We start from the raw sequence: 115,343 nt of genomic DNA on the forward strand, positions 1-115,343 counted from the left end.
CCGTGACCGTAATAGACGTTGGCTGCGTTAAACCGGCTGACAGCCCAGCGCAACATATCCTGAATGGTATGAAGTTCACTGACGGCCTCATCGACGAAAATTTTGTCCAAGGGTGTCCTCCGCAGACAGTTCTGAATGGCAAATTGGCGCTTAGTTTGCCATGAAGCCTGCGACAAATCAGCAGATATAACCGACTGAACGCGCTCCGATACAGACTTTTATTTAGCGACAGCGGGGAGACAAGGTAAACTGATCGAATGTTGACGCAAGATGAATGAAACATGAGTAATAAATATTCGCTAAATGACGACGAATTACAGCTTTTTCGCACGTCAATCACTGGCACAAAAAAATTGCGTCAGGATACCTATACCCACAAACCGCTGCGCAAAAAACTGGGCGAATTGCCCGCCAAACGGGTATTGCAGGAGCAGGTTGATGCCAGTTTCTATTTTTCGGATGAATTTCAGCCACAGCTGGATGCGGAAGGCCCGACGCGCTATGTGCGCCCAGGTGCCAGCCATTATGAATTGAAGAAACTTCGACGAGGGGATTATTCACCGGAGCTGTTTCTGGACTTGCATGGCCTGACGCAGCTTCAGGCAAAGAAGGAACTGGGCGCGCTGCTGGCGGCCTGTCGGCGGGAGCACGTTTACTGCACCTGTGTGATGCACGGGCACGGCAAGCATATCCTTAAGCAGCAAACGCCGCTCTGGCTGGCACAGCACCCTGACGTGCTGGCTTTTCATCAGGCTCCGAAAGAGTTCGGTGGGAATGCCGCGCTGCTGATTTTGGTGGCGTTAGAGGCGCCTTTGCTTGAGTAATCCCGCCCTTCTTCGAAGAACGACAAGGCGTGTCAGTCCATTACACGCCTCATACCATATAAATTCAGGCGTTGAAGTTAGGTTAGCATTCAGGATTTTGCGCTCAACTGCGCTGGGCTGACTTGCCAGTGCAGAAGGCCATGACCGGATTCCGCTTCCACCTTCACGCAGGCAATAGCGGATGTGGCGAACATCGGCGCGGTTTCATTCTGGCATAATTCGGCAACCAGATAGCCCACCAGCGGCAGATGCGACACAACCAGAACCGCCCCCACACCTTCTCTCGCCAGCGTTTGCAGATAATAGCTAACGAGCTGGGCATCGCCGCCGGGCGTCAACTCATTCAGACAATCCGCTTCTTCCGGCAGCGGCAACGCTTTTTTCACCACCTCGAGCGTTTGCTGGGCACGCAAATAAGGGCTCACCAGAACGCGCTCAATATCGATAGTTTGCTCATTCAACCAACACGCCATCTGACGGGATTCATCACGACCAGCGTCGCTCAATGGCCGAACAGCATCACTCGCTGCATCAAGTACTGCATCACCATGACGCATTATCAACACTTGCATATTACACCGCTATGTTAATGAAATAATTATGTATTTTCTATAATTTAAGTTGCCTATGCAGGGATTATCCTGCATAGGCCATTCAAATTATGTAGGGTATAAATCGTCTTATTCCTGTAGGTTACCTGAGTTTCTCGTTCTGATAAACTCGCCGAGTACTGGTTTCAATATGACGCAGGTCCTGTTCCCATTTATCTAATGGTAATACCATGATAAATAAAAGTTTAATGTCCCCCTAGTCGAACACATATTATTGGAAAGGTATATTTACAAAATCAAGAGGGGCATATTCCGTCATACTTCAAGCTGCTTGTGCGTTGGCCGCCCTTATTCACCCCAGTCACTTACCTGAGTAAGCTCCTGGGGATTCATGCGATTGCCACCTACACGCAACTCGAATTATCTAGAATATATTTAGGTTATATAATCGACTAGTTGAAAATATTACCTAATTTTTCAACGTATTATCAGGCTAGTTTGAATATTATTCATGCTCCGATTCAGGCATAAATTCCGACAGACGTTTTTTTTGTCTGCCTAGATCATCAAGATTGGATGGATGTAGCCACCATTGCATGGCCTGAGAGATAGCGGACCATTCACTATCAATAATTGAATACCAGCGGACATCACGGCTATGACCTTTGGAAACCTGAGTTTGTCGGAGTGTTCCTTCATATCTGAACCCCAGCCGCTCCGCTGCACTGATTGCAGACTGATGCAAGCTGTCACATTTCCAGCCACATCGACGGTATTGTAACGTGTCAAAAATATAATTGAGTAAAAGAAAAATGGCCTCGGTGCTAGATAACGTTCGTTTCATCAGAGGAGACCAGTTAATCCAACCAATCTCTACAGCACCATTATCCGGATCCATCCGCTGTAATGCGATAAACCCCACCGCTTTACCCGTAGAAAGGCTGATAACGGCGAAGAAAAGTGGATCCTTGCTCGCGGCAAGCGAAGCAATATAGTGATCACATTGTCTAATGGTCACTGGGCGTTTGATATGAAAATACGTCCAATCTCGCTCGTCATCAATGCTGTGCCAAGCATCAAATAAATCCTGACTATGTTTGAGATCAATAGGTTCAAGAAGACAGTACTTTCCTTTAAGCACCACTTTTTGTGGAAGCGATCGTGGTTGCCACTCAGGCAATGATTTACCCAATTCCTGACCGTAAACATTGAACTCTGTCATGATAACGCCGCCTTTTTCGTATTATTACATTAATAAAAAACCATAAAGGTATTCATTGGGTATTACCCGTTGCGGTCCTAGCCACGTAATATAGAAAACAGCCTAAATCACTTCACCAACCTCATTAATATGAGTCAGACAAACCAGTCAGCTCGAACGTATAGAAATGCCGTCACGATCAACTAGCGATCTGGTCTTCATCGGTTGGCGGATAAAACGTCCGTCGACCTTCCCGCATCGCGAGCAGACGTTCACAGGGTGCGAACCGATCGCCATACTGTTGTTGCAGCACCAGTAGCGTTTTCACGACCGTTTCCACTCCCAGACGATCCATATAGTGGAACGGCCCGCCGAGGAAAGGGGGGAAGCCAATGCCAAATACCGCGCCGATATCGCCATCGCGGGCGCACTGGATCACGCCTTCATCCAGACAACGCGCTGCCTCGTTCAGCATCATCATCACGGCACGCTGGTTGATCAGCGCGGGGTCAATATGGGCTTTCGCCGTCACATCCAGCAGCGGATAAACCGAGCTATCCACCTCTCTGCCCGACTGCCAGAAACGGCGCGTTTTATTGTATCGATAGAATCCTTTCCCATTCTTGCGCCCTTTGCGTCCATCTTTCAGGATCGCATCAAACGCGGGTGGAGAGGTGAAACGCTTGCCCAGTTCTTCACTCAGCACCGGTACAATTTTGGTCGCGACATCAATACCGACTTCATCAAGCAGCGCCAGCGGACCAACGGGGAAGCCAAAGCGCACCAACGCATAATCGATCGATTCAATCGGTTCCCCTTCCAGCAGGCAATAAGCCGCTTCGTTGATATAAGGCGCTAATATGCGGTTCACATAAAAACCGGCGCTGTCGCCTACGACGATCGCGGTTTTCCCCTGCTTTCTCGCCAGTGCCACCGTCGTCGCAACCGTCTCTGCGCTGGTGTGCGCGTGAGGAATCACTTCAACCAGCGGCATTTTGTCCACCGGGCTAAAGTAATGCAGACCCACAACCTGTTGCGGACGGCGCGCGCCCTCTGCAATCTGATGGATCGGCAGCGAGGAGGTATTCGATGCAAAAATCGTGTGCGGCGCAGCGTGCTCTTCAATCTCCGCCACCATCTGCCGCTTCAGCGCCAGATCTTCAAAAACGGCCTCAATGACGATATCCGCATGTTCAAAACCGCGATAGTCCGTACTACCGGAAATCAACGTCATCAACCGCTGGCGCTCCGTCGGCTTCATCCGCTTACTCTGAACGCGTTTGGTCAGCAACTGCCAGTTGTACTTCAGCGCATGGTTAATGCCCTGTTCATTGATATCTTTAATGCGCACTGGTAACTGCCCGCGCGTCGCCGTCACGCTGGCGATCCCACCGCCCATCAACCCACCGCCGAGAATACCGACGCGGTGGATCGGCTTCGCTTCAGAGTCCGCACCGGCGGTTTTCTTTAATGCATTGGAGGCAAAGAATAGATGGCGTAGCGCGGCCGATTCCGGCGTCATCACCAGTTTGCCAAACGCTCGCGCCTCGTGCCGATACCCTTCGTCACGGCCTTTTTCTATGCCCCGACGTACCACCTGAATGATTTTTTCCGTGGCCGGATAGTTGCCGTGTGTTTTCGCTCGCGTTTTGTGTTTCACTATTTTGAACAATACATCGCGAATACCTAGGCTACTCAGCAAACGCGAACGCCAGCCCAGCGGCACGACTTTGCGTTTTCCTTTTTTGAGAATCTCGACCGCCGTCTCCAGCAGAATATCGTGCGGAACGGCTTCATCAACCAGCCCTTGTCGTAACGCCTGACTCGCACGGAGGTGGCGGCCGGTCAGAATGAGATCCAGCGCGCTATCCAGGCCAATCAACCGTGGCAACCGCTGCGTTCCACCTGAGCCGGGAAGCAGGCCAAGCTGCACTTCCGGTAGCCCCAGCACCGTTTTTTCATCCAGCGAGCAGACGCGATAGTCGCAGGCCAAGGCCAATTCCAGCCCACCGCCCAGACAGGCACCGTGGATCGCGGCCACCACGGGGAACGGCAGCGCGGCTACCTGATCGAACGTTTCCTGCCCTTGTTTCGCCAGATTTTCTGCCTGTTCGGCACTGCTGCACTGGTTCAACATGGTGATATCCGCACCGGCGATAAACGAATCAGGCTTGGCGGAAATAAAAATCAGCCCCCTGAGCGTCGCATGCTGCCGCGCCTGTTCAAAGACCGAAAGAATCTGTTCTGCAAATTCGCTCTTTAGCGTGTTCACCTTCTCGCCGGGAACATCAATGCAAATAACACCGATATTGTCCGGCCGAATCGTTAGGGAAAAGGCAGAGGGGCTTTCCGTCACAGATGATGTTGTTTCGATTGCAGACGATGTTGTCACGGAGAAAGGCTGTTGATCGTTCATGGCGTCACCTCCAGTACCATTGCCGCACCCAGCCCGCCAGCCGCGCAGGCGGTGGTTAACCCCAGCCCGCCGCCACGACGGCGCAGTTCATTCAGCGTTTGGGTAATCATCCTCGCGCCAGTGGCAGCAAAGGGATGTCCATAGGCAATGGATCCCCCCAGCACATTGAACTTGGCGCGATCGACCTCACCCAGTGCGGCATTTCTACCCAGTTGATTCCGGGCAAACTCATCGCTGGCAAACAGTTTGAGATTTGCCAACGTCTGCGCGGCAAAGGCTTCGTGCATATCAATAAGCGTCAGATCGGCCAGCGTCACGCCAGCCCTTGCCAACGCCAGCGGGGAGGCATAAGCCGGTCCCAGCAACATGTCACGCTGTACGCCGATGGCGCTAAATGCATAGCTGCGCAGATAGCCTAGCGGCGTGAGCCCCAGACGTTCCGCCTTGGATTCACTCATCATCAACACCGCCGCCGCGCCATCCGTGAGCGGCGTACTGTTCGCCGCCGTGACCGTACCGTGTCGGCGATCGAACGCCGGACGTAAACGGGAATACTGCTCCAGCGAGGAATCATGGCGCACGTTGTTATCTTCACTCAGCGCCTTGTCATAAGGCGGGACGTAAGCCGTCATCACTTCATCGCGCAGCACGCCGGATTCCCAGGCCTGAGCCGCCAGCTTGTGTGAGCGGTGCGCCAGTTCATCCTGCTCTTCACGCGTGATACCGTAGGTTTTTGCCATTTGTTCGGCGGTATCGCCCATGCGCAGCCCGGTGGAATACTCCGCCACAGCGGGCGCAACCGGCAGCAGATCTTTCGGGCGCAGGCCGCTTAACAGTTTCAACTTCTGGCTCAGCGTCCGAGCCTTGTTCATATCCACCAACGTTCTGGCCAACGCTTTGCTGACGCCAATCGGCAGCACGGAAGAGGAATCCGCCCCGCCGGCAATGCCGACGTCCACCGTCCCCGCCATAATGCTTTCCGCCACGTTGGCGACCGCCTGAAAGCTGGTGGCGCAGGCGCGCGACACGCTGTAGGCATCGGTATGCACACTCATGCCCGTGCCGAGCACGATCTCCCTAGCGATATTCGGCGCTTCGGGCATCTGAACCACCTGCCCAAAAACCAATAGCTCGATCAATTCAGGATCGATCCCAGTGCGAACCAGTAGTTCGCTGGTGACGAGCTTCCCTAATTCGATGGCAGGTACGCCATGATAGGCCGTTGCCTGCCGGGCAAATGGGGTGCGTAATCCGCTCACGAACGCAATGCGATCGCCACGGCGGGTTATCAGAGGTAATACCTCGCTCATAAACGCTCCTGTTAACCGAAAATACTTCCGTTAACCAAAAATAAAGTACGCGCACAACAGGTCAGACCTGATTTCATTGTTAACCAGATAGTTACATTACGCAAAGCTGCGCAACACAAAAGTGTGAAGAGCATGCCGTTGTCAGCCCCGATACCATTAACATTATTTACGCAAAGGCATTTGCCAACAAAATACATTAGCGCTAATGTATTTATTCCAACTAGGGAGGCGATGTTGAAAATTAAACCCGGATTGGGCGAACTGCTGAGGTATACCGCTGAGCTGGTTGATAAAGGTTCGGAATCAAACTACCGCGCCCTGTCACTCAATTATCGTCCACGATTTACCCCTATCCTACGAGCAATGGCCGCAGGCGCTCAGACCGTGCAGGACATCACTGAGTCCACGCACCTGACACAGGGGGCGATCAGCCAGTCAGTCGCGTTAATGGAGCAGGACGGCATTCTTGTACGCGAACAGCTCCGTGACGGGCGCAAATTTGCCATCAGGCTGACGCCAGCAGGCATTCAACTTGTTGCTCAGCTCGAAACCTGCTGGGAAGCCATTTTCCTCGCCATTGAACAGCTTGAAAAAGAGGCCGGTTGGCAGTTGATGAAAGGGCTGGAGGAGTTGGCGTCTGCATTGGAACAGCAGGACTTCGAGAAACGCATACAGATAGCGCGTGCAGAGTTACACGCCTCAGGTGATAAAGATGACTAACGCAACCGAAGAAAGCAGAAACTGGTTTTCCTCAGGTGGGGAGAACTATGCCCGCCACCGACCGCACTATCCACCCGAACTGGCAGAATACCTTTCCAGTCTCGCACCCAATACCCAAAACGCGCTGGATGTAGGGTGCGGAACTGGGCAGCTTACGCGACAGTTGGCTGAACATTTCGACGCTGTAAAAGGTATCGATCCCAGCATGAGCCAGCTAGGCAACGCCGTTGCGCATCATCGTATCGACTACGCGTGCTCCCCGGCCGAAACGCTGCCCGAACAGCCACTCACTTACAGTTTGATTACCGCAGCGCAGGCAGCGCACTGGTTCAAGCTGGATGCGTTTTATCAGGAAGTCCGCAGAGTGGCAGTCCCTCAGGGAATACTGGCCCTCATCAGCTATGGCGTTATGCAGCTTGATGACGATCTGAACGACAGATTTCGTCAGTTTTATTACGAAGAGATTGGTCCGTTTTGGCCTGCCGAACGTCAGTTGGTTGATAACGGATATCGGGATATCCCCTTCCCTTTTAATGAGATCGCCGCACCGCCTCTTAACATCCACCTTGAATGGCCGTTAGACGCCCTTATTGGTTATATTTCGACCTGGTCTGCCGTCGCCAGAGCCCGAGAAGCAGGACGAGAGGAAATGCTGCGCCGTTTTTATGACGACATCGCGACACTCTGGGGAACGCCAACAACATGCCGACCGGTTCGATGGCCGATTAACATGCGAATAGGAAGAGTTGAAAAGTGACAACACCACCGACAGTGGTGGATAGAAACAACGAAGGGAAATAAAACGAGGCAGGCGATGCGATAACGCAATGCCTGCCAGAAGAAGATTTAACGCAGGCCGAGCTGGAAAATCATCGTTTCAGCCTGGCAGCTGAACGTAAAATTAATGTCCAGCTTAACGCCGCCGTCTACGTCTTCCAACGTGCTGGCGATTTCGCAAGGTTCAGACTCTACCGCACGCGCTTTTTCCGTCAGGGCGGCCAGTGCCGCTTCCGCCTCAGCACGATTGCCGAAAACGTTGCTGTAAGACGCCGTGCAATCCGTGTTATCCATAATTGTGCCGACATCGACACAGCAGCAGGCTGCGGTTTCTTCAGCACTGCATTTGTTGATTACGTTCGTCATGCTACTTTCCTCTTAAAACGCGGGGAGATATGATCCAGTTCAAATATTTTTATCTTCCTTATATTTTACTCCCTCATCCCAAAGCAGTACCAGCACTTCATGCTCGACCGTAATTTTATTGATATTAATCACATTACGGTGTTATGCAGCAGTAAAAATCGAGTAATATCGCTTCACACAAATTAACTAAAACGTTAAGCAGATCTAAATTTCGCATCATTTTGGAAATATTTCCAATACACAAATGCAACATTGTCGTATTCCCCACTTATACTTTGGCAACTGGTCTGATTTGTCAGGCTGAGTGCGCCCCCTACAATGCGCGTCCCTTGTTACCCCATGTAACAACGTTAAATAACAAGCATATAAAGAGGTTTTGGTCATGAACCAGAAAAACCTGTTCAAACAATCCACAATTGCTGTTGCGGTGGCCCTGTTTTCAGCAAATGTGTCCGCAGCTGGTTTCCAGCTAAATGAATACTCATCATCGGGTCTGGGACGTGCGTTTTCTGGTGAAGGTGCGGTAGCCGATAATGCGACCTCAGGTAGCCGTAACCCAGCGACCATGACCCTATTTGACCGTCCGTCTTTCTCCGGTGGTGTCACCTATATCAACCCAGATATCGATATCAGTGGTTCAAGTTCATCTGGGCAAAATGTTGATGCGAAAAATATCGCACCACATGCCTGGGTACCGAACCTACATTTCATCATGCCGCTTAGCGAACAGTGGGCGATTGGTGCGTCTGCCACCACCAACTATGGGTTAGCAACAGAATTTAATGACAGCTATGCCGCAGGATCTATCGGCGGGAAAACCGACCTGTTGACGTCAAACCTGAACCTGAGCGCCGCCTATCGCCTGAACCAGCATTTCAGTTTTGGTTTAGGGGTTAACGCCGTTTATGCCGATGCCAAGTTTGTGCGTCATGCTGGGGAAGCCGCTCCACTGTTAGGTTTACAGCCATCATCTGAAATATCACGTATGGAAGGCAAAGAGTGGGGCTACGGCTGGAATGCGGGCATCCTGTATGAAGTGGATGAAAACAACCGCTTCGGCCTGACCTATCGTTCCAAAGTCGATATCGACTTTAACGGTGATTACAGTAGCCAATTGCCAGTATTCCCTGGAACAGGTGGTGCAACGATCCCTGGTAAGCTAACACTCAATCTGCCAGAAATGTGGGAAGCGTCCGCCTATCACCGTGTTGCCCCTAAATGGGCGGTTCACTACAGCCTGACCTACACCAGTTGGAGCCAGTTCCAGGAATTGAAAGCAACCGATAATTCAGGAAACATACGATTTCGGAAGGAAGAGGGATTCCGTGATGCCTACCGTATCGCACTGGGTACCACCTACTATCATGACGATAACTGGACGTTCCGTAGTGGTATTGCATTCGATGATAGCCCTGTACCAGCAGAAAACCGCTCAATCTCCATACCCGATCAAGACCGTTTCTGGCTGAGCGCGGGCACCACCTATGCATTTAATAAAGACGCCTCTGTTGATGTAGGCGTGTCCTATATGCGTGGGCAAAAAGTTACTATTAAAGAAGCTGATCCCTTGGGTATTAATACCTATTCATACAGCTCAAAAGGAACTGCCTGGTTGTACGGCGTGAACTTCAACTATGCGTTCTAAGTAAAGAATGGCGTTCTAAATAACGTATAGGTTTCTAAATAAAGCACGCGTTCTCATTGCTATCGGTCAGAACGTGATAAAGCAGGTAAGGCAACTTACCTGCTTTTTTATGCCTATATCTACCAGACGAACAGGTACAAAAAAGGCCGCTTTCGCGGCCTGACATCGTGACGTCCAGTTAACCCCGATTACTCAGGCTTAACCTCAATATAGTCAAGGCCCAGCGTGCTGCTGGTGTAGCTGCGGATTTTATTGGTCATTTCAATATTACCGTCCAGCTTCTGACCATAAGAGGGAATGATCTCTTTCAGTTTGCCCTGCCATTCTGGCGTAGCGACTTTATCTTTAAACACTTTTTCCAGCAGGCTCAGCATAATCGGCGCGGCGGTAGACGCGCCCGGAGAGGCACCCAGCAGCGCGGCAATCGAACCATCCTGAGAGCTGACGATTTCAGTACCCAGTTTCAGCACGCCGCCTTTGTCGTCGTCTTTCTTGATAACCTGAACGCGCTGCCCTGCAACCGTCAGTTTCCAATCTTCTTTCTTCGCATTCGGGAAGTATTCCTGCAGCGAGGCGAAACGATCGTCGTCATCCATCATGACCTGACCAACCAGATACTTCACCAAGTCGAAGTTATCCAGACCGACGTGCGTCATCGGCATCACGTTGGAGAAGGTTACGGAACCGATCAGATCCCACAGCGAACCATTTTTCAGGAATTTGCTGGAGAAGGTGGCAAACGGCCCGAACAGCAGAACGGGTTTACCGTCAAAAATACGTGTATCCAGATGAGGAACCGACATCGGTGGCGCACCGACGGAGGCTTTACCGTAAACTTTCGCCATGTGGCGCTGCACGATTTCCGGGTTTTCTGTCACCAGGAATTCGCCACCAACTGGGAAGCCACCGTACAGATCGGCCTCAGGAATACCAGATTTCTGCAACAGTTGCAGTGCCGCCCCACCCGCACCAATAAAGACAAACTTCGCCTTAATCACGCTTTCTTTCTCGCCGTTCTTCAGATCGGCGTAAGTCACGCTCCAGGAGTTATCCGCATTGCGTTTGATATCACGCACTTCTGAATTCAGGTGCAGCGCAAAGTTAGGTTTGGTTTTCATCGCGCCAACCAGCTGACGCGTGATTTCACCGTAGTTCACGTCGGTACCGATAGGCATACGAGTCGCCGCAATCTTCTGTGCCGGATCGCGACCTTCCATCACCAACGGCGCCCACTCTTTGATCGTATTGGGATCGTCAGAGAACGCCATGCCACGGTACAGCGTGCTGTGCTGCATCGCGTCATAACGATGTTTCAGGAAAGCGGTGTTCTCGTCGCCCCAGACAAAAGCGATGTGCGGCACGCTATTGATGAAAGAGTGCGGATTATTCAGCACGCCGTTTTTCACCTGATAGGACCAAAACTGGCGCGAGACTTCAAACGCTTCAGTGATTTCCAGCGCTTTGCTGATGTTGATTGGGCCGTCGGGATTATCCGGCGTGTAGTTGAGTTCCATGAAAGCAGAGTGACCCGTACCGGCATTATTCCAGCCGTTCGAGCTCTCTTCCGCCACATTATCCATCCGCTCAACCATGTCGATAGACCAGTCTGGTTGCAGCTCCTGTAAATACCCCCCCAGCGTAGCGCTCATAATGCCCCCGCCGATCAGTACCACATCCGTTGTCTTCTCTGTCGTTTTAGCCTCTTCAGCCATCGCCAGTGGGGCGCTAACCACCACGCTCAGGCAGAAGAACATAGCAAGTAGTTTTTTCATGCTTATATCTCTATTTTTTATAAGTGCAGGTAAATAGCATTCTGGGCATTCATTAACACACGACCACGCCATCATCCGTAAAAGGCATCATTCTTATGACCTTTTTGTTAATCACCTTGCTAACAAAAAAATCAGCGTGCAGACACATTTCAACCAGGATGGGCAGCAGTAGCGGTTAACGACGTAGCATTATTGTTATCTGACGAAAGGAAATAAATTTTAGTAAGTAAATAAATGGACAACAAAGTAATAACTTTTAAGAAACAAACCACAGAATCATCATGGTAAAAGTAAGTTTAGCAGTGTTTTATAAAAGCAAAAGGCACCCGCAGGTGCCTGTGAAATGAGCGATGTGACGTGACACTATTTCGCTGAGTCGATCTCGTCGAGCGAGTCTTCAATCGCTGCCGCATTCGGGTTCTTCTGCGGGGTGAGTTGCCCATCACTGGCAAGGAAATCATGCCGCTGGAAGTAGGCTTCACGCACCATCAGGTATGGATCGGAAGAGTTACGCAGCAGACCGTCGGAATCCAACAGCTGTGCTCGCGTTTCTATCCCTTCGATAGCCCATTTACCCGCAGACATCCAGAACGTCAGATAGCTCAGCATCGGATACAACGTATCCACGACGCCACCGCCGTCTTCACGAGGTGTCACGCTGCCGTAGCCAGGTACAACCAGATAAGGCCCGTAGCCCACGTCATAATGACCCAATGTGCTACCAAAGCGGCGAGACTCTTCTTTCGCCAGTTTCGGGTTCGCCATTGAGGCCACGTCAATCAGGCCGCCCATCCCGAGCAAGGTATTCAGGAAGAAGCGGTTAAAGTGAATCATCGCTTTATACGGCTTACCTTCAACGAAGTAGTTCACCATCGTTGCAGGTTCTTCCAGGTTACTGAAGAAGTTCCCTAGTCCGTTACGCGCGGGCGTCGGCACATAATCGCGCCAGGCCACAGCCGCAGGACGCACCAGATAAGGATCCAGAACGTCATAGTTAAAGCTGAACATGGTACGGTTAAAGCCTTCAAGCGGATCTGAACGTCGTTCTTGAGCTCGATCCCCGGAACTGGCGCAGCCGATCAGTAACACGCTGGCAAACACCACCCCACTCAGGCGGTAATTCATATCTGTTCTCCCTGATTTATAGTGTGCTATACCCGCGACCGAAAATGGGTATTCCCAGTATCAGCCACAGCCTATCAGGCTGAGCGACAAGGACGGGATATCGGCCAACAGTGTAACATTTTATCGCTCCATCGCTACGTTGGCTTACGCATTACTGCATTTTCAGAGGTTTGCCATTTTTCTTATGGGGACAACACGCGGCATGGTTGCGACACACGCTCCGGCGTGGGCACAGTACGGTATTCCCTTGTTCCCCTCACAGCATAGCACCACCAGCCTAAACCAGTGAGTCACGCCGCACCATCCCATGGCGTAAAAACTCACTACGCTTATCATCGGGGTTATCGATGATTACCCCTCAACGTCAGTACCGTTAGCCAGACAACAATCTGCCCACTCGTCGAGAGAATCACTATGAATCCATAACCGTGGATTATCATCATTATGACTGGGATGATTGCCTTCAGTAATTCCACCCACATTGTGGCCGGTGCGTCAGAGATTTTCTATCTGGTGTTCATTGGCCACACACAAATCCGTAACGACATGAGTCGCATCACACAGTAAACGTCAAAAGGCGCATGAGAATGAAGGAAAAGAGCATCGGCAGAAACGCTGATTGCCGACACTTTGAGCAAACGCGCCGTTAAGTGCTTATTCTCAGAGCAAAAATGCGTATAATAGCCAAGCTTCATGTCTCCATAGTTAAATGGATATAACGAGCCCCTCCTAAGGGCTAGTTGCAGGTTCGATTCCTGCTGGGGACACCAAAATCTCGCCCACGAACGTCCATCAAAGTCTATTTTTTCCATTCTATTCATCAAGTTAACACAACAAACTAGTCTACTGCACTCTACTCAGTTTGAGCGGCATCCACGCTGTTTTGTTGGTATAAATGTTGGCATTAGGCGTTTATCCTGCGGTTTCTTTAACAGAAGCCCGTCGCAGAAGAGACGAAGCCAGACAACAGATTGCCAATAACATTGATCCAGGTGAAAAGCGGAAAAGGTTGAAGAGAAAGGGTTACTCACCTTTGAAACTGTTGCCAGCAGCTGGCATGTCAGCAATAAAACCTAGTCTGAGGGGCATCGAACACTGATTATCAATAGCCTGACAACGCACGTATTCCCAATTATCGGGCAAAAAAATATCGCAACGCTTAAAACCCGCGATCTGTTAATACCGGCTAAAAATGCAGAAAAAACCGGACATCTGGAACTGGCTTCTCGCTTGCAACAGCGCATCACAGCAATCATGCTTTATGCGGTTCATAATGATCTTATCGATGTTAATCTGGCTTATGATCTGGAAGTAGCCATCGCTACGGCTAAAAGTGTTCACCGCCCCGCTCTGCCCCTTGAACACATTACCGAACTGATGACACGTATTGAGGCATACAAAGGCAAAGGAATCATACAATTAGCCGTTCAGTTATATCTTCTGACGTTTATCCGCTCCAGCGAACTGAGATTTGCGCGTTGGTCAGAGTTCGACTTTAAAAATGCGTTATGGACTATTCCTGCGAAGCGAGAGCCCCTAGCATTCCTTTTTTCACCCCTTCCTCTGGAAGATCATTTTTTAAAGAAATAACATCAAATAAAGAATAACTCGCCATGGGCAGATTCAACGCCGAAGTGCAACACTAAGCCATCCCTCTTAGTTCCACAAACACCACTGACGGTTACCTGAACCCCAGATACTTACCGGTTAACGCCAGCAATGGTTGCTGCCTGTTTAGCACAGGCCTGAACCGGAGAACGATGAGGGGGTATCACCAATAATGACGTTGCCACTACCGGATGTAATGACGCTACCACAATTGATGCTATCCCCAATACACGCAGCGGGCTTGCCGTTAAGGAAGCAGTCATGACCACTTCCAATAGGGCAACCCCCCCGCATTGTCATTCTCCTTTGACAGTAAACCTCATTGACTAAAGTGCTTTATATCGCTCTGCTGCTTCATCCTGTTTGATGTCTGAAAGCAGAACCTGACGTGAAGTATCGAGGGTGTCCCAGCGTGCAGCATTATGCAACGGCGGGATAGTGACGAGTTCACGACGATCAAAGCCCACCAGTGCGGCATCCACTAACTCACCCACTTCCATGAATTTTGGCGAGTTAGTGATATCGATACCCGCACGGTCCCAAATTTCCGTGTAAGTGCCAGCGGGGAGCACCGCCTGAATATAAACGCCCTTAGATGATAGCTCGACATTCATGCCCTGAGACAGGAAAAGAACAAAGGCTTTGGTTGCTCCGTAAACCGTCATGGCAAATTCTGGGGCCAGGCCTACGATGGAACTGATATTAACAATCGAGCCTTCACCCGCTTGTACAAACCGTGGCGCCACGGCACTGGCCAGTCTCGTCAGGGCGGTGACGTTAAGTGCGATAAGGCTTCCTATCGATTCAGGCGTCTGCTCTGTAAAACTGCCGGACTGCGCGATACCCGCATTATTGATAAGAATGCCAATCTGCGTGTCTTCACGCAGACGGGTTTCGACCAAAGCTAAATCGTTCGTTTGCGTGAGATCAGCAGGCAACACATCGACAGAAATGCCATTTTCCTGTCGCAAACGTTCGGCCAATGTCTCTAACTTTGCTTTGTCACGTGCAACCAGAACAAGGTCGTGACCTCGGCGAGCGAAACGTTCAGCGTAAACGGCACCAATACCCGTGGATGCGCCTGTAATGAGAACTGAAGCTTTAGTCATAAGTTTATCTTCTTCATTAATGTGTAAACAGAATTCGCAATGTGCGATGTATGTAGAACCGTGACACTCACAGATTTACTTGCTGGTCTCGGCAAGCGACGGGTAATCTGTGTACCCTTGGGCGCCACCGCCATAAAGTGTTTCAGGATTGAGTGAGGCCAGAGGCGCCCCCATCTTCAGCCTTTCGACCAGATCCGGATTGGAGATGAACGGACGACCAAACGCGAACAGATCAGCTTTGCCTTCAGAGAGGTGAGTTGAAGCCAACGTCAGGTCATAGCCGTTATTGCCAATGTAGGTATTTTTAAAGCGTCGACGCAGAGAATCGTAATCAAACGGGGATGCATCACGCGGGCCGCCCGTAGCGCCTTCAACGACGTGGAGATACACGATGCCTAATGCATTGAGTTGATCAGCGACGTAGTCATATTGTGGTTGCGGATCGCTGCAAGAAATCGCATTCACAGGGGAAACCGGTGAAATGCGCACACCCGTGCGATCAGCACCAATCTCCTCTTTAACGGCCGCCGTGACTTCTAACAGCAGGCGCGCACGATTCTCGACAGAGCCGCCGTACTCATCAGTACGCTGATTCGCCCCATCTTTGAGGAACTGTTCCAGCAGGTAACCATTCGCACCGTGGATCTCAACGCCGTCAAACCCAGCAGCAATGGCATTAGCAGCAGCTTTTCTGAAATCATCGATAATCCCCGGAATTTCCTGCAACTCAAGCGCACGTGGCTCAGAGACGTCCGAGAATCCATTGTTCACAAACGTTTTAGTCTCGGCGCGAATGGCAGACGGAGCGACCGGCGCAGCACCACCAGGTTGTAAATCGACATGGGATATACGCCCTACGTGCCATAGCTGTACAAATATGCGCCCGCCTTTTGCATGAACCGCATCAGTCACTTTACGCCATCCTTCAATTTGCGCTGGCGTATAGATCCCCGGCGTATCCTGATAGCCCTGCGCTTGTGCGGAGATCTGCGTAGCTTCAGTAATCAACAGGCCGGCTGTGGCACGCTGCGCGTAATACGTTGCTGCCAGTTCGCTGGGCACCAGATCTTTTCCGGCACGATTACGTGTTAACGGTGCCATCACGATGTGGTTGGTGAGCGTTATTGGCCCAAGGCTATAGGGTTGGAATAATTGTTGGTTCGTCATGCTTGTTCCCTTGATAGTGATTTGTGAAACGCCAGATATAATGATGATGATCACAATCTAAAAAGTCAAACGGTTTGATTACGATCATCATCAATGTATACTTGCGACATACATTTCTAAGAAAAGGCCATAAAGCGATGAAAGTTTCGAAAGAGCAGGTTCGTGAAAATCGAATGCGTATTGTTGAGACGGCCTCGGTGCTGTTTCGTGAGCGGGGGTATGACGGCGTGGGTATAGCTGAACTCATGTCAGCCGCAGGTTTAACACACGGCGGATTTTACAAACACTTTAGCTCCAAGGCAGATTTGATGTCGGAGGCGATGAGCTACGGTTTTTCGCATTCGATAGAAAATACCGTGGGTGTCGATATGGCTGGTTTTATAGAGCAATATCTCTCTCGCAAGCATCGTGATTCGATGGGAAATGGCTGCGTGATGTCAGCGCTTGGTGTTGATTCAGCACGCCAGTCAGCATCAATTAAGGAAAGTTTCGCAGCTGGAATTGAGAATCAACTGGCTACATTAGAAAGCGAGAATGGGGCAGGAGACGATGTGCTACGCGCCGAAAGAATTAGCGCCCTTGCTCACCTTGTTGGCGCTCTGGTGCTGTCGCGTGCCTGCCCTGATGATTCCGCCCTCGCCGACGAGATCCTAAAAGTTTGCCGCTCACGTATTCTCCGTCAGGAGGCACTATTGACGTCCCAGCCGAATTCACAGTAAATGATTATCTTCATTTACGAGTAGGCGCTCTTGCCGATAATTTCATCACTGAACTACCGGCGTTTTTTGCTGCTGAATATATTAAAAGAGGAGAGCTAATTGAGCTGCTGCTGGGGCATCCGTTGCCCTATTCCTCTTTACATCTGGTATACAAAAAGCAGCAGCGCGCTCTCAATAAAATTAATGACCGTATTTAAAATTAAAACCTAATGCGTCACCCGTGGTGTCGTATTCGCGGAAGTTGTAGATCAGCGGCTTCCATTTTGATGAATCGACAACATCATTTTCCCCTAATAGCTCGCTATCCACCCAAACATTAGCAATATCCAGTTCGACAAGAATAAAACGGCCTTTGTCCGTCGTACTGACGGTTTTACATTCCGCCTGAATAGGGCACTCAATCACCCGAGGCGGCGTGATATCGGTAGAGGCTTCGGTATGAAGGCCAACCTTGGAGAATTTATCGTGGCAGACCTGAACGCCCCATTTAATCTGGCCTTCAGACAACGTATCGCTCCCAGTCAACTTACCCAGTTCTTCAACTTTCTCCCACAGTGTGTAATCCGGAATATTGATGACAACATCGGATCCGGATAATAAATTACTGTAGGTTTTACTTCCTTTCGTGACACCAATAATAATTTTATCACCGAGAGAAATTGACGACGATATAGAAGCGACATTGACCTCTCCGTTGCTATTATCAATCGTCGTAACAAGGAAAACAGGGAAACCATAATAAAATGAACTGAGTTTTACGTTCTTTTTCATTTAAGTTAAAATCTCACTATAGAGTAGCGTTATATTTTCTCATTTTTACTCTTTTGATTTATTTTTAACAATAACTCCAATTGAGTAGCGGTAAGGTTAATGCATTCAATTCAACCTCCCTAATAAGTAGAACATCAAAAAATAACTTAATGTAACTATTCCTTGATGTTAGTTTCCGTTTCAATCCATCGGCGAAAAAAAATAACCGATATGAGAAAAATTCCCCCTGAAAAATAAGGACTTTTTGCGAGATATTGCGGTATTGTGAAAAATTAATGAGTAGAAAATAATTCACAAACATTAAAAGAGGTATATGATATGCACTATATGGTTTTTTCCTTCCCGCCCTGCAATGTGGCTGGGTAAAGCATGAGGTTTAAACATGGAACGAATTGTTATACCAGCGAATTATGTTCATACCCGTACAACCCCTTTCTGGACAAAAGAAACAGCCCCAGCGTCTATCTGGAAGCGCCATTTGGATGCAGGGACGCGGCAAGGCGTTTACCCGCGCTTGTGCGTGATGCAAGGGACGATTCGTTATTATGGTTACGCGGATGAGGCAAGTTCTGAACCCGTCGAAACGCTAACTATCGAAGCCGGACAATTTGGCGTATTCCCCCCAGAGAAATGGCACCGAATCGAAGCGTTATCTGATGATACGCTATTTAACGTGGACTTTTATGTCGATCCAAAAATTTTGATAGAAGGTTGAGGTAAACATAATGACAAGTGAAAATAAAGGCTATTCGTTAACACTGTTGAACCGCGAAAATAATGAAAAAGCAGAAAAAGTTTATCTTAAACCGATGGCTTTTTATGTACCAGATTTCGCGGCAGGCGCAGTCGTGGAATTACTCAACGAACTGCCTTCAGCCAATGATAATAAAAAAGGTTTTTTGCTGACAGTCACGAATAATAATAACGGCGTGTCTGTTGATAAAGATCTCGCTACGGTCGAAGAATTAAAAGATAAGCTGATTTCAGCTGAAGCAGTAAAAGAATTGGTTAATATTGTACGTGGCTACGATGCAGACGAAGACACTAACGTCTGCGGCTGGTAAAACCGTATAGACTCGTCATACGTCAAGTTGCCTATGTATCGACGTTCCGCCGCGCGGATTATTTAAGCGTTACCTTTCGTACCCCTACTCATTAAAAAAATAGGCGCTGGATGTCTGCTGACTTAACAAGCGCCTCTGTATCCTACTCTGATTACTAAAACAGTCATTCCCCCCGCAGTGCAGGTTCATCGACTGCAATCATCAATATGATTACTCTTTTTATCTGTATCGCTTATTACCCTGAGGAGTACAGTCACGTTAGCATTAGCTAATTATCTCATTCAGTAAGCGGAACCAGTAGCCAAACGTATACCCCCCCCCCGCAAATAGAGATAGCCACGATAATAATTACCACAATAATCATTACTTCGAACAAAATAAGCAAAGAAATAAAATATAACTCAAAAACCTATAAAGCGTTATTAAAATAACCATAAGTACTTAAACATTTTTTATATAATGCCGATTTATTATTAAATCACGTGGTCTGCCTGCGTTTATGGCTACAGCACACAGCGTCGTATTCCGCGTAGTTGGTTAGAAAGAATAAAAAGACTGTTGTCATAGATGAAAATACATGGAGTTTTTTCAAATGAAATCAAGCAATATTCTGTTGTCCTCACTGTTAATGACAGCCCTTTTTGCATCAGCATCTGCTAATGCGGGCCCGAAATTCAATGTCACCTTTAAGAATCTTGGCGCATCCTCCGCCCCTGCCGCTGTTTTTTCTCCGATGACAACAGCAGAAATTTTCTCACAGGCGAATGCTTCACCGAAGCCAAAAGAAAGCGTTAGGTCTGGGGATTCAGATCAATATACGATCTCCAATCCCATCAGTGACGTTGGTTCAATGCATGTTCGTTACAAAGTTGGTGCCAAAGTTTGCCAGTTTGATATGACATATACTGTGAAGTATGTGTTGGGCAATAAAATCCCTCAATGGACTAAGAGCACCACGCCGAGCAACGGCGCACGCTGCGACCTGAGAGTGACGTATGCCAACGTGAATACTCACGACTCAGATGTAGAAATTAGCATACGATAACCCCCCTTACTAAAAATAGCTGAGCAACCACTCAGCCGTTTTTTATGAATAGGGATAAGCAACATAAGTCGTTACTTATCCCTGAATCACAACGAGTGAGAAGAACGAATGATTAGCTTCAATGGCCTTTCAAAAAGTACGGTGGCAGATACGCAGTCCATTAATGACAATCGCTCGATAAAAAAGCAGGAAAACGTATTCGAAGGCACACAGCCCGCATCTACAGGGGCTGATGGTTATTCAAATAAAAAAAATAGCGGTATCACCACGCTGGCAAAACAACTTAGCGACGCTGCCGTCAGGGCCGAAGCCAGAGACGCCAAAAGCGATCGCAGTACATTGGCCGCCAGAGCCAGAAGCGTGGATGATGAATTGGTCGGTGTGAATTACGCCAATAACAGAAAAACCCATGATGCGGAAGTCCCCAATAGCGATGACCCCGAGCGATTAGCCAGAGCGAAACAAGCTACAGCGTACGCCAATGGTCAAGGAAGTAATCCCTTCAAAGGCCTGTCTCGTGAACAGCTGGCGCTAATTACCTATGACGACAGCGGAACCTTTACAGTGAATGAGCGGCGTGCGGCCTGGAGCGAGGCTTATGACCAGGAGCAAGTGTGGCGCACAATGGCCATGGCACAAAGTAAACTAGAGTGGAATCGCGGCGAGTTTAAACAAACCGAATTTTTCAAGATGGTGTTAGATCACCATGAAAGCCTGCCATTAATCGAACAAGCGCAGGCACCGGAAGGCTATGTACCGCGCCTGAAGTACCTGATAGAAATGGACTTCAACTTTATGACGGGGGAATCAGGCAAAGATGCCGATCCGTTCAACCGCCTGTTTGAACTCCTTTCCCCCACCAAACTTCATTTAGAAGATGGCAAACTCACTCTGGATACCACCAAAGACGCCTGATAAGCAGATGATGACCTCTGCTCAGGCATTTACGATTGTGCTGTGATGACCTCAAAAGCACGGATTTGATCTTTCTTTCGCGTGATTTTATTGGCGTACATTGCAGAATCAGTCCGACGTATCACGCCATCAGGTTCCTCGTTGGAAAGATCTGCCGTGACGATCAAGATGCTGGCACCCAAATAGTCAATACTGACCGTACGCCCACTTGCGCTTTGCAAACCTACCTCGTTCCGTGATTTATCATCGGTTAAAAAGCGCCATGTTTTATGCAACATGCCTGAGATGCATCGGCGCTGTCAGCGCTAAGCCCTCCATTCTGCTATTGTCATCACACTTACCCATTAAGGCAGCACGATCTGTTTGACTTTCCCGCGTACAAGGAATTACAACAGCAGCACAGGCGTGTAACTAGTTTTCTAGGCAAGACCTGAAGCTCTCCCACTCAACATCATGGGAAGAGCTTCAGGTCTTTTTTCGTTTCTGGATCAGGGGAATCGTCGTATGAGCCACACAGCAGCAGATAATAACGCGACAGCCTATGCCACTACCGCTGAAAAAATCATCACGTTAGTTGGTGGAATTGACAACATTGAGCACATTGAACACTGTTCTACACGGCTACGGCTCAGTCTTTATGACAACAGCCAGGTAAACCAGAACGAACTGGAAAAGGTGCCGGGCGTGCTGGGCGTTCGGGTTAACGTCCAGTGCCAGGTGATCATCGGTGGCGAAGTGATGCAGGTGTACGAGGCGGTGCAGAACCTCGCGGCAGGCCGTAAGAAAACAGATCGCGCCGTGCCAGCAAAAACCAATCGCACCGCTGTTGCTATCGATTTTATCATCAGCATTTTTCAGCCGCTGGTGCCTGCGATTGCCGGTGGCGGCGTGCTCAAATCGCTGTTACTGCTGCTGGATCTGCTCGGTTGGCTCACCAAAAACAGCTCAACGTATAAAGTGCTGGATAATATCGGTTCCGCCCCACTCTATTTTCTGCCGATTCTGGTGGGTATCACCACCGCAATGAAACTGAAAGTGAATGTGCTGGTTGCCGTTTCTGCCGTCTCTGTGATGGTGCTGCCGGCCATGTCTAAACAGCTGGCGGACGGTGCGGAGTTTCTCTCCCTCGACCTGAAGAACGTCGCTTACGCGTCGCAGGTTTTCCCGGCGATCCTGTGCGTGATTTTTTATGCGCAAACCGAAAAGCTCTTCAATCGCTACTCGCCGAGCGCGCTGCGTATTTTCCTGTCACCGATGCTGTCGCTGTTGGTTACCGTTCCCGTCACGCTGTTGGTACTTGGCCCGCTCGGTTATGAACTCGGTGCGGGTCTGGCTAGCGTGATCCTCTGGCTGTACAGCAAGCTGGGTTTTGTGGCGACAGGGTTGCTCGCCGCGGCGCTACCCTTCATGGTGGCGTCGGGGATGCATAAACCAATGCTGCCCTATGCCGTTTCCTCCATGAGCCAGTTTGGCAAGGAAATGCTCTATCTGCCCGCGTCGCTTGCGCACAACATTGCCGAATCGGGTGCCTGTATGGCGATTGCGCTCAAAAGCAAAGACAAAACGCTAAAATCAACGGCGATTTCAGCCGGTATTTCTGCCCTGTTCGGCATCACCGAACCCGCGCTATACGGGATTACGCTGCTGAATAAAAAAGCGCTCTATAGCGTGATCGCAGGTAGCCTGGTCGGCGGGGCGTTTATCGGTTGGATGGCGATTGAAGCCTTTGCGCTGGTTGGCCCCGGCCTGGCTAGTATCTCCATGTTTATCTCGCCGGAAAATAGCTGGAATATCGTCTATGCCATCGCCGGTGCGGTGCTCTCTTTTGTCATCGCTTTTCTCTCCGCCCTGTTCCTCTGGCGAGAAGAGAAACCTGTCGTCCCCGTAGAAGAAAACCATCACGCTGTTACCGAATGCCAGTTCGCCAGCCCGATTGAAGGAAAAGTGATTGCGCTGGACAACGTGAATGATGAGATCTTCTCCAAACGAATTATGGGTGACGGCATTGCCATCATCCCCGAGAAAGGCGTGCTCTACGCGCCGGCGAACGGCACCATTGAGAACGTATTTGAAACGGGCCATGCCGTCAGCATGCTCACCGACAGCGGTGCCGAACTGATTTTCCATATCGGTATCGATACCATCAAACTCAATGGTCAGGGCTTTCAGCCGAAAGTCACGGCCGGCCAACAGGTTAATACCGGCGATGTCCTCGTTGAATTTGACCTCGATAGCCTCATCGCTGCGGGTTACGATCCCGTCGTCATGATGGTTATCACCAACAGCGAGCGCTTTCGTGTGATACCGGAAGCCACTGACGTCGCCATCCCTTCTAACACCATCATCATGACCTTAAAGGAGTCTGTGTAATGGATAAAAACATCGCATTCCCGGAACACTTTTTATGGGGCGGCGCGATTGCCGCTAATCAGGCCGAAGGCGCATGGAATGAAGACGGCAAGGGGCCGTCGGTCGCGGACGCCATTACCTGGAAGCCGAATCTCGACCTGAAGAATTACCATGCCCATATGGCGTTGACAGATGAAAACATCGCCGACGCGCTCAACGGAAAAAATGACGCGTTTTATCCCAAGCGGCGCGGCATCGATTTTTACCACCGCTATCAAGGCGATCTGGCGCTGTTTGCCGAAATGGGCTTCAAGGTGCTGCGCGTCTCTATCGCCTGGTCGCGCATCTTTCCGACCGGAGAAGACAGCGCGCCGAATGAAGCGGGCTTACAGTTTTACGACGATCTGTTCCGCGAGATGCGCAAGCACGGCATCGAACCGCTGGTGACGCTTTCACACTACGAAATGCCGCTGGCGCTGAGTGAGAAATACAATGGCTGGGTACACCGCAACGTGCTGGATGCCTTTGTACGCTTTAGCAATGTCTGCTTCGATCGCTATAAGGATCTGGTGCGCTACTGGCTAACCTTTAACGAGATCGACAGTATCCATCGTCATCCGTTTACCACCGCAGGTATCCGTGAAGAGAAAAGCGCACCGGGACAGGCCAAACAGGATATTTATCAGGGGTTGCATCACCAGTTTGTTGCCTCGGCTATCGTCACCCGCGACTGCCATGAAAAAATCCCCGGCAGCCAGGTCGGTTGCATGCCGACCAAGCTGACGACCTATCCGCACTCCTGCCGCCCGGAAGATGTCGAAGCCGCGCTGAAAAAGAATCTTGAAAACTATTTTTATGCCGATGTGCAGGTGTTCGGTGAATATCCGCCGCTCATCAAGCGCGACCTTGAACGACGCGGTATTCACATCACCATGCAGCCCGACGATCTGGCCATTCTCAAGCAGCACACCGTGGATTTTGTGTCGTTCAGCTATTACATGTCGCTCACCGAATCCACACAGCCGGACGCCGAGAGAATCCCGGGGAATACCGTTCTGGGCGTGAAAAACCCGTACCTGCCGGCCTCAGATTGGGGATGGCAGATCGACCCTGTCGGGCTAAAAATCTCCCTGCTGGAGCTTTACGATCGCTACCAGAAGCCGTTGTTTATTGTCGAAAATGGGCTGGGTGCGAAAGACGTTGTCGAAAACGGCAAAATCCACGATCCTTACCGCGTTGACTACTTCCGTTCACATTTCGAGCAAATGCGTGAAGCGATTGGCGAAGGCGTTGAACTGATGGGGTTCACCAGTTGGGGGGCGATTGACATCATCAGCGCGGGCACATCACAAATGTCCAAACGCTATGGCTTTATCTATGTCGATCAGGATGATGAGGGCAACGGTTCGCTGGCGCGGCTGAGGAAGGATTCGTTCTACTGGTATCAGAAGGTTATCGCGACCAACGGTGCCGACCTCACCTGACAGACAGCGCTGCCGCAGGCTACGTGCGCAATGACAGGAAATGACTGTGATTGGAAAACGTAATGAGAAAACCAGCATGAGTGGAAGAAAAACGTGATTAAAGTGAAAAAAGCGTTAAATAACAGCATGCTGTTAGTCGACCATGAACAGCAGGAGATGATCCTGTTGGGTAAAGGCATCGGATTTGGTGCCAAACCCGGTTCATTGATTGATGTGACGCACGTTGAGCAGGTTTTCATTCCGCTGGAAAACCTGAAATCACGGCATTTTCTTTCATTGACCGACACCATTCCTGCGGCTTTTTTTGACATCACGCATGAGATCGTCACGCTGGCGCAAAGTCAGTACGCCGAAAAGCTTAATTCGGTGCTGTTCTTTACGCTGGCGGAACATCTCTATTTTGCCGTTGAGCGTAGCAAAACGGGCAACCACTTCATCAATAAGCTCAGTTGGGAAGTGAAACGCTATTACCAAAAAGAGTACGCCCTCGGCGTGCAGGCAAAAGATCGCGTGTCGGCACGCTTTAACGTCACGCTACCCGATGACGAAGCCATCAATATCGCGTTCCACCTCATCAATGCCGCCGGCAGCGCCGAAATTGCCGATGCCCACCAGCAGGTGCAGTTGGTGAATCGTCTGGCGGAGATTGTCCGCTATAAGTTAAACAAGAATATTGATGTCAACGCCGTCGATTATCTGCGTTTTATCACCCATCTGCGCTATTTCTCCGAACGGGTCATTGCCCGTAAAATCGCACCGGGACGCACAGACGATTTCTATCAGGAACTGCTGAAACACTATCCTGAAGCGATGGCGATTTCCTGGGCCATCAGGGATTACGTACAGGAAAAATACCAAATGGCCTTGCCGAAAGAAGAACTCACCTGGCTGACCATGCATATCAGCAGGCTGGCCGAAAGCCAGACGCAGTAGCGCTCGCCTCACTCAACATAATCACCTGGCGCTGTTTTACCCACGCGCAGACCAATAAGACAGCAAGCCGTCTCGATGAGGCGGTATGTTGACCCGCATCACGATAACAGCGCGCAAGTACTAATGAGATTGCAAACAAGAGTGATTATCATATATAGTTTCTGTCACCTGCCTAAAATATCTCCTTATTTTATTAATTTACGCATCACATTCACTCTGGAGAAGATAATAACATGTCAAAAACGCTGTCTGTTCTGCGCAAAAAAGCGCGCCTGCTGACGCTAGTAGCCTCATCGCTGATGGTGGCCTATGCCCTGCCTGCTGCTGCCGCAGATGACTCTCTGACGCTCTACACCACGCGTGAGCCCGGCCTGATTCAGCCGCTGCTGGATGCGTTCACCAAAGAGACGTCGGTTAAAGTGAATACCGTGTTCATCAAGGACGGCATGCTGGAGCGAGTGAAGGCAGAAGGCCAAAACTCACCGGCTGACCTGCTGATGACCGTTGATGCCGGTAACCTGATCGATCTGGTAGAAGCTGGGGTTACACAGCCGATCCAGTCCAGTGCATTAACCGAGGCTATCCCGGCGGCGCTACGTGACAAAGATAACCAATGGTTTGGTCTGTCGATGCGCTCTCGCGTGCTCTATGCAGAAAAATCACTGCCGCTGACCGGCATGACTTACGAAAATCTGGCCGATCCGAAATGGAAAGGCAAAGTGTGTATCCGTGCGGGTCAACACCCTTACAATACCGCACTGGTTGCCGCGATGATTGCCCACCACGGCGAAGCCAAAACCGAAACCTGGCTGCGCGGTGTGAAAGACAATCTGGCGCGTAAAGCGACTGGCGGTGACCGCGACGTTGCGCGCGATATCCTCGGTGGTATCTGCGATGTGGGTCTGGCGAACTCCTATTATGTCGGCCATATGAAGAACGCCAAAGAAGGCACCGATGCCCGTAAATGGGGCGATGCTATCAAAGTCGTTCAGCCTACCTTTGAGAACGGTGGCACACACGTCAATATCAGCGGTGCAGCTATTGCACGCCACGCACCACATAAAGATCAAGCCGTGAAATTGATGGAATACCTGGTCTCCGCACCAGCTCAGCAGATCTATGCACAGGCGAACTACGAATATCCGGTTCGTAAAGGCGTCGCGCTGGACTCAACCATCGGCAGCACGATTGGTGAAGTGAATGTGGATAGCATTCCGCTGACTGACATCGTTAAATTCCGTAAACAGGCTAGTCAGTTGGTAGATAAAGTTGGATTCGATCAATAAGACCGGTTCGTCAACCCTGCGCGGCGCCTTCGGGCGGCCGCGCCTCTTTTTTTCTCCGCTTCGCATCGCTGCCGTCATCATTGCACTCGGCGTACTGGCTCCGCTGGTTTCCCTGCTTTGGCTAGCGGCTGGCGCGGGTGTTGGCCATTGGGATCACCTGATGCGCTACGTGCTACCCGATGCCGCACTCAACACGCTCATTCTGCTCGTCGGCGTCGGCGCACTCGTCATGGTGATTGGTGCAGGCTGCGCCTGGCTGGTGACCGCGTTTGATTTCCCCGGCAGACAGCTCGTTAGCTGGGCGCTGCTGCTACCGCTGGCGATGCCAACCTATATTGTCGCGTTTGCCTGGCTCGATCTGCTGCATCCGATAGGGCCAATTCAGGAAGCGATCCGCAGCGTGCTCGGCTACGACAGCCCGCGTCAGTTCCGCCTGCCGGATCTGCGATCCATGACGGGCGCGATTCTGCTACTCGGTCTGGTGCTCTATCCGTACGTTTATCTAACCATGCGCGCAATGTTTATCAGCCAGCCAGCACACTTGCTGGAAGCCGCTCGCACACTAGGATTGACCGCAACCGGCACTTTCCTGCACGTCGCCCTGCCGATGGCACGCCCTGCGTTGGCCGTCGGCACCAGTTTGGCCTTGCTGGAAACGCTGAATGATATTGGTGCCTCCGAGTTCCTTGGGGTCAATACGCTGACCGTGACGGTTTACACCACCTGGGTCACCCGTTCGGATTTACCCGCCGCGGCACAGATTGCCTGCACGATGCTGACGGTCGTTATCCTGCTGCTGACGCTGGAATATTACGGCCGGAAAAACCAGCGCTACGGCACCAGCCGACAGATGCGCGGCATCATGCCCGCACCGCTGAAAGGTGTACGCGCCTGGTTGGCAACCGGTGTGACCGCGTTACCTATCCTGCTCGGCTTCATCGCCCCTGCCCTCTTTCTGGCCTGGGAAAGCGCGAAACGACTGGGCGATAGCGTGACGATCTCCGCGGGTCTGATACAGTCGTTGCAGAACTCGCTGCTGCTGGCCGTTGGCGTCACGTTGGTCGTCACGTTCGTCAGCCTGATTATTGCCTGGTATGCCCGTCATTCAGCCATCACTGACCGTTCACCAGAACGTCGCCGCACGATACTGAGAATCGCCTCGCTGGGCTATGCCGTGCCCGGTACGGTACTGGCGATTGGCATGCTGACGCCCGGCATGGCGACAGATAATTTTCTCGCTGGATTGATAGGTTATAAGGGATTGCCGCTGCTTTCCGTCGGTATTCTCCTGGTAGTCTGCTGCGCCATTCGCTTTATGGCGATTGGGATTGGGGCACTTGATGCGGGGCTGACGCGCATTCCGCCCGTGATGGAACAGGCATCGCGTCTGCTGGGCGAAAGTGAATTCGTCACCTTTTTCCGCGTGCACCTTCCCCTACTGCGCCCCGCGCTGGTGACCAGTGCGCTGCTGGTGTTTGCCGACGCGATGAAAGAACTCCCCGCCACGCTGCTGCTACGGCCGGTTAATTTCGAAACGCTGGCGACCGTTTTGTATGCCGAAGCCGCCAGAGGCACCTACGAAGAAGGCGCGATTGCCGCACTGCTGATCGTGCTGGCGGGTACGCTGCCCGTTGTGCTGCTGGCCCGCAGCCAGCTAAAAACGTCGGTTGAGAAAGAATGAAAATCATGAGGAAGAGTCAAGGTGTCTGAGGCTACACTCGTTCTGAATAATGTCCACGTCGCCTACGGGCACAAGCACAATGTGCATCACGTGCTAAACGGTTTTTCTATGGAAGTTGCCGCGGGCGAGTTGGCCTGTCTGCTGGGCGCATCAGGATGCGGTAAAACCACGGCCTTACGCGCGATTGCGGGTTTTGAACACCTGACTCAGGGAACGATTCACGTCGGCGGACGCTGTGTGGCGGGTCCGGACGTGCATCTGCCGCCGGAACTGCGCAACGTCGGGATGGTGTTTCAGGACTACGCGCTGTTTCCCCATCTGACCGCCGCGCAGAACATTGCTTTCGGCCTGAGAAAACAGCCGAAGGATCTCCAGCAATCGCACGTCCGCGCCATGCTTGAGCTGGTCGATCTCGTCTCGCTGGCACAGCGCTATCCGCATGAGATGTCCGGCGGACAACAGCAACGTATTGCACTCGCGCGAGCGCTGGCCCCGCAACCTGCTGTGCTACTGCTTGACGAACCGCTATCCAGCCTCGATCCCGACAGCCGCAAACGACTGGGACAGGAAGTGCGCGACATCCTGCGCGACGCCGGACAAACCGCGCTCTTAGTCACACACAGCGAACAGGAAGCCGAACTGATGGCCAGCCACATTGGCTATTTGAAAGCAGGCACGTTGGAATGGCGGGAATGACGCTGATGACGGATACATTATTGTAAAAACAGGAAGCATACACCGAGCTTCCTGTTTTTAATTATCATAAACAACGCTACGCTTGCCCTATCTGCGCTTATCCGCATACTCGGGACTGTTTATCCACTGATGATCGGCTTCCCAGGTGAAACGCCACTGGCGCGTCGGGCCGGCCATCACATTCAGGTAGTAGCTGTCATAGCCTGCAAGGGTGGCAACCGGATGGTAGCCGCGCGGCACCTGCACTACATCCCTATTGTAGACCGCCATACATTCATCTAATGACCGGTCATCGGTATAGACACGTTGCAGGCAGAATCCCTGTTCTGGGTTCAAACGATGGTAGTAGGTTTCTTCCAGATAGGTTTCCTGCGGCGGATTATCGACATCGTGCTTGTGGCTGGGATAAGAGCTGGTGCAGCCTTCATCGGTGTACACTTCGACCACCAGCAGGCTATCTGCCGCTTTGTCCTCCGGCAAAATATTATGCACATAGCGCTGGTTATTACCGACCCCACGCTGCTCGGCATCGATATCCTGCGGGGCGATCAGCCGGGTCGGGTGCGTGCCGAATCCCGGTGCAGCGCAAACGGCCAATTCCAGCGCGGTGTGCGCCGTCACTGTAATCGTCTCTCCCGTCGTGACATAAACCGCATAGGGTTTTCTACGCTCAAACGGGCTCATTCTGTCGCCAATCTGCTCAAAGCGCTCACCTGGCGTGACAACCGTTGCCTTGCCGCTGACCAGCACCAGACAGCGTTCGTTATCGCTGGCGGGCAGCGATAGCACTTGTTCCGGTGCCAATTGATATACCTCGAACCCCACGTATCGCCAGCCCGCCGTTTCCGGCGTGATGTGCTGGGTACGGCCATGTTCGTCAGGAGCACGATGGCGTGATAACAATCGGGACATCTTTTGCCTCCTTATCTCCCCCCGACTTCACGCTGCCTGCGCATTGGTCGGCTGGCAGCGTGAAGATGCGGGGGATATCACCACAAATCAGATCAATTCCGCCTGCTGGGCGAAACGTTGCAAGTTATTGTAGCCTAGCGTCGCGTACGTCAACGGATGCGCGACAGCCGGATCTTGTTCCGCTTCGACCACCAGCCATCCACTGTAATTATGGGCTTTCAGGATACTGAACACCGCCGGATAATCGACGCAACCATCGCCCGGCACAGTAAAGACGCCGCTCAAAACCGCATCCAGAAAACTGGTCTTGCGGTTTTTCACGTCTTTCAGCACGTCTGGACGAATGTCTTTGCAGTGAACGTGATTGATGCGGTTAATCCAACGCTTCGCTACCGCAACCGGATCGGCACCCGCGAACGTAAAGTGTCCGGTATCCAGCAGCAGCCCGACTTCCGGCCCGGTATGTTCCATCAGATTGTCCACGTCCTGCGCGCTTTCAATCACCGTCCCCATATGGTGATGATAGGCAATCTGCACGCCCTGACTTTGCGTGTAGCGCGCAAACTCGGTCAGTTTTTTGCCGTATTCCGGCCAGCGTTCTTCGGGGAAACGCGGGCGCAGATGGACCGGTTTCTGTTGGTCGCCGTGAATCGCGCCCGTCACTTCGGCAAACACCAGTACCGTCGCGCCGAGGTCGCGCAGCAATGCCAGATGCCCCTGCACCGCTTCAATCTCTTCTTCTACTGAGCGGGTGAGCAGTTCGCCGGAGTACCAGCCGGAGACTAAGCGCAGATCGTGCGCTTGCAGAATAGGCCCCAGCACGCTGGCCTGACGCGGGAATTTATTACCTAATTCAAAACCAGCGAAACCAGCCTGCCGCCCTTCGCTCAGACAGGTTTCCAGCGGAGTATCCGCGCCCAGAGAAGGCAGATCGTCATTGGTCCAGGTGAGTGGATTAATACCAAGTTGAACAGTCATCTTATTTTCCCTTTATTCGATCATATAGAAATGGGTTAACCGCGCTGACGCCAGACGGCGATCAGTTGCAGATAGTTATGTTTAACTTGCTCAATCAATTCGGCGTCATCGATCTCGTTACGCAGCCACTTTTGTGCTGGCTGGGCAAACAGGGTACGACCGACAGCAAAACCTTTCACAATCGGGAAGCCTACGGCGGCGCTGAATCCCTGCTGCAACGTTTCCAGCGGCGCATCCAGCCCCAGAATTACCACGCCCCGGCAGTAAGGATCGCGCTGCGCCAGCAGCGGTGTCAGTTGCGCCCAGCCTTCGGAGGACAGTGGCGGCAGTTTCCACCAGTCCGGCCGCACGCCGAGGTTGTAGAAACGTTGAATCGCACGCAGATAAAGCGCATCACTGTGCGGCATCCCCGCAGGCAGAATGACTTCAAGCAGCAGTTCATGGCCGGATTGACGACAGGCCTGATAGACCTCCATCACCTTCATTTCCTGCTCGCGCCGTAGCGCGTGAGCGTCTTCCGGGTGGAAGAACACCAGACATTTCACGACGTGTTCTAGCGGCCAGCTCACCAGCTGTGAGCCAATATTGCCGCGCTCCATCATTAATGGACGCGATCCCGGCAGCTCAATCGGCCGGCCGATCCACCAGCCTTTCCCAGTGATGTCATTCAGCGCATCCTGTCCGAACGTGCCGTCGCACAGCAGACCAGCTTTGCCTTCCAGCCCTGCCTGCTGCGCCGCATCATAGCTGGCACGCAGAATCAGCTTTTTCAGCGCCGGAATACGGCTTATTTCCGTGCCGCAGTTCAGCGCCATGTCTTCCAACTGGCTGCGGTGATCGAATGCGATCACGCACAGCTCATGCCACTGTTTACGGCGTGTCGTAACACGGTGCAGATGGTTAAGTTCTTCGTCCAAATCAGGGCGCGGGACGCTCGCCGCGCGGGCCAGATAGTTATCCAGTTCGATCTTGCTTGGCATGGCTGGCGCACAGCCGTGGCGTGATACCACCAGCGCGCCGCAGGCATTGGCGTACGCACAGGCTTTCTCCCAGCCCTCTCCGTTGAGATAGCCACGCAGCAGGCCGGACATAAACGCATCGCCCGCCCCCAGCACGTTCAGCACATCCACGCGCACGCCTTTGATCGTGATGCCTTTATCCAGATGGTCAGGAATCGCGTCGCTAAACACCGAGCACCCCAGTGCCCCGCGTTTGCACACCAGTTCCGCCTGCGTGTGCTGCCGCACAGTGCGTAGCGCCTGCAAGGTATCTGTGCTGCCACCCGCAATGTGGAACTCCTCCTCGGTGCCGACAATCACATCGAACAGCGACAGCACCTGCTGCAACTGCTCCGTGACCGCCTGCGCTTCAACAAAACGCGTTTCGCCATCACCCAGCGACGTCAGCCCCCACAGCACCGGACGGTAGTCGATATCCAACGCCGTTTTCACCCCGTTGCGCCGTGCGTATTGCAGCGCCGTCAGCACCGCTTCACGCGTGTTAGGGTGAGAGAGATGCGTGCCGGTAATCGCCAGACAGCGTGACGACGCAATGTAATCCTCGGTGAAATCTTCCGGTGAGATCGCCATATCGGCGCAGTTATCGCGGTAGAAAATCAGCGGAAAGGTATCGCGATCTTTAATGCCCAACAGCACCAGCGCCGTCAAACGTTCCTTATCGGTAATTAAATGGCTGGTGTCACAGCCAACCTGATTCAACTCTTCACGCAGGAAGCGCCCCATATGCTCGTCGCCCACCCGCGCCAGCATAGAAGAACGTAGTCCTTGTCGCGCCGTGCCGTAAGCCACGTTGCCGGACGACCCGCCCAGATACTTGGCAAAACTGCCCATATCTTCCAGACGCGCGCCGATTTGCTGCCCGTACAGATCGACAGCAACGCGCCCCATGCAAATCACATCAAACGTCTTTTCCTTATTCATAGCGGCCAATCCTGTAAAAAATCCTGTAAAAAAGAAGAAATCACGTCAGCTGGCGTATTAGCCCACCTCATCCACATTCACCCAGCGCGCCGTTTCGTGTGACTGCACGATCGCATCCAGAACTCGCGAGACTTTCCAGCCCTCTTCGAAATCCGGCCACATCGGGACGTCAGCCGCAATACCGTCGATCAGATCGCGCACCTCCACCGTTTTCTGATCGTTAAATCCAATACCGTGTCCGGCGCTGGCGCAAAAAGCCGCATAGTCAGGATGCTGCGGCCCAGTCAGCAGCGTTTTAAATCCCTGCCGGTTCTCCGGTTCGTCATGCCGATAAAGCTTCAGCTCCGCCATGCGTTCCTGCGTGTAACTCAGCGTGCCTTTTGTACCGGTCACGACATAGGTCAGGCCCATTTTGCGGCCGCAGGCGATGCGCGACGTTTCAATCACACCGCGAGCGCCGCTGGCGAACCGCACCATTGCATGCGCCTGATCTTCATTCTCCACCTGTACTAATTCGCTGCTGCCCGGTGCCGTCGGACGCTGCGCAATCACCGTTTGCAGGTCACCGCAGACGCTGGCGATATCCCCCACCAGATACTGCGCCATGTTGACGATATGCGCCGCCAGATCCCCCAGCGCGCCCAGCCCAGCCGTTTCTTTGAAACAGTGCCAGTCGGCCGGTTTGTTCGGGTCGGCCAGATAATCTTCGTTATGCGTGCCGTAAAAATGCACCACGTCACCAATCTCGCCGCTGGCGATAATCTCTTTGGCCAACTGTGAGGTCGGGTTCTTCATGTAGTTGAAGCCCACCAGCGTTTTCACGCCAGCCTGCTGCGCGGCGTCGACCATTTCTCGGGCATCACGCGCGTTCAGCGCCAGCGGTTTTTCCGAATAAACGTGCTTGCCGTGCTGGATAGCCGCCATCGCCATCGTCTTATGCAGAAAGTTCGGCGCACAGATATCCACCACGTCAATGTCTGGATCCGCCACAAGCGCACGCCAGTCCCCTGTGGAGCGCAGGAAGCCAAACTCCTGCGCCCGTCGGGCTGCCAGCTCCGGCGAGACTTCTGCCAGCATCGCCTTCACCAGATTACCTTTCAGCGGGAAGACCGTCGGTGCCTGTGCGTAGGCGATGGCATGCGCACGACCGATATAGCCAGTGCCGATTAACCCAATGCGTACATCCTTCATATCCACCTCGGTGCGAAAAAAGAGTCGGTTCAGATAGCGCCACGACGGCTCTTGGCATAGGTGTCGAACGCCACGGCCAGCACGATAATTAACCCAGTGATAATCTGCTGGTAGTAAGCCGAGACGTTCATCAACACCAGTCCGTTAATCAGAATCCCCATGATGATCGAGCCGATAATGGTACCGCTGATCCGGCCGTAGCCGCCCATCAGCGAGGTACCGCCGATAACCACCGAGGCGATGACGCGCAGCTCGAAGGTGATCCCCGCAACTGCTTCTGCGCTACCGAGACGGGCGCTGAGAATGAAGCCCGCCAGTCCGGCCAGACAGCCAATCACGACGTAAACGCTGACCAGCACACGCTGCACGTTCACCCCAGCTAGCCGCGCGGCTTCGGTGTTGCCGCCGATGGCGTACACAAAGCGGCCCCAGCGGGTTTTATGCAGCGCCAGATAACCCAGCAAAGCGACCAGTGCGAAGATCCAGATCGGCACCGAAATACCCAAGATCTCGCCTCGCCCCCACCAGCGATAGCCGGGGTCAAAACCGGCAATCGGCGCACCGTCGTTCATCACCAGCGTTAATCCACGCCAGATCGTCATCCCGCCCAGTGTGACGATGAACGGCGGCAGACGCAGTTTGGTGACACCCAAACCATGCAGGAAGCCAATGAAGGTGCCCATCGCCAGGCAGACGCCCAAGGCGACCAGCCAGCTCAAACCGTACCAGGCATCCGGATCGACAGTGGTGAAGTTGTCGCCTTTAATGACCGAGGCGGCGGTGATGGCACACACCGCCAGAATCGAGCCGACGGACAGGTCGATCCCCGCAGTCAGAATAACGAACGTCATCCCCACAGCCATGATGCCGTAGATGGAGACTTCGGTCAGGATGTTGGTGATGTTGCGCTCGGACAGAAAATTGCTGTTCTGCGACTGAAAGAAGATCAGCAGCAGAATCATGAAAATAAACACGCCAAAGCGTTCGAAAAAGGCAATCGGATCAAAACGTCCACGCGGGTTGGACGGCGTAATGCTCTTAGAAAGCGGCTGCTGGGACATGCGTCACCTCCGTTATGCTGCGTGTAATGCGTCGTGGCAAATGGCCATCATCGTCATCAGTTTTTCTTCTGTGGCGTCATCGCCATGAATTTCCCCGCTAATCCGCCCTTCGCTGAGCGTGATAATGCGGTCGGAAATCGCCATGATTTCCGGCAGGTCGGAGGAAATCACAATCACGGCGACGCCCCGTTTCGCCATATCGAACAGCACCTGATGCACCTCGGACTTGGTGCCGACATCGATGCCGCGCGTGGGCTCATCCACAATCAATACCTTGGGATTCAGTGCCATACAGCGGGCAAGAATCACTTTTTGCTGGTTACCGCCCGACAGCTTGCGCACCTCCTGCTCGCTGTTCACCATCTTGATGTGCAGCGCCTGACGGTAGGCGTCAATCAGGTCGTCCTCCTTACGGGTGTCGACAAACCAGCGCCAGCGCATCAGCGACGAGAGGTTGGAAAGCGAGATATTTTCCCTGATTGACAACCCCAGCACTGCGCCCTCTTTCTTGCGGTCTTCCGGCACCAGCGCGATGCCTTGCGACAGCGCATGCAGCGGCGTGGAGGGATAATAGGGTTCGTCATCCAGCACAAATTCACCGGTAGAGAACGCGTCGGCACCAAACAGGCAGCGTGCGATTTCCGTACGCCCCGCACCTACCAGCCCGGCAATACCGAGCACTTCGCCCGCATGCACCTGGAAGTTGATGTCCTTCAGCGCGATGCCGTGCGCATCCAGCGGCGGTTTTTCGCGGCTTAAGCCCTTCACCGCCAGCCGTACCGGCTTATCCTGATGATGCGTTTCCGAAGGCGGACGGCGGTTAAATACCACGTCACGGCCGACCATCAGGCGAATAATCCCCTGCACATTCGTGCTGGCGACGTCGCCGGAACCGGTGTAGCGGCCATCCTGAAATACGGTAAACCGATCGCACAGTTGGAAGACTTCGTGTAACCGGTGCGTGACATACACCACACTCACACCACGCCCTTTCAGCTCGCGCACCACACGGTGCAAGCTGTCAACTTCACTGTCGCTCAGCGCCGCCGACGGCTCATCCATCACAATCAGCTTGGCGTTCAGCGTCAGTGCTCTGGCAATCTCCACCATCTGCTGCTGTGCCACGCTCAAACGCGCCACCTGCGTCGTCGGCGCAATGTTCAATTTCAGATAATCCAGTACCGCTTTCGCCTCGCGGTTCACCGCCAGCGCGTCCACAAATACACCGCTGCTTTGCGGCTCACGTCCCAGGAACATGTTCTCCGCCACGCTCATATTGGGCAGCAGATTAAACTCCTGATAAATGGTGATAATCCCCCGCTTTTGGCGCTCAACGGGCGACTCGAGCGGTAACAGCGTCTCGCCACCAAACCAGATATCACCACTGGTCTGCGGCTGCGCCCCAGCCAGCGCCTTCAACAGCGTCGATTTACCCGCGCCGTTTTCTCCCAATAGCGCATGAATCTCTCCCAGTTGTACGGTCAACTGCGCGTTGCTCAACGCCCAAACGCCGGAGAAGCTCTTTGCCAAATTGGTAATGTTCAGTAGGGGTTCCGTCATGGTTACCTTCCTCCCGCAAGGCCGCGCGGACGCGGCCTGCTGAATACCTTTATTGATTACGTAGAAAACGACTTATTTACCCGCTTCGCCAATACGTTCAGCATCGTTCAGGTTATCTTTGGTGATCATGGTCGGTTGGTAGTCTGCCCCGGTGATAGGCGCTTTACTGCGGATGTTGTTGGTCAACTGCGTCAACGCAGTGGTCACCGCGTAGCCCGGACGTTGATCGGCAGTCACGGCTAGCCAGCCGTCACGTACGCGAGCCAGTGCTTCTGGCACGGCATCAAAGCCCGTCACCATCACATCGCCGGGTTTCAGGCCTTGCCCTTGTAGCGCTTCAATCGCGCCGAGCGCCATGTCGTCATTCGCAGAGAGGATCACCTGCGGGCGTTTAGGCAGCGAAGGAAAAACGCTTTCCACAATGCGCATCCCTTCGGAACGCATCCAGTTCCCCGTCTGGTCCGCGACGATGTGGTATTTACTGCCACCCGCTTTCAGGCTGTCACGAATCCCCTGGGTACGCTCGATGTTAGAAGACGAACCCGGCTGACCAGTTAGCAGAATGATCTCTGCGCCATCTGGGAATTTGGTTTTGACATAGTCGGCAATCGCCTGACCGCCTTTATAGTTATTGGCACCAAAGTGTGGCACCGCTTTTTCCGTTTTTACCGAACGATCCAGTGTCACCACGGGCAGCTTGGCATCCTGAATGTCGGTCACAGCGCTGGACACGGCGTTAACATCATTCGGCGATACAACAAAGCCCTGCGCGCCACGCGTAATCGCATTTTCCAAGTCGGCGGCCTGCTTCGGTGAGCTACCCTGTCCATCCAGCACCTGCAAATTCACGCCAAGTTCTTTGGCGGCTTTAACAGCGGTGCGCTGCATATGTACTTCAAACGGCATAGCGAGATTCGGGGTACTGAAAACGATTTGTTCATTTTGGGCCTGAGCAAAACCAGACAGACCCAGTGCGATGGCGATTGCGGAAACGCTGATGATCTTTTTCATATGTCTTTTCTCTGCTTCTGTTATGAGTATGGGTGTAGGGTTGAAAGCAGGTAAAACGCGATGTGCCGATGCCGATACGGTTACACGGCGACCTCCTTGCCTTGAGCCAGTGATTCAAAGGCTTTATCCGCCAGATTCAGTGCGCGCTCACCGTCCAGCCCGGAGCATTCGGGCTGCGTGCGGCCATTCAGCACGTCGACAAAGTGCTGCCACTCTGCCGCGTAGGCGGCGTGATAGCGTTGCAGGAAGAAGTATTCGGGTTTCGCCGCCAGACAGCCGTCGTCGGTCCACTGCTCGACCACGTTTTCGCGGATGTTGCCCGCACTGAGTACGCCTTTCGCGCCATGCAATTCGAGGCGCTGATCGTAGCCGTAGCCGGAGCGGCGGCTGTTGACGATGGTCGCCATCGCGCCAGAGGCGAATTTCAGCACGATGAATGCGGTATCAATGTCGCCCGCTTCACCAATCGCCGGATCGACCAAGTTGCTGCCTTGCGCAAAGACCGACACGGGTTCTTCGCCCATAATGAAACGCGCCATATCGAAATCATGGATCGTCATGTCGCGGAACATCCCGCCAGAAACGCGGACGTACTCAGCAGGCGGCGGCGACGGATCGCGAGAGATAATCAGGAGAGATTCCGGCTTGCCGATGCGGCCTTCACCAGCCAGCGTTTTGACGCGACGGAATTGCGGGTCGTAGCGGCGGTTGAAACCGACAAACAACGGCACGTTCTGCTCTTTGACAACTGTCAGGCAATCGCGAACGCGAGCAATATCCAGATGCACCGGTTTTTCACAGAAAATGGCTTTGCCATGTTTGGCAGCCAGCTCAATCAGGTCGGCGTGCGTGTCGGTCGCGGAGGCAATCAGAACAGCGTGTACCTCCGGATCGTTCATGATCTCATCCACGGTTTGCACTTTGGTGTGGTAGCGTTCAGCCAGCGCCGTGGCATTGGTTGGGTTAGGATCGACCACCGCGTACAGATTGGTTTCTTTGTGTGCCGCGATGTTCACTGCATGGACCTGGCCGATGCGGCCTGCGCCCAGTAAAGCGATGTTAAACATAGGTGCTCCCTTGCTGCCTGAGTGGCGTTTAATGCCAGACTGAAAAAGTGACGGATAACGGCTAGTCGCATTCTCCCCAGCCCCATCATCACCCGCTCTTTACCGCGAATCCTGATAGGTAAAATAAAACATTTATTTCAGTTTTGTATAAATTGAAAATTATGTTTTTGCGTGTCAGTTAACATTTTCATGACATCTTCGCTGTTTTCTGCAACCTCAATCACACATCGAATGAGTATGTCTGTGGCGGTATACATGACTATCAAGGGATCGGTCAGGCGCTGGCGCTCAGCGAGAAGGAAAATGAAACCGTGGTTTGAAAATGAAATGGATGTTTCAGATTGGTTCAGGAGTATAGGGAAGGATTAGGCAACACTACAGATTGCAAACTTCATCTGCACAGGCTGTCTCTTCATCACATTTTATGCAGATTCAGAGACCGTTTTCCTCCATAAACGTAAGAGTAATAACAGAATAAGAGTGATATTCTCTGATAGTGAATTCTGCTTTTGGATAATTAATAAAAAATGGTATTTAAGGAGATAGTGCATGGAAGGTGAGTTACTAACCCCGCTATCACGCAAGGTTGGGAAAGCGGTTAAGGAGGTTCTTTATGAACATCTCACTACAGGGAAGACACCTACCGAGAGTAAAGCGGTTCTTTTCATGGCAGGCTCCCCAGCAGCAGGAAAAACGGAACTTCTCAATCGCCTCATTGAACAGCATAAGTTAAGCAATTTTGTACGTATTGATGCTGATGACTTCAGATGGTGGTTTCCTTACTACAACGAAGAGAATTCGGTGTATTTCCAGAAAGCAGCATCAGAAATGGTTGACTATATCTACAAACGAGCGCTGTCTGATGGATATCAGATAATTATGGACTCTACTTTCTCAAGCCTTAGCATCGCTGAAAGCAACTTTGACAGAGCGCTAAACGCTAACTACAGCATCATGCTCAATTATGTCTATTTTGCCCCAGAAAAAGCTTGGAGCTATGCGAAAGAACGAAAGCGCACCGTGCCGCTTGAGATTTTGAAACGGAATTTCATCAAAAGCCGTGAAGTAATTGTGAACATGCTGAAAACTTACGATGGCAAGTTCACCCTCAATATTTACCACCGTTATGAATCCCCACCATCTTCTGGCAATTTCAGCGTTGAGACAAAGTATAACGTGACTCAATCAACCTGGGCAGCCTCTCATCCTTGTTCATACAACAGCATTGATGATTTAGCCCATATTGGCGTATAATAAATAACCATATTTAAGGAGTTATTATGTCATTCGAAAGAAACGCCGCAAGCGCTGAACGCTCACTGATGGATATTTTCGGTCCTGACGCAAGCGATGACGCGAAAGCAATCACTGAGAGAGCAGCGCAGCTTTCCATGAGTGATATGGCTAACATTCTGAATGCTAAAACATCTTCGAAAAATGTTCTCGCTGTTGATATCAATAATCATTTCCATGATGTTCAGTGGAAAGCGCAAATTTCCAGGACACATCAGATAGCGGAAGCATGGGAACATCCAGTGGGTATAGTTCTGCAGCAAAGCGCTCATACTGCCATGTCCTTTTTGCAGATAACAGAAGCGCTGGAGCAGCTTTCCGTTCCACATAAACCTTTAGATGACTACTGCGCTTTTTTATCCAAACAGTATGATAAGTTGCTGGATGGTCGCGTCGATCTAGATAGCGTGACTATTTCTCTGAAATACGAAAACCCTGTGACGGGGAAAATGGCCACAGAAACCTATGCTTCAAAAAATAGTAAACGGATAGAGTTAACACATTCCCGGAAACAACCCAATGTATATGGCAAGCGAAGCCGGAAACCATTCGTAAAATCATAATCATATTGCCCCTGATCCGAACAGGGGCTGTTATAGATAATGATACCAAAAACTGTTTTAGCCCAATATCCGACCTTAATATTGCCGTGCGCGGGAAAGCGCAGCTTTCACGTTATTGGCCGCAGACTCAATCTCTGGGTTATCAGCAACCTGCGCCGTGCCAGTGCGCCACCAGGATTCGTACCCGTGCGTCATGGTCTTCGGCAGTACCTTGATGTCGAGCAGCACCGGCCCCGCATGCTGGCGTGATTCAACCAGAGCCTGCCTGAGCGAGGCTTCATCGTGCACCCGCCACGCTTTGCAGCCGTAGCTTTCCGCGTTCTTGGCAAAATCCACCGGAATAAGCGCACCGCGCAGTTGCCCCGATTCCGCATCGCGATAGCGGTTTTCCGTACAGAAGCTACCCATGCCCTGACTCATTTGCAGGTTGTTGATACAGCCAAAGCCCGCGTTATCAAATAGCAGCACGGTGATTTTGATGCCCTCTTGCACCGCCGTTTGCAATTCGGTGTGCAGCATCAAATAGGAACCGTCGCCGACCATCGCGTAGACGGGCTGTTGCGGTGCCGCAAGGCGTGCACCAATCGCTGCCGCAATTTCGTATCCCATGCACGAATAGCCGTATTCCAGATGATAGCTGTCCGGCGTTTTCACCTGCCACACGCGCTGTAGATCGCCCGGCAATGAGCCCGCCGCACCTACCACCACCGCGTTATCTTCCAGATCTTCATTCAGTATGCCCAGCACGCGCGTTTGCGTCAGATGGGTATTCAACATCTGGCGATATTCATCCAGTTTATCTTCCAGATCATCCACCACTTCCGGCACCAGTTCACCCTTATCCTGCACGGTAAACAACCGCTGTAGCTCGCGATCCCATTCCGCGCGAGCCTGTTCAACGGCCTGCTGCCAGCCGCTACGATAGGACGCCGCCGCCAGCCGTTCGGCTAGCGCCTCCAACCCGACACGCGCATCGGCGATGAGTGGCAGCGCATCCAGTTTTAACGCATCGAACTCGGCAACGTTGAGCAGTAAAAATTCGACGTTCGGGTTCTGAAACAGCGATTTTGAGCCGGTAGTAAAATCGGTTAAACGCGTTCCGACGCCGATAATCAGATCCGCTTCGTGTGCCAGCCGATTCGCCGCCAGTCCCCCCGTCACGCCAATACCGCCACAGTTCAGCGGGTGTGAGGAAACGATCGCGCCTTTACCCGCCTGCGTTTCACCAAACGGAATCGCAAACTGCTCGGCAAACTGCGCCAGCGCATCATGCGCACCGGAATAACGCACGCCGCCACCGCAAATCAGCATCGGACGGCGCTTGCTCGCAATCAGCGCCGCCGCTTCCTCCAGCCGCGCCACATCTGGCGGACGGCGTTCAAGGTGATGGACACGCTTGCGGAAAAACGAGGCCGGATAATCCCAGACTTCCGCCTGCACATCCTGCGGTAAACACAGCGTTACTGCGCCAGTATCTGCCGGATCGGTCAACACACGCATGGCATTAATCAGCGCACTCATCAGTTGTTCAGGACGATTAATGCGATCCCAGTAGCGGGAAACGGGTTTGAAGCAGTCATTGGTGCTAATCGACAGATCGTGATATTGCTCGACCTGCTGCAGAACCGGATCCGGCTGGCGGCAGGCGAAGAGATCGCCGGGCAACAGCAGCACCGGAATGCGGTTGGCGGTGGCGGTCGCCGCAGCAGTGACCATATTTGCCGCCCCCGGCCCCACCGACGAGGTCACCGCATAGATTTTCCGCCGCTTGTGCTGTTTGGCGAACCCGACGGCGATGTGTGCCATTCCCTGTTCGTTGCACCCCTGATGTACGGTGAGACGGTTCGCCTCCTGCTCCAGCGCCTGGCCGATGCCCAGCACATTGCCGTGACCAAAAATGGTCATAACGCCCTGCACAAAGGGGGATTCTTCACCATCTACGCTGAGGTATTGCTGGTTGAGAAACCTGACCAGCGCCTGCGCCATGGTGATGCGACACGTATCCATTGATCTACTCCTACCTATTTTATCCAGACGGCTAGCCACCGTGCTGGCCATAGAAACGATTTCTATGTCAGTCGGCATAAAGTTTCGTGCGTATTGCGCAAATCACTTCTTTTCCACACTGCTGCACACGCCCGACATGGGGCAGCTCAATCGCCGCTGCCCCATGACCCCAGGCTTCTCCACGGGAAATTGCGTCGCTACGCGAGACCTTCGGCGTTCGTTCCCGTAGCCGGGTCACCAGTGACGCGCTCCAGACGCGGCACTGGCTTTCGCGACATCCTTGTCGCTCACCCGACGGTCACGCCACCTCAGCGCAATTTTTTACGTGAAAGAAAAAACAATAAAAATCTGCACTGCTATTTATCGTAATGAACCAGCCGAAGTTTTAGTTCTTTCATAACATCTTCACTCTAGCGTGGGCATGACGAAGCTGCTGGTGTGGTGTTCCAGACGGACGCTGGCGGGCCAGCGGCTGGTGACGGTTTTCATGCGGGTGTAGAAGCGCACACCGTCATTGCCGTGGACATTCAGCGGCCCAAAAATGGAGCGCTTCCAGCCGCCGAAGCTGTGGAACGCCATCGGTACCGGAATCGGTACGTTCACGCCGACCATACCGGCCTGTACCTCTTCGCAGAACTGACGCGCCGTTTCACCATCGCGGGTAAAAATAGCGGTGCCGTTGCCATATTCATGGTTGTTAATCAGCGTCACGGCCGTCTGGTAATCCGGCACGCGTACTACGGACAGCACCGGGCCAAAAATTTCTTCCTGATAGATCTTCATCTCTGGCGTGACGTTGTCGAACAGCGTCGGCCCGATGAAGTAGCCTTGCGGGTGCCCTTGAACAGACAGCGTGCGACCATCGATACGCAGCATCGCGCCCTGATCGACACCACTTTGAATATAGTCGGCAATCTTCGCCCGGTGCGGTGCGCTGATCACTGGCCCCATTTCATTTTCCTGCCCGTCCACCAGACCTGGCCCGACGCGCATTGCTTTAATCTGTGCGCTCAGACGCTGATGCAGCGCTTCCGCCGTGTCATCACCAACGGCGACCACCACCGACAACGCCATGCAACGCTCGCCCGCCGCACCAAACGCTGCACCCATAATCGCGCTGGCGGCCATGTCCATGTCGGCATCCGGCATCAGGATACAGTGGTTTTTCGCCCCACCCAGCGCCTGACAGCGTTTACCGTGCGCCGACGCCGTCTGATAAATGTATTCCGCCACCGGCGTCGATCCCACAAAACTCACCGCCTGCACGCGCGGATCGGTCAGCAGGACGTCCACCGCTTCTTTGTCGCCCTGAACGACGTTAAACACACCGTCCGGCAGACCCGCTTCTTTCAGCAGTTGTGCTAACAGCAGCGAGAGCGACGGATCTTTCTCCGACGGCTTAAGCACAAAGGTATTGCCGGTTGCCAGCGCAATCGGGAACATCCACATTGGCACCATCGCTGGGAAGTTGAACGGCGTAATCCCGACGCACACGCCGAGCGGCTGCATGAGTGAATGGCTATCCACTCCGGTACCGACATTCGCCGAGTGTTCGCCTTTTTGCAAATGGGGAATACCGCAGGCAAATTCAACGACTTCCAAGCCGCGTGTCACCTCCCCCACGGCATCGGAATAGACCTTGCCATGTTCCTGTGAAATCAGCCGAGCCAGCGTATCCATGCGTTCTTCCAGCAACGCTTTGAAGCGAAACAGTACGCGTGCACGGCGCAGCGGAGAATGTTTTGACCACGCAGGGAATGCCGCCGCCGCGCTGGCAATAGCCTGCTCGACTTCCGCCTTATCAGACATCACAACCTGGCGAATCTGCTCGCCCGTTGCAGGGTTGTAAACTGCGGCGTAGCGCTGGCTGGTGCTGGAGGCAATCGCCCCCTGAATGAAGTTAGATACGGTTTCCATGTTTACACCTTTGTGGTTTTTGAGGAGACAAACGGCTGCTATCGGATTACAGTATATGAAATAAACATTCCATTTAACGTAAAAATAAAATAAATGTTGATTATTGTGATCCGCTGCGAATTTTTATGTAAACTTGGAGATAGCTGTCCATAAAGGCAGGCGAGCAGCCTCTGAAAATAGTCTTATCGATAAAAGGTGTGCCGCCGGAAATGTCGTACAGATAAAACAGCCGTATCCAGAAATGAATTTTCTGTTCCGTTTCAGGCGCCAGTCATGCAATCGCCCTAATGGGATAGGTTCTTATACGTCTTTGGGAGATAACCCGATATGCCCATGGCAACCAGCCTGAAAGAATTACAGGAACAGATCCGCGAGCGTTATGATTCACTCAGCAAACGATTACAGCAGGTGGCGCACTATGTGTTGGATAATACCAACAGCATCGCTTTCGATACCGTCGCAGTAATCGCCGAACGCGCTGACGTTCCCCCTTCAACCCTGATTCGCTTCGCCAACGCCTTTGATTTCAGCGGTTTCAACGAAATGAAACAGCTATTCCGTATGAATCTGGTGGAAGAAACCGCCAGCTATACTGACCGAGCGCGGCTGTTTCGAGCGATGGAAGCGGATGCCGTGCCAGAAACGCCGCTGGATATTCTGCATGAATTTGCCCGCTCAAACGCGCAGGCGATGCAGCAACTCGCGGCACGTACCCCGCAAGAGGATCTGCAAAAAGCCGTCGATTTGCTGGCTCAGGCGGAAACGATTTATATCGTCGGGCTGCGGCGCTCGTTCAGCGTCGCCACTTACCTGACCTATGCGCTTAGTCATTTGGAAAGCAGCCCGATTCTGGTTAACGGGCTGGGAGGCATGTTTCGCGAACAGCTCAGCCGTGTCAGTTCACGCGATGTGGTGGTTTCCATCAGCTTCTCGCCCTACTCACAGGAAACCGTGATGGTCAGTGAGATGGCCGCGAAGGCCGGCGCGCGGCAAATCGTCATTACCGACAGCCAGATCAGCCCACTGGCAACGCTAAGTGACGTTTGCTTTGTGGTGAAGGAAGCGCAGGTTGATGCGTTCCGTTCACAGTCTGCCACGCTGTGTTTGGTGCAATCGCTGATGGTATCGCTAGCCTACCGACAGGGAAACGGCGCAGATCAGAGTGAAAAACAGCAGCGCGGCTAGCAGGAACCCGTTTAATCAGCAGGACAACCATGTAGGGAGAGCCATTTTATGCTTAAAGTGATCGCACAGGATTTTATTAAGCCTGAGTGCATTGAGGTAGTCATGCCGCTGTACCGCGAGTTAGTAGAGAAAACCCGACAGGAGCCGCTGTGCATCTCCTATGAGCTTTTTATCAATCAGAAAGATCCGGGGCATTTCACCTTTATCGAAACCTGGCCGGATAGAGCCGCGCTGGATATTCACTGCCAGACTGAGCACTTCCAGCGGCTGGTTCCGATGATCAATAGCCACCAGCGCGCTGAGTGCACCTTCCTGCTGATGGATGCGTTCGAATAATGCTGTGCCGTCCGCTGGCTATCGACCTGTCTGGAAAGTAACAACGGGATCTCCCACCGTTTCTTTGCGTATTCAGGCGATTTCGGTTCGGCGGCGACCTTTGTTTTTTGCCCGATAAAGTGCCATATCGGCAGCCTTTAACCAGTCAATATATTGGCCCATTTCCGGTGAAATCTCCGCAATGCCGACGCTGACAAATACCGCCAGCTGCGGGGTCTGGTTCAGGAACTTCAGCGACAAACTCTCCCGAATGCGGTTTACAGCATCTAACGCCTCTCCCGCACTGGTCTGCGGTAAAATAACGGCAAACTCATCTCCGCCGAATCGCCCAATGACATCCGTTTCCCGAAAGCCGGATGTCAGTTCACGCGCCAGCAGCAAGATCGCCTGATCGCCGACGTTATGCCCAAAGTTGTCGTTAAAGGCTTTAAAATGGTCGATATCAAACAGGACTAACGTCGCCGTACGCTTATAACGCTGGCAAATATCATACTCATGCTTCAGCAGACGTTCCCAGTGGTGACGGTTATAGAGGCTGGTCATGCCGTCATGAATACTGACTTCCATCAGCATACGTTTGTGTTCTGCCAGTTTCAGCGCGGTGGTATAGGTCACGTAGCCCAGAGAAATCGGGTAGATCAGCAACATCGGCAGACAGGCATAAATCTGTATGGGTGTGGTATCCAGCGAAACAGGCACGGCAAACAGCACAAGAGTTAGCGCGCAGCTCACACACAACAATGCGATACCCTGCACAAACAGCTTTATCCCACCGCCAGCCGTACAGTTCATCCCAACCATCGCGACAATCAGAGCACTGGGCAGAAGATTCACGCCCATAAATCCTATCCAGATGCCGCCAAATGCCACATCAAGCAATAAATTACGCTTCTCGCACCCCATAGGGTCGCTTGACCGCAAGGAAAACAGGTAAGCAATGTGAGGCCAGATGAAGGTATTAAGAAAGAGCAGTACCCACAATAGCGTAGGGACAGACTTGGTCATCAGGACCGAGGATATAAAAAGAGAGCAGAATATCGTACCGACAATCCGTGGAATATAGACTCGCTGGGAAAAGCGTAGCCCTGAGCGGCGTACATCTACCGTCAAAAACGTCGGCAGCGAGGCTGACATAAGGACCCCCATGCGGTTCACGAAAAAATAGCGAGAAAAAAGAACATTATGGCTGAAAGCCTGTCAGTAACAGTGAGCAATTTGTGCATTTATTTTGTTACATAACGAAACTAACAGGTGTCGTAAGGGGGGGGAGAGAGTAACACGGATGCTAACGGTAGCTGGTCTTACCCGTGATTTTCGTTCCGATTATTACCGTAGAGATCTTCATCATCTTGTTAAGCCGGAGAAGGCTGCAATCGGTTAATATGAATGGTTAAAAACATGATCTCATCGGTGGTGAGATGGCAGGCGTAATTTTTTTCCACATAGTCATACACCTTCATCGCACAGGCATAGGCCCGCGGCATCAATTCAGTAATCCCCTGATAGATAGAGTCATCACCGTGGTTCACCGTTTCTCGATTTAACAAACGCAGAGCAAAAAATTTCAGATGCGTCACCAAACGCTGATAATTGAGAGAGTGCTCGTCAAACGTGATGTGGAGATCGTATTTCAGAATGGTCAAAATATCTTTAATGATTCCCGCACTTTGCATCGTGCTCTGCATGTCGCTGTTATTTGTCGCATTCGCCAAATGCAACGCAATAAACCCGGCTTCATCCTCCGGCAAATCGATATCCAATTTCGCGCGAATCAGTTCCAGCGCCTCCAACCCAACGGCAAATTCGCTGCGATAAAACTGGCGAATATCCCACAGCATCAGGTTCTTGATCGTCTGCCCTTTCTTATGGCGTTGAAGTGCAAAGTTGATGTGATCGCTTAGAGCCAGAAACAACGTGTCCTGCACATTAAGTCGCAGCGTTTTTTGCGCCAGAGTAATGATCTGCTGCGTGACCGCCAGGCAGTCAGGTGGAATGTCCGCCAGCAGTTGTGACAACACATCCGCTATGCCGTCGCTTTTTTTCACGAACTGGCTTTCAATGCGCTGCGGGTCGATAGGGTCACCTACTTTCTTGCCAAAGCCGACGCCTTTGCCAATCGCCACAATTTCCCGTTGGTCATCTGCCAGCACCAGAACGGCGTTATTGCTCAGTATTTTTTCAATGATCATCGCATCAGCCGTCCTGTCTGACGGGAAGGCACGCTGGCCTTCCCTACCGTTTAGCGCCTCAACGTGATATCGACGAGGCGTCTTCTTTCATTACTTAGCTTCTGAGCTATCCAGCCCATTGTTTTTAATCACATCAGCATACCAGTATGCGCTTTTTTTACGGATACGCCGCAGATCCTTCAGATCGAACTCTTCACGGTTAACGTAAATAAAGCCATAGCGCTTCGAGCATCCCTGATGGGTGGAAATGAGATCCAACGCCGACCATGGCGTATAGCCGAAGACATCCACACCGTCGGTGATCGCAAGCTGGATTTGCTCAATGTGGCGTTGCAGATAGTCGATGCGATAATCATCGTGAATCTCACCGTTTTCATCCAGCGTATCAAACGCACCCAGCCCATTTTCCGTAATGATCAGCGGTAAATGGTAGCGATCGTGCAGCTCACGCAGCGTATTGCGGAAGCCTATCGGATCGATCTCCCAGCCAAAGGCATTTTTCTGCAACCACGGATTACTCGCCCCGCGATGTACGCCTTCTTCACCTGATTTCAGGTGCTGGTCGCCGCCGCGAGCCGTTTCATCCTGCCCATCATTTTTACTGGCTTCCACCGTTTGCGAGGTGTAGTAGTTAAAGGCGATGAAATCGGGCTTCGCCGATGCCAGAATATCCATATCGCCGGGCAGAATCTCCGGCGTATAACCTTTTTCTTCCATATAACGCCAGGCCGCGGTGTTGTAGCGCCCGTATACTGCCATATCCAGATACAGCCAGTTGCGGATCGCGTTATAGTTGAACGCCGCCATGACATCTTCCGGCTTTGGTGAGGCCGGATAAATCAACGCAATATTGGGTGCCGGACCAATTTTTGCGCCGGGCACTTTTGCATGCAGCGCATTCATCGCCTTTGCCTGCGCCACCAGCATGTTGTGGTTCTGCTGATAGAGATTCTGCTTCGGATTTTCCAGCGTAGGATCGAGCGTGCCCAATGCAGAACCGTGCAAAATCATCATGTTTTGTTCATTGATGGTCAGCCAGTACTTCACTTTGTCGCCGTATTCATCAAACAGCACGTTGGCAAAGCGCTCAAATGCATCTACCGTTTCCCGGTTATACCAACCGCCTTTTTCCTGTAACGCCTGCGGCAGATCGAAATGGTACATCGTAACAATCGGCACAATACCGTAATGCAGCAATTCATCGATAAGATTGTGGTAAAACGCAATGCCCGCGGGGTTTACCTCGCCGCTACCATCGGGAATGATGCGGCTCCAGGCGATGGAAAAACGGTAGGTTTTAAAGCCGATATCAGCAAACAGTGCGACATCTTCCTTGTAACGATGATAATGGTCGCTGGCGACTTTAAAATCCGTTGTGCCCTCAGGATAGGACGTTCTGGCATCGATCACCGACGGCCCTTTGCCGTCTTCATTCCATGCCCCTTCAACCTGATAAGCCGATGTCGCCGCGCCCCATAAAAACCCCTCAGGGAAATGTTTAAGATGACGGTATTTCACGGTTTTTCTCCTTTTCTCAACGAGACATCACTGATGTTATGGATAGCACGCGATCGGGGTGGATTCAGGCAAAAAAAAACCTGATACTAACATGTCTGAATAACATGCGTCGTATCAGGTTTCGCTCAGGCCTTCGCCCGATCACGTCCTTCTTATCGGGTTATATCTGCTAACCGCCGTAGACTCAAACCGAGGTCAGGTAATCTGTGATGAATATCACCGATAATCGCGTCGCCTGGGTGGAATTTTTCCGCTACACACGCTATCCCAGAAATACGCACTCACTACTCATGTCCATCGTCGTGGTCGTACACCTGTAATGATTGCGCCGTCCATGGTGACTTGCTTGCCCCGCAGTTAATCAACATCACGATGGCGCATTTTTCTCACCATAAATCGCCGTATTGATCGCGTCTAAAAACACGGCATCGGTATTCGGGCAAAATACACCGCGGTTTTGGCGGCTGGAGCCAACCAACCCGCAATTTCGATATCCATCTGCACTTCGATATCAATCGGGCTCACCGCGTTGTCACCCTCTGACGAGGCAAAGGCATTCCTGCCGCCTCCCACTCAGCTATTTGCCGTCTGGTTCAATTTGACTCAATGCCGCATAAATCTGGCGTTTGTCGTTCTGTGACAGATGCTCAACATGGATAGAAGAAAGAAATGTAGCCTCTTGCTGAGGCGCAAAACGCCCGCCATTCGCAAGATAACGTTTAATACTCATCAAGAGCTGGTCATCAATCGTGAGTAGCATGGGTCTGATGGTGTCGTTCAGCGAAAGCGGCGCCCAGTCGCTCTCCGGTGTCGCAAGCCAGTCCGCCATGTAGCGATACTGAATGGCTTTGCTGGCATTCATTAATGAAGTTACGAACAGCAGTGTACTCTGAGGGGATAAACCAACGGCAGCAGATTGCTCCCGCACCTTGCTCAAGATATGTTCCTCTTGTTTTAGATCCTCAACAGGCAGGTGTTGACGAGCCTTATACCCCGCAACATCTTTCATCAACATCATCCGCTCCTGAATCAGTTGATAGATACCAAGAGGATTATTCTGCGCTGTAGCATAGAGAGGAACACACCAAACAGCGCTCATCATTAATGAGATAACAGCGGAAATAGGCAAATTCATCGGGTTACATTCTCCTGTTAGCACCACCATGAAGGTCTATGGCGATGTTTTATTTCGCCATTGCGGCAGGAGATAATAGGTTTCGCCCTATGAATCTTCCATGACGAAACTATTTCAACCGTTACCCACAGGAAACATTTCTTCTTAAAAATCACCCAGCCCGTTGCGATACCCGCCATTAAGTTGCTAAATTACAAGCAAATTAAGAATTAAGCCCCAAAAGCGCAATCCTCACCATTCGATGATTAAGACACAAACAATAACCAAATGAAATAGTTCATTTTGGTTACCAAATAACGATATTGCTCTGTGAAGCAAGCGCACACAAAAAAAGCCCGTCATGGCGCTTGACCATGACGGGCTCGATTAAGCCTAAACGGATCGGGATCGATTAATGGTCGGTCACGCCATACAACGGATTACGACGCTGTAGCATCTGCCCACCGTCACGCGTCAGTGGTACCCAACCGACCGATCCACGTTTCACCGTCGGTTCAGTGAACAGCAAATCAAACGGTATGGAGACGTAGAAGCCTTTGGTGAAGCTGCCTTCACCGTATTCAGCGGCGCTGACGTTGGTTTTGGTCGCAAAGGCACCCGCAACAATCCCGCTGTCAAAGCGGCGAGACAGATCGAGGGTGACCCCTTTGTCCCCTGCCAGATAACGGCCCACGCTCACTTTCGCCACCGCACCTTCCACAAACGGCAGTTCCCAGTAAGCGGTCAGATGGCCTGTCACCACATCATAATCAGCCATTCTCATGATGTCGTTCCAGTCACGCTGCTTGACGTAGTTAACATCCATCCCCAGCGCCCAGCTTTTACCAAACGGACGATACAACACCTCAGACCCGACACCCGCATACATCATTTCCAGATAGCCGCCGTAGACCTGGGTATACCAGTCCTGTGCCGGATTATCCCTACGAGTCAATTGCAGATTGGTCAGCAGCAGATCCGAAGAGGTCACGTATTCACGCACCCAGGTTCTGACGCGTGGCAGCGCTGCGCCATCCGCCGGCGGTGTTTTATAGTTGAACTTGTCGTAGTTATCCAACAGGTTCAGCGTCGCCGTTCCCCCTACGCTCCAGTGATCGCTGATCCGATAATCAACGTTCCCCTTCAGCGCAATCTGGTACATATAGAAGGACTCAGCGCCACCGAAAGACTGCGTCAACGTCGGATCTAATGAGTACGTCAGACGATCGGGCTCTGCGAGCAGCATCTGCTGACCCCGCACGTCAGATACCGGCTCTTTACGATGCGTGTTCGGCTCCGGTTGACCCAGCGGAACAGCAGCCTGTTGAACCTGATGGAACGCTTTGGCATTCACTTCCGTGCTGGCAATCGGTAAGCGCTGGCTGCGCTGAACAATGTGGTATTCATCAATATTGCTCGGTACATGATTCGCCAATACCGTCGCAGCACGCTGTGTTGCCTGATCGCTATCACGATACTTGGTTTGATCGGCAACAATGGTGACCTGCTTTTGGTCCGCGTAAATATCGGCGTCCTTAAAGCCGGCCTTATCATTCAGCTCTTTCGAGACGAGCTGCCAGTTTGTCCCTTTGCCATCCTGCACTGGCGCATAGACAGGGGGTGTATCGTCTAAATAGTTCGGCTTCAGATCGTTGAAATTCGTGCGTAGGGTAAAGCCCCACATCAGGGTATTGCCGCGCTGCCACGACAGCGTGGTATCTAGCACATCGCCGACGCGATAGACTGCGCCGATATTGAAGGGGGAGTCATGTTTGAGCTGTTGTGACCGAGCAGTAGCTGAAGTACGCTCTGCACTGTAATCGTTACCGTCATATTCCAGTTTTAAGCGCAGAGGATCCCAGGGTGTCTGATACTCAACGCCACCAAACAGCGCAGCAGGGCCATGGAAGAAATTACCAACTTCAAATTCTCCTCCAGAACCTGAAAAGCCTTCACTGCGTTGACAGAAGCTGGCTTTAAATGAACAGGCTGGGTTTTTAATATTGCCGCTCTGGGCCATATTGCCCCACCCCATACCCAGCGTAAAATCAAATGCACCCATACGCTTACTTGCCACCAGATACTCGCTATCAAACAGGCCAGTTCCCGCAATGTCACGTAATCCTACAGAAACATCCGGCATCCAGTAGCTTTCCTGCCACAAACGGGCTTTGACATCGAATGACTTATCTTTATAGGTTTGGCTACCACTGAAAGACGGATCGTTGCTATAAGGGCGAGTACGGATGTCAGTATAACGCACCGTGGTTTCCAGCCAGTCAAAGAGCTGGAGGGAGATGGAGTAGCGTCGGTATTCTTCGTTATCACGGTAATTCAGGCTAAACTCGCCCGTTTCCGCCATACGCGCCGTAGGCATCTGTAATAGACCTGTGCCACCAAAATCAGACTGCGAGACTCCCGCAGGCTGAAAGCGCAGATTCGGGTTTGTCGCAGTACGAGGGCTTGCGGTTTCAGCCGCCATCGCCTGTGCACTCAAGATGCTGCCAATCGCCAACGACAGACAGCCTAGTTTAACGTTTCTATTCTTTGTCATTCGAGTGGCGTCCGGTTAGCGAGATAGTCAGCAAGCTGATCGTTAAGTGATGACATATCCTGAGGCAGCACTGAGGGATTAAAACCAATAAAGAGCGTTTCTCCCGCAGCGGGTTCAACGTGCTGACGATTCCACAGCGCCAGCGGCACTTTACGCCACTTGCCATTTCCCGCGATCAGATAACCATAACTGTTATCCGCCCCCGCAAGGAGCCGACGTCCAGAAAGATAATTTTCGACCGACCATCCGGCACGCAGCGCCACGTTCCCCGATGTCTCTAGTTCCCCCACGTCCGCGGAGGTATTGACCAGGCCAATCAGGGACAGCTTGTCATCATGAGGTGCCACATACAGTGCATATTCCCCCACCAGAGGGCGATTATTTTCTGCATATACGCGCACGCGGTCAGGATCCAGATCGGTATGGATACGCCCAGCGACATTAATCGGATTTATGGTCTTTCTTAGCAGCCAGGCAGAGATTGCCAGATCGCCATCGCCTGAATTACGCCAACGCGTTTCCAATTCCGCCAACTTTTGCAGTAAGACATCCCCTTGCGCGCGGACTTTCTGCGTCGTCGCAAAATCAGAAATAAATGCGGTTTGCCAGTTAATATTCTGTGGCCAGGGAACCTGTTCGTAAAATTTTTCAAGACGCGTACCGTCGTCGAGTTTAACGACAGCGACCGTCTCTTGAGGTGATTTCACCGTCAGTTGCGCAGACGTCGCAACGCCGGAAACCAGCAGCAACAAGGTAGCGATACGATTGAGTGCCAACATTGCAGCCCCTTATTGTGCGTAGGGTTTTAATACGGTGAATGTAACCAATGCCATACCCGGCCCCATATACTGCTGGCTTTGAACCACGCTTCCGTTAGTCGGATCAAGCCAGTAACTATTCGTGTAAGATTCATTCAAGGCGGGAACCGTCACCTGCTCATCAAAGCGCAGCAACTCACGCGAGGTATCCAGAATTTTTACGATTTCTTTGCCGCGAGCCTGAAAAACGGACCGCGTATCGTAACCCCCACGGAAGACCTGCGCCCATTCAACTCGACTTTGCCATGTCATTGGCGTCGATGTCTTCAACAGGCCTAACGTCAGGGGATCCTGTGGCAGGTTATCCACATAGGTAATGTCTTCGCCGAAGCCCTGCGTTTTCACCAAGCGGCCATGTTGGGTCGCGACGATATTTTTATCGGCCGCGATCCATTTCAGTTGGTTCTGTTCAGCAAAAGCGAGCACGACAAACGCTTGCGGTGCCTTACCCACTTTCAGATAGGCTGATGCATACGGTGTATTGGCAACCTGTTTGGCCGTCACATGGGTATCATCCTGCCCGAAAAATGCCAGTTTAAACGTTTTCCCCACCTGCTCCACATTTTGGGAGCAACCGGTTAATAAAATTGAGAAAAGGGGGATGGCAATCAGCGCTTTCATTTCTGCTATTCGTTTTATTCTTGTCATGCGATGAAATTCTCGTTGAACCGCGTAGCCCGGAAAAAAAAGGCCACCGAAGTGGCCTTAGAATTGAAACGGAATTAACTACGAGTACCAGTGACTGTCGTTGTTCCCGTAGCGCTGTTGTCGTCATTGCTGGCAACAGCAACAGCGACACCAACAGCAGCAGCGGCCGCAACACCGACTGCAATCAGTGCAGTGGTACCCGCAGCAACACCCGCACCCGCAGCACCCGCAGCACCCGCAGCAATGCCAGCAGAACTCGTAGTACCGACAGAACTTGCCGCGCCAGCGCCAACGCCACCAACAGCGGCAAACGCGTTTGACGACATAGCCAGTACCGCAACCAGCGTGATTAACGTTTTCTTCATTACGATTTCCTTTTAAACATGAAGTACTTCAGGGTGGAGTACCGCCGAAAAGACCATACTCCGTCCTTCATTCCAGCCAGCACAACGGCAAAACGCTCTATATTTTGCGTCGTTACCAACCGTTACTGGGATCCTCCCAGTAATGCGTTACCGTTCAATGGGTGACAGACTCTCTATGACATAAATCATCGCTAAGAGGCCACCTCTGATAACCAATACCAGAAAGCAAAACTACCGCTCGATTTTTGCAACACCATTAAAAATAGCAAGATCTCAGTGTAATAAACAGCAATGATCTCGGTAAAAATGCAGATTTCTTTAATGAAATTTACAGTATTGCAGGAAAAAAGTCATAGATATCTTAACGATATCAATCCACTGACTCAGCAATATAAAAAACGCCAGATATTTCCTAATCTGGCGTTTTATTAACAAACAGCACTATCTAAGCATAAGAAACGATTATTCCAGCCATTCGGTATGGAATACGCCTTCTTTATCTGTACGCTTATAAGTATGTGCACCGAAATAGTCACGCTGAGCCTGAATCAGGTTAGCAGGCAGCACAGCTGAGCGGTAGCTGTCGTAATAAGCAATGGCCGCGGAGAAGGTTGGCGTCGGGATACCTTGCTGAACAGCGTAAGAGACGACATCGCGCAGCGCTTGCTGGTATTCGTCAGCCACTTTCTTGAAGTAAGGCGCCAGCAGCAGATTCGCGATATCTGCTTTCTGCTCATACGCATCGGTGATTTTCTGCAGGAACTGTGCACGGATGATGCAACCAGCGCGGAAAATCTTGGCGATTTCACCGTAGTTCAGATCCCAGTTGTTCTCGTCTGATGCCGCTTTCAGCTGTGAGAAGCCCTGAGCATAAGAAACGATTTTACCCAGATACAGTGCACGACGCACTTTCTCAACAAACTCGGCTTTGTCACCACCGAATGGCTGAGCCGTTGGGCCAGTCAGCACTTTAGAGGCAGCAACACGCTGATCTTTCAGTGAAGACAGGTAACGGGCAAAAACGGATTCCGTGATCAGAGACAGCGGCTCACCCAGATCCAGAGAGCTTTGGCTGGTCCATTTACCCGTGCCTTTGTTAGCGGCTTCATCCAGAATCACATCAACCAGGTATTTGCCTTCTTCATCTTTTTTCTTGAAGATATCGGCAGTGATTTCAATCAAGTAACTACTTAACTCGCCTTTGTTCCACTCAGAGAACGTCGTAGCAAGCTCGTCGTTGTTCAGATTCAGTGCCTGCTTGAGCAATGCATAGGCTTCAGCAATCAGCTGCATGTCGCCGTATTCAATGCCGTTATGCACCATCTTGACATAGTGGCCTGCGCCATCAGCACCAATGTAGGTCACACAGGCTTCGCCATCGGCACGCGCGGCAATCTGTTCCAGAATCGGAGCAACCAGTTCATACGCTTCTTTCTGGCCACCCGGCATGATGGAAGGCCCTTTCAGCGCGCCCTCTTCCCCACCAGATACGCCTGTACCGATGAAGTTAAACCCTTCAGCGGACAGTTCGCGGTTACGGCGAATCGTATCTTTATAGAAGGTGTTACCACCATCGATCAAAATATCGCCTTTTTCCAGATAAGGTTTCAGCGATTCAATCGTTTTATCGGTTGCTTCACCAGCCTTCACCATCAGCAGAATACGGCGGGGTTTTTCCAGGGATTCGACAAACTCTTCAACGGTGTAAGACGGCACCAGTTTTTTACCCGGATTTTCCGCGATCACTTCATCGGTTTTATCGGAAGAACGGTTAAAGATGGAAACGCTATAGCCACGGCTCTCAATGTTCAGCGCCAGATTGCGCCCCATCACCGCCATACCGACAACGCCAATTTGCTGTTTGGACATTAAAGCAACTCCTGTCTGAAGGATAACCTGCCTGCAACGGCGACAACGCCTCGCATTGCGACCTCGCAAGCAATTTAAAAACAGGCCGACATGGTAACTCAGCTTTGCGTGAGTGGGTAGTGATTGGTTTGATAGCGAAAGCGCCTAAAAGGCAAAAGCATAATCTATTATTCAGAGTACCACGCTATACAACATCTTTGACTTCACTTACCATCAAGCGTGTCTCCTCAGTGAAAAGCACCCGTTATGTCACTAAAACGCTACCTGCTAAAAATTTCATTACTGGGTTCGCGGCCGGCTATCTAGCCACGTATTGTCGTTCCTGCCAATATCACGCTTGACCGACTGCATGATGTAATGCAAATCACCATAGGATGGGATGATGGTCATCCACATGAATTCGAGACAACGCCTTTTGATTGTATGCTGTCTTCGTGGTAATCGCCTTCACGGGTCTACATTCTGTAATTTGAAGGCGCATCAGAGTGGTTGTATAATGAACATATCAGATGGAGGGCATATGATAAAAATCACCGATTATCCACAAATGAAAGCATGTGCTTGGTATCTTGCCCCAAGTACCCAATTTAATGATCGTGAAGCATTAGATTTCTACGAGCGTAACTGGAAATATATTGAACAAAATAAACTCACTACGCACGAGAAACAGCTCATTGAACGGCTAGCCAAGGAAATAGGAAACGGTTTTCTCAATGTCTGAATTTCAATTGGCGCATCATAATCGCATCGCAAAAGTTCTTAGCGCGTTTTCCCAGCACCTTTTAGATGAAGCTAGCTGCTATTTTGCCGGTGGAACTGCAATTGTGATGATGCTTAACGAATACAGAGAATCTGTAGATATCGATTTTCTATGTTCATCTCGCGATGGCTACAGCAAACTACGTACATTGCTTTATGGTAATGATTTCTCACCTTTGTTTTCTTCTTCTATCTCTACAATTGGAGATATTCGTAAAGACCAATATGGGATCAGAGGGAGGATTGACGTTGAAGGATTCCCTATTCGGCTTGAATTCGTTAGTGAATCCAGACTCGATCTAACCTTAGGTAGCCATATTCTTGGTGTTCCAACATTGGGAAAGGCCGATCTTTTCGCTACAAAGCTACTTGCTAACGCTGATCGCGGCTTAGATAAGTCAGCACAGAGTAAAGACCTCATTGATCTGGCAATGATGCAGTCAACATGGGGAGATATTCCTCAAGAAGCCTGGGATAAAGCAAGAGTAGTATACGGTTCATCTGTTGACAAAGCATACAAAGATGCTATTTCAATGCTCAATAGAAATAAGAGCTATTTTGAAAAATGCATGCAGGACCTTCGTATTTCTAAGGAAAATCAAGAACGTATCGTCACTACGCTTAAACTGGCTTTTTCTCCTCTCGATCAAGATAATTACTTATTCCAGTATTGAAAAACTAAACCGCAGATGCTCTACCTGCGGTTTAATCCTATCTACAATATTACTTTTTCAGCAGCGCCTTAATACTTTCTTTAAATTCGGCACCAAACTCAGGATTGCGTAACCCATAGGACACAAATGCCTGCGCATAACCCAATTTACGGCCGCAGTTAAAGTTCTTGCCTGACATTTGCACAGCATCAACCTGCTGCGTCGCAATCATGTCGGCAATGACATCCGTTAACTGAATACGTCCCCATGCGCCGGGGAGCGCTTTTTCCAGCAGTGGCCAGGCATCGGCCGTTAATACATAACGCCCGACCGCAGAAAGATCAGACCCCGTTTCAGAGGGTGCCTCAGGCTTTTCAATCATAGACGTAATCGCTGCGGCATCGCCTGGGTTTACCAGCGGTTTATCACAATCGACGACAGAATACTCAGGCAACACCTCATAAGGACGATGCTTCACCAGCACTTGGCTACGCCCTGTTTCTTCAAAGCGAGAGATCAGCAGCGCCAGGTTTTCCTTTGTCTGATCGGCCGTGCTTTCATCCAGCACCACATCCGGCAACACAACCACAAACGGACTATCGCCAATGATTGGGCGAGCACAGGAGACCGCATGCCCTAACCCCAGCGTTTCCCCCTGGCGAACGTTCATGATCGTCACACCTTTCGGGCAGATAGACTGTACTTCGGCCAGCAGTTGACGCTTGGCGCGTTCTTCCAGCAGAGATTCAAGCTCAAATGAGGTATCGAAGTGGTTTTCAATTGCGTTTTTAGACGCATGCGTCACCAGAACAATTTCTTTAATCCCCGCCCTCACACACTCGTTGACGATTTTCTCAATCACCGGGCGGTCAACCAATGGCAACATTTCCTTAGGAATGGCCTTGGTCACGGGTAACAAATTCATCCCTAAACCTGCTACAGGGATAATCGCTTTTAATGATGTCATGGATTGACTCTCTTCAATCTGATGGTTTTTATCTGGCGAACGATTTTGTTTTATCGAACACTTTTCACTTAGCAGCGTAATCTCACAACGCCATGCATGACACTAAGATTACACCCAATCTGCGACAAAGCGATCTCAGGTATCTGACTTTTTCTGACGCGCTGGAATATTCCGTTTTTATCATCATGCAGGTAAAGAACATTCCTCAACAAAATCGTCTTTATGAATCTATTTAGAAAAGGTCTGATTGCGTCCCTGTACGTTCAAAACGCAAAACATCATCGGTCAGTTTGTAAATTAAGAAGCCAATCCGGTTCGATATGCGCATCTCTGTAACCTTTATAATTCTCCTGAAGAGGATGATCCTGATATTCCTGTGGCAACGGTAGTTTGTCTTCAAGCAAAAGCTGCATAAGTTTGTTAGGGACGTGCATATCAAATGGAAGCGCTTTTTCTTTAGCAACTTTTGTTAGCGTTATTCTCACCAGATCCGATACCGTCAACCCCATGCTAGCCAACACTTCTGCGGCTTCATTTTGATCTGTTCCAACTCTTCGGAAGACAGCCCTGTCATTCGCATGACAGAAAAACGGTCAATGCCATTTTCTAACATAGCACGCGCGACTTCACGTTTACCTTCGAGACGCCCCTCACTCATCCCCTTATTGAGTCCCTCCGTCATCCCCTCGGCTAGTCCTTCGGTATGGCCCTCAATACGCGCTTTCTGTTCTAGTTTCTGTGCGATAGTCATAAGGACTTCCTCATGTTGTGGTGACCGATAGAACAGAGTCTGTAGGAATAACTTGGGTTCGCTGGTGTCGCCAGTTTGCAGCATCCAATTCAACAAAGTGACCAATTTTTCGCCTGTAGTGTACCCATGTAACAATAGCGTGACCAGTTGTTCCGTTAGGTCGACCAGATCTCGCTGGCGGATATGCTTGAGCAACAACTCCAGCATTGCCATACGCCGGTGTTGCATGATGTTATCATCGTCTAATACGCCAACATCAACCAACGGGAAAGCGCCTGTATACAATTGTCGGGCAATCTCTGGTTCACTGAACAATGACAGCCAGTTTAGCGAGAAAGGTCAAGGGCTGGCACGACCATGACAGAACAACAGAGGAATGACCCGTGGCAATGTTTTGTGCCCTGCATCCAAATGACGTTGCATGGCAGCAACGGCGTAACGCATCAAACGAAACGCCATATGGCTATCCGAACTACTCTGGTGCTCAATGAGGCAGTAAATATATCCCTCCCCACTTGCCGTATGCAGAGAATAGAGAACATCGGCAAAGTAGGTTCGTAGATTTTCTTCTATAAAACTGCCGGACTCAAGATGTAAGGTATTCAAGTCACAGACCTGACGCAGCGCTGGCGGCAGATGGATATCCAGAAAATCTTGCGCGGTTTCCAGATGCGTCAGAAATGTTTTAAAAATCCCATCGTGTGGGGTCGACGTATTGCTCTCTTTCATAGCGTACCGCAAAGGCGTTAAATTAGGGTGTCATCCTATCGCTATCAGACACAGCCTATTGCTAGGTCGTACTTATTTTGCGAGCGCTATTCCACGCTATTTTTTCCGCTACATCAGACAATTCTGGTGACGTAGGGTGGTATACTGAACCGGTTATTTAAAGACAATTTCAGATGAAAAGGTGGAGTTCTTGATGAAAGGGATCGTGCTTGCAGGGGGAAGTGGTACTCGGCTATATCCGATTACTCGCGGCGTTTCTAAGCAGCTATTACCGATCTATGATAAACCGATGGTTTATTATCCTATTTCGGTTCTCATGCTTGCGGGTATCCGTGAAATACTGATTATCACTACGCCTGAAGACATGCCTGCATTTCAGCGCCTTTTAGGTGACGGGAGCCGTTTTGGTATTGCGCTGAGTTATGCGATTCAACCCAGCCCAGATGGGTTAGCTCAAGCCTTTATCATCGGCGAAGAATTTATCAACGGGGAACGTTGTGCGCTGGTGCTCGGTGATAATATTTATTTCGGCCAGAGCTTTGGTAAGAAACTTGAAGCCGTGGCGGCAAGAGAAGAAGGCGCAACGATTTTCGGTTATCAAGTCACCGATCCCGAACGTTTTGGCGTTGTCGAGTTTGATCAGGATTTCAGAGCACTATCGATAGAAGAAAAGCCGGTAAAACCAAAATCGAACTGGGCCGTTACTGGACTCTACTTCTACGATAAGAATATTGTAGAGATGGCGAAGCAAGTTAAACCGTCACACCGCGGCGAGTTAGAAATTACCACGCTGAACCAAATGTATCTTGAACAAGGTACATTGAATGTTGAGCTGTTGGGAAGAGGTTTCGCTTGGTTGGATACAGGCACGCATGACAGCCTGATTGAAGCTTCACAATTTATTCATACCATTGAGAAACGCCAAGGGTTTAAAGTCGCTTGTTTGGAAGAGATTGCATTCCGCAAAGGCTGGCTCTCTAAACAACAAGTTGCTGACGAAGCAAAAGTAATGAGCAAAACGTCCTATGGGCAGTATTTAACCCAACTCATCGCAGAGAAATAACATGCAAGTCATTGATACTGCTATTTATGGCGCAAAAATTATTCAACCGAAAGTATTCGGTGATGCAAGGGGTTTCTTTCTGGAAACGTTTGAAAAGAGACGTTATCAGGAGATGTTGGATATCGATGTAGACTTTGTTCAGGATAACCATTCCCGTTCAAGTAAAGGTGTATTACGCGGTCTGCATTTCCAGAAAACGAAGCCACAGGGAAAGCTCGTTCGTGTTGTAGGCGGTGAGGTGTTTGATGTTGTGGTAGATATTCGCCAAGGCTCCCCTTCCTACGGAGAATGGTGTGGCGTCACGCTGTCAGAAGAAAACAAAACCCAATTTTGGCTTCCACCGGGGCTGGCGCATGGTTTTGTCGTTCTCTCAGATACCGCAGATTTCGAGTACAAGTGTACCGATTATTATGACCCGAGCGATGAAGGTTGCCTGTTATGGAACGATCCTGACGTTGGTATTGAATGGCCAATCACCGCCCCATTGCTCTCTGAGAAAGACAAATTAGGCAAGTTATTCAAGGATCTGGCAAAATGAAAATATTACTGACGGGTGCCAATGGGCAATTAGGCCGCTGTTTTCAAGATCGTTTGCCAACCGAGTGGGAAATTCTAGCAACCGATACTGCTGAGCTTGATATTACTGATTTAGCGCGCGTTGAAGAAATAGTAAAGGATTTCCAGCCTGATGCTATCGTCAACGCGGCTGCGTACACCGCCGTAGACAAAGCAGAATCAGAACCTGAACTTGCAGAAAAGATTAACGTTGCGGGCCCAGAAAATTTAGCTGTTGTCGCAAATAAGCAAGGTATTCGATTAGTCCATGTTTCCACTGATTATGTCTTTGACGGTAATGCCACAGAGCCTTACCACGAAGACAGTGCGACGAATCCGTTGAGTGTTTACGGTAAAACCAAGCTGGCGGGTGAGCAGGCAGTGACACAAGCGGCACCTGAAACAATTATTGTGCGTACCGCGTGGGTATTTAGCGAATACGGCAATAACTTCGTTAAGACAATGCTAAGGCTGGCAAAAGAACGGGATACGTTGAGTGTTGTTAACGATCAATGCGGCTGCCCAACCTATGCGGGAGATTTAGCGCAGGCGATTATTTCTCTGCTTGAAAAGAATGCAGAAGGTGGAATTTATCACTATTGCGGTGATAAAGAAGTTAGCTGGTATGAGTTTGCGCAGGCAATTTTTTCTACGGCAGTGCAAAAAGCACTTCTGAGTAAAGCACCAACGCTAACGCCGATTACCACAGCTCAATACCCTACTCAGGCTCAGCGCCCTGCTTTTTCAATTTTATGTCAGAAGAAAATAAACAAATTGGGAGTTAACTCATCTAACTGGGAGAAAAGTCTAGGGGCCATCATAAATTAACTTAACGTTTAATTTATAATTCCCACTAAAACGAGGAGCGGCTCCAAAGATGACATAACGTTTAGAACGTCGCTCCTCATGTGTTACACAATATCAATCTGAACCAAAAAGATCGCGCGTATATACTTTTTCTGCAACATCAGACAACTCGTCGGTCATTCGATTAGAGATAATCACATCAGCTATTTGCTTAAAATCATTCACCTTGTGGATAACGCGAGAACGGAAAAAAGTTTCCTCTTTCAGAGCTGGTTCGTAAACAACAACCTCGATACCTTTAGCCTTTATGCGTTTCATGACTCCTTGGATAGCAGAGGCACGGAAATTATCTGAACCTGCTTTCATTACCAAGCGATAAACTCCTACCACTTTTGGGTCACGCTCAATAATGGAGTCTGCGATAAAATCCTTACGAGTACGGTTTGCTTCAACAATGGCGCTAATTAGACTATTTGGCACACTGGCATAGTTAGCGAGCAGTTGCTTAGTATCTTTAGGCAGGCAATAGCCACCGTAGCCAAAGGAAGGATTGTTATAGTGACTACCGATACGAGGATCTAGCCCCACACCATCAATGATTTGTTTGCTATCTAGCCCATTAATCTGCGCATAGCTATCAAGCTCGTTAAAGTAGGCGACACGCATGGCCAGATAGGTATTAGAGAACAGTTTGATGGCTTCTGCTTCTGTTGAGTCGGTGAATAAGACTGGCACATCTTTTTTGATGGCACCTTCAAGCAACAAGTTAGCGAACTGCTCTGCCCGCGCAGAACGTTCTCCAACTACAATGCGAGATGGATAGAGATTATCGTGGAGTGCTTTACCTTCTCGTAAAAACTCAGGAGAGAAAATGATATTGTCGGTAGCATATTTCTCTTTAACCGACTTGGTAAAACCTACTGGAACTGTAGATTTTATAATCATCACAGCATATGGATTGATTGCCAAAACATCACGAATTACTGATTCAACTGACTGCGTGTTAAAATAATTTGTTTTTGGATCATAATCAGTTGGAGTAGCGATAATGACATAATCAGCCCCAGCATAAGCTTCTTGTTTATCGGCAGTAGCACGAAAATTAAGCGATTCATTCGCAAGATAAGACTCAATTTCTTTATCGGAAATAGGAGAATAGTTATTATTCAATAAGTCTATTTTTTCCTGAATAATATCTAACGCGACCACTTCGTGATTCTGGGAAATAAGAATTCCATTTGAAAGACCTACATAGCCGGTTCCAGCAATTGCTATTTTCATTCTAGTCACTTGTAAAATTGAGATGATAGAGTGTATTGTATAGAGCAAAAATTCATAATGACGGAAATATTTAACGTCATCATTAATTTGTTTCAATATGAAGAGCCTAAGAATAATATTAAAATGAATAACTATCACTGAAAACCGAGAATAGACGGTTAATGATACTGTTATTTATTTCTATACGATAGAAGCCCAACAAAGCCGGGCCAAGTTGTGTCCTGTAAATATTTTTGGTAGTGCATTCAATTAGTTAAAATAGTGGTACAATGCGCCCCTTTGAGATGACTTATGGCCAGTATTAACGTTCATTGCCCCGTTGTGATTCCGTTCTGGTTTATCGTCATGGTAAGAATCCGACGGGTCAGGAACGTTTCCGCTGTCATGAATGCCACGGTGTATTCCAACTAACTTACACTTATCAGGTTCGAGAACACGACGTCAGAGACCAGATTGTTGACATAGTTTTCAACGGTGCTGGCGTTCGGTTCGTGATAATGCCAGAACTCTCAGCGTTGGCATCAGTACTGTCATCCGCACATTAAAAAACTCACGCCAAAGCGAATAACGTCTTCGCCAGTCGCCCATGCTGGTGTGGTATTTACCTGCAAACTTGATGAACAAGGGAGTTTTGTTGGCAGTAAAAGCCAGCACTGACTTTGGTATGCCTACAACACGAAAACAGGCGGTGTTCGGGGTATACTTCCGCCCCGTACTGATGGAGTCCGCCGTGAATTATTGGCGCTACTCACACCGTTCACGATTGGCATGATAACCAGCGATGACCGAGGCACTATAGTCCGGAAGTGCTAAAGGATAAGTATCATCTCACCGGGAAGATTTTCACCCAGCGTATCGAACGTAACAATATGACACTAAGAACGTGTATTAAACGTCTGGCACGTAAAACAAATTGTTTCTCACATTCAATTGTAGTAGATGAAAAAATGATAGAGATCTTCATAGAAAAACACATGTTCTACTAATTGGAGTGACCACCAACGCATGGTATTTTATACATCCTACATATTTTTTATTTTTTCTAAAACTTGAATGACAATAGCTTGAGCTTTTTCAAATGTATTAGCTTCGGCATAACAACGGAGTTCAGGTGCATTTCCTGAAGGGCGTAGATGAAAAATAGTTTTATCCGATAATGTCAACCTTAGACCATCAGTTGTATCAATTTGGTCAACTAAGACATTATTAAAACCCACCAGAGAAACCAAAATTTCAGGGTCTAACTTTCCTCTTTCCAAAAGAGATAAACTTTTTGCCGTAGGAAAATCTTGAATACGATCACTATAAGTATAACGAGCTGGTAAGGCATTCACCAACGCAGCTATACCAGAATCTTTCGCAGCGGCAAGTAACATAATGGCAGGTAAAACAGCATCACGCGTTGGTAATGCTTTTAAACATTTACCATTGATTTTAACGTCGGACCCCAGTAAGTACCCACCATTAGCCTCAAAACCAGAAACAGAATGATAATGTTTTTTAAGTTTAGCAAATTCCTCAATAACATAAGGAGAACCAATTCGAGTGCGAGATACTTTACTAAACTGGGGAATCATTTCTATAACTGTATTGCAGCTAACGGGTACTGCCAGTGCTTCTGTTTTCATTTCCTGAGCACACAATAATCCAAGAATATCACCTCGTAACCATTCACCGTTTTCATCAGCTACTAATGGCCGATCACCATCACCATCGGTGGAAAATATAGCATCCAGTTGATACTTCTCAGACCACATTTTTGCTTTAGCTTTATCGACTTCCGAAACTGCTTCTGTATCAATAGGGATAAACTGATCACTTCGTTCTAAAGAGATAGCTTCAGCACCTAACCGTTTAAAAAGAATCGAATATAAATCTCTACCAGCACTAGAATGTTCATAAATACCAATACGTTTACCCGTTAACAATGCGCCATCAAATATAGACAAATAACGAGAAATATATCGCTCTCCAGCTAATGAATCAATACATGGCAGAACTGAAGTTTCTGGCGAAGCTTCAAAAAGAACATTAATATTAATGATATTTTGCTCATCTAACTTTGTTATTTCACCATCAGGCCTATAAAATTTAAGTCCATTTCTATCAAATGGAATATGACTTCCCGTTACCATGATGCAAGGAATATTATCTTCCATCGCTGAAGATGCTAATGCTGGGGTAGGGATTACACCATAATAAATAGGTTCTAAACCTTGTTTTTTGATAGCATCAATGCATGCACTAGCAATATATTCGCTACTAGGGCGATTATCTATCGCAACTGCTACATATTTAAATTTAAACCATTGCTTCATTGTATTAATAAATGCATGTGTGAAAGCGGCACAGGCCTGATTTGTAAACTGGGTGACTAACCCTCTTGCTCCACTTGTTCCAAATTGCACACCTGACTCTTTAATTACATCAACACTTGATAGCATTATATTATCTCTGAATAAATTGTTGCACTTTAGATAAATTTTTAATTAAAATTGGAAACATCCAAGAAATATTGTTTTTATTAAGCGCGGTGATATCTTCTTTCGTCTTATATAACATATTCATAAAACTTCGATTACTTGCTCCACCGACACGCATTTTAGTCACTACTTTAGGTAAATATGAAGCCGAAACGCTATTAACCCACAAATAGCGTAATAAAGAATCATAATCAGCCGATATTTTTAGGTTTGTATCAAAACTACCAAGTTTATCATACAGTTCTTTTTTCATATAAAAAGTAGGATGGGGAGGCATCCATCCATTCTTCATTTTAGAACGATCATAACTACCAGAAATCCATTTCCTAACGATTTTTTCCATATTATCTTTAGACACGTAATCTAGGTCAGCATAGACAGCTTGCGTGTTATTTTTTTGCATCATTAAAACAAGGTCTTCTATGGCTTCAGGATAAGCAAAAACATCATCAGAATGAAGAAATCCGATTACATCACCAGTGGAAACCTTGATCCCTTTGTTTAAAGCATCGTATATACCCTGATCAGGCTCAGATATGATGATAGATACTCGTGAAGAATTATTTTTAATGATCTCAAGTGTATTATCTTTTGATGCACCATCAATAATAATGTATTCAATATTTTGATATGTTTGCTCTTCAAGCGATCTCAACGTATCTATGATTGTTTGGCTACTATTATATGTTGCCGTTATTATTGATATTTTCATTAATAACCTACGCCATATTCTTCTAACCTAATAATATCATCTTCTTCCAAATAGCTACCCGACCTAACCTCGATTAATTGCAAGTCTAGCTTTCCGGGATTTTCAATCCTATGAGGTGATCCAATGGGAATATATGTAGACTCATTCTCACCTAAGATAAAAGTATCGTCACCATTAGTAACTTTAGCAGTACCTTGAACAACAACCCAGTGTTCAGCACGATGATAATGTAGCTGTAGAGCCGTTTTTTCGCCTGGTTTAACGGTTAACTGTTTAACATGAAACCGTTGTCCCCGAGCAATATCATCATGGGATCCCCAGGGCCTAAATATTTCACGATGCTGCTCACACTCAATACGTCCTAGTGTTTTAAGTTGATTAACTATATTTTTCACATCCTGAACATTATCTTTATTTGCAACTAATACAGCATCTTTAGTTTCTACGATAACTAGATTGTCAATGCCTACTACAGAAACTAATTTATTTTGTGCATAAATATAGCTATTGACTGTGTTCTCCACTAAAACATCACCGACTATGACATTAGACTTTTCATCTTTAGCAGATACTTCCCAAAGTGAGCTGAAAGAACCAACATCACTCCAACCAGCATTCATTGGGATAACTAATACATTCTCCGCTTTTTCCATTACCGCATAGTCGATAGACTCATCAGGACAGTCCATAAATGTTTCATGTTTTACACGAATAAAATCTAAATCATTTTGAGCATTATCAATTGATTGCTGACAAACTTGAAGGATTTTTGGGCAATGTTTATTTAACTCATCTAAGTATCTAGAGGCTTTGAATAAAAACATCCCACTATTCCAAAGATACTCTCCGCTCGCAAGATATGCTTCTGCCGTAGCTAAATTTGGTTTTTCAACAAACTTTTCGACATTAAATAATTCATTATGAATAGAATGGCCTTTTTTTATATACCCATAGCCTGTTTCAGGTGCTGTTGGTATAACTCCAAATGTAATAAGGGCATTTTTTTGAGCAGAGCCAATGGCTTTTTCTATTGTAGTTGTAAAAGCTGATATATCCTGAATCACATGGTCAGCAGCCAAAACGAGCAGCAATGGATCGTCACCGTTTTGTATTGCTCTGATAGCAGCAAGCGCAATCGCTGGGGCTGTATTCTTTCCAACAGGCTCTAAAATTATACCGCTGTGTTTAAAATTTTCTTGTCTCAATTGCTCTGCAACAATAAAGCGATGTTCTTCATTACAAATAAATACAGGTGCTTGATGCTGTATGGATGATAACCGAGCTACTGTTTCTTGTAACATTGTTTTATTACTAGTCAATGTTATAAATTGTTTCGGATGCAAACTGCGAGAGAGGGGCCATAAGCGACTACCGGATCCGCCAGCCATAATAATAGGTAATAGCATAATAACTTCCGTTAATTAAAATATTCAGAGCGCGAGAAAATAAGCCTTAGTATTATCATGAACATTACTTGATAGCTGTAATGTATCAATATCCCACCATTGATAATTTTTATGCTGTTCGCATGGCAAGTTAGTAATATCTATATCGACTATTATTTGGTAGCCTAAAACTACATAGTGTGTCGAGAAATCATTTCCTGAAAAATTATCAGAATAGAGATGTTCATAACTCCCTATAAATTTTGCATCATTAATATTGTAAGTAACACCTAGCTCTTCATGAGTTAATCGCTTAAAAGCGACATCAAAAGTTTCATCTTTGCAAATACGTCCTCCAGGCACAAACCAGTACCCTTGAGCGGGTCGGTTGTTTCGTAAACCTAGTAAAACTTCTCTTTTGGAATTTAAAACAACCAAATCAATTGAGACTAGAGGCGTAGATGCAACGATAGTTTTAAATAAATCAAAATCTAATCGTTGCGTCATTTTTAAAATCACCTGTTATTTTCTAAAATTAAATTTATTTTTCAGAAACCATTGATAGGTTTTATTCAAGCCCTGCTCAAGGTTCACAGAATAGCGCCAACCTAATGTCCTAAGTCGCGAGACATCCATTAATTTTCGTGGTGTACCGTCTGGTTTGGTACTATCAAAAATTATCTCACCAGAATAACCAACAACCTTAGCCATGGTTTCAGCCATTTGACGAATAGTACAATCAACTCCTGTCCCAACATTAATATGCGATAACATTGGTTGAGTACTCGCTTGGTAAGTTTCTTTATCTAATTCCATGACATATATAGATGCCTCTGCCATGTCATCTACATAGAGAAATTCACGCATTGGGGTACCAGTTCCCCATACAACAACTTGCTTATCATTATTCAACTTCGCTTCATGGAATCTACGTAATAACGCAGGTATAACATGTGAATTTTCAGGATGAAAATTATCATTTTCTCCATATAAATTTGTCGGCATAACACTACGGTAATCACGTCCATATTGACGGTTATATGACTCACATAGTTTAATACCTGCAATTTTAGCTATTGCATATGGCTCATTTGTTGATTCAAGCATGCCAGTTAGAAGTGCTGATTCAAGTATTGGCTGTTCAGCGAATTTAGGATAAATACAAGAAGATCCTAAAAACAACAAATGTTGAACATCATTATTATGTGCTGAATGAATCACATTACATTCAATCATAATGTTTTCGTAAATGAAATCAGCTGGATAGACATTATTAGCATAAATACCACCAACTTTTGCTGCTGCCAAATAAACTTCATCAATTTTATTTGATGCAAAAAAATCATTTACCGCAACTTGATTAGTAAGGTCTAATTCGCTACGCAATCTAGTAATTATATTAATATTAGGACGTTTTTGTAATTGCCTCAAAATGGACGAGCCAACCATACCATTATGTCCAGCAATAAATACGTTTTTTTTCACTCAGAAGCCCTTAGTTTTCCAAAGAGATTGAAACATCAAAACCACTTGATTTAAGCAGGGCATACTGCTTCGCTTTTGTGATATCGGACGCAACCATTTCAGCACACATATCCTCAACAGTGATCTCTGGTACCCAACCAAGTTTTTGTTTTGCCTTAGAGGGATCGCCTAGAAGAGTTTCTACTTCTGCCGGTCGGAAGAACTTAGCATTAATGCGTACAATAATATCACCAATATTCACATGTGGAGAAAATTCATTATCAACAGCAATTACAGTAGCTATTTCATCAACACCTTGACCACTAAATTCAACTATAATACCAGCCTCTTTCGCAGACATACGGACAAATTCACGAACAGATATTTGTTTTCCTGTTGCAATAACAAAATCTTCAGCTTGTTCTTGCTGCAGCATCATCCATTGCATACGAACATAGTCTTTGGCATGCCCCCAATCACGAAGTGCATCCATATTACCTAAATAGAGACACTTTTCTAAACCTTGAGAAATATTTGCTATAGTACGCGTAATTTTACGAGTAACAAATGTTTCACCACGGCGAGGGGATTCGTGATTAAATAAAATACCATTACATGCATATATGCCATAAGATTCACGGTAGTTAACAGTGATCCAATAAGCATACATTTTCGCGACTGCATATGGTGAACGTGGGTGAAATGGTGTTGTCTCACGTTGTGGAATTTCTTGAACTTCACCATAGAGTTCTGATGTAGAAGCTTGATAGAATCTAGTTTTCTTCTCTAATCCATTGATACGAATGGCTTCTAATAAACGTAAAGTTCCAATGGCATCAACATCTGCAGTATATTCAGGTGACTCGAAGGAAACAGCCACATGAGACATTGCACCTAGATTATAAACCTCATCTGGTTCAATTTCTTTTATTAATCGAATTAAATTTGATGTATCTGTCAAATCACCATAATGTAATTTAATAGAATCATTATTATTAACTGCAGCATCAATCCGTTCAGTATTAAAAGAAGATGATCTTCGAATTAAACCATGAACTTCGTAACCTTTTTCTAGAAGAAATTCTGCTAAATATGAACCGTCCTGTCCTGTAATTCCTGTGATTAATGCTATTTTCACGTAGTTCTCCAAGCATATATTATTGAAAAAATGATTTTATTTAAAGAAAAAATTAACAAAGGGGAGGTAGCAAATCAGCTTTATAAATTTAGACATCTTATTTTTATTGTTAATAATTTTAAATAACTTGACATTGGGATTTTTAGTGTATTTATAAAAAACTTTTATCATAACTTCGAAATGTTTATTAAAGCTTAAAGATGATAATCCAGATGAATGACGCCTATACTTAACGCCCTTTGAACCACTATAATAGAAATTATATTTTTTTGCTAATCTTAATTTAAGATCCCAATCTTCATATAATGACATTGACTCATTAAATCCTCCCACAGAAATAAAATGTTGCTTTCTCATTAGCATATCTCTGGGAACAGGAATCACCATATAACAAAGTCTATTATATAAATCTCCTTCTGCTGCATTAAATTTATTTATTTTAGTTTTAAGTCGTATAGGTTTTAAATTTTCATCAACACTATTAAACCCAGAGTAAATAATAGCATTAACATCAGGAATAGATAGTATCTTCGTTACTTCTGAATAAATTTTATCTTCGTAATATTCATCATCAGGGTCTAACGTGGAAATAAACGTACCATTTGATTTTTTCACTCCTAAGTTTCTAGTATATGAAACCCCCATATTTATTTTATTTTTATATAAATACACATTTTTATATTTTTTTTGTATTTCCTTTAAAACCTCAATCGAATTATCAGTTGAACAATCATCTACAATTATAATTTCAATATTTTTATATGACTGATTTTGGATACTATCAATACATGATTTCAAATAAAATGAATTATTATAATTCGGGATTATTATAGATACTAAAGGTTCAACTATCATAATGAAATTCTCATTTTCAAAGTGCCTTTCTACAAAATATTTTTCTTCATTTTATTAAAAACCCAATAAAATAAGCCTTTGCAGACCCCAATAGCACCATAATATTTATATAGTATATTATATTTATCCACTCTTTTTTGTTTTGATATTTTATCTGATATACCACCACCTTCATATTTAGATATTACCATATTCATATATTTTGTAGAATTTATAAATTTATTTGTTATTCTAACAACTAATTCGTAATCTCCGTATATAGGATATGATAAATCATATTTCAAATTTTTATTTAGCTTTCGTTTATTAAAAAACATAGATTGATGACAAGCCATGATTATACCACTACTAAGAGACTTTATTTTCCTTGCATGTATTATTTCGCCCTTACAGTACATATCACCATAAACGATAGTATAATCATCTTCTAAATACGTATAAGATTTTTTAAGTGTATCAGATGTAAAAAATTCATCGCCTGCATTCATAAAAATAAGCCAATCTCCAGTAGCTGATAATATTCCTTTATTCATAGCATCATATATCCCGTCATCCGCCTCACTAATAAATTTTATTTTATTATTAATTCTAACTAGTTCGTGTAGATACGCTACTGTCCCGTCAGTTGATTTACCATCAATGATGATATACTCAACATTATCACACATATTACTAATAACCGAATCGATGGTTTTTTTTAGAACAGGACCTGGATTGAAACAGACAGTAATTACACTAATTTTATTTGACATATTTTAAGCTTAATATATTCATACCCGTGATCATCGAAGATGCTGTGGTGACCCCAATTAGTAGAGAATGTGTTTTTCTAGAGGGCTCCTATCACTTTTTCATCTACTTCAATTCAACATGAGAAGCAATTTGTTTTACGTGCCAGACGTTTAATATGCGTTCTTAGCGTCAGATTGTTACGTTCGATACGCTGGGTGAAAATCTTCTCGGTGAGATGCTTATCCTTTAGCACTTCGGGATTATAGTGCCCCAGTCATCGCTAGTTATCATGCCAATCGTGAACGGTGTGAGTAACGCCAATAATTCACGGCGAACTCCATCAGTACGGGGGCGAAAGTATATGCACGAACACCGCCTGTTTTCGTGTTGTGTGCATATGCTGCCAAGAAAACTCCGTTGTTCATCAAGTTCACAGGTAAGTTCCACATCAGCATGAGCGACTGGCGAAGACGTTATTCGCTTTGGCGTAAGTTTTTTAATGTGCTGATGACAATACTGATGCCAACGCTGAGAGTTCTTGCAGTATCACGAACGCAAGCACCGTTGAAAACCATATCAACAATCTGGTCTCTGACGCCGGGTTTTCGAGCCTGATAAGTGTAAGTCAGTTGGATATACCGTGACATTCATGACAGCGGAAATCTTCCTGACCCAGTCCGATTCTACCCATGACGATAAACCAGAGCAGAATTACAACGGCGCAATGAGCATTAATACTGGACATAAATCATCCCAAAGAGGCGTATTTTACCCTATTTAAACTAATTAGATATATTACTATTTCCCCGTCCTCATAAATGACCATTGTTTATTAATATGACAACTCATTTTTGGATAGGTTTTTAATCGTTGAATTTTATTCTTTTGATAACAAAAATCAAAAAAGCATCCAGTATAATAAAAGACACCAATGCATATAATGAATCTGCATTTAGTAACGGATGCCTGTAGAAGCTTGATATTAAAAATACGTACAGTACATATAAATATAAAAAATAAAATCTACTTTTTGATAACCCATATAGGATCAAAAAACAATAAATAGATTTTATGAAAATACCGATTATTCCATACAATCCATAAAACCATGCCCACCAAGGATATAGCACATTAGCATCAAAAGCACTTGTTGATCCAAGGCTTCTAAATGTTGAAATAAAATCAGAGCCTTGAACTGATATAGGATTACTAACATGCTCTATCGCAGACAAGAACCGCTCAATAAAAAAACCAAAAAATGGATATAAAATTTGTTCAAAGTCACCTTCAATTTTTTTTATAGCAAACTCTGACAAATAAAATGAAAATGCTTTATATTTAAAAAATGAATTATATAAATCATTAAAAGCAGTAGGCATACTATCAGCGCGGCCTTGATATATTGTTATAAGGCACACGACTGATACAATACAGATACTGAACAATGAAAAAAACAACAACTTCCTCAGTGAAATGCCAATAAATATTTGACATATTAAAATAACAAACAATAATGTCTGAATTTCACTTCTCGATAAATTATAAGTACATACTAATAAAATACCGATTATCAACATTACTTTCATGATCAATTTGAACTGATAAGAAAGCGCCACTCCGCACGTAAATACAAAAAATGAAGATAACAACATTATAAATCTATTGCTATCTTCATCAAACACTAATTCTTCGCGTGTCACTCCTAGTAAAATAAGATCAATTCTTTGGAGTACAAAAACGAATGTAACAAACAAGAGTACATAAATCAAATATGAGTAACGTTCAAAAACAATTTTTATTTTAGCGAACATATTTGAGTTAAAGTTAGTTATACTACTTGTGTTAATAGATAACACAGAAAATACAACGAGCATAGTAAGCAACCAGTCTAAAATGGATGCCATTATAATATCAAATGGTAACTTCTTATTAAAATTCAAATAAAAAGTGCTTATAAATGAACCCCAAAAAATAAAAGCACTTAATAATAGAAGAAAATATTTACTTTTTTTCATCTTTATTCCGACTTGTCAACCTCATTATAATTTATTTAAACCCACTATAGACTGATAAATATTGTGAGAGTACAACTTTACGACTCCAATAACATAATGATTTATTTCTTGCATTTAGGTGTACTGGCTCATTTAATTCATTAATATTCAGACCCCATTTAATTCCATCAACTAGACTGCGTGTACAGAAAGATTCTGCAAGATATCCAGTTTTTAAATGTTCTACAATATCGTTTAGTCCAGTAGTTTTAAAGGCAACAACCGGAATACCGCATGACTGTGCTTCTGAAGCTGTTTGTCCAAATGCTTCTTGTCTGGATGGTACAACCATCACTGTAGCTGAATTATATAAAAGTACTAATTTTTCATCATCATGAATATGTCCTACCCATATTGTCTCAAAAGGTAGTGATGGTACATTTTTAGGTTTATCCTGACCAAAAATAACACATACTATATTTTTCTTTTCAACTTCAGAAGAAAGGATATTCAAAGCCTCAAGAAGAAGATCATAGCCTTTATTTGGATCTTTCCCTCCCCCCATTGCACCGAATAAAATAATCTCTTTACCCTCAGGTAAATTTAATAAATTTCGGCAAAAATTTTGGTTCAATGGTTTATAAACGTTAGTATCTAAGACATTAGGAATTATCGTGACTGGATAATTTTTGAATAATGAACTACTTATTACACACTCTGCCATCCATTTGCTTGGAACAACGATATGAAAATATTTATTTTTCCAAGCTTTTCTTTTTCGTAACCAAGCTATTTTATCAAGATCTATACCTTGTTCTAATTTTCCACGATTTTGAGAATAATATCCAGTTTTCCAACGAGCATCTATACCATAATCTGTTACATGCTCAGTACCGCAAAATGGCCACATATCATGAAGTGTCCATACAATAGGTTTATTTATACGTCCGATGTCTTCAATCGACATCGTTTCACCAGCAACCCAATGCAAATTAACAATATCAACATCACTAGCATTGATTTTTTTTGCCCAATGCGATGATAACCAACCACCTGAATGAAAATTAATATTTTTAGAACGTTGTAACTTGTTAATTTGATGTCCAATGGGAGAGCGAAATAGGTTACAGATCCTTTCAAATTTTGTTGATGGTCCGGTAATAGTCCAATTATCAGAAAGCTTAGTCCTAACAAGCATTCTAGATTCAATACCTATATCTAATTGTGCCATATGGAGACGATAAGCAGCTCTAGCAGCTCCTCCTATCAAATCAGAATGAGATACATGCAGAACTTTCATAATTTAAATACTCGCTTTAGTTTTCTAATAATACGCGGAAAAAGGAATGGTCCTGTCATATAATAAAATTTTTTTATTTCATTTAAAATCATTGTATTTTCATTAAAATCATGGGGCCAATCAATTTCAGCATTATCATTCAAATTAGTTTTATATATGTCGATGGAACCACAATTCTCGCCACTCCCATCATTACCAATGTTTGTTACATATGTTTTAGTTGGATTTAAACATAAACCTTTATGCCTAAAAATTGTTGCATACCAAAATATTGCCCATGTATTTAGCAACCCCTTATCATTATTTATCACTTGAACCCAAAAATCGTATTTATAATCTAAATTGAAAGACTTAACATCTTCTTTTGTCCAAGTAGAAAGCAATTTTTTAGGATTCTTCTCGAAATGCTTCCAACGATCATTCCATGTCGCCCATCCCCAACAGTTCATTGTTCGCCAAAAAAATGTCTCCGGTAAATTATCTATATTTTTCAATGGATAATTCCAGCCACTAACATGCCAAACATTCTTATTATTTTTATATTTATTCAATGCTGAATTCATAAAATTCAGAAAACATGATGATGTAACAATATCATCTTCTAACACAATTACTTTCCCATATTTTTTACAGGTTTCACTTACGCCATCAATAATGTTTTTTGCTAATCCGACATTTACCTCCCTCTCAATTAAAGTGATAGTATTGAAACCAACAGTATTTATAATAATATTTCTCACCTTATTCACTGCTGTTATATCTTTATCACTTTTCGCACCATCCGAATATACAATTAGATCAGTCGATAATGCTTCTGGATTTAACAATAATGCATCTATTGTTCGCTGAGTATGAACAGGTCTTGCATATACAAACAATGCAACTGGAGCTAATGTTGAGTTAATCATATTATCTTCATTAATTAGGTCATGACGAAAATGCGTTTTAGTGATATTTTTCAATGTAAGCACCAATTACTTCTTCATGTATTTCAAATTAACGGGAAAAGCAGGTTGTTCCCCTCGCCAGACGTTTAATGTATATTTGTAAATTAAGGTTATGTCGCTCAATTCGCTGTGTGAATATCTTACCTGCTAGGTATTTTTCTGACCCAATTTCTCGTGCGTTGCAATCCCAATCATCGGTAGTGAAAAAATTAATATGGGAGGACGACAACCTGTTTCCTTTTTTATCAAACCATACCAAAGCCAGTGCTGCTATTTTTTATTACCTACGAATGACCATTGCTCATCCAGTTGACACACAAGGATAAGACCGTCATAGACGATGGTCTGCTTGCCACTTGTCTCGGCTCGAGTTTTTAATGTGCTCATTACGGTGTTCATACTAATGTGCAGCACTCACACTGTATCTCTGTCATCGGAGCCATTCATCGCCATATCGACAATTTTTTCTTTTGTTACGGATTTATGAGCGTTGTAGCAGTAGTTAATATGGAAAATTCGGCAGCAATGTTGCCAATAGTACAGGGGGAATCTTGCTTTTCCTGTTCCAAGCTTACGGACGGGTTCTGTTTAATAGCAATATCGGCAAACAACTTCGATAGTTACTGCTATAGACTGCCATAAAATGTGTCCTCAAAAAAGAACACATTATCAAAATAACGCTACTAAGTCATTACCATTAATTATTTAATAAACAATAAACTTTTTATTTGTAATTTTAATATTCTACGAGAAAGAAACACATTCGATAAAGTTGTAGAAATCATTTGAGAAAGTACAGCGCTTATTGCTGCTCCAATAATTCCATACAGTGGAATAAGAACAACATTACTTATTATACACGTTATAGCACCCATAATAGTTTTATATAAACTTATTTTTGATTTACCTTCATTTACTATCCATAGACTTTGAGCCACTCCCATATTTATGAATAAATTTGTAAATACGATGACACTTAATACAATAGCACCTCTGATATAAACATCACCGAATAATATATCTACAACTAAATGAGATAAAATCGCTACTGGAATACATACAAGCCAACCAAGTATTGCAAAAACACGGAAAACATATCCAAGTGTTTTGTAAAAATATTCATCACCCTGAGATTTACTTTGTGCGACCATTGGAGCAAGAGATACCGATAGTGTCATTGGAATAAATTGCCATATTACAGCTAAAGGAAGCACTGCTGCATAAATACCAAGTTCAGCATCACCCAAATAATTTTTTATCATTATTTGGTCTATCCTCATGTACAACACAATTGAAAGCCCACTTATAATAAATGGCCATGACTCTCTTAATAAAATCTGTGCACGATATTTCTCTCTTTTCCATGGCTCTGGTGTAGGGTATTTTTTATAAGCATATACGAGTCCTGCAGAAACAACACATGTTTCTAGTGCAATCATTCCTGAAAACGCTAACAGCGATGCACTACTTAGGATAAAAATAACTTTCATTCCATTTGAAATGATATATGCAGATAACTTTACAATTACAGTACGCTTATTTTGACTTTGGCTTTGAAACCATAAATCAACCGTATCTGTGGCTTGAAAAACCAATGTGGCACCAGCAAGTGCAGTAACGTATACACTCTTGCTCTCCCATCCGTTTAATAAAACCATACCGCTGACAGCAAAAATCCAACAAACTATCCCTACAGTAACTCTTAAAGTAAATGCAGTCCCAAGTGTTTTGCCAGCACTATTTTCATCCTTTGCAATATCCCGAACAATTAAACTATCCATTCCAAGAGTACATATAGCTTGAAAGAACGCTAAGTATGCTAAAACAAAAGCTAATTCTCCATATTGGATTGGTCCTAAATAACGTGCTACCCATGCACTAACTAATAGTCCTAATCCCATTCTTACGAATTTATCTAACAACAACCAACCACTATTACCTATGATTTTTTTTATATTAGGATTGTTTTTTAATTTTAAATTAATATTTGAAATTACTTTCTTTAGAAACACAAATTTATTATCTCAGCATTAGATTAATAACGATAAAAGATTGAAATATAAGATAAAAATATTTATTTTCTACTAAATAGCATCGCCAAATAGTAGATCACTTAAAGAACACTCAGCCTGTATTATACGATCAGATCAATCACCAAACATCACAAATCACCAACCGAACTGAGCAATACCGACATAGCAGCAATCCTTGATGAAGAACGACGACTAATGCGTAAATAAGTCCAACAGACTCGTGATAAAAACCATTCCACATGACTCATCACCATACTGATGCTACATCGGGGAATGACCGTCACCGACGTCGACTGACTGCTCTGTGCCGCCCGCTCATCCGTTGGAAGATGGATAAATTAGTTTATTTTACAGGATATTGAAGGACTAAAAAGTCCCCAGACGAGCACTACGCTGGCAGGTCACTGATATCCTGCATATTTTGCCGCTTCTGGTTCAGTGTTCTCCTCAGAATTTTGGCTGGCTGCGTTCCCGCGGAGCACTGAGTTATTGGCACTTATATTAATCGGCTTTTTAATGCAGCGCTTCATCTCACCACGTTGCAGCGCCACCTGAGATGAGCGGGTATTGCCTGACGCAGAGAGAGATGCGCCAACACTGAAAATCAAAGATCCGTATGATGAGGAAAAGCGCCTCACCATCGAACAGGCCATAGCCCGAAAGCAGACGTCCCATCCGGTATTTTATCAGGATGAAGTTGATATCGACCAGAACCCAAAAATCAGTGCAGACTGGATGCTCAAAGTACAACAGAAACGTATGACTACGCAAAAATATTATCTGACAGGAGTACTGTATTCGGATACGGGGCGAGTCCATTACATCGGAGGAAAAAAAGTATTCTGATTTATTTATCAATCTGTTATAGACATTACGGAGAATATACCTTCGAGCGAAAACCATTATGCTGGTCGTTGATGACTATATCATTCATAAAAACCGCAAGGTGGAACGCGGGTTGGAAAAAATACAAAGTTTTGGTTTGTAGTTCCTGCCCACGTATTCATCGTAGCTGAATCCAATCGAGTTGCTCTGGTTGCCATTACATGAAACCATAACAAAAAATCATAAGTGCCAGTATATGTGTCAGTTACTGGAACAGGCAAAATTATTTATGAATACCACGTCGCCGCTCTTAGATAATCAGCATGCTCTAGCTAAAGTGGACAGATAATATACGAATCTATTTAGAACGATCAACGATTTTCTATCAATTATGTTTTGAAGTTATCTTCTCATAATCTTTATATATATCCTCTAGTGATACGCCTAATTAGTTGATTATGATATATAATGCTCGTTTTTGAGGACTTCTTATAGTAAGCGTTACTATTGATTCTCCCCATTGTCAATCTGCTCAGGTTTACCGACATAGGCAGAACCCTAAAAGCCGTGTTCTATTTCACTGTCGCAATTGTAAGGCAATTTCGAAAAATAATAAAATGGCTATATTTCATTCCAGAAATCGTATATTCTCGAGAATAACACATAATTCATTTATAATACAACCACTATCATCATACCTCATAGTTACACTATTTGGATATAGATATCAGAAAAAGTCAGATGACGGATTATATATTTGTAAGACGCTAGTAAGGCGTGTTCTCATCGGCGGTTGAAAAATTATGAATCAAAATACCGTAGAATAAAAATGTAAACATACAGGTAGATAAATCGAAGGTAGATTAGGTTTGCCGAGCCTAATCTACTTCATCCTGATTGTTATAATGCTTTACTATTTCTGAGGCTTATAATCATAAGCATAATAATGATAATTGCCATACCCATAATAACTCGCAGCACGCTTCACAATGGCGTTAAGAATCACACCTTTAATTTCTGCACCATTCTGTTCAAAGCGGCGGATGCTGACTTCAATCTCCTTTACCGTATTCATCTCAAAACGAGCCACGAGTAAAGATGTTCCTGCATGACGACTGATAATAGCCGCATCCGTAACTGCTAAGATTGGCGGCGTATCCAACAGCACCAAATCATAATGCTCACCTGCCCACTTAAGGAACTCAGCAAAGCGGCTGTGCATTAATAATTCAGAAGGGTTCGGTGGAACCTGCCCACGGGGAATAAAGTCCATATTCTCCACTGCCGTTTTGCGCACGCTTTTTGTCACATCACACTGACCAGATAAAATATCTGACAAGCCATCCGTGCCATGCGTACCCATCAGCTCATGTGCGTAACCTTTACGCATATCGCAGTCGACAATCAGTACGCGTTGTCCTGACTGCGCAATCACCGCCCCCAGGTTGGCACTAACAAATGTTTTACCGATTGCCGGGCTTGCGCCGGAAATCATCAGTACATTGTTTTTTGCTTCCATCATGGCAAAATGCAAGCTGGTGCGGAGGCTTCTGATGGCTTCAATCGCCAGGTCTGCCGGGTTGCCTAATGCCAATAAATCCGCCGCTCGCGTGTTGCCTTTCTTACTCTTCTTACCGAGTAAGGCCCGGTCTTTTTTCTGTTGCCATTCAGAAAGCGGTACGCTGGCGTAGACGTTGATACCCAGCTCTTCCAACTGTTCTGGGCTTTCGATGCCTTTATGCAACAGCGTTTTCAATATGACGAAAGCTGTTGATGCCATGCCGCCCAAAATCATTGCCAGCAACACAATTAGCGACTTTTTCGGTTTTACTGGGCTTGGCTGAATCACAGCATTGTCGACAATACGCACGCTTCCGACAGTACTGGCTTTATTAATGCTCAGCTCCTGCTGTTTATTCAGCAGTTGCATATACACTTCTTGCCCTGCTTGCACATCCCGCGTTAAGCGCAAGATCTCCTGCTGAGTTTTCGGCATTGCCCCTACACGTTTATTCAGCTTATCCCGCTCTTGTTCTAACGTTTTACGTTTTTCCATTAACGCACGGTAAGCGGGGTGTTCGCGGGTATACAGTTTCGAAATTTCTGCTTCTTTAAACGTCAGTTCATTCAGTTGTGCTTCCACTGCAACGGTGGTATCCAGTACTGCTTTCGCTTCTAAGGAAAGATCGATCGATTCATTCTGTTGACGAAACTGATTCAGCTTGTTTTCCGCATCATTCAGTGAACTACGCACATTCGGCAACTGTTCTTTTAAAAATTCTAAACTTTTGCCTGCTTCTTCGGATTTACGCTCTACATTCTGTTGCAGATAATTTTGGCTAATGCTGCTTAATGTTTTAGTCGTCAGAACAGGATCTTCACCTTCCAGGCTCAGCGCCAATACGCCCGTGTCCTTCCCTTTATCCGCTACGCTGAAGTTCTCCAGCAGATCATTAATCGCCGTTAACTGGTTTAGCTTTTGGATACGAAAAATGGTACCCGGTTCAGCGGCAATATCACTGACTAATAATGTAATGCCATTATGATTTTCTAACTGGCCTACGCTGCCAGTGAATTTCACGGTATCGCCAGCTTTCACGGCATATTGTTGATTAGGCAACACTTCAAGTGACAGAACTTCATCCTGCCAGGATGTTGGCACATCCAGGCGCGAGACGGCTATTTTCCCCGGTTCGTTACCCGCCAGGCGCGCAAGACCTTTACCCATTAACGGGAAATATTTTTGCTGAACCTTGATATCCAATGCTAAATCGCTCACCGTTTTGCCAATTACCATGCGGGATTTAATCAGTTCTATTTCAGCAGCAGACTGGGGTTTGGCATCGGGCAACATGCTGGAAATGTCATTTAATAACGAGTTACCCGAACTTTGTTCCACCTGAATCAATGCATCGGCTTTATAAACCGGTGTAGCTAACATGGCATACATAATGCCTAAAACGGTGAACACCGCTGTCACACCAATAATCAACCAGCGGTTATCCAGCAATGTTCCTAATAAACGCCCTAAATCGATCTCATCTGAATTGGTTTCAGATACTTTTACTGAAGTTTTCTCTGTCATCGGATTCTCTGACGATTAACGATTTAACGCCTGCACCCATTTTTGTGCAGACTGCTCAAGTTGTGAGTAAACGAATTCAAATGCTTCGCGGCTTTTACGATACGGATCGGCTATTTCCTGCTGGTTCAACCAGTGACCGAATAGCATGGTTTTACCCCGCACTTCTGGCGCAATGCGGCTTACTCCATCGATGTGACCTTTCTCCATTACCAAAATCAGATCGTACTGGCGGCATAGCGCAGAGGTTAATTGCTGCGCTTCGTGCCCTTCAAGAGAAAGATCATGATGGCTTGCCACCTCGGTTGCCATTGCATCGGCGGGCTTCCCTACCAGTGCGCCTAACCCAGCAGACGCAATTTTTTTCGTCGGCAAAGCCTGTTTCAACAACCGTTCCCCTGTAGGGGAACGGCAAATATTGCCCACACACACCACCAAAATTGAATCAAACATAGTTATCTCTACGGCCAGTTACGAACACGTAATGTACCTTCAGTTAACTCATTAAAGCCGGAAATGGTCGGTACCAGTTGGCTAATAACGCGGTTCCAGCGAACAATCGGCGCGGTGGTGACATACACGATATCATACGGCTGTAACTGAAACTCTGTGCCCATCACCATCGCGGTAGCATCTTTGGCATTAAGCTGATAGATATCGGCCAGTTTAGGGCCTTGGGTGCCGCGCAATGAACGAATTACAAAGATCCCCGTAGCATCCGAGAATGTCTGATCCATCCCTTCCGCATTGCCCAATGCTTCTGTCAGCGTCATGCCGCTGCGATCCATTTTGAGGGTACTTTGCTTTTTGACTTCCCCCATAACGAACACTTTTAGATCGTCGTTACGTGGAATGTAGAGGATATCACCGGGATAAAGCAGGTGGTTTTGTGAAAGGTCGCCATTTTGCATCAGCGCCTGAAGCGAGAGGCGTTGCTCTTGCCCATTGTGGGTTAATACGATATTACGCCAGTCGGCATTTTCAGTGAGCCCCCCCGCTTTGTTGATTGCGTCTAGCACTGTCAATGGCACGTTGGTGATCGGTTGTTGCCCTGATGTGGCGACTTCACCCGTTACGTAGGCTTTCTGTGAGCGGAAGGCTGCAATGCTGACATCGACTTGCGGTGATTCAATGTACTGCGCCAAACGGCCCATGATCTGATCGCGAACTTCAGTGACTGTTTTGCCAGCAACGCTGACTTTACCAATGTATGGATAAAAAATCGTCCCATCAGAATGCACCCAGTTGCCGGTATCGGCTGCGGTACGGTACGTACCCGCTGGTGTCGTTAGCTCAGGGTGATCCCACACCGTCACCATGATGACATCACCAATACCGATGCGGTATTCATAACTCTGCAATTCTTTTTCCAATGCGGGGTTAGTCTGGGCTATCAGTGGTTTAGGGCGCATTTTTTCAACTAAGTAAGGCGTCATGGGGTAAACATTGACGAGCTTATCAATATTGAAATCCGCATCTTGCTGCTCGACTACATTCTTACCACTCGTCGAAAGGTGTGAACCAGGAACCAGGGTACAACCGCTAAGTAGCGCTACCGACACCATCAAGGGCATCAATTTTCGTTTGTGCTTTATCATCCTGTCTATGCCATCGCTCTTGATTAAATATTGCGCAAATCCCTACAAAATAGCCCATCATTATAGAGAATAAATTAGTAGATTAACCCGAGGTATACGGTATGAAACACTAGCAATTTACCGTTTTAACGGCGTGGTGCCATTTTCATCGGCACTTGTTACAGCATCCTGAGGGTCTCGGATTGTTCTACGAAACCATGTCAACACCCGCCATATCCGGCTGATCATCCAGAAATAACCGCAGAACGCCATCAGAAAGACACTAAGCATAATAGACTCAGCGATGTGAATGCGCTCACCTAAAATACCGATAAGCGAAAATAACATCGCCACAAGAAGAATAACGACCAGTGCCTGACGCGGCGTCAGGCCTGCTCGCATTAATATATGGTGCAAATGTTCACGGTCAGGCTTAAACGGGCTATCGCCACGACGGATACGGCGAACCATAATCGTCACCATATCCATAAGTGGAATGGCGATAAGCCACAGTGCAGTAACCGGACGAATCACCGCATTTTCCCCCTGTGTCGCCAGCATCAGTAACCATATCACCGTAAAACCAATCAACGTACTGCCCGCATCGCCCATGAATACCTTGAATTTCCTTCCCCATAATAGGCCTAAATTAAGGAGGATATAAGGCAACGTTGCAGCCAACAGACACGCGCTCCAGAGCGCTAGCTCATGATGGCCACCAAGGTAGAACACAATAGCCAACGCGCCAAATGTCACGCAGGATAACGCCCCGAGTAAGCCATCGATGCCGTCAACCATATTAAAGGCATTGATCGCTCCCCATACTGCAAATAGTGTCACCGTGTAACCAAAGATACCGAGGAAAAGTTCATACCCGAAGAGAACGTGTCCTAATGTCTCCAGGTACAACCCGGCATACATCATTAACCCAGCGACAGCGGCTTGTAATCCCACACGGGGTAAGACAGGAAGATCAAAGCGATCATCGAGCACACCGACGACCAGAAGTGCAGTGGCACAAATCATATACAGAGAGAAATCAGGTAGCCAATCCGGTTGCAAGACATACAAAACCCATAGGGCGAGATAGATGGATACCCCACCAACAAGGGGAATATGCCCTTGGTGCTTTTTACGTACATTAGGTTTATCGACTAAGCCAACACGAATTGCCGCTTTTCTTGCTAAGAAAAGTGCGACAAAAGCGCTTAGAAAGATCACTATGAATTCTTGCATTTTTTACACCATCATTAACCGTTGTATGTTTATACATCAGGCACGCTACCGCCCTTGGCTTGTAGCTACCAATGCACTATCAAAGTACGGCCCCTGTCCTGTGGTTTAAATTTTTAAAGCGTTACGTTACATATTAATTATGATTTTTATTGTAGAGACAGCGTATACCGTCAACTAGATACCCTTATGACAACAGATACATTAGGTAAACCATATCCTGAATGTGAAGGATGTGACTTAACCCAAAGAACTAACATAGTATTAACCACTCAAGCGGGAGCACAAGAACAAGATGTTTAGGGCGGGTTTTTTAGGAATAAGACTATGAACATCCATTGTAGCAAAACCTCCGTAGGTATAAAAAACCGATGAAAAGAACAAACTCAGCCTGCTTCAGGCATAAAAACGGCTGAGTGGGCGACAAAACCACATGATTATGTGGAGATGAGCAGCAGCGCGGTATTCTATGCTCGGATACATAGCATGATCAAATGTTACGATCTGTATCTCAGCGATACAGCATAAAATTTTGTTTAAGGGCGATAATGGGATTTTTTTAACACGATTTGGCCTTAATCTGACATGCCACACATAAAAAACGTACAAAAATACGCCATAATTTCTGCACACCACACCACACGCTAAAGAATATCCCTGCAAATTCTGGTTCATCTGTGCATGCCCTGATACGCTATCGAGGTTATGTTCCTTTAAAGGTGAAAAAAGAGATATGGAGTGGATCGCTGATCCAACGATATGGGCCGGGTTGGCTACGCTGGTTGTCCTGGAACTGGTTCTGGGCATTGATAATCTTATCTTCATTGCCATTCTGGCTGAGAAACTACCAAAAGAACAACGCGATAAAGCCAGAGTCGTCGGTCTGTTACTTGCCCTGATTATGCGCCTGGGTCTGTTGGCGTCCATTTCGTGGCTGGTGTCGTTGACTACCCCACTCTTCACGTTCCTTGGGCACACATTCAGCGCTCGCGATGTCATCATGCTGGTTGGAGGGCTGTTTCTACTCTTTAAAGCCACCATGGAACTCAACGAACGTCTCGAAGGAAAAGATGAGGAGCAGCACGCTCAACGTAAAGGTGCACGTTTCTGGCCGGTAGTAGCACAGATCGTGGTACTGGACGCTGTATTCTCGCTGGATTCTGTGATTACCGCCGTCGGCATGACCGATCACTTGCTGGTCATGATGTCCGCCGTGACCATCGCTATTTTCCTCATGCTGCTGGCCAGCAAGCCACTGACTCGTTTTGTCGCTGAACACCCGACCATCGTTATCCTGTGTCTCAGTTTCCTGCTGATGATTGGTTTCAGTCTGGTCGCAGACGCTTTTGGTTATCACATCCCTAAAGGCTACCTCTACGCCGCGATAGGTTTCTCGGTGATGATTGAGATGTTGAATCAGGTTTCCCTGTTCAACCGCCGGCGCTTTCTTTCTTCTTCGGTTCCACTACGCCAGCGCACCGCGGAAGTGGTTTTGCGTATCTTGCGCGGTAACCATGAAGAAGCTGAACTGGACAATCAAACCTCATCGATGATTGCAGACAACACCCGGGCGGGTCAGGAAGTTTTCAATCTTCAGGAACGCCGGATGATAAAGCGGGTCTTGGGGCTAGCGCAGCGAACCATCAGCAGCATTATGACGTCGCGGCATGACATCGACTCAGTTGAGCTGAATATTACACAGGATGCGCTCGCTAAACTGTTAACGACCAACCAACATTCCCGACTAGTGGTAACCGACAGCAGTACCTCCGACGAACCGTTAGGTATCGTACATGTTGCCGATTTACTCCAGCAGCAGCTAAACCGCGAGCCGTTCAATCCACGTATTCTGATTCGTCAGCCGCTGGTCTTTCCTGAACAGCTTTCACTGTTACAGGCTTTGGAACAGTTTAGAGAAGCGCGAACGCACTTTGCGTTTGTCGTTGATGAATTTGGTTCGATGGAAGGGATAGTCACATTAAGCGACGTGATGGAAACCATTGCTGGCAACCTGCCGCGCGAAGGGGAAGATCGCGATGCGCGCCATAGTATTCAGCAGAATGACGATGGTAGTTGGACCGTAAATGGCTATATTCCGCTGGAAGACTTAACGATGTATGTTCCGCTGACGCTGGATGAAAAGCGCGAATACTACACGTTGGCGGGGCTGTTGATGGAGCACGCGCAACGGGTTCCGCAGGTGGGCGATGCATTATCAATCGATAACTATCAGTTCACTATTCTGGCGGTAGAAAGCCACCGTATCATTGAGGTCCGTATTACACCGAATGACGAACCACAGACTGATTTTGAAGTGTGATGCTAAGCATAGCCTTATCTTCAATTGTTGCCTATATAGGCAGCTTTAATTTCATACCCTATAATGTTTCCTATATAGGCAACATTATAGGTAAAACAATGAGCAATAGACTCGCGATAGGTAAAAAAATAGCCGATACGCGGAAAGAGATGGGAAAAACTCAGCAACAGATGGCCGATGCAACGGGTATTTTCAAAACCACGCTATCGAAGATAGAAAATGGCCGTTTCACCGGTTCCCTCGACATACTAGAGCGCTACCTTGATTCTGTCGGGCTTCAACTTACCGTAGCACCAAAACAACATACCTTACCCAGATGGGACGAAATTGACGATTTATTCTCTGAGGACAAATGATGGTTCTATCATCTCTGCCAGGAAAAGTTGATCGTCTGACCGTTTTTTCCAGTGAAGACGAAACTGGGATATTAACCCATGGTTCTGTTCATTATTATCAACCCACACAGGATAGACTCAATGTATCACTAACCATGACAGGAAATGGCATGGATGGTTACTCATCTGGCGCATTGCATCCCATATTTTCTCAAAATTTACCTGAAGGCTTTAATCGCCGCTACATTTCTGAAAAACTGGCACGCTATGCCAACGTTAACGATATGTACCTTCTTGCTTTACAAGGCGATCGTGGGATTGGAATGCTAAACTACGCGGGTGAATTTACGCTCCCAGACGCTGAGCCAATCAGCCTGTCAGATATATTGACCTATCAGGGAACCGAACCCTTGTTTCCTCAATTGTTGGAAAAATATTATCTGCGCAACTCTCTGGCTGGTGTGCAACCCAAAGTCAGCATTTCAAAGACAGACCGAACCCTTGAACAGAAAGATTTGATCGTTAAGTCGTTCGATGATGAATTTCCACTTTTGACCGTTAACGAGTTCGTCTGCATGGAGGCAGCAAAGTATTGCAGATTGAATGCTCCCCAAGTTTATTTATCAGAAAATCTTGAAACCTTTGTTATCGAGCGTTTTGACAGACCGAATGGCAACGCTCTCGGCTATGAAGATTTTACGACGTTATTGAAAAAACCAAACACTCCTGATGCCAAATATACCGGTAGTTATGAAACGTTACTAAAAGCCACGTTGCTCTATACTGGCAGTCTTTCTGAAGTGGAAAAAATGTATCAATACATCGTATTTAACTGCTTGATTGGGAACGGGGATGCTCATTTAAAAAACTTTGCGCTGCAATATACCCAGGACATGAAAAATATTTTTGTATCACCCATTTATGACGTCACGCATACCCTCATCTATGATTCAATAGACAACAAAATGGCTTTAAAATTAGCCAACAGCAAAGTTTTCCCAGACAAAAACCATCTATTGGCATTAGCTGAATCTCAACACTTTAAGATTCGTGGCGCAAAGGAAATGATTGAATCAACGGCTGACGGAATTCTGGAATATATTGAGCAGTCATCTGAAATTTCACTATTTGATGGTTTGAAAACGTCTATCGCACAATCTGTCTCGACTGTCATGACTACGCAATATGCTAACAAACCCTACCGCCATGACAGAAAATTGAAATTTGAGTAGCTCTACGACACAATCATGGCATCTTATCAAGAGGTAAACATCGCCAATATGAATGATGAGATCGTTTTGACACTGAAAAAACAGATGCCTGACATCAAGATGATTTACCTCTTTGGTTCCCAGGCAACAGGCAATGCCAGAGCAGACAGCGACGTTGATATCGCAATCATGGCTACGAGAGCCTTGGATCCCGTTGAACGCTGGGAGCTCTCCCACCAGTTAGCAAAAGCAGTAGGTCATGATGTCGATCTTATCGATTTATTGCAGGCCTCGACGGTATTAAAAATGGAGATCGTTCGTAACGGCAAGCTACTTTACGATGCGGAAGCAACGGCGGGAGAATTTGAAATGACAACACTTTCAATGTACCAGCATCTGCAAAGAGAGCGTGCGGATATCATTCATAGCTTTAATCAGGATCTAAAAGCATGACAGATATCTTACTCAACAAAAGCAGCACCTTTAGAGCACGTAGCTTAAAGGTGCTGCTGTTTACCTCATTTCGATTATCAGGCAGGCACCATAATTTCGGTAGCAATCACCACCACAATCAGCCCAACTAAAACCGGAACCGATGTGCGCTTAACCACCTCAAACGGCGATATTTTCGCCATCCCAGCGACCGCAACAACTACGCCGGATACCGGAGAAATGGTACGGCCCAAGTTGGAAGCCTGAAGCATCGGAATCGCCAGATAAGCAGGGTTGATGCCCATTTGCGACGCCAACTTTGGAATCAGCTCAACAAACGCATAGAACGGTGCATTGCCCGAGCCCGTTGTCATCGCAGCCAACATCGTGATCGCGACCAGTACCAGCATAATCACCAACCCACCGCTGCCGAATGACTGCGCCAGGCCAATCAAGCCACTGATAAAACCAATCGTGCCAAGCCCCTGAGCAAAAACACCGGCTGCAACTAACAGGATGACGACGCTAGAGAAGGCATCGGCCATCCCACGGTAAGCCACATCCAGCCCATCAAACACTTTTTGCGCGCTGAACGAACGGACAAATTCCAGTACTGCGGCCAGCACCATACAGATAACCAATACAGTGATAATGTGGAGTTCCGGCCCCCATTTGCCATCAAACACCAGTACACCCATGATCGGCGTAAACGGCAGAATGGCGTAAAAACGCGGGGCATCCGTCGTGATCTCGCTGACGTCCAGAATCTCATGGCTGACATTCGCTTTGTTATCCAGATAGCGCTGCCAGAAGAAATGTGCGACGGCCATACACACGATCGCCATGATGGAAATAGGCAGCGTGGCTTTAAAGGCAAAATCCACTAATTTCATCTGTGATGCCTGTGCGGCAAGGACTACGTCGCCCGACGTCGGCGACAGAATCAACGCCACAGGGGAGGCGCAGATTGCAGCAGCGGCACCGCGACTAATACCAACGTTCACCATGACGGGGAACAACGTTGCCATCAACAGCACACCTAATCCCGTGGCTGATGACACCGCCAACGACATCAGGCAGGCGACAAAATAGGCCGCGATCATCAGTAAATAAGGCGAGTTAATCATTTTCAGCGGGCGTGAAACCAACTTCACAACGACATCATTGGCACCGATATGCGTCATATAAGCGGCAAATCCACACAGCACCATAATCATCATGCCGAGATCGCCACCGCGGCTCATCAGCAAAATTTTTACGTATTCAACAATATCTGTTGCACTCCAGCCCGTCGCCTTGGCGCTGGCTGGTAATACGTTTTTTCCCAGCATGGCACTGATTGCCAAAAGTAAGAGGCCGCCCACCAGCAACACGCCAGTCGCGGAGTACCCTTTTATAATGTAACGACCAACCAGAATCGTTACAGCAACACCAATCAAAAGTTCGAGCATAGTGGGTTTCGATACCTGAGTAATAAATTATCTGACAGAAATTCCCCGGCAGCGGAGTAACACCGCACCGAAAACAGGGAGCGAAGTTTACTGCTTTAGAAAATAAAAAAAGAGAAAAATATTAATATGTAGCGTTAAAAAAGAGACACCGAGCACATAGCCAGTCTGGGGGAGAATGACAAACTGAGGGAATATGTTAGCGAGAAGTTGCCGGTTTACTGACAGGAATCCGCAAACCGGATAAAAACGGAGTATTTAGAAAATTAAAGACGATCGAGGAGTTGCTTCAGATCCTTGCCCTTCTGGCTTTGCTGATTTTGGCTGGCCCAATCATTCAGGCGTTTTTTCAATTCGTCCTGCAGGCGTTTACGCAGCAGTTGATCCACCTGTAATTGGTAATTCAATTTATCCCACTCGCCATAGATGCGTAACGGGATCTCCGTGTTTTTCAACACGCTGACTAGCTGCTCATCCCCCTGCCACCCTTGCGTGATAGAGACATTCAAGTTGACGTCACACGTCTGGGCTGGCAAATCGAATTGGCCAGCCCCCGTTAGCGACAGCAGTTCTGAACGGCCATTGAGATCGGTAAGGCGTAACTTACCCGCGTTCAATTGCACTTTCCCAGTCAACTGTTGCAGTTCGGTATAGCGTTCATAACGCTCTTGTCCTCGCACATTCCCATTGCTACGCGCAACGGTCATCTGCACCATTTGCTGGATATTCAAACCCTGTAGACGAACGTTATTGCCTTGCAGCATCGCTGTCCCCTGCCACTGCTGGAGCAATGCAGGTAGCGCAAAGCTATTGCCGCTGAACTGCCCCACCATTGACAATTTCCCACTGACCGTCTCAGCGGGTAGCGCAAGTACGGACATCAATTGGGATAACTCAACATCCTTGAGGTCTGGCCGTAGCGTGATGTTGGTCGATGGCTTCGTCACAACCTTACCAGGCAATGAGAAATGCCCACCGCCTAATTCACCGCTCAAGGCCGTCACATCCAGCAGCCCTGGTTGATTGTCTGCCCGTAGCGTAAATTGGCGGACATCGAGCCCACGATAGATCAGCGCCGCGGCCTGTACTGACAGATGCGCGGTGAATGTCTGTAAGCCATCTTCTGGCTTGGCTAACCCGCTTTCATTTGAAATCACGGGAGCTGATGATTTAGCTGGCACCACAGCGGCATTGTTATCTTTTCCCGACACGATCCCCAGCAGGGAATCCAAATCCAGCTTCTCAGACAACAGATCTAATTCGTAATGCGGGATATCCCCCAGCGTCACGCTACCAGCACCAGACAGTTGGCTATTATTGGTATTAAGTGAAAGCTGGCTAAACGTAATTTTTTCAGGCTGCTGTTGATAACTTGCCAGAACACTCCCCGTTCCGCTGATACCGTTTGCTGGTATTCCTGCCCCCTGAAGCTGGTAATCTAGCTTGGTAATATTGGCATTGACCTGCTGAGGGAAATGCAGCAAATCGACATCGGCGGCAAGAGAGAAGACAATATCGCGCTGATCGCGATTGATACGGCTTGATAATTCGATGCTGACCTGACGGTCGCTGTTCTGCTCTATCGCAAGATTAATGTCACGCACGTTAATCTGCTCATTATTGCTGCGTTGCAGAATCAACAGGCTATCGGAGACTTTGATCTTATCAATATCCAGCCGCCAGTGCCGCTCCTCAGATGGGGTCTGCGATCCCGCAGGGGCAATGGGCGCAGTGGTAGACGGTTTGGCTTCACTTTCCGGCGTAAGGCGAATAATGGCACCTTTCAGCATCACCTGCTTGACCGCTAGCTTGTGCGACAACAGCGGCCACAGTTGTACATCAAGACGCATGTTCTCGGCGCTGACAATCGGCGCACGGGATCCCGGCGCGCTCAACGACATCCCGCCTGATAATATGCTCAGTTGTGGCCACACATGCCAACGCAGATCGCCATCCAGTTGAAGGCGATAGCCGCTATGTTCCTCAACTTGCTTCACCATGTAGGCGCGGAAGTCATTGGGATTAACCAACACGACCAAGGCCGTCATTCCTGCCACCAGCACCACAAGCAGAATTGCCAGCGTCGTCAGAAATCTTCTCATGCCATCCTCATTGCGAAACGCACGGCCACCTGCTTTTACCTTACAGGCCTGTCGCCAGACGCTTAGTCTTTATCGATCCGGCTCGCTACCGCACCCTGTTGGTCTTTATATTTGGCATCCTGACGGCGGTTGTAAGGACGAGCAGCCGGCCCAGAAAGCGGTTCAAAACTCAGAGCGCCAATCATCATGCCGGGGCGTAACGCCAACGGCAACTTACCTGAATTATAGAACTCCAGCACAATTCTTCCTTGCCAACCTGGATCGATGCGGTGTGCGGTGACGTGAACCATCAATCCCAGACGGGCCAGCGAAGAGCGACCATCCAGCCAGCCAACCAAATTATCCGGCAACGTAACGGATTCAAGCGTCACGGCCAGCGCTAATTCACCCGGGTGCAGGAAAAACGCCTCGCCTTCTGGCAAATTGATTTCATCACTCATAACGCGATCCAGCGCCGCGCTGACTTCATCTTTCGGGCCACTTAAGTCAATGAAGGCCGCAGTGTGTCCGCGGAAGACACGAAACTGATTTCCCAAACGAACATCAACGGTCGCACCACTGATCCTCTCAGTAGGCGGACGGGGTGTAATCACCAGTCGGCCATCATCCAGCCAGGCTTCAATGTCACGGTCACACAGTCTCATCTTATTCTCCATTCGACGCCGGTATCTATCAGATAAACCTCATCTACCCGTCATACTTCACATGATCTCCACGTTAGTGAGGCAACGCGGATTATTTAGGGTATCGACTACTCAAAAAACTGGCTTATCTTGGCTTTCAAAATATCAATCGCAATACGGTTTTTCCCGCCGCGCGGCACAATAATGTCGGCATACTGCTTAGAGGGCTCGATAAATTGCAGGAACATCGGGCGCACGGTCTTCTGATACTGTTCCATCACGGAATCCATTGAACGCCCGCGCTCATTAACGTCGCGGCGCATACGGCGCAGCAGGCAAATATCCAGCGGTGTATCGACAAAAATAGAGAAATTCATCTCACTGCGCAGGCGCGCATCCGTCAGCAGCAGGATACCTTCCAGAATAATGACCTTTTTCAGCTCGATATGCACGGTTTCCTGCTTGCGGGTGTGCTCGACATAGCTGTACTGCGGGACTTCGATCGCCTGACCAGCTTTCAGCATCTGCAAATGCTTGAGCAGCAGACTATGATCCATCGAGCTCGGGTGGTCATAGTTAGTTTTTACCCGCTCTTCCATCGTCAGGTGGCTTTGATCTTTATAATAACTGTCTTCAGATATCACCCCGATATGCTGATCACCAACCTGATCGCGCAATTCTCGATACAAGGTGCTGGAAATAAGACTTTTACCCGAAGCGGATGCTCCTGAGATCCCGATGATGACGCACTGGTGAGACTGATCAGTCATGGTATTAACGACCTGATTAATATAAATAAAAGAGAGGGGAATGCGCCAACGGGCGCTTTGACGCGGCAATTATAGGGAGTTACCCCCCTTCACGCCACCCTTTCCGCGTATTGCGCCCGAGGGAAATCGCATGCTGGCGCAGGATCAAACCGGGGCAAATCCCCCGGCTGATTACCCTTTGGCGGAAACGCTACAGCGCCCGGAAAGAAATTTCGCCGGGAATCGTATCACCCTGCCAGTAAAGCTGAGCGGCAACCTGCCCCGCCAGTTCGCGATACAGAGAAGTAAACTCGCTGTCCGGCTGGCTGACTACCGTCGGTTCACCGCGGTCAAGGTCTTCACGCAGGGAGATATGCAGCGGAAGCTGACCTAACAGAGAACAGTGATATTTTTCCGCCAGCTTCTGCGCACCGCCCGTGCCGAAGATCGGCTCCAGATGACCACAGTTGCTACAGATATGTACGCTCATATTCTCAACGATGCCCAGTACCGGCACACTGACTTTTTCAAACATCGCGATACCCTTCATGGCATCCATCAGTGCGATATCCTGTGGCGTCGTCACCACGACCGCACCCGTGACAGGAATACTCTGCGCCAGCGTCAGTTGAATATCACCCGTACCCGGCGGCATATCTAATACCAGATAGTCCAGATCCGGCCAGAGAGTATCCTGCAGCAGTTGCAATAACGCTTTGCTGGCCATCGGCCCACGCCACACCATTGCGTTATCGTCCGTCACCAGATAACCAATCGAGTTGGTTGCCAGGCCGTGCGCGATAATCGGTGCCATATGTTGACCATCTGGCGAGGTTGGGCGCTCACTGGCCGAGCCCAGCATAGTCGGAATGGAAGGACCGTAGATGTCAGCATCCAGAATGCCCACATTCGCGCCTTCGGCCGCCAGCGCCAGCGCCATATTGACTGCGGTACTGGATTTGCCGACTCCGCCTTTGCCGGAGCTGACGGCAATGATGTTTTTCACGCCCTTCACGCCGGCCTGATCGTTAACCCGACGCAGCGTCGCGATATCGTGCGTTAAGCGCCACTCGACCGCCTTTGCGCCTGATAAACGTAATAGCTCATCGCTAACCGTTTCTTTTAATACTGCCAAACCGCTCAGCCAGACAAACGGCATCGTCAGGTCGATATGCAACACGTTGTCCAGCAGCGCACAATGGCGCAGTGCATTCAGTGTCGTCAGGTTATTTTTCAGTGTCGGGTGCTGAAAAGTAGATAAAACCCCGGTGACCATCGCACGTAGTGCTTCAGGGCGTTGTTCGGGGACTGTCGCGTTCATTCCGGCTCCTTGAAATTCTCATATTTGACCGTTGAGACCGTATATAGCATACCAGAGCGAGGGAAGCCTGACGCCCTTCGGCATCAAAAACGTGGAAACGCTACGCAAATTAAAATCTGCCATGGGGTTTCCTGCCGTTTTTACTCACGCCAGCGGTTTACGCAGCAAGGCGCTATCGGTTAACATCGATTTCCCTCTATTCACAAAAGAAAGCAAGTTCCTCATGACTCAAGTCGCAAAGAAAATCTTGGTAACGTGCGCGCTGCCTTACGCTAATGGTTCAATCCACCTCGGTCATATGCTTGAACACGTTCAGGCCGATATTTGGGTTCGTTACCAACGAATGCGCGGTAACCAGGTTCACTTTATCTGTGCGGACGACGCTCACGGCACGCCAATCATGCTGAAAGCACAGCAGATGGGGATTGCGCCGGAAGAGATGATTGCGGCGATGAGTCAGGAGCATCAGCAGGACTTTGCTGGCTTCAATATCAGCTATGACAACTACCACTCTACGCACAGCGAAGAGAACCGAGAGCTGTCAGGTCTGATTTATGGTCGTCTGAAAGAGAACGGTTTTATTAAAAATCGCACTATTTCTCAGTTGTACGACCCAGAGAAAGGCATGTTTCTGCCGGATCGTTTCGTCAAAGGCACCTGCCCGAAATGTAAGGCAGCCGATCAATACGGCGATAACTGCGAAGTCTGCGGTGCGACCTACAGCCCAACAGAGCTGATCGAACCAAAATCAGTGGTGTCTGGTGCCACGCCAGAGATGCGTGAAACAGAACACTTTTTCTTCGATCTGCCTGCGTTCAGCGAGATGCTGCAAGCCTGGACGCGCTCCGGCGCATTGCAGGAGCAAGTCGCTAACAAGATGCAGGAATGGTTCGATTCTGGTCTGCAACAGTGGGACATTACCCGCGACGCGCCGTATTTCGGTTTTGAAATCCCCGATGCACCGGGCAAATATTTTTACGTCTGGCTGGACGCGCCAATCGGCTACATGGGGTCGTTCAAGAACCTGTGCGACAAACGTGGCGATCTGAATTTCGATGATTTCTGGAAGAAAGACTCCGACGCAGATTTGTACCACTTCATCGGTAAAGACATCGTTTATTTCCACAGCCTGTTCTGGCCTGCCATGCTGGAAGGCAGCGGTTTCCGTAAACCGACAAACCTGTTCGTACATGGTTATGTCACGGTCAACGGTGCCAAGATGTCTAAATCACGCGGCACCTTCATCAAAGCAGGCACGTACCTGCAACACTTGGATGCCGATTGCCTGCGTTATTACTACGCGGCAAAACTGTCTTCTCGCATTGATGACATCGACCTCAATCTGGAAGATTTCGTTCAGCGCGTGAATGCTGATATCGTTAACAAAGTCGTGAATCTGGCATCACGTAATGCCGGTTTCATCAACAAGCGCTTTGACGGCAAGTTGGCGGACAAGCTGGCCGACGCCGAGCTGTACAAAACCTTCACCGATGCCGCCACCAGCATTGCCGAAGCCTATAGCAGCCGTGAATCCGGGCGTGCCATTCGTGAGATCATGGCGCTGGCAGATATCGCCAACCGCTATGTTGACGAACAGGCACCGTGGGTTGTGGCGAAAGCAGAAGGTCGGGATGAAGACCTGCAAGCCATTTGCTCAATGGGCATCAACCTGTTCCGCGTACTGATGACCTACCTGAAGCCGGTTCTGCCTTCGCTATCCCAGCGGACAGAAGCATTTTTGAACACAGAACTCAGCTGGGATGCTATCGCTACACCGCTGCTGAGCCATCAGGTTAGCCCATTCAAAGCGCTGTTCAACCGCATCGATCTGGATAAAGTTAATGCGATGGTTGACGCGTCTAAAGAAGATATGGTCGCCGCGCAAAAAGTCGTCTCCGGCCCACTGGCAGACAACCCAGTGCAGGACACGATTAACTTTGACGATTTTGCCAAAGTCGATATGCGTATTGCACTGATTAAGCAGGCTGAGTTGGTTGACGGTTCTGACAAACTCTTACGTCTGACGCTGGATCTGGGCGGCGAAACCCGTCAGGTCTTCTCCGGCATTCGTGAGGCTTATCCCGATCCGGCTAAGCTGGAAGGCCGTTTAACCGTGATGGTCGCCAATCTGGCTCCGCGTAAAATGCGCTTCGGCATATCAGAAGGCATGGTGATGGCAGCCGGTCCCGGCGGGAAAGATATCTTCCTGTTGAGCCCAGACAGCGGCGCTCAGCCTGGTATGCAGGTCAAATAACCACCACATCAAGCCGGATTTTTATCCGGCTTTTTTTGCAACAATTCCTCCACAAACTCCCGCTTACTCCCCTTTGACTGACTCGTCACGCCACATTATTTGTAACCATGAAATAACAAAATCGTTGTGTATTACAATATATAACGAATAAAAAATATACCTCTTTATAGGTGTTATGGGGGTTTAAATACTTAAATTTTGATTTTGCGCAAAGCCCACAATTTATGTGTTGTTAAATTGCTCGCAACAAAAATGACACATAATTACACAGGGAAACTAATGCAACTCAATAGAAGAGGTTTCTTTAAAGTTTGCGCGGGGGGGATGGCTGGAACCACTCTCGCGGTATTGGGCTTTACACCCACGGAAGCAATGGCATCAGTACGTCAATATAAGCTGTTACGAGCGAAAGAGACACGTAACAACTGCACCTACTGTTCAGTGGGTTGCGGTGTGCTCATGTATAGCCTGGGCGATGGCGCCAAGAACGCAAAACCTTCCATTTTTCATATCGAAGGTGATGCGGACCACCCAGTCAGCCGTGGCTCCCTTTGCCCGAAAGGTGCAGGTCTGGTCGACTACATCCACAGCGAAAACCGCCTGCTCTACCCAGAATACCGCGCGCCGGGCTCAGACAAATGGCAACGAATCAGCTGGGACGACGCGATTGAACGCATAGCGCGCCTGATGAAAGCTGACCGCGACGCCAACTTCGAACGTACTAACGCCAAAGGCGAAACCGTCAACCGCTGGCTGACTACCGGGATGTTGTGCTCTTCTGCCGCCAGCAACGAAACCGGCATTCTCGACCAGAAATTTGCCCGCTCTCTCGGCATGGTCGCTATCGACTGTCAGGCTCGTCTGTGTCACGGACCAACCGTTGCCGCACTAGCACCGACATTCGGCCGTGGCGCGATGACTAACAACTGGGTTGATATTAAAAACGCCAACGTCATCATCGTCATGGGCGGAAACCCGGCAGAAGCGCACCCGGTCGGTTTCAAATGGGCCGTTGAAGCGAAAACGCACAACAATGCGAAGCTGATTGTGGTCGATCCGCGTTTTAACCGCTCCGCTGCCGTTGCCGATCTCTACGCGCCGATTCGCGCAGGCTCAGATGCCGCCTTCCTGTTAGGTATCGTTAACTACCTTATTACGAACGATAAAATTCATCACGAATACGTGGTGTCTTACACCAATGCCAGCCTGATCGTACGCGATGACTTTAGCTTCGACGAAGGCTTGTTCAGCGGCTATGACGAACAAAAACGCCAATATGACAAATCCAGCTGGCAGTATGAGTTAGATGAGTCCGGTTTCGCCAAACGTGACAACACGCTGTCCCATCCGCGCTGCGTCTGGAACCTGCTGAAAAAGCACGTCTCCCGCTATACGCTGGAAATGGTGACCTCTCTGTGCGGTACCTCAGCCAAAGATTACGAAGAGATTTGCCGTACGCTGGCTGAAACCTGTGTACCGAATAAAACCGCAACCTTCATGTATGCACTGGGTTGGACGCACCACACCAACGGCGCGCAAATTATCCGCTCCGCTGGCATGATCCAGCTTCTGTTGGGGAATATTGGTATGGCAGGCGGCGGCATCAACGCCCTGCGCGGCCACTCCAACATTCAGGGGTATACCGATCTGGGTCTGCTGTCGTTAAATCTGCCGGGCTATATGCCACTGCCGTCAGAAAAACAGCCGGATCTGAATACCTATCTGGGCCAAATCACGCCAACCGCCGTGTTGCCCGATCAGGTTAACTATTGGAAAAACACGCCAAAATTCTTTATCAGCATGATGAAGAGCTTCTACGGCGACCACGCGCAGGCCGCGAATAACTGGGGTTATGACTGGTTGCCGAAGTGGGATCGTAGCTACGACGTCATGGTGCAAACCGAGCTGATGGTGGAAGGCAAAATGAACGGCTACATCGTTCAGGGCTTTAACCCCGTTGCGGCGTTCTCTAACAAGAATAAAGCGACCGAAGCGCTCTCCAAGCTCAAGTACATGGTCATCATCGATCCGCTGGTCACGGAAACGTCCACGTTCTGGCAGAACTATGGCGAATTCAATGACGTGGATACGAAGTCCATTCAGACTGAAGTCTTCCGTCTGCCGTCTTCCTGCTTTGCCGAAGAGAATGGCTCTATCGCCAACTCCGGTCGCTGGCTGCAATGGCACTGGGCGGCGGCTGAGCCACCAGGAGAGGCCCGTCACGACGGAAAAATCCTCGGTAAGCTACTGATGCGCCTACGTGAGCTGTATAACGAAGAAGGCGGTACTTACCCGGATCCGTTGATGAACATCAACTGGAACTACAAAGACCCAGAAGATCCAACGCCGGAAGAGATCGCCCGCGAAGCCAACGGCATGGCGCTGGCTGATATCTACGACGACAGCGGCAAACTGATCCTGAAAAAAGGTCAGCAGATCGCCGATTTCTCACAGTTGCGTGATGACGGCACTACGTCCAGCTTCTGCTGGATTTACGCTGGGAGTTGGACAGAAGCCGGTAACCAGATGGATAGACGCGACAACGCCGATGCCGGTCTGGGCTGTACGCCGAACTGGGCATGGTGCTGGCCGCAAAACCGCCGCATTCTCTACAACCGCGCCTCCGCCAACCTGCAAGGGAAACCGTGGGACAGCAAGCGTAAATTGCTGGAATGGACCGGTCAGAAGTGGCAAGGCATTGATGTGCCTGACTTCGCCGCAACCGTACCACCAGGCAAAGACACTGGGCCGTTCATCATGCTGCCGGAAGGTCTGGCACGTCTGTTCTCCGTGGACAAACTGGTAGACGGGCCGTTCCCTGAACACTACGAGCCGATCGAATCACCTATTGGCACCAACCCGCTGCACCCGTCGGTGATTTCCAGCCCGGTTGCGCGTTTGTTTGCGCGTGATGCGAAAACCATGGGCACCGCGAAGGATTTCCCTTATGTGGCGACCACGTACTCGATTACCGAATTGTTCCGTCACTGGACAAAACACGCACGCCTGAACGCGATTGTGCAGCCAGAACAGTTTGTTGAGATCGGTGAAAATCTGGCGAAGAGCAAAGGCATTAAAGCGGGCGATGAAGTCAAAGTCTCCTGCCAGCGTGGCTACATCAAAGCCAAAGCGGTGGTAACGAAGCGTATCAAAACGCTGCAAATTGCCGGACGCAGCGTGGAAACCGTTGGTATTCCCTGCCACTGGGGCTTTGAGGGAACCACGCGTAAAGGGTTCCTGGCTAACACACTCACCCCGAGCGTCGGCGACGCTAATTCACAAACGCCTGAGTACAAAGCGTTTTTGGTTAATGTAGAGAAGGCGTAAGGGTAGCCAATTATGTCAATGCAATCACAAGATATTATTAAACGTTCGGCCACCAACGGCTTTACACCGCCTCCGCATGTGCGTGATGACAAAAGCGAAGTGGCAAAACTGATCGATGTCACCACCTGTATCGGCTGTAAAGGCTGTCAGGTAGCCTGTTCAGAGTGGAACGATATTCGTGACGACGTCGGCCATAACTTTGGCGTTTATGATAACCCAGCGGATTTGAGTGCCAAATCCTGGACGCTGATGCGCTTTTCCGAAGTGGAAGAGAACGATCGTCTGGAATGGTTGATCCGTAAAGATGGCTGCATGCACTGTAGCGATCCGGGCTGTCTGAAAGCCTGTCCTTCCGCTGGTGCCGTTATCCAGTATGCCAACGGTATCGTCGATTTTCAGTCAGAACACTGTATCGGCTGCGGCTATTGCATCGCCGGATGCCCATTCAATATTCCGCGTCTGAATAAAGAAGATAACCGCGTCTATAAATGTACGCTGTGCGTCGACAGAGTCAGCGTTGGGCAAGAGCCTGCCTGCGTGAAAACCTGTCCGACGGGTGCCATTCGTTTCGGTACGAAAGAAGAGATGAAGCATCTGGCAGAAGAACGCATCGCCGATCTGAAAAGCCGTGGTTATGCGAACGCAGGCCTCTACGATCCGCAGGGCGTGGGCGGTACGCACGTGATGTATGTTCTGCACCACGCAGACAGGCCGTCGCTCTACCACAATCTGCCGGATGATCCGCAGATTTCTACGCCGGTCAACCTGTGGAAGGGCATTCTGAAGCCACTATCTGCGTTAGGGTTTGTCGCCACGTTCGCTGGGTTAATGTTCCACTACATCGGTGTGGGTCCGAACACAGAAGAAATGGATCATGACCACGAAGGAGAAGATAAAGAAGGGGGAGACAAACATGAGTAAATCAAAAATGATTTTGCGCACCAAGTTTATCGATCGCATCTGTCACTGGATTGTGGTGATTAGCTTTTTCCTGGTCGCGCTCTCAGGTATTGCTTTGTTTTTCCCAACCCTGCAATGGCTGACACAGACGTTTGGTACGCCGCAGATGGGACGTATTCTGCACCCGTTTTTTGGCGTGCTAATTGTCATCTGCCTGATCCCGATGTTCTTCCGCTTTGTTGGCCATAACATTCCGAAGAAACGTGACTTGCCGTGGTTCCTCAACATTATTGAAGTGTTGAAAGGCAATGAGCATGAAGTCTCAGAAGTGGGTAAATATAACCCAGGCCAGAAAATGATGTTCTGGAGCATCATGGGACTGACGCTGGTGCTGTTGATCACTGGGGTAATCATGTGGCGTCCTTACTTTGCTCACCTGTTCCCGATTGATGTCGTGCGCTACGCCATTCTGATTCATGCCGTTGCGGCTATCGTCCTCATCCATGCCATCCTGATCCATATGTACATGGCGTTCTGGGTAAAAGGATCGATCAAAGGCATGATCGAAGGCAAGGTCTCCAAGCGCTGGGCGCGTAAACACCACCCACGCTGGGCGCGTGAAATGGAAGAGAAAGAAGCTAAGAAGTAATTCACGTTCTTTTCATTTAATCACCTCCTCAAATGCCCGCCTCGCGGGCATTTTTCTTTTTATCCGCAGTCAGTACGAATCGTTATAACTTAAACCCAAAAGTCATAATGCTCGCCTCTTCCTCGTCTATCGCTCAACGGCTATGATGCAGTATCATTTTTAAATAGACATCCAGACATAAAGACAGCTATAAAGTAGTGACGCAGAAAACATAACAATACTGCCATCGACACGACACACTTTCATCAACACAAGATCCCTTTATAAAACGCCATGGAGCTGATAATGAAGAAATTTACGCCCGCCCTGCTTGCACTGAGCTTACTGACAGCATTACCGGCACTGGCGAATCAGAATGCCACCATTGCTCCCGTTCCAGCCGCTATCGCCAATCATGACGGTCCGGTTCGCATCGCGGTTATCCGCAACTTGGGTTCCGACGACAACACCACGCAGTTTGTTTCCGGCGTGCTTGAAGAAGGTAAAAAGCTGGGCTTCAAGGTCAGCACTTTTCTGAGCAACGGCGATGATGCCCGTTTTCAGGATTTCGTGAATCAGGCGATTAGCCAGAAATATGATGGCATCATCCTGTCACAGGGCCGCGATCCCTACTCTACCGATTTGATTAAACGCATCGTCGACAGCGGCATTGCCGTTTCCGTGTTTGATACCGCCGTGAATGGCGAAATTCCGGGCGTGACCGTCACCCAGCAGGATGATGCCTCCCTGACTAACGAATCACTCGGCCAACTGGTGAAGGATTTCAACGGTAAAGCCAACATTATCAAACTGTGGGTCGCTGGCTTCCCGCCGATGGAGCGCCGCCAGCTTGCCTATCAACAGATCCTGAAAGCCAACCCCGGCATCAAGGAACTCGAATCGATTGGTGCCGTGTCCTCTGACGTTCAGGGCGATACCGCTAACAAAGTCGGCGCGGTGCTGGCGAAATACCCGAAAGGCAAAATCGATGCAATCTGGGGATCGTGGGATGCCTTCAGCCAAGGTGCTTATAAAGCGTTGAAAGAAAACGGCCGGACCGAAATCAAACTGTACAGCATCGACATCTCCAATCAGGACTTACAACTGATGCGAGAAGCAAGCAGCCCGTGGAAAGTCAGCGTAGCTGTCGATCCTAAACTGATCGGTAAAGTGAACCTGCGTCTGGTTGCCAACAAGATTGCCGGTGAAGCGACACCTGCGACCTACGAGTTCCGCGCTGCCGCGATTCCACAGGCGCTGTTAGCTAGCCAGGCGGGTGCAGTCAACGTCGCCGGATTAGCGAAAATCATCCCAGGCTGGGGCCAAACGGATGATTTTATCGCACCGTGGTTTGCTACACTGGAAGCCAAACAGGCGAAATAACACGGAGATAACTCATGGCATCGACCCCTCTGCCCACCCCCGATTACAGCCGTAATATGCGGCTGATTGGACACAGCGATCAGGGTGGCAGACCCGACGGCGTGCAGGTGATGGTTAACCGCGGCTACGCTTATATCGGGCATATGGTTTCACAAGGCGTGTCGATTGTGGATGTGCGCGATGCCAGAAATCCCAAGCCGGCGGGGTTTATTGCTGCCCCGCCCGGCACCTGGAACATCCACCTGCAAACGCATGATGACCTGCTGCTTGTCGTCAACGCGCGCGATTTGTTTGCCGACGCCAGCTTCGCCGAGGAAAAAGTCTATTACACCCGCTCCGTTGCTGACACGGTCAGTACCAAACAACAGGGTAAAAGCTGGAGCGCCGGATTACGGATTTTCGATATCTCAACGCCGGATAAACCGCGCGAGATCAGCTTCCTGCCGCTGGACGGCATCGGCATTCACCGCATCTGGTACGTAGGTGGACGCTGGGCCTATGTCTCCGCGCTGCTTGATGGCTACAGCGACTACATCTTTCTGACTATCGATCTGGCCGATCCACAGCGTCCGGAAGTTGCTGGCCGCTACTGGCTACCTGGCATGCACACCGCCGGCGGGGAATCCGCAAGCTGGCCAGAAGGCAAGCGTTACGCATTGCATCATGCCATCATCAGCGGCGACACCGCCTATGGCAGCTGGCGCGATGGCGGATTGACGCTGCTGGACGTGAGCGATCGCACTAATCCACAGCTCATCAGCCACCGTAACTGGAGCCCACCGTTTGGCGGCGGTACACACACGGCACTACCTTTGCCGGATCGCGATCTGCTGATCGTGTTGGATGAAGCGGTATTGGATAATCAAGAAGATGGCGAGAAATTGATTTGGGTGTTCGATATTCGTGAACCGAGCAATCCGGTGAGCATCGCCACCTTCCCACAGCCGAAAGAAACGGACTATGTGAAGAAAGGCGCACACTTTGGCCCACATAACCTGCATGAAAACCGGCCCGGCAGCTTCATCAGTTCGTCACTGATTTTCGCCACGTATCAAAACGCAGGGGTACGCGCTTACGACATCAGTAACCCGTATCAGCCGAAGGAAACCGGTGCGCTGGTGCCTGCTGCGCCAGCCAGAATGGTCGACAAGCGCCCCGGCAGACCGCAGATTATTCAGTCCTGCGATGTGTTTGTTGATGCTGACGGCATCATCTACAGCACGGATTACAACGCGGGTTTGTCGATCATCGAATACCGGGGTTAATCGAAAAAAAAAGCCCTGCGGATCAATGCAGGGCTTACTGTGGTGCGTAGCTAACTTAGTCCAGCGCCAGCACCGACACCCACATAGGCCCCTGACCGACGGCGTAACGCGCCAGCGGTTGCAGATCGCCCGAGTTCTGGTCGATGTGATACACCTCAATGTGCTGCGATTTCTGCCCTGCTGAAATCAAGAACTCACCGGTATTGTCGATATTGAAACCGCGCGGCTGCGTTTCGGTCGGCTGATGTCCGGTCAGCGTTAACGTGCTGCCGTCTTCTGATACCTGGAAAACACTCAGCAGGCTGGCAGTACGATCGCTGATGTACAGAAAGCGACCATTCGGCGTAATGTGAATATCTGCCGCCCAGCGCGTGTCGCTGAAGCCTGCTGGCATAGCATCCAGCGTTTGCACTTTCTGCAATTCCCCACCAGTTGCATCCAACTGATACACATCCACCGAGCTGTCCAGTTCATTCACACAATAGGCAAAGCGTTGATTTGGGTGGAAAACCATATGGCGTGGACCGGCACCCGCTACCGTCGTCATTTCAGACTGACGGTGCACGCTCAATTCGCCCGTCGCACCCAGATCGTACAGGCGGATGCGGTCTTCTTTCAGGCACGGTGCCCACACGACAGAATTGGTTGGATCGGTGTTGGTAGAGTGGCACCCTTCCAGTCCGTCCAATTGTTGGATCGGCTCGCCGACGATGCCATCAGCACCAATCGGGCTAACGCTAACGCAGGCACCGCTGTAAGACGCGCTGAACAGGAAACGTCCGTCGTTATCGGTAGACAGATGCGTCGGGCTGCCCGGTAAAGACGCGACACCCGCTTCCGTCAATTTCCCCTGTTCATCAATACGATAGCTCAGAACCCTGAAATCAGGACGAACCCCAACATACAGGTGACGCTTGTTCGGTGCGATCACCATCGGCTGAACCTGTCCCGGAACGTCAACGGTTTGCAATAATGTCAGATTTCCCTGAGCACCGAGTTGCCAAACATGAATCTGCTGGCTTTCCGGGCTGGCGACATAAACCACTTGCTGCATCGTATTCTCCTTATTTTTCACGCGATGTGGGCGGCACAGGAAGGCTCAAAAAGAAGTTCATCAGAAGGATAATGAACCTGCTCAACCTGACGCACGGCATACCATAAATGACCAATCACTCTATTCTACAGAGACATCGCAAGGCTACTATTGATTTAAATAATGGCTGATTTAAGTAATGATTGTTTTAAGTAATGATGGATGTAGCGAACAGGCGCTGATGGTGGGCAATGACGAATCGATGATGAAAAGTGATGGCTCAGAATATCAGGGGAAGATAAGAGAATAATAACGAGGTATACAAGGAAATAGGTGAAGTGGCGGAGGAGTAGAGATTCGAACTCTAGAACGCTTTCGCGTCGCCGGTTTTCAAGACCGGTGCCTTCAACCACTCGGCCACTCCTCCGCAATGACGCGCACTATAAACAGTACGCCGCACATTGTAAAGCCGCATTGTGGTCAACTGCTTAAAAAATAGATGATAAGCCGTTGAAAGCATAGAAAATCAACAATGGCGCTGTAAAAACGTCCGTTTAGCCTTATTTCCCACCGCCGCGCTGAATCCTTCGTCATCAAATGACCCTCAGATACTTTTATCTCGCTGTTGTCTGTCTATTTTTCGTCATGTCCTTTATCGTAAGGGTAATTTGATACCCACATTTTTATTTGCGAGATAACGATGACCTACCGAGTAATTGCACTTGATCTTGATGGTACACTACTGAATCAACAGAAAAAAATCCTGCCCGAATCGCTTAGCGCACTCGCACTGGCCCGTCAGCAAGGCATAAAAGTGATGATCGTCACCGGACGCCACCACTCGGCAATCCACCCTTTTTATCAGGGATTGCAGTTGGATACGCCCGCCATCTGCTGTAACGGCACTTACGTCTATGATTACCAGCAGGGTAAGGCATCGCACACCAATCCGCTCTCTGTCGAACAGGCAAAAAATGTCATCACGCTGCTAGAGGAATGTGATATCCATGGGCTGATGTATGCCGATGACGATATGTATTACCAGTACCCAACCGGGCACGTAGTCCGCACGCTGGCATGGGCTGCGAACCTGCCGGAACCGCAGCGCCCTCGTTTCGCTCAGGTGGAAAATCTGGTGCGCCAGACCGAAGCGTCTCACGCTATCTGGAAATTCGCGACCACGCACGCCGATGTTCCCACACTGAACCACTTCGCCACAGAAGTAGAAAAGCAGCTCGGACTCGCCTGCGAGTGGTCATGGCAGGATCAGGTTGATATCGCCCAAACCGGCAACAGCAAAGGCAAGCTGCTCCAGCAATGGCTTGGCGAACAGGGCATCAGTATGAAAGACGTCGTGGCATTCGGCGATAACTTTAACGATATCAGTATGCTGGAAGGCGTAGGATTGGGTGTCGCGATGGGCAACAGCGCCGATGAAATCAAGGCGAGAGCCGATCTGGTGATTGGCAGCAATGAAGAACCTAGCATCGCCGATCTTATCCGTACCCGCATTCTGGCATAACCAACGATGACGCAATCAGGAAAAGCGACCACTCTCGCTTGCCTGATTGCGTTCGACTCGCAAACAGACTTACAGCGCGCTACCCAGCACCTGCCGCAGTTTCGTGATTAATCACTTTATTGGCAAAGACCGCCGCCATATCGCCATGATTAACCACGATATGAATTACCTCTACGCCCATTTTCATACCGCGACTGATAAACTGCGCGTTGGATGTCGGTGGAACCATATCTTTATCATCAGCCTATCGTTACGCCGTGATCGACACGCTCTTAATCTGCGCGTAGATCGTTTGCCCGAGATGAAGTGCGAGATCGTCCCGTGCCCACGGAGTAATACGGGACCACAGCGTCTGCTGGCCGATCGCAAGCTTTACTTCAACCTGTTCGTCGACATCAATGCACTCCACCACGCTGGCACGCAGCACATTGCGGATGCTGCTTTTTTCCGGTGGCTGTAGTACCAAAGAGACATCGGCGGCATTCACGCGAATGCGCAATGCGGCGTCCTGCGGGAGTTCGACTTTGCCCACCCACACCTGCTGGTCGCCTAATGCCAGCGCCGTCATTGCGTAATGCTCATGCTGCGCCAACACGCGCGTACTCAGAATACTGCTCTGTTCGTCTTTCGGTAACCACGGGCGTAGCGCGCTACTGGCCCATACCTCTTCCAACAGCCCCTGCGCTTTCACTTTGCCTTTATCAAGCACCACGACATGATCGGCTAACCGGACAATCTCTTCCAGACTGTGGCTGACATACAAGATCGGGATATTGACTTCTTTCGCCAGACGCTCCAGATACGGTAACAGCTCGCGCTTTCTGGGTAAATCCAGCGACGCCAGCGGTTCATCCATGAGCAGCAATTCCGGTGCGGTCAGCAAGGCCCGACCAATCGCGACACGCTGTTTCTCTCCACCGGACAGCGTCCGTGGATAGCGATTCAGCAGCGGTTCGATACCCAGTAAACTGACGATATCATCGAACTGCGATTCCATTGTTTCAGCCATACCGTAGCGTAGATTACCGCGCACGCGATAGTGCGGAAACAGGCGAGCATCCTGAAATACATAGCCGATTCGCCGCTTTTCCGGCGGAAGAAAAATACGCTTCTGCGTATCCACCAGCACATGATTATTGAGCACTATTCGCCCGCCATCTGGCCGGGTCAGGCCAACAACAGCGTTGATCAGCGAGGTTTTCCCTGCTCCGGATACGCCGAAAATAGCGGTAATACCGTTCGCAGGCAGTTCAGACTGAACGCGAAGTTCGAGGCTACCCAGCTGTTGATGAAAATCGAGTTGCAGCATTATCCCCCCAACCGCTTGCGGCTCCAGTTTGTTAGCCATTCCGATGCTAACAGCGCAGCCAGCGACAAGACGATGGCAATGATACACAGCCTTGCTGCATCAGCCTCCGCGCCGGGCGTTTCAATCAGGGTATACATCGCCAGTGGAATGGTTCGGGTTTCGCCTGGAATGTTAGAAACAAACGTAATGGTCGCGCCAAATTCGCCCAGCGAACGGGCAAACGCCAATACGGTTCCAACAACAATCCCAGGAAAAGAGAGAGGTAATGTGATAGTGAAAAACACGCGCCACGGCGAGGCCCCCAGTGTTCGAGCGGCCTGCTCCAGATGCGTATCGACGGCATCAAGCGACAAGCGGATCGCCCGAACCATTAGCGGAAATGCGACAATCGCCGACGCTAATGCGGCACCGCGCCAGCTAAAACTAAAGCTGAAGCCGAACCAGTCATAGAGCCAGGAACCGATTACGCCGCGTCTTCCCATCGCCACCAGCAGCAGATAACCAATGACCACTGGCGGCAGCACCAGTGGTAAATGGATAATGCTATCCAGCAGTGATTTGCTGGGGAACCGACAGCGCACTAAAATCCACGCCATCAGTATCCCAAACGGCAAGCTGCACGCCACGGCCACAACGGAAACTTTGAGGCTCAGCTCAACCGCCTGCCATTCGTAATCACTCAGCATCATTAACGCGGCGCGAAGCCGTAACGTTTAAATACCGCTGCCGCTTCTGGCGTTTTCAGGTAGTCATAAAAACCGGTAACCGCCGCGTTTTTATGCTCTTTGACTATTGCCATCGGGTATTCGACAGGCTTGTGGCTCGTCGCAGGGAATGTACCAACGACCTTAACTTTGTCGCTGGCAACCGCGTCAGAACCATAAACGATACCCAACGGGGATTCTTCACGCTCCACCAGCGCCATAGCTGCACGTACGTTGTTGGCGCGCGCCATCAGCGGGGAGAGTTCATCCCAGGCTTTCAGATTCTGTAAGGCTTCTTTGGCATAGATTCCAGCAGGCACGTGATCCGGGTCGCCAACGGCCAGACGTCCGCTCTTCAGCAGGCTTTTCCAGTCAGTTTTGTCGTCAATCTTAATCTCTTTCTGCGCACTCGCCTTCGGCGCAATCACCACCAGCTCATTGCCCAACAGCGTGTGACGCGTAGCGGTGTCCATCAGGTTTTTATCCTGCACGTAGTCCATCCACTGTTGGTCAGCGGAGATGAACAGATCGGCAGGCGCACCTTGCTCAATCTGGCGTGCCAGCGTTGACGATGATGCGTAAGACGCCACAACAGCGACATTTGTCTCTTTCTGATATTGCGTGGCGATTTCCTGCAACGCATTCGTCAATGACGCGGCGGCGAATACAGTCACTTTATCTTCTGCTGCCGCAGGCAGCGCCATTCCTGCACTGAGGGTCAGTGCGGCAAACCATTTTAACCATTGCTGCTTCATTCTTGTCTCCTGATAATTATCGTTGTGTAAATAATGATATAACGAATTATGAAGCAGTGTCATGCGCTTTAAAGAGGTAGATGGGGGAGGTAGAAAAGAAATGTCCGGCCAAAAGCCGGACATCAAAATAGGAAAGGATCGTGAATCAGTGCTGATTCTTTGCGCGCTGGCCGTCGGAATGACCGATGCGGGACAACACGTTAAACACTTCGCCCAGGCAATAAATTGCACCCATGATAACCACCATCATCACAGGAACCATGGCAACTGCAAACAGCAGGCTCTTCAACAACTCCAACATGCTTACCTCACTTATTGCAACGGTTACCGCTACTTTAGCCTGCATAACGCGCTATTTCACTGTAAGCCGAGATCGTCGTAATTGCCACGTAGTCTACCGCAGTAATAGAAAATAGTGCGTCTATTTGTGCGATTTGCCCCTGATGAAGAAAATAGCGACAATACAGAGAAGTAAACTCACCGACGGTGCCCTCATTATGCAGGCTGAAATTCTTCTCACCCTGAAACTCCAACAGCGTTTATTCGCCGATCCGCGGCGCATTGAATTGCTCAAGCAAATTCGTCATACCGGTTCAATCAGTCAGGGCGCCAAGCTGGCGGGGATTAGCTATAAAAGCGCATGGGATGCCATCAATGAGATGAATCAGTTGGCCGAACAGACCATCGTTGAACGTATGACCGGCGGCAAAGGCGGCGGCGGTGCTCAGCTTACCCGCTACGGCGAACGACTTCTCCAACTGTACGATTTGCTCGCGCAGATTCAGCAAAAAGCCTTTGATGTCTTGCAGGAGGACGGGTTGCCGCTGGATAGCCTACTGGCAGCCATCGCGCGTTTCTCGCTGCAAACCAGCGCGCGTAACCAGTTTTTTGGAACCGTGCTCGCACGCGGTGAAGAACAGGTGCAGCAACATCTGGATATTTTACTCGCCGATGGTAAAACAGCGATCAGCGCACTGATTACGCAGCAAAGCGCCGAACGTCTGCAATTACAGAAAGGAAAAGAGGTGCTGGCGCTGATCAAAGCACCGTGGATCGATGTGTACGCTGCCACGTCCGCTGCACCCACCGTTGATAACGTCTTGCCAGGGCGAATTCAGACCATTCAGCACGGTGTGGAAAACAGCGAAGTTCTGATTACGCTGACAGGGGGAGAAACCCTATGTGCGATGGTGCCGAATGCCTTACTTGAGCAGCAAAAGTTGCAACTGGGAACAGACGTGAAGGCCTGTTTCAAGGCCGACAGGGTTATCATCGCCACGCTTTGCTAACATTTACCAACATTGCTTATCGCCGACTGACGAAGGATAGAAAATGTCATTGTTGAAAATCACGCAGGGACTGTTTCGTCTCAGCGATACCCGCATGCTGCGTCTGGACGACCTGACGCTCGAACAAAACCAGTGCTGGGCCTTTGTCGGGGCCAATGGAAGTGGTAAATCTGCACTGGCGCGGGCGCTATCCGGCGAACTGCCAATATTGCGTGGTGAACGAACAACGGGATTTCAACGCCCCGTCCGACTGTCGTTTGAACAATTACAAAAACTGGTTTCTGATGAATGGCAGCGTAATAACACCGATCTGCTCAGTGAAGGTGAAGACGATACTGGCCGTACCTCGGCAGAAGTGATTCAGGATAGCCTCAACGATCCCGCGCGTTGCCAACAACTGGCACACCAGTTTGGTATCGCGCATTTGCTGGAGCGTCGCTTCAAGTACCTCTCTACGGGGGAAACCCGTAAGGCGATGCTGTGTCAGGCGCTGATGCCTCAGCCCGACCTGCTGATTCTCGACGAGCCTTTCGATGGGTTGGACGTTGCCTCCCGCCAGCAGCTTGCCGATGAACTGAGGAAACTGGCAGGCACCGGTTATACGCTGGTGCTTATTCTGAACCGCTTCGACGACATCCCTGACTTTATCAACCATGTCGGTGTGCTGGCAGACTGTACGCTGACCCGTGTCGGCGAGCGTGAAACGATCCTCTCTGAAGCGCTGGTAGCCCAGCTCGCGTTTAGCGAAAAACTGTCGGGAAGTTCGCTGCCAGAACCGGAAGATCCGCAGCGGTATATGACGCTTCCCGCTGACGAGGCACGCATTCGGCTGCGTAACGGCGTGGTGCAGTACAACGACCGCCCTATTCTACACGAGCTAACGTGGGAAGTGTTGCCCAGTCAGCATTGGCAGATTGTCGGCCCCAATGGCGCAGGGAAATCGACGCTACTCAGCCTGATTACGGGCGATCATCCGCAAGGCTACAGCAACGATCTCACGCTGTTTGGCCGTAAACGCGGCAGCGGTGAAACCATCTGGGACATCAAGCGCCACATCGGTTACGTCAGCAGCAGCTTCCATCTGGATTACCGCGTCAGCACCAGCGTGCGCAACGTTATCCTGTCAGGCTTTTTTGACTCTATCGGCATTTACCAGGCCGTTTCCGACCGTCAGCGCCACCTGACCGAACAGTGGCTCACTCTGCTTGGGCTCAGTGGCGCTATTGCCGATACCCCGTTTCAATCGCTCTCCTGGGGTCAGCAGCGTCTGACGCTGATTGCCCGCGCGTTAGTCAAACACCCCGCCCTGCTCATTCTTGATGAACCGCTACAGGGGCTTGATCCGCTCAATCGCCAACTGGTACGCCGCTGGCTGGATATTCTGATTGGCGAGGGCGAAACGCAGCTACTCTTTGTTTCTCACCACGCGGAAGACGCGCCCGAGTGCATCACACATCGGCTCACTTTCGTCCCGCACA

100 protein-coding genes, 2 tRNA genes and 9 pseudogenes (2 of these 111 running past the window's edge) are annotated in these 115,343 nt (G+C 48.6%); 44 read left to right on the forward strand and 67 right to left on the reverse strand.

Features of this window, described 5'->3' with window-relative positions; genetic code table 11:
- A protein-coding gene (gene prmB, locus H0248_RS08495) for a 50S ribosomal protein L3 N(5)-glutamine methyltransferase (RefSeq protein ID WP_102117696.1) crosses the window boundary here: on the reverse strand, nt 1-110 show its 5' portion. It extends 823 nt beyond the left edge of the window; 110 of the gene's 933 nt are visible here — the first part of the coding sequence; it begins with the start codon at nt 108-110; its stop codon lies beyond the left edge, outside the window.
- Nucleotides 111-281: 171 nt separating this feature from the next.
- Between prmB and smrB the strand changes: the two genes are divergently transcribed.
- Nucleotides 282-824, forward strand: coding sequence for an endonuclease SmrB (smrB, locus tag H0248_RS08500; protein WP_180785552.1), 543 nt, complete (start codon nt 282-284; stop codon nt 822-824).
- A gap of 89 nt (nt 825-913) precedes the next feature.
- Here smrB and sixA read toward each other — a convergent pair whose 3' ends face one another.
- The 4 genes from sixA to fadI all read right to left on the reverse strand — a co-directional run bounded on the left by sixA (nt 914) and on the right by fadI (nt 6,302).
- Nucleotides 914-1,396, reverse strand: coding sequence for a phosphohistidine phosphatase SixA (sixA, locus tag H0248_RS08505; protein WP_180785554.1), 483 nt, complete (start codon nt 1,394-1,396; stop codon nt 914-916).
- A gap of 484 nt (nt 1,397-1,880) precedes the next feature.
- Nucleotides 1,881-2,597 carry a GNAT family N-acetyltransferase gene (locus H0248_RS08510; protein WP_180785556.1) on the reverse strand — a complete coding sequence of 239 codons (717 nt, stop codon included), beginning with the start codon at nt 2,595-2,597 and terminating at the stop codon, nt 1,881-1,883.
- A gap of 178 nt (nt 2,598-2,775) precedes the next feature.
- The gene (gene fadJ, locus H0248_RS08515; protein WP_180785558.1) at nt 2,776-4,992 is read right to left on the reverse strand and encodes a fatty acid oxidation complex subunit alpha FadJ; all 2,217 of its coding nucleotides are present in this window, start codon (nt 4,990-4,992) and stop codon (nt 2,776-2,778) included.
- Nucleotides 4,989-6,302, reverse strand: coding sequence for an acetyl-CoA C-acyltransferase FadI (fadI, locus tag H0248_RS08520; protein WP_180785560.1), 1,314 nt, complete (start codon nt 6,300-6,302; stop codon nt 4,989-4,991). Before fadI ends, fadJ begins: the two co-directional genes overlap by 4 nt.
- A 231-nt stretch (nt 6,303-6,533) precedes the next feature.
- On the opposite strand from fadI, the gene H0248_RS08525 reads away from it, so the two are divergent.
- Together H0248_RS08525 and H0248_RS08530 are read left to right on the forward strand one after the other, a co-directional pair.
- Complete coding sequence (locus tag H0248_RS08525) at nt 6,534-7,022, forward strand: MarR family winged helix-turn-helix transcriptional regulator (RefSeq protein WP_180785562.1); 489 nt, start codon at nt 6,534-6,536, stop codon at nt 7,020-7,022.
- Entirely contained in the window at nt 7,015-7,779 is a 765-nt protein-coding gene (locus H0248_RS08530) for a class I SAM-dependent methyltransferase (protein ID WP_180785563.1), read from the forward strand. Before H0248_RS08525 ends, H0248_RS08530 begins: the two co-directional genes overlap by 8 nt.
- 89 nt (nt 7,780-7,868) lie before the next feature.
- On the opposite strand, the gene H0248_RS08535 is transcribed toward H0248_RS08530, so the two are convergent.
- The gene (locus tag H0248_RS08535; RefSeq protein WP_180785565.1) at nt 7,869-8,165 is read right to left on the reverse strand and encodes a YfcZ/YiiS family protein; all 297 of its coding nucleotides are present in this window, start codon (nt 8,163-8,165) and stop codon (nt 7,869-7,871) included.
- Between the two features lie 382 nt (nt 8,166-8,547).
- On the opposite strand from H0248_RS08535, the gene fadL reads away from it, so the two are divergent.
- Nucleotides 8,548-9,810 carry a long-chain fatty acid transporter FadL gene (gene fadL, locus H0248_RS08540; protein ID WP_180785567.1) on the forward strand — a complete coding sequence of 421 codons (1,263 nt, stop codon included), beginning with the start codon at nt 8,548-8,550 and terminating at the stop codon, nt 9,808-9,810.
- A 188-nt stretch (nt 9,811-9,998) separates the two neighbouring features.
- On the opposite strand, the gene mqo is transcribed toward fadL, so the two are convergent.
- Together mqo and mlaA are read right to left on the reverse strand one after the other, a co-directional pair.
- Complete coding sequence (gene mqo, locus H0248_RS08545) at nt 9,999-11,582, reverse strand: malate dehydrogenase (quinone) (protein ID WP_180785569.1); 1,584 nt, start codon at nt 11,580-11,582, stop codon at nt 9,999-10,001.
- A 363-nt stretch (nt 11,583-11,945) separates the two neighbouring features.
- The gene (gene mlaA / locus H0248_RS08550) at nt 11,946-12,707 is read right to left on the reverse strand and encodes a phospholipid-binding lipoprotein MlaA (protein ID WP_180785571.1); all 762 of its coding nucleotides are present in this window, start codon (nt 12,705-12,707) and stop codon (nt 11,946-11,948) included.
- A 444-nt stretch (nt 12,708-13,151) separates the two neighbouring features.
- Here mlaA and H0248_RS22465 point away from each other — a divergent pair, with 444 nt between their 5' ends.
- From H0248_RS22465 to H0248_RS08565, 3 genes and pseudogenes are all read left to right on the forward strand, one after another.
- The gene (locus tag H0248_RS22465) at nt 13,152-13,274 is read left to right on the forward strand and encodes a hypothetical protein (protein ID WP_374705262.1); all 123 of its coding nucleotides are present in this window, start codon (nt 13,152-13,154) and stop codon (nt 13,272-13,274) included.
- A gap of 128 nt (nt 13,275-13,402) precedes the next feature.
- Nucleotides 13,403-13,477: transfer RNA gene (locus H0248_RS08560), tRNA-Arg, on the forward strand.
- Nucleotides 13,478-13,602: 125 nt separating this feature from the next.
- Nucleotides 13,603-14,246, forward strand: a pseudogene (locus H0248_RS08565) (tyrosine-type recombinase/integrase); the annotation flags it as partial.
- A 185-nt stretch (nt 14,247-14,431) separates the two neighbouring features.
- Here the strand turns inward: H0248_RS08565 and H0248_RS08570 are convergent.
- The 3 genes and pseudogenes from H0248_RS08570 to H0248_RS08580 all read right to left on the reverse strand — a co-directional run.
- A pseudogene (locus H0248_RS08570) lies at nt 14,432-14,567 on the reverse strand (uropathogenic specific protein); the annotation flags it as partial.
- A 74-nt stretch (nt 14,568-14,641) separates the two neighbouring features.
- Nucleotides 14,642-15,424: an SDR family NAD(P)-dependent oxidoreductase gene (locus H0248_RS08575; protein WP_180785572.1), complete on the reverse strand. Its 783-nt coding sequence runs from the start codon at nt 15,422-15,424 to the stop codon at nt 14,642-14,644.
- Between the two features lie 75 nt (nt 15,425-15,499).
- Nucleotides 15,500-16,591, reverse strand: a complete 1,092-nt coding sequence (locus H0248_RS08580; protein WP_180785574.1) for an alkene reductase — start codon at nt 16,589-16,591, stop codon at nt 15,500-15,502.
- A gap of 137 nt (nt 16,592-16,728) precedes the next feature.
- On the opposite strand from H0248_RS08580, the gene H0248_RS08585 reads away from it, so the two are divergent.
- Nucleotides 16,729-17,310 (forward strand): TetR/AcrR family transcriptional regulator, encoded by a 582-nt coding sequence (locus H0248_RS08585; RefSeq protein ID WP_180785576.1) that lies wholly within the window; start codon nt 16,729-16,731, stop codon nt 17,308-17,310.
- A gap of 180 nt (nt 17,311-17,490) precedes the next feature.
- Here H0248_RS08585 and H0248_RS08595 read toward each other — a convergent pair whose 3' ends face one another.
- On the reverse strand, nt 17,491-18,081 hold the full coding sequence (locus H0248_RS08595) for a flavin reductase family protein (RefSeq protein WP_180785578.1): 591 nt from the start codon (nt 18,079-18,081) through the stop codon (nt 17,491-17,493).
- A 382-nt stretch (nt 18,082-18,463) separates the two neighbouring features.
- Here H0248_RS08595 and H0248_RS08600 point away from each other — a divergent pair, with 382 nt between their 5' ends.
- The 4 genes from H0248_RS08600 (at nt 18,464) to H0248_RS08615 (ending at nt 21,105) form a co-directional block, all read left to right on the forward strand.
- On the forward strand, nt 18,464-18,796 hold the full coding sequence (locus H0248_RS08600) for a DUF1971 domain-containing protein (RefSeq protein WP_180785580.1): 333 nt from the start codon (nt 18,464-18,466) through the stop codon (nt 18,794-18,796).
- A 10-nt stretch (nt 18,797-18,806) separates the two neighbouring features.
- Nucleotides 18,807-19,145: a DUF1869 domain-containing protein gene (locus tag H0248_RS08605; protein WP_180785582.1), complete on the forward strand. Its 339-nt coding sequence runs from the start codon at nt 18,807-18,809 to the stop codon at nt 19,143-19,145.
- 592 nt (nt 19,146-19,737) lie between these two features.
- The gene (locus H0248_RS08610) at nt 19,738-20,190 is read left to right on the forward strand and encodes a hypothetical protein (protein ID WP_180785584.1); all 453 of its coding nucleotides are present in this window, start codon (nt 19,738-19,740) and stop codon (nt 20,188-20,190) included.
- Between the two features lie 108 nt (nt 20,191-20,298).
- On the forward strand, nt 20,299-21,105 hold the full coding sequence (locus H0248_RS08615; protein ID WP_180785586.1) for a hypothetical protein: 807 nt from the start codon (nt 20,299-20,301) through the stop codon (nt 21,103-21,105).
- 29 nt (nt 21,106-21,134) lie between these two features.
- Here the strand turns inward: H0248_RS08615 and H0248_RS08620 are convergent, their stop codons facing one another.
- A complete protein-coding gene (locus H0248_RS08620) occupies nt 21,135-21,383 on the reverse strand; it encodes a hypothetical protein (protein WP_240345950.1) in 249 nt (82 codons plus the stop codon).
- A 226-nt stretch (nt 21,384-21,609) separates the two neighbouring features.
- Here H0248_RS08620 and H0248_RS08625 point away from each other — a divergent pair, with 226 nt between their 5' ends.
- The 6 genes from H0248_RS08625 to H0248_RS08650 all read left to right on the forward strand — a co-directional run bounded on the left by H0248_RS08625 (nt 21,610) and on the right by H0248_RS08650 (nt 29,534).
- Nucleotides 21,610-23,475, forward strand: a complete 1,866-nt coding sequence (locus H0248_RS08625) for a beta-glucoside-specific PTS transporter subunit IIABC (RefSeq protein ID WP_180785588.1) — start codon at nt 21,610-21,612, stop codon at nt 23,473-23,475.
- Nucleotides 23,475-24,938: a glycoside hydrolase family 1 protein gene (locus H0248_RS08630; RefSeq protein WP_180785589.1), complete on the forward strand. Its 1,464-nt coding sequence runs from the start codon at nt 23,475-23,477 to the stop codon at nt 24,936-24,938. The genes H0248_RS08625 and H0248_RS08630 overlap by 1 nt, the downstream gene beginning before the upstream one ends.
- 93 nt (nt 24,939-25,031) lie before the next feature.
- Nucleotides 25,032-25,871, forward strand: a complete 840-nt coding sequence (locus H0248_RS08635) for a PRD domain-containing protein (RefSeq protein WP_180785591.1) — start codon at nt 25,032-25,034, stop codon at nt 25,869-25,871.
- Between the two features lie 233 nt (nt 25,872-26,104).
- Entirely contained in the window at nt 26,105-27,157 is a 1,053-nt protein-coding gene (locus H0248_RS08640; RefSeq protein WP_180785592.1) for a Fe(3+) ABC transporter substrate-binding protein, read from the forward strand.
- The gene (locus H0248_RS08645; RefSeq protein ID WP_180785593.1) at nt 27,141-28,838 is read left to right on the forward strand and encodes an ABC transporter permease; all 1,698 of its coding nucleotides are present in this window, start codon (nt 27,141-27,143) and stop codon (nt 28,836-28,838) included. The genes H0248_RS08640 and H0248_RS08645 overlap by 17 nt, the downstream gene beginning before the upstream one ends.
- 21 nt (nt 28,839-28,859) lie before the next feature.
- Nucleotides 28,860-29,534, forward strand: coding sequence for an ABC transporter ATP-binding protein (locus H0248_RS08650; RefSeq protein ID WP_180785594.1), 675 nt, complete (start codon nt 28,860-28,862; stop codon nt 29,532-29,534).
- A gap of 87 nt (nt 29,535-29,621) precedes the next feature.
- Here H0248_RS08650 and iolB read toward each other — a convergent pair whose 3' ends face one another.
- The 8 genes from iolB to iolG all read right to left on the reverse strand — a co-directional run bounded on the left by iolB (nt 29,622) and on the right by iolG (nt 39,254).
- The gene (gene iolB / locus H0248_RS08655) at nt 29,622-30,446 is read right to left on the reverse strand and encodes a 5-deoxy-glucuronate isomerase (protein WP_180785596.1); all 825 of its coding nucleotides are present in this window, start codon (nt 30,444-30,446) and stop codon (nt 29,622-29,624) included.
- A gap of 87 nt (nt 30,447-30,533) precedes the next feature.
- Nucleotides 30,534-31,424 (reverse strand): myo-inosose-2 dehydratase, encoded by an 891-nt coding sequence (gene iolE, locus H0248_RS08660; RefSeq protein WP_103941545.1) that lies wholly within the window; start codon nt 31,422-31,424, stop codon nt 30,534-30,536.
- A gap of 35 nt (nt 31,425-31,459) precedes the next feature.
- Nucleotides 31,460-33,364 (reverse strand): bifunctional 5-dehydro-2-deoxygluconokinase/5-dehydro-2-deoxyphosphogluconate aldolase, encoded by a 1,905-nt coding sequence (locus H0248_RS08665; RefSeq protein WP_010281444.1) that lies wholly within the window; start codon nt 33,362-33,364, stop codon nt 31,460-31,462.
- Nucleotides 33,365-33,421: 57 nt separating this feature from the next.
- Nucleotides 33,422-34,555, reverse strand: a complete 1,134-nt coding sequence (locus tag H0248_RS08670) for a Gfo/Idh/MocA family protein (protein ID WP_039287661.1) — start codon at nt 34,553-34,555, stop codon at nt 33,422-33,424.
- 29 nt (nt 34,556-34,584) lie between these two features.
- Nucleotides 34,585-35,616, reverse strand: a complete 1,032-nt coding sequence (locus tag H0248_RS08675; protein ID WP_010281439.1) for an ABC transporter permease — start codon at nt 35,614-35,616, stop codon at nt 34,585-34,587.
- A 12-nt stretch (nt 35,617-35,628) separates the two neighbouring features.
- Entirely contained in the window at nt 35,629-37,176 is a 1,548-nt protein-coding gene (locus H0248_RS08680) for a sugar ABC transporter ATP-binding protein (protein WP_180785598.1), read from the reverse strand.
- A 72-nt stretch (nt 37,177-37,248) separates the two neighbouring features.
- Entirely contained in the window at nt 37,249-38,187 is a 939-nt protein-coding gene (locus tag H0248_RS08685) for a substrate-binding domain-containing protein (RefSeq protein WP_010308444.1), read from the reverse strand.
- Nucleotides 38,188-38,267: 80 nt separating this feature from the next.
- Nucleotides 38,268-39,254 carry an inositol 2-dehydrogenase gene (gene iolG / locus H0248_RS08690; protein ID WP_180785600.1) on the reverse strand — a complete coding sequence of 329 codons (987 nt, stop codon included), beginning with the start codon at nt 39,252-39,254 and terminating at the stop codon, nt 38,268-38,270.
- A gap of 549 nt (nt 39,255-39,803) precedes the next feature.
- Between iolG and H0248_RS08695 the strand changes: the two genes are divergently transcribed.
- A complete protein-coding gene (locus H0248_RS08695; RefSeq protein WP_180785602.1) occupies nt 39,804-40,508 on the forward strand; it encodes a zeta toxin family protein in 705 nt (234 codons plus the stop codon).
- Between the two features lie 26 nt (nt 40,509-40,534).
- Nucleotides 40,535-41,110: a hypothetical protein gene (locus tag H0248_RS08700; RefSeq protein WP_180785604.1), complete on the forward strand. Its 576-nt coding sequence runs from the start codon at nt 40,535-40,537 to the stop codon at nt 41,108-41,110.
- Nucleotides 41,111-41,185: 75 nt separating this feature from the next.
- Here H0248_RS08700 and iolD read toward each other — a convergent pair whose 3' ends face one another.
- Nucleotides 41,186-43,117, reverse strand: a complete 1,932-nt coding sequence (iolD, locus tag H0248_RS08705) for a 3D-(3,5/4)-trihydroxycyclohexane-1,2-dione acylhydrolase (decyclizing) (RefSeq protein WP_180785605.1) — start codon at nt 43,115-43,117, stop codon at nt 41,186-41,188.
- 405 nt (nt 43,118-43,522) lie between these two features.
- Nucleotides 43,523-45,034, reverse strand: a complete 1,512-nt coding sequence (locus tag H0248_RS08710; RefSeq protein ID WP_180785607.1) for a CoA-acylating methylmalonate-semialdehyde dehydrogenase — start codon at nt 45,032-45,034, stop codon at nt 43,523-43,525.
- 327 nt (nt 45,035-45,361) lie between these two features.
- Here H0248_RS08710 and H0248_RS08715 point away from each other — a divergent pair, with 327 nt between their 5' ends.
- Both H0248_RS08715 and H0248_RS08720 read left to right on the forward strand, forming a co-directional pair.
- Nucleotides 45,362-46,219: a MurR/RpiR family transcriptional regulator gene (locus H0248_RS08715; protein ID WP_180785610.1), complete on the forward strand. Its 858-nt coding sequence runs from the start codon at nt 45,362-45,364 to the stop codon at nt 46,217-46,219.
- A 48-nt stretch (nt 46,220-46,267) separates the two neighbouring features.
- Entirely contained in the window at nt 46,268-46,555 is a 288-nt protein-coding gene (locus H0248_RS08720; protein WP_039517175.1) for a putative quinol monooxygenase, read from the forward strand.
- Between the two features lie 72 nt (nt 46,556-46,627).
- Here the strand turns inward: H0248_RS08720 and adrA are convergent, their stop codons facing one another.
- The 9 genes from adrA to gndA all read right to left on the reverse strand — a co-directional run bounded on the left by adrA (nt 46,628) and on the right by gndA (nt 57,630).
- A complete protein-coding gene (gene adrA, locus H0248_RS08725; protein ID WP_180785612.1) occupies nt 46,628-47,689 on the reverse strand; it encodes a diguanylate cyclase AdrA in 1,062 nt (353 codons plus the stop codon).
- Nucleotides 47,690-47,907: 218 nt separating this feature from the next.
- Nucleotides 47,908-48,744, reverse strand: a complete 837-nt coding sequence (licT, locus tag H0248_RS08730; RefSeq protein WP_180785614.1) for a BglG family transcription antiterminator LicT — start codon at nt 48,742-48,744, stop codon at nt 47,908-47,910.
- Nucleotides 48,745-48,834: 90 nt separating this feature from the next.
- On the reverse strand, nt 48,835-50,262 hold the full coding sequence (locus H0248_RS08735; protein WP_180785616.1) for a glycoside hydrolase family 1 protein: 1,428 nt from the start codon (nt 50,260-50,262) through the stop codon (nt 48,835-48,837).
- Between the two features lie 577 nt (nt 50,263-50,839).
- The gene (locus H0248_RS08740; protein WP_180785618.1) at nt 50,840-51,397 is read right to left on the reverse strand and encodes a chorismate mutase; all 558 of its coding nucleotides are present in this window, start codon (nt 51,395-51,397) and stop codon (nt 50,840-50,842) included.
- 391 nt (nt 51,398-51,788) lie between these two features.
- Complete coding sequence (locus H0248_RS08745) at nt 51,789-53,930, reverse strand: YjbH domain-containing protein (RefSeq protein WP_180785620.1); 2,142 nt, start codon at nt 53,928-53,930, stop codon at nt 51,789-51,791.
- Nucleotides 53,927-54,709 (reverse strand): capsule biosynthesis GfcC family protein, encoded by a 783-nt coding sequence (locus H0248_RS08750; RefSeq protein ID WP_180785622.1) that lies wholly within the window; start codon nt 54,707-54,709, stop codon nt 53,927-53,929. Before H0248_RS08750 ends, H0248_RS08745 begins: the two co-directional genes overlap by 4 nt.
- Before the next feature lie 9 nt (nt 54,710-54,718).
- The gene (locus tag H0248_RS08755) at nt 54,719-55,396 is read right to left on the reverse strand and encodes a YjbF family lipoprotein (protein WP_180785624.1); all 678 of its coding nucleotides are present in this window, start codon (nt 55,394-55,396) and stop codon (nt 54,719-54,721) included.
- Nucleotides 55,397-55,470: 74 nt separating this feature from the next.
- Nucleotides 55,471-55,761 carry a hypothetical protein gene (locus H0248_RS08760; RefSeq protein WP_180785626.1) on the reverse strand — a complete coding sequence of 97 codons (291 nt, stop codon included), beginning with the start codon at nt 55,759-55,761 and terminating at the stop codon, nt 55,471-55,473.
- A 462-nt stretch (nt 55,762-56,223) separates the two neighbouring features.
- Nucleotides 56,224-57,630 (reverse strand): NADP-dependent phosphogluconate dehydrogenase, encoded by a 1,407-nt coding sequence (gndA, locus tag H0248_RS08765; protein WP_010281382.1) that lies wholly within the window; start codon nt 57,628-57,630, stop codon nt 56,224-56,226.
- Nucleotides 57,631-57,942: 312 nt separating this feature from the next.
- Between gndA and H0248_RS22115 the strand changes: the two genes are divergently transcribed.
- The 3 genes from H0248_RS22115 (at nt 57,943) to H0248_RS08780 (ending at nt 59,063) form a co-directional block, all read left to right on the forward strand.
- Complete coding sequence (locus H0248_RS22115; RefSeq protein WP_308415657.1) at nt 57,943-58,071, forward strand: IS1096 element passenger TnpR family protein; 129 nt, start codon at nt 57,943-57,945, stop codon at nt 58,069-58,071.
- Between the two features lie 79 nt (nt 58,072-58,150).
- Entirely contained in the window at nt 58,151-58,351 is a 201-nt protein-coding gene (locus H0248_RS08775; RefSeq protein WP_180785628.1) for a hypothetical protein, read from the forward strand.
- Nucleotides 58,344-59,063, forward strand: a complete 720-nt coding sequence (locus H0248_RS08780) for a nucleotidyl transferase AbiEii/AbiGii toxin family protein (protein WP_180785630.1) — start codon at nt 58,344-58,346, stop codon at nt 59,061-59,063. Before H0248_RS08775 ends, H0248_RS08780 begins: the two co-directional genes overlap by 8 nt.
- 49 nt (nt 59,064-59,112) lie before the next feature.
- Here H0248_RS08780 and H0248_RS08785 read toward each other — a convergent pair whose 3' ends face one another.
- The 4 genes and pseudogenes from H0248_RS08785 to H0248_RS08795 form a co-directional block, all read right to left on the reverse strand.
- Nucleotides 59,113-60,009, reverse strand: coding sequence for a sugar phosphate nucleotidyltransferase (locus H0248_RS08785; protein WP_010296806.1), 897 nt, complete (start codon nt 60,007-60,009; stop codon nt 59,113-59,115).
- A gap of 232 nt (nt 60,010-60,241) precedes the next feature.
- Nucleotides 60,242-60,443: pseudogene (locus H0248_RS08790) on the reverse strand (type II toxin-antitoxin system YafQ family toxin).
- Nucleotides 60,423-60,548 (reverse strand): annotated as a pseudogene (locus H0248_RS22120) (type II toxin-antitoxin system RelB/DinJ family antitoxin); the annotation flags it as partial. The pseudogenes H0248_RS08790 and H0248_RS22120, both read right to left, overlap by 21 nt.
- A pseudogene (locus H0248_RS08795) lies at nt 60,509-61,489 on the reverse strand (Rpn family recombination-promoting nuclease/putative transposase). The pseudogenes H0248_RS22120 and H0248_RS08795, both read right to left, overlap by 40 nt.
- A 193-nt stretch (nt 61,490-61,682) precedes the next feature.
- Here H0248_RS08795 and rfbA point away from each other — a divergent pair.
- From rfbA to rfbD, 3 genes are read left to right on the forward strand one after another with little or no spacing between them, the layout of a single operon-like run.
- Entirely contained in the window at nt 61,683-62,552 is an 870-nt protein-coding gene (gene rfbA, locus H0248_RS08800; protein WP_180785632.1) for a glucose-1-phosphate thymidylyltransferase RfbA, read from the forward strand.
- Nucleotide 62,553: 1 nt separating this feature from the next.
- A complete protein-coding gene (gene rfbC, locus H0248_RS08805; protein ID WP_180785633.1) occupies nt 62,554-63,090 on the forward strand; it encodes a dTDP-4-dehydrorhamnose 3,5-epimerase in 537 nt (178 codons plus the stop codon).
- Complete coding sequence (gene rfbD / locus H0248_RS08810; RefSeq protein ID WP_180785635.1) at nt 63,087-63,935, forward strand: dTDP-4-dehydrorhamnose reductase; 849 nt, start codon at nt 63,087-63,089, stop codon at nt 63,933-63,935. The genes rfbC and rfbD overlap by 4 nt, the downstream gene beginning before the upstream one ends.
- A gap of 93 nt (nt 63,936-64,028) precedes the next feature.
- Here rfbD and H0248_RS08815 read toward each other — a convergent pair whose 3' ends face one another.
- Nucleotides 64,029-65,195, reverse strand: coding sequence for a nucleotide sugar dehydrogenase (locus tag H0248_RS08815; protein WP_180785756.1), 1,167 nt, complete (start codon nt 65,193-65,195; stop codon nt 64,029-64,031).
- Between the two features lie 291 nt (nt 65,196-65,486).
- On the opposite strand from H0248_RS08815, the pseudogene H0248_RS08820 reads away from it, so the two are divergent.
- Nucleotides 65,487-66,181: pseudogene (locus H0248_RS08820) on the forward strand (IS1 family transposase).
- A 36-nt stretch (nt 66,182-66,217) separates the two neighbouring features.
- Here the strand turns inward: H0248_RS08820 and H0248_RS08825 are convergent.
- From H0248_RS08825 to H0248_RS08895, 14 genes and pseudogenes are all read right to left on the reverse strand, one after another.
- The gene (locus H0248_RS08825; protein ID WP_180785637.1) at nt 66,218-67,639 is read right to left on the reverse strand and encodes a phosphomannomutase; all 1,422 of its coding nucleotides are present in this window, start codon (nt 67,637-67,639) and stop codon (nt 66,218-66,220) included.
- A 4-nt stretch (nt 67,640-67,643) separates the two neighbouring features.
- Nucleotides 67,644-68,390: a glycosyltransferase family 2 protein gene (locus H0248_RS08830; protein WP_180785638.1), complete on the reverse strand. Its 747-nt coding sequence runs from the start codon at nt 68,388-68,390 to the stop codon at nt 67,644-67,646.
- Nucleotides 68,390-69,796 carry a mannose-1-phosphate guanylyltransferase/mannose-6-phosphate isomerase gene (locus H0248_RS08835; RefSeq protein ID WP_180785640.1) on the reverse strand — a complete coding sequence of 469 codons (1,407 nt, stop codon included), beginning with the start codon at nt 69,794-69,796 and terminating at the stop codon, nt 68,390-68,392. The genes H0248_RS08830 and H0248_RS08835 overlap by 1 nt, the downstream gene beginning before the upstream one ends.
- 24 nt (nt 69,797-69,820) lie before the next feature.
- Complete coding sequence (locus tag H0248_RS08840) at nt 69,821-70,282, reverse strand: GDP-mannose mannosyl hydrolase (RefSeq protein ID WP_180785642.1); 462 nt, start codon at nt 70,280-70,282, stop codon at nt 69,821-69,823.
- Between the two features lie 15 nt (nt 70,283-70,297).
- Nucleotides 70,298-71,260 (reverse strand): GDP-L-fucose synthase, encoded by a 963-nt coding sequence (gene fcl, locus H0248_RS08845; protein WP_180785644.1) that lies wholly within the window; start codon nt 71,258-71,260, stop codon nt 70,298-70,300.
- A 10-nt stretch (nt 71,261-71,270) separates the two neighbouring features.
- Entirely contained in the window at nt 71,271-72,377 is a 1,107-nt protein-coding gene (gene gmd, locus H0248_RS08850) for a GDP-mannose 4,6-dehydratase (RefSeq protein ID WP_180785645.1), read from the reverse strand.
- Between the two features lie 36 nt (nt 72,378-72,413).
- On the reverse strand, nt 72,414-73,232 hold the full coding sequence (locus H0248_RS08855) for a glycosyltransferase family 2 protein (protein ID WP_180785647.1): 819 nt from the start codon (nt 73,230-73,232) through the stop codon (nt 72,414-72,416).
- A 29-nt stretch (nt 73,233-73,261) separates the two neighbouring features.
- Nucleotides 73,262-73,984, reverse strand: a complete 723-nt coding sequence (locus H0248_RS08860) for a glycosyltransferase family 2 protein (RefSeq protein ID WP_180785649.1) — start codon at nt 73,982-73,984, stop codon at nt 73,262-73,264.
- 113 nt (nt 73,985-74,097) lie between these two features.
- Nucleotides 74,098-74,689: pseudogene (locus H0248_RS08865) on the reverse strand (IS1 family transposase).
- Between the two features lie 138 nt (nt 74,690-74,827).
- Nucleotides 74,828-75,979, reverse strand: a complete 1,152-nt coding sequence (locus H0248_RS08870) for an oligosaccharide repeat unit polymerase (protein WP_180785650.1) — start codon at nt 75,977-75,979, stop codon at nt 74,828-74,830.
- 31 nt (nt 75,980-76,010) lie between these two features.
- Nucleotides 76,011-77,258, reverse strand: coding sequence for a glycosyltransferase (locus tag H0248_RS08875; RefSeq protein ID WP_180785652.1), 1,248 nt, complete (start codon nt 77,256-77,258; stop codon nt 76,011-76,013).
- Entirely contained in the window at nt 77,255-78,229 is a 975-nt protein-coding gene (locus H0248_RS08880; RefSeq protein ID WP_205558155.1) for a hypothetical protein, read from the reverse strand. The genes H0248_RS08875 and H0248_RS08880 overlap by 4 nt, the downstream gene beginning before the upstream one ends.
- Before the next feature lie 25 nt (nt 78,230-78,254).
- Nucleotides 78,255-78,835, reverse strand: a pseudogene (locus tag H0248_RS22610) (IS1 family transposase).
- Nucleotides 78,836-78,906: 71 nt separating this feature from the next.
- Entirely contained in the window at nt 78,907-80,217 is a 1,311-nt protein-coding gene (locus H0248_RS08895) for a flippase (RefSeq protein ID WP_308415656.1), read from the reverse strand.
- A gap of 216 nt (nt 80,218-80,433) precedes the next feature.
- On the opposite strand from H0248_RS08895, the pseudogene H0248_RS08900 reads away from it, so the two are divergent.
- Together H0248_RS08900 and H0248_RS22480 are read left to right on the forward strand one after the other, a co-directional pair.
- A pseudogene (locus H0248_RS08900) lies at nt 80,434-81,412 on the forward strand (IS630 family transposase).
- Between the two features lie 157 nt (nt 81,413-81,569).
- A complete protein-coding gene (locus H0248_RS22480; protein ID WP_374705264.1) occupies nt 81,570-81,860 on the forward strand; it encodes an IS1 family transposase in 291 nt (96 codons plus the stop codon).
- A 116-nt stretch (nt 81,861-81,976) separates the two neighbouring features.
- On the opposite strand, the gene wzc is transcribed toward H0248_RS22480, so the two are convergent.
- The 4 genes from wzc to wecA form a co-directional block, all read right to left on the reverse strand.
- Complete coding sequence (gene wzc / locus H0248_RS08910; RefSeq protein ID WP_180785654.1) at nt 81,977-84,148, reverse strand: tyrosine-protein kinase Wzc; 2,172 nt, start codon at nt 84,146-84,148, stop codon at nt 81,977-81,979.
- A gap of 15 nt (nt 84,149-84,163) precedes the next feature.
- The gene (locus tag H0248_RS08915; protein ID WP_180785656.1) at nt 84,164-84,598 is read right to left on the reverse strand and encodes an arsenate reductase/protein-tyrosine-phosphatase family protein; all 435 of its coding nucleotides are present in this window, start codon (nt 84,596-84,598) and stop codon (nt 84,164-84,166) included.
- 8 nt (nt 84,599-84,606) lie between these two features.
- A complete protein-coding gene (locus tag H0248_RS08920; protein WP_180785658.1) occupies nt 84,607-85,743 on the reverse strand; it encodes a polysaccharide export protein in 1,137 nt (378 codons plus the stop codon).
- Nucleotides 85,744-85,860: 117 nt separating this feature from the next.
- Nucleotides 85,861-86,958: a UDP-N-acetylglucosamine--undecaprenyl-phosphate N-acetylglucosaminephosphotransferase gene (gene wecA / locus H0248_RS08925; RefSeq protein ID WP_180785659.1), complete on the reverse strand. Its 1,098-nt coding sequence runs from the start codon at nt 86,956-86,958 to the stop codon at nt 85,861-85,863.
- A 730-nt stretch (nt 86,959-87,688) separates the two neighbouring features.
- On the opposite strand from wecA, the gene H0248_RS08930 reads away from it, so the two are divergent.
- The 4 genes from H0248_RS08930 to mntA all read left to right on the forward strand — a co-directional run bounded on the left by H0248_RS08930 (nt 87,689) and on the right by mntA (nt 91,274).
- Nucleotides 87,689-89,275, forward strand: coding sequence for a TerC family protein (locus tag H0248_RS08930; RefSeq protein ID WP_180785661.1), 1,587 nt, complete (start codon nt 87,689-87,691; stop codon nt 89,273-89,275).
- A gap of 98 nt (nt 89,276-89,373) precedes the next feature.
- Nucleotides 89,374-89,631: a helix-turn-helix domain-containing protein gene (locus H0248_RS08935; RefSeq protein ID WP_102116803.1), complete on the forward strand. Its 258-nt coding sequence runs from the start codon at nt 89,374-89,376 to the stop codon at nt 89,629-89,631.
- Nucleotides 89,628-90,842, forward strand: a complete 1,215-nt coding sequence (locus H0248_RS08940) for a type II toxin-antitoxin system HipA family toxin (RefSeq protein WP_116164277.1) — start codon at nt 89,628-89,630, stop codon at nt 90,840-90,842. The genes H0248_RS08935 and H0248_RS08940 overlap by 4 nt, the downstream gene beginning before the upstream one ends.
- A 15-nt stretch (nt 90,843-90,857) precedes the next feature.
- Nucleotides 90,858-91,274, forward strand: a complete 417-nt coding sequence (gene mntA, locus H0248_RS08945) for a type VII toxin-antitoxin system MntA family adenylyltransferase antitoxin (protein ID WP_225586570.1) — start codon at nt 90,858-90,860, stop codon at nt 91,272-91,274.
- A gap of 77 nt (nt 91,275-91,351) precedes the next feature.
- Here the strand turns inward: mntA and dcuC are convergent, their stop codons facing one another.
- The 5 genes from dcuC to apbC form a co-directional block, all read right to left on the reverse strand.
- Nucleotides 91,352-92,704, reverse strand: coding sequence for an anaerobic C4-dicarboxylate transporter DcuC (gene dcuC / locus H0248_RS08950; RefSeq protein ID WP_180785663.1), 1,353 nt, complete (start codon nt 92,702-92,704; stop codon nt 91,352-91,354).
- A 263-nt stretch (nt 92,705-92,967) separates the two neighbouring features.
- Nucleotides 92,968-94,803, reverse strand: a complete 1,836-nt coding sequence (asmA, locus tag H0248_RS08955; protein WP_180785665.1) for an outer membrane assembly protein AsmA — start codon at nt 94,801-94,803, stop codon at nt 92,968-92,970.
- A 62-nt stretch (nt 94,804-94,865) separates the two neighbouring features.
- Entirely contained in the window at nt 94,866-95,447 is a 582-nt protein-coding gene (gene dcd, locus H0248_RS08960) for a dCTP deaminase (RefSeq protein ID WP_039482649.1), read from the reverse strand.
- Between the two features lie 107 nt (nt 95,448-95,554).
- Nucleotides 95,555-96,196: a uridine kinase gene (gene udk / locus H0248_RS08965; RefSeq protein WP_010281304.1), complete on the reverse strand. Its 642-nt coding sequence runs from the start codon at nt 96,194-96,196 to the stop codon at nt 95,555-95,557.
- Between the two features lie 190 nt (nt 96,197-96,386).
- Entirely contained in the window at nt 96,387-97,496 is a 1,110-nt protein-coding gene (gene apbC / locus H0248_RS08970) for an iron-sulfur cluster carrier protein ApbC (protein WP_010281301.1), read from the reverse strand.
- Nucleotides 97,497-97,719: 223 nt separating this feature from the next.
- On the opposite strand from apbC, the gene metG reads away from it, so the two are divergent.
- From metG to H0248_RS09000, 6 genes are all read left to right on the forward strand, one after another.
- Nucleotides 97,720-99,750 carry a methionine--tRNA ligase gene (gene metG / locus H0248_RS08975; protein ID WP_180785667.1) on the forward strand — a complete coding sequence of 677 codons (2,031 nt, stop codon included), beginning with the start codon at nt 97,720-97,722 and terminating at the stop codon, nt 99,748-99,750.
- 279 nt (nt 99,751-100,029) lie between these two features.
- Nucleotides 100,030-103,077 carry a formate dehydrogenase-N subunit alpha gene (gene fdnG, locus H0248_RS08980; protein ID WP_180785669.1) on the forward strand — a complete coding sequence of 1,016 codons (3,048 nt, stop codon included), beginning with the start codon at nt 100,030-100,032 and terminating at the stop codon, nt 103,075-103,077.
- A 12-nt stretch (nt 103,078-103,089) separates the two neighbouring features.
- The gene (gene fdxH / locus H0248_RS08985) at nt 103,090-103,998 is read left to right on the forward strand and encodes a formate dehydrogenase subunit beta (RefSeq protein ID WP_180785670.1); all 909 of its coding nucleotides are present in this window, start codon (nt 103,090-103,092) and stop codon (nt 103,996-103,998) included.
- Entirely contained in the window at nt 103,991-104,626 is a 636-nt protein-coding gene (fdnI, locus tag H0248_RS08990; protein WP_039509324.1) for a formate dehydrogenase-N subunit gamma, read from the forward strand. The genes fdxH and fdnI overlap by 8 nt, the downstream gene beginning before the upstream one ends.
- Nucleotides 104,627-104,911: 285 nt before the next feature.
- Nucleotides 104,912-105,988, forward strand: a complete 1,077-nt coding sequence (locus H0248_RS08995; protein WP_180785672.1) for a sugar ABC transporter substrate-binding protein — start codon at nt 104,912-104,914, stop codon at nt 105,986-105,988.
- A gap of 14 nt (nt 105,989-106,002) precedes the next feature.
- Nucleotides 106,003-107,253, forward strand: coding sequence for an LVIVD repeat-containing protein (locus tag H0248_RS09000; protein WP_180785674.1), 1,251 nt, complete (start codon nt 106,003-106,005; stop codon nt 107,251-107,253).
- A gap of 55 nt (nt 107,254-107,308) precedes the next feature.
- On the opposite strand, the gene pgl is transcribed toward H0248_RS09000, so the two are convergent.
- Together pgl and H0248_RS09010 are read right to left on the reverse strand one after the other, a co-directional pair.
- Nucleotides 107,309-108,307: a 6-phosphogluconolactonase gene (gene pgl, locus H0248_RS09005; RefSeq protein ID WP_180785675.1), complete on the reverse strand. Its 999-nt coding sequence runs from the start codon at nt 108,305-108,307 to the stop codon at nt 107,309-107,311.
- Nucleotides 108,308-108,625: 318 nt separating this feature from the next.
- Nucleotides 108,626-108,713: transfer RNA gene (locus H0248_RS09010), tRNA-Ser, on the reverse strand.
- A gap of 273 nt (nt 108,714-108,986) precedes the next feature.
- Between H0248_RS09010 and H0248_RS09015 the strand changes: the two genes are divergently transcribed.
- Complete coding sequence (locus tag H0248_RS09015) at nt 108,987-109,808, forward strand: pyridoxal phosphatase (RefSeq protein WP_180785677.1); 822 nt, start codon at nt 108,987-108,989, stop codon at nt 109,806-109,808.
- Nucleotides 109,809-109,887: 79 nt separating this feature from the next.
- Here H0248_RS09015 and H0248_RS09020 read toward each other — a convergent pair whose 3' ends face one another.
- The 5 genes from H0248_RS09020 to H0248_RS09040 form a co-directional block, all read right to left on the reverse strand.
- Nucleotides 109,888-110,037 carry a hypothetical protein gene (locus H0248_RS09020; protein WP_180785679.1) on the reverse strand — a complete coding sequence of 50 codons (150 nt, stop codon included), beginning with the start codon at nt 110,035-110,037 and terminating at the stop codon, nt 109,888-109,890.
- A 21-nt stretch (nt 110,038-110,058) separates the two neighbouring features.
- Nucleotides 110,059-111,117 carry a molybdenum ABC transporter ATP-binding protein ModC gene (gene modC, locus H0248_RS09025; protein ID WP_180785761.1) on the reverse strand — a complete coding sequence of 353 codons (1,059 nt, stop codon included), beginning with the start codon at nt 111,115-111,117 and terminating at the stop codon, nt 110,059-110,061.
- Nucleotides 111,117-111,806, reverse strand: coding sequence for a molybdate ABC transporter permease subunit (gene modB / locus H0248_RS09030; protein WP_180785681.1), 690 nt, complete (start codon nt 111,804-111,806; stop codon nt 111,117-111,119). The genes modC and modB overlap by 1 nt, the downstream gene beginning before the upstream one ends.
- Nucleotides 111,806-112,576 (reverse strand): molybdate ABC transporter substrate-binding protein, encoded by a 771-nt coding sequence (modA, locus tag H0248_RS09035; protein ID WP_180785683.1) that lies wholly within the window; start codon nt 112,574-112,576, stop codon nt 111,806-111,808. The genes modB and modA overlap by 1 nt, the downstream gene beginning before the upstream one ends.
- Nucleotides 112,577-112,721: 145 nt before the next feature.
- Nucleotides 112,722-112,877 carry an AcrZ family multidrug efflux pump-associated protein gene (locus H0248_RS09040; RefSeq protein WP_010285329.1) on the reverse strand — a complete coding sequence of 52 codons (156 nt, stop codon included), beginning with the start codon at nt 112,875-112,877 and terminating at the stop codon, nt 112,722-112,724.
- A gap of 196 nt (nt 112,878-113,073) precedes the next feature.
- Here H0248_RS09040 and modE point away from each other — a divergent pair, with 196 nt between their 5' ends.
- Entirely contained in the window at nt 113,074-113,865 is a 792-nt protein-coding gene (gene modE, locus H0248_RS09045; RefSeq protein WP_180785685.1) for a molybdenum-dependent transcriptional regulator, read from the forward strand.
- 43 nt (nt 113,866-113,908) lie between these two features.
- Nucleotides 113,909-115,343 carry the 5' portion of a molybdate ABC transporter ATP-binding protein ModF gene (gene modF, locus H0248_RS09050; protein WP_180785687.1) on the forward strand. The gene runs 41 nt beyond the window's last position, so 1,435 of the gene's 1,476 nt are visible here — the first part of the coding sequence; the start codon lies at nt 113,909-113,911; its stop codon lies off the right edge, out of view.

Origin of the sequence: Pectobacterium brasiliense (genome assembly GCF_013449685.1) — a bacterium.
Taxonomy (GTDB): Bacteria; Pseudomonadota; Gammaproteobacteria; order Enterobacterales; family Enterobacteriaceae; genus Pectobacterium; species Pectobacterium brasiliense_A.

Coding starts and splice junctions, on each gene's coding strand:
- smrB (WP_180785552.1), top strand. CDS start 282: ATGAGTAATAAATATTCGCTAAATGACGACGAATTACAGCTTTTTCGC.
- sixA (WP_180785554.1), bottom strand. CDS start 1,396: ATGCAAGTGTTGATAATGCGTCATGGTGATGCAGTACTTGATGCAGCG.
- H0248_RS08510 (WP_180785556.1), bottom strand. CDS start 2,597: ATGACAGAGTTCAATGTTTACGGTCAGGAATTGGGTAAATCATTGCCT.
- fadJ (WP_180785558.1), bottom strand. CDS start 4,992: ATGAACGATCAACAGCCTTTCTCCGTGACAACATCGTCTGCAATCGAA.
- fadI (WP_180785560.1), bottom strand. CDS start 6,302: ATGAGCGAGGTATTACCTCTGATAACCCGCCGTGGCGATCGCATTGCG.
- H0248_RS08525 (WP_180785562.1), top strand. CDS start 6,534: ATGTTGAAAATTAAACCCGGATTGGGCGAACTGCTGAGGTATACCGCT.
- H0248_RS08530 (WP_180785563.1), top strand. CDS start 7,015: ATGACTAACGCAACCGAAGAAAGCAGAAACTGGTTTTCCTCAGGTGGG.
- H0248_RS08535 (WP_180785565.1), bottom strand. CDS start 8,165: ATGACGAACGTAATCAACAAATGCAGTGCTGAAGAAACCGCAGCCTGC.
- fadL (WP_180785567.1), top strand. CDS start 8,548: ATGAACCAGAAAAACCTGTTCAAACAATCCACAATTGCTGTTGCGGTG.
- mqo (WP_180785569.1), bottom strand. CDS start 11,582: ATGAAAAAACTACTTGCTATGTTCTTCTGCCTGAGCGTGGTGGTTAGC.
- mlaA (WP_180785571.1), bottom strand. CDS start 12,707: ATGAATTACCGCCTGAGTGGGGTGGTGTTTGCCAGCGTGTTACTGATC.
- H0248_RS22465 (WP_374705262.1), top strand. CDS start 13,152: ATGACTGGGATGATTGCCTTCAGTAATTCCACCCACATTGTGGCCGGT.
- H0248_RS08575 (WP_180785572.1), bottom strand. CDS start 15,424: ATGACTAAAGCTTCAGTTCTCATTACAGGCGCATCCACGGGTATTGGT.
- H0248_RS08580 (WP_180785574.1), bottom strand. CDS start 16,591: ATGACGAACCAACAATTATTCCAACCCTATAGCCTTGGGCCAATAACG.
- H0248_RS08585 (WP_180785576.1), top strand. CDS start 16,729: ATGAAAGTTTCGAAAGAGCAGGTTCGTGAAAATCGAATGCGTATTGTT.
- H0248_RS08595 (WP_180785578.1), bottom strand. CDS start 18,081: ATGAAAAAGAACGTAAAACTCAGTTCATTTTATTATGGTTTCCCTGTT.
- H0248_RS08600 (WP_180785580.1), top strand. CDS start 18,464: ATGGAACGAATTGTTATACCAGCGAATTATGTTCATACCCGTACAACC.
- H0248_RS08605 (WP_180785582.1), top strand. CDS start 18,807: ATGACAAGTGAAAATAAAGGCTATTCGTTAACACTGTTGAACCGCGAA.
- H0248_RS08610 (WP_180785584.1), top strand. CDS start 19,738: ATGAAATCAAGCAATATTCTGTTGTCCTCACTGTTAATGACAGCCCTT.
- H0248_RS08615 (WP_180785586.1), top strand. CDS start 20,299: ATGATTAGCTTCAATGGCCTTTCAAAAAGTACGGTGGCAGATACGCAG.
- H0248_RS08620 (WP_240345950.1), bottom strand. CDS start 21,383: ATGTTGCATAAAACATGGCGCTTTTTAACCGATGATAAATCACGGAAC.
- H0248_RS08625 (WP_180785588.1), top strand. CDS start 21,610: ATGAGCCACACAGCAGCAGATAATAACGCGACAGCCTATGCCACTACC.
- H0248_RS08630 (WP_180785589.1), top strand. CDS start 23,475: ATGGATAAAAACATCGCATTCCCGGAACACTTTTTATGGGGCGGCGCG.
- H0248_RS08640 (WP_180785592.1), top strand. CDS start 26,105: ATGTCAAAAACGCTGTCTGTTCTGCGCAAAAAAGCGCGCCTGCTGACG.
- iolB (WP_180785596.1), bottom strand. CDS start 30,446: ATGTCCCGATTGTTATCACGCCATCGTGCTCCTGACGAACATGGCCGT.
- iolE (WP_103941545.1), bottom strand. CDS start 31,424: ATGACTGTTCAACTTGGTATTAATCCACTCACCTGGACCAATGACGAT.
- H0248_RS08665 (WP_010281444.1), bottom strand. CDS start 33,364: ATGAATAAGGAAAAGACGTTTGATGTGATTTGCATGGGGCGCGTTGCT.
- H0248_RS08670 (WP_039287661.1), bottom strand. CDS start 34,555: ATGAAGGATGTACGCATTGGGTTAATCGGCACTGGCTATATCGGTCGT.
- H0248_RS08675 (WP_010281439.1), bottom strand. CDS start 35,616: ATGTCCCAGCAGCCGCTTTCTAAGAGCATTACGCCGTCCAACCCGCGT.
- H0248_RS08680 (WP_180785598.1), bottom strand. CDS start 37,176: ATGACGGAACCCCTACTGAACATTACCAATTTGGCAAAGAGCTTCTCC.
- H0248_RS08685 (WP_010308444.1), bottom strand. CDS start 38,187: ATGAAAAAGATCATCAGCGTTTCCGCAATCGCCATCGCACTGGGTCTG.
- iolG (WP_180785600.1), bottom strand. CDS start 39,254: ATGTTTAACATCGCTTTACTGGGCGCAGGCCGCATCGGCCAGGTCCAT.
- H0248_RS08695 (WP_180785602.1), top strand. CDS start 39,804: ATGGAAGGTGAGTTACTAACCCCGCTATCACGCAAGGTTGGGAAAGCG.
- H0248_RS08700 (WP_180785604.1), top strand. CDS start 40,535: ATGTCATTCGAAAGAAACGCCGCAAGCGCTGAACGCTCACTGATGGAT.
- iolD (WP_180785605.1), bottom strand. CDS start 43,117: ATGGATACGTGTCGCATCACCATGGCGCAGGCGCTGGTCAGGTTTCTC.
- H0248_RS08710 (WP_180785607.1), bottom strand. CDS start 45,034: ATGGAAACCGTATCTAACTTCATTCAGGGGGCGATTGCCTCCAGCACC.
- H0248_RS08715 (WP_180785610.1), top strand. CDS start 45,362: ATGCCCATGGCAACCAGCCTGAAAGAATTACAGGAACAGATCCGCGAG.
- H0248_RS08720 (WP_039517175.1), top strand. CDS start 46,268: ATGCTTAAAGTGATCGCACAGGATTTTATTAAGCCTGAGTGCATTGAG.
- adrA (WP_180785612.1), bottom strand. CDS start 47,689: ATGTCAGCCTCGCTGCCGACGTTTTTGACGGTAGATGTACGCCGCTCA.
- licT (WP_180785614.1), bottom strand. CDS start 48,744: ATGATCATTGAAAAAATACTGAGCAATAACGCCGTTCTGGTGCTGGCA.
- H0248_RS08740 (WP_180785618.1), bottom strand. CDS start 51,397: ATGAATTTGCCTATTTCCGCTGTTATCTCATTAATGATGAGCGCTGTT.
- H0248_RS08745 (WP_180785620.1), bottom strand. CDS start 53,930: ATGACAAAGAATAGAAACGTTAAACTAGGCTGTCTGTCGTTGGCGATT.
- H0248_RS08750 (WP_180785622.1), bottom strand. CDS start 54,709: ATGTTGGCACTCAATCGTATCGCTACCTTGTTGCTGCTGGTTTCCGGC.
- H0248_RS08755 (WP_180785624.1), bottom strand. CDS start 55,396: ATGACAAGAATAAAACGAATAGCAGAAATGAAAGCGCTGATTGCCATC.
- H0248_RS08760 (WP_180785626.1), bottom strand. CDS start 55,761: ATGAAGAAAACGTTAATCACGCTGGTTGCGGTACTGGCTATGTCGTCA.
- gndA (WP_010281382.1), bottom strand. CDS start 57,630: ATGTCCAAACAGCAAATTGGCGTTGTCGGTATGGCGGTGATGGGGCGC.
- H0248_RS08775 (WP_180785628.1), top strand. CDS start 58,151: ATGATAAAAATCACCGATTATCCACAAATGAAAGCATGTGCTTGGTAT.
- H0248_RS08780 (WP_180785630.1), top strand. CDS start 58,344: ATGTCTGAATTTCAATTGGCGCATCATAATCGCATCGCAAAAGTTCTT.
- H0248_RS08785 (WP_010296806.1), bottom strand. CDS start 60,009: ATGACATCATTAAAAGCGATTATCCCTGTAGCAGGTTTAGGGATGAAT.
- rfbA (WP_180785632.1), top strand. CDS start 61,683: ATGAAAGGGATCGTGCTTGCAGGGGGAAGTGGTACTCGGCTATATCCG.
- rfbC (WP_180785633.1), top strand. CDS start 62,554: ATGCAAGTCATTGATACTGCTATTTATGGCGCAAAAATTATTCAACCG.
- rfbD (WP_180785635.1), top strand. CDS start 63,087: ATGAAAATATTACTGACGGGTGCCAATGGGCAATTAGGCCGCTGTTTT.
- H0248_RS08815 (WP_180785756.1), bottom strand. CDS start 65,195: ATGAAAATAGCAATTGCTGGAACCGGCTATGTAGGTCTTTCAAATGGA.
- H0248_RS08825 (WP_180785637.1), bottom strand. CDS start 67,639: ATGCTATCAAGTGTTGATGTAATTAAAGAGTCAGGTGTGCAATTTGGA.
- H0248_RS08830 (WP_180785638.1), bottom strand. CDS start 68,390: ATGAAAATATCAATAATAACGGCAACATATAATAGTAGCCAAACAATC.
- H0248_RS08835 (WP_180785640.1), bottom strand. CDS start 69,796: ATGCTATTACCTATTATTATGGCTGGCGGATCCGGTAGTCGCTTATGG.
- H0248_RS08840 (WP_180785642.1), bottom strand. CDS start 70,282: ATGACGCAACGATTAGATTTTGATTTATTTAAAACTATCGTTGCATCT.
- H0248_RS08855 (WP_180785647.1), bottom strand. CDS start 73,232: ATGATAGTTGAACCTTTAGTATCTATAATAATCCCGAATTATAATAAT.
- H0248_RS08860 (WP_180785649.1), bottom strand. CDS start 73,984: ATGTCAAATAAAATTAGTGTAATTACTGTCTGTTTCAATCCAGGTCCT.
- H0248_RS08870 (WP_180785650.1), bottom strand. CDS start 75,979: ATGAAAAAAAGTAAATATTTTCTTCTATTATTAAGTGCTTTTATTTTT.
- H0248_RS08875 (WP_180785652.1), bottom strand. CDS start 77,258: ATGAAAGTTCTGCATGTATCTCATTCTGATTTGATAGGAGGAGCTGCT.
- wzc (WP_180785654.1), bottom strand. CDS start 84,148: ATGACAGAGAAAACTTCAGTAAAAGTATCTGAAACCAATTCAGATGAG.
- H0248_RS08915 (WP_180785656.1), bottom strand. CDS start 84,598: ATGTTTGATTCAATTTTGGTGGTGTGTGTGGGCAATATTTGCCGTTCC.
- H0248_RS08920 (WP_180785658.1), bottom strand. CDS start 85,743: ATGATAAAGCACAAACGAAAATTGATGCCCTTGATGGTGTCGGTAGCG.
- wecA (WP_180785659.1), bottom strand. CDS start 86,958: ATGCAAGAATTCATAGTGATCTTTCTAAGCGCTTTTGTCGCACTTTTC.
- H0248_RS08930 (WP_180785661.1), top strand. CDS start 87,689: ATGGAGTGGATCGCTGATCCAACGATATGGGCCGGGTTGGCTACGCTG.
- H0248_RS08935 (WP_102116803.1), top strand. CDS start 89,374: ATGAGCAATAGACTCGCGATAGGTAAAAAAATAGCCGATACGCGGAAA.
- H0248_RS08940 (WP_116164277.1), top strand. CDS start 89,628: ATGATGGTTCTATCATCTCTGCCAGGAAAAGTTGATCGTCTGACCGTT.
- mntA (WP_225586570.1), top strand. CDS start 90,858: ATGGCATCTTATCAAGAGGTAAACATCGCCAATATGAATGATGAGATC.
- dcuC (WP_180785663.1), bottom strand. CDS start 92,704: ATGCTCGAACTTTTGATTGGTGTTGCTGTAACGATTCTGGTTGGTCGT.
- asmA (WP_180785665.1), bottom strand. CDS start 94,803: ATGAGAAGATTTCTGACGACGCTGGCAATTCTGCTTGTGGTGCTGGTG.
- dcd (WP_039482649.1), bottom strand. CDS start 95,447: ATGAGACTGTGTGACCGTGACATTGAAGCCTGGCTGGATGATGGCCGA.
- udk (WP_010281304.1), bottom strand. CDS start 96,196: ATGACTGATCAGTCTCACCAGTGCGTCATCATCGGGATCTCAGGAGCA.
- apbC (WP_010281301.1), bottom strand. CDS start 97,496: ATGAACGCGACAGTCCCCGAACAACGCCCTGAAGCACTACGTGCGATG.
- metG (WP_180785667.1), top strand. CDS start 97,720: ATGACTCAAGTCGCAAAGAAAATCTTGGTAACGTGCGCGCTGCCTTAC.
- fdnG (WP_180785669.1), top strand. CDS start 100,030: ATGCAACTCAATAGAAGAGGTTTCTTTAAAGTTTGCGCGGGGGGGATG.
- fdxH (WP_180785670.1), top strand. CDS start 103,090: ATGTCAATGCAATCACAAGATATTATTAAACGTTCGGCCACCAACGGC.
- fdnI (WP_039509324.1), top strand. CDS start 103,991: ATGAGTAAATCAAAAATGATTTTGCGCACCAAGTTTATCGATCGCATC.
- H0248_RS08995 (WP_180785672.1), top strand. CDS start 104,912: ATGAAGAAATTTACGCCCGCCCTGCTTGCACTGAGCTTACTGACAGCA.
- H0248_RS09000 (WP_180785674.1), top strand. CDS start 106,003: ATGGCATCGACCCCTCTGCCCACCCCCGATTACAGCCGTAATATGCGG.
- pgl (WP_180785675.1), bottom strand. CDS start 108,307: ATGCAGCAAGTGGTTTATGTCGCCAGCCCGGAAAGCCAGCAGATTCAT.
- H0248_RS09015 (WP_180785677.1), top strand. CDS start 108,987: ATGACCTACCGAGTAATTGCACTTGATCTTGATGGTACACTACTGAAT.
- H0248_RS09020 (WP_180785679.1), bottom strand. CDS start 110,037: ATGGTTCCACCGACATCCAACGCGCAGTTTATCAGTCGCGGTATGAAA.
- modC (WP_180785761.1), bottom strand. CDS start 111,117: ATGCTGCAACTCGATTTTCATCAACAGCTGGGTAGCCTCGAACTTCGC.
- modB (WP_180785681.1), bottom strand. CDS start 111,806: ATGATGCTGAGTGATTACGAATGGCAGGCGGTTGAGCTGAGCCTCAAA.
- modA (WP_180785683.1), bottom strand. CDS start 112,576: ATGAAGCAGCAATGGTTAAAATGGTTTGCCGCACTGACCCTCAGTGCA.
- H0248_RS09040 (WP_010285329.1), bottom strand. CDS start 112,877: ATGTTGGAGTTGTTGAAGAGCCTGCTGTTTGCAGTTGCCATGGTTCCT.
- modE (WP_180785685.1), top strand. CDS start 113,074: ATGCAGGCTGAAATTCTTCTCACCCTGAAACTCCAACAGCGTTTATTC.